The organism is Streptomyces sp. NPDC059009 (genome assembly GCF_042740175.1).
Taxonomy (GTDB): domain Bacteria; phylum Actinomycetota; class Actinomycetes; order Streptomycetales; family Streptomycetaceae; genus Streptomyces.
Genome location: NZ_JBHYJB010000002.1, coordinates 243,811 through 359,153, shown reverse-complemented (window position 1 = coordinate 359,153; position 115,343 = coordinate 243,811). Strand labels below are relative to the sequence as shown.

Sequence of the window (115,343 nt, the reverse complement as noted above, 5' to 3'; positions counted from 1 at the left end):
CCGAGCGCCCACAGCGCGATCACGAACCCCCGGTCGGCGAGCGCGACGAGGATGGCGACGGCGCCGGACAGGAAGGCCCCCAGATACGGGATGTAGGCGCCGACGAAGACGAGGGCGCCGAGGCCCACGGCGCCGGGGACGCCGAGGATCAGCAGCCCGATGGTGATGCAGGTGGCGTCGATGAACGCGATGATCGTGGTGCCCCGCATGAAGCCCTCGATGGCCTCGAAGGCGCGGCGGGCGACGGCCTCGACGGAGTCGGCGCTGTCGCCGGGGGCGAGCGAGCGCAGGCTGCCCATGGCCCGCTCGGAGTCGCGCAGGAAGAAGAAGACGAGCAGCAGCGCGAGCACCGCCATGGCGATCATCTCGCCGACGGTGCTGAGCCCGCTGATCACCCCGGACGCGGCGGTCCCGCCGAACTTGCCGAGCAGGTCCTTGGCGTTGGAGGCCATGTCGTCGAGGGAGGTCCCGGCGGCGCCGAAGTACTTGGTGACGCTCTCGGCGGCCTTCTTCACCGAGGCGACGATCTGGTCCCCGGACTCGATGAGCGCCCGCACGACGATGTAGACGGCGCCGCCGACGACCGCGACGACGGCGGCGCAGGTGAGTCCGGCGGCCAGCGAGCGCTGCACCTTCATCTTCAGCAGGCGCCGGTGCAGGGGGCCGAGCAGGGCGCTGCCGAGGAGCGCGAGCAGGACGGGGGTGACGGCCGTCTTGAAGGTGACGCAGAGCCAGATCCCCACGGCGGCGACGCCGGTGACGAGGAGGGCGACGACGCACCAGGCCGCGGTGCGGCGGGCCGGTTCGGGCAGAAGGGAGTGCACCCTCCTACCCGAACACGCCGTCAGATCCCGTGCACGTTATGCGCGTCCGCGTCCCTGGGGGTTACATCCCATGGACGGCAGGCACCGTGCCGAGGAGGCCCTTCTGGTAGTCCTCGAACGCCTGCTGGAGCTCGTCGCGGGTGTTCATCACGAACGGGCCGTAGTGCGCCATGGGCTCACGGATCGGCTGCCCGCCGAGCAGGACGACCTCCAGGTCGGGGGCGTTCGCGTCCTGCTTCTCGTCGGCACGGACGGTCAGGGACGAGCCCGCGCCGAAGACCGCGGTCCGGCCGACGTGCACCGGTCGGCGCTCGGCGCCCACGGAGCCGCGCCCGGCGAGGACGTACGCGAGTCCGTTGAAGTCCTCGCGCCAGGGCAGCGTGACCTCGGCGCCGGGCCGCACGGTCGCGTGGATCATCGTGATCGGCGTGTGCGTGATGCCGGGGCCCTCGTGCCCGTCGAGCTCGCCCGCGATGACGCGGAGCAGGGCGCCGCCGTCCGCCGAGGACAGGAGCTGGACCTGGCCGCCGCGGATGTCCTGGTAGCGGGGGTTCATCATCTTGTCCTTGGCGGGCAGGTTCACCCACAGCTGGAGGCCGTGGAAGAGGCCGCCGGACTGGACGAGGGACTCCGGCGGCGCCTCGATGTGGAGCAGGCCGGAACCGGCCGTCATCCACTGGGTGTCGCCGTTCCGGATGGTGCCGCCGCCCCCGTTGGAGTCCTGGTGCACGAAGGTGCCGTCGATGAGGTACGTGACGGTCTCGAAGCCGCGGTGCGGGTGCCAGGGCGTGCCCTTGGGCTCCCCGGCCTCGTACTCCACCTCGCCCATCTGGTCCATCATGATGAACGGGTCCAGGTACTTGTAGTTGATCCCGGCGAACGCGCGGCGCACCGGGAAGCCCTCGCCCTCGAAGCCGCTGGGCGCGGTCGTCACGGCGAGCACGGGGCGGGCCGTGGCATCGGCCGGCGCGACGACCTTGGGCAGGGTCAGCGGGTTCTCGACGGTTACAGCGGGCATGGGGGTGCCTCCTTCTCGTACGCTCAGTTTAGTTGAACGTAGAACTTTCTGCCACTCAGAGGAACGCACGACGCCCGGAGGGGATTCCCTCCGGGCGTCGGCGCTGGCCGGAACTGATCGCTACCGCTGCGGGCGGCTCCCGCCCACGCTCACCTGGTCCGCCGCCGAGCAGCTGCCCCGGCAGGTCAGCTCCACGGAGTTGTCCGGAGGCTGCACGGTCGCCTCGTTCCCGGCCACGCGCGGCGGCACGACGCCCACGAACGTGTACGTGACGTCCCCGCCCGCCACGATGTCCGCCGTGGTGTCGAGGTCCCCGACGCCCCGGCCGTCCCCGCACGAACTGGGCGACTTCGCCGAGCAGAGCCAGCTGAAGCCCTTCAGCCACTCCGGCAGGGTGTCCCGCACGCTTACCCCGATCGCGTCCGAGGGACCGGCGTTGTGGACGCCCACCTTGAGGGTCAGCCGGTCGCCCGCCTTGTACTCGTCGGGCGTGTGCGACTGCTGGACCGAGAGCGCGGTGTGCGGCCGCGGCTGGACCTCCGCCTTGTCCCGGCAGACCGGGTCGCAGTCCGGGTCCGAGGAGTTGTCCGGCGGCTTCACGGCCGAGCTCGCGGTGAGCGGTCCGGCCACCGAGGACGGCACCCGGCCGGTCAGGACATAGGTCACCCGGCCGCCCGCAGGCAGCGTGACCCGCTGGTCGACCGGCCCCGTGCCGGTCCCGTCCTGACAGGCGCCGCCGTCCGCGCCCGTGCACTTCCACGTGAAGTGCCGCAGCGGCTCGGGGAGCCCCGATGTCACCCGCGCCCCCTTCGCCGCACCGGGACCGTCGTTGGTCACGACCACGGTGTACGAGAGGTCCTCACCCGGCACATACGGGTCGGGGTCGGCGGTCTCGGAGATGCCGAGGCCCACCTCGTTGACCACCTCGATGGGCAACTGCACGCGGTTGTCACGGGGGTTGAGGTCGGCATCCGTCTCGCCGCGCACCACCGCGTCGCTGGGCGCCTCGCCGGTCGCCGAGGGTCCGGCCGTCACGTCGAGGACGACGGGCGGCGCGGCCGTGCCCGGCTGGATCACATCGGGCCGGGTGCAGGTGACCTTCTGCTGCTTCACCGCGCACTCCCAGCCGGGCGCCGAGACCACCTTCGGGGTCAGGCCCGGCGGCAGCGTCTTGGTCAGCGTCGTCACGCCCTTGCTGGGCGCCGCGAGCCTGCGGTTGCCGACGTCCAGGGCGAGCTGTCCGGTGCCCCCGACCCGGAACTCGCCCTGCACGGACTCCGTCACGTACAGGTCCGGGTCCAGCGTCGTCACCTTCACGTTGGTGATCTCGTGGAAGCCCGTGGACGCCCCGGTCGAGGCGGCGAAGCCCAGCTTCAGCGTCTCCGGGACGGCGGGCTGGCCCCTGAGCCTGCCGAGGTCGAGCGGCCCGAGCACCCGCTTCATCCCGTGTCCGTCGTGGAAGTCGATGGAGACGGCCAGCTGGAGCGCGGTGGAGAGCTCGACCTTCACGGTCCTGCGGGCCTTCGCCCGGTCCTTCTCACCGGGCACGGCCAGCGGACGCTGCAACTGGTGGTGCTGGATGTACGCGTTCTGTGTGGCGAGGGCGCCGCGCACGCCGATGGTGTTCGGCACCCGGCCGGGGCCGCCCCTGCCCCTGGCCTGCGGCGGGTTGGTGAAGTTGCCGTACTGGTCGAGGCCCACGCCCACATAGCCGCCCTCGATCCCGGAGTAGCCGAGCGCGCCCCCGAAGTGGCCCGCGTCCCGGGGCGCGGCCTTGCCGTCGAGGAAGAAGAAGCTGATCCCGTCGGCACCGCGCGGCGTCGTCGCCCCGTACTGGTACTGGTCGAACGTGGCCGAGATGCCCGCGTTCGAGGGCAGCGCCTCGTCGATCAGCGCGAAGCCGCTCTGCCGGAAGTCGTTGCTGGTGAGCCGGAGCGCCCCGCGCCCCGCCTGGTCCCTCGACGCCCCCTTGGGGCAGCCCTTGAGGGGACCCTGGGCGCCGCGGTCACCGGTCAGACAGGCCCACCCGTCGGGGTCCTGGGCGCCGCTGGCCCGGCTGTACCACTGGCCGGTGTCGACCTCGGACCCGGCGAAGGTCTCGTCGATGAACGTGTCGGCCGACGCGGTGGCCGCGGGCAGGGCGAGGCCTGCGGCGGCCAGGGCGAGCAGCGTGAGACCTCGCGCAGCGCGTACCCAGAGTGACGATTTGCTCCACATACCCGCGATTCAGTCACGGAGAGCAACCGTTCGCGAGCGGGGTGCGCCGTACGGGTCCGGCCCCGCGGGGCCGCACAGGTGGCTCAGCCGTACATCCTGCGCATCGCGAAGTCGACCATCTGCTCGACCGCCTTCGCGTCGAAGACCATCCGGTGCTCGCCCTCCATGTCGAGCACGAAGCCGTACCCGGTGGGGAGCAGGTCGATGACCTCGGCGCCGGTGATCACGAAGTACTTGGAGTCCTTGCCCGCGTACCGGCGCAGCTCCTTGAGGGAGGTGAACATCGGGATCACGGGCTGCTGGGTGTTGTGCAGCGCCAGGAAACCGGGGTTGTCGCCGCGCGGGCAGTAGACCTTCGACGTCGCGAACGCCTGCTGGAAGTCCTCGGCGGACATCGACCCCGTGGTGAACGCGCGCACCGCGTCCGCGAGCGAGGGGGGCGACGGCTCGGGGTAGAGCGGGGCCTGCTGCTGGTGGGGCTGCTGCTGGCCGTAGCCGCCGGGCATCTGGCCCTGCGGCGGAGGCTGCGGCGGCGCGTAACTCTGCCCGGCGCCCGCGTGTTGGTCGTAGCCGTACATGGGCGCAAGGGTACCGAGATCCGCCGGGGCGCCGGGGCCGGATCTTTTCTGTAGTGATCGCTAGACAATGGCCGGGCGACTGGTTACGGTCTTTCTGTATCGAGCACTACACATTCAGCACCCGGGAGTTCCCCATGTCGTACGCCGCCTCGGCCGCCCCCTCCTACGCCCGCACCGTCGAGGGCACCGGCCCCGGCCTCCTCCTCGCCCACGGCGCGGGCGGCTCGGTCGAGGCCAACTACGGCCCGATCCTGGGAGAGTTGACCACGCACCACATGGCGGTCGGCGTCGACTACCCGGGCACGGGTGCGACCCCGCGCGCCACCGCGCCGCTCGAACTGGACGCGCTGGTGGACGAGTTGACGGCCGCGGCGGACGCCGAGGGCCTGGACCGGTTCGCGGTGTCGGGGTACTCGCTGGGCACCGCGGTGGCGGTCCGGCTCGCGGCCCGGCACCCCGAGCGCGTGACGGCCCTCGTCCTGACCGCCCCGTTCACCCACGCCGACAACCACCTCCGCCTGGCCGCGACCCTCTGGCGCGAGCTCTTCGAGACCGACCGGGACCGCCTCGCCCTCGCCCTGGTCCCGCTGGCCCTGAGCCCGGCCGCCCTCGCCTCGCTCGGCCCCGAGGAGCTCGCGGCGACCCTGAAGGGGACGGCCGCGACGGCCCCCGCCGGCACCCCCGAGCACACCTCCCTGGTGGAGCACATCGACGTCCGCGCGGACCTGGCCCGGATCACCGCCCCGACGCTGGTCGTCTCGACGACCGAGGACCGCCTCGTGCCGCCGTCCCTGCACCGCGAGGCGGCCGCCGGGATCCCCGGCGCTCAACTGTCCGAGATCGCCACCGGCCATCTGCCCTTCGCCGAGGCCCCGGCCGCGTGGGCCCGGCTCATCACGGAGTTCCTGGCCGCGCACGGCGCGTGACGTGAGCGGCCCCGCGCGGGCGGCGGCCGAGCCGGGTCGCGGGCGACGGAAACAGTTGGCCGCACGATGCGGCCAAGAGCGACAGCGCTCACACTTCGGGCATCAGGGGTTGCGCCTTATTACCGGCGGGTAGCATCATCAGTAGCTACTTGCTGGTACTGGCGGGAGGACCTGCCGGTACCGATCCTGCTGATCCTTTTCTGCTTACGGAGCCGTCGCCATGGGGCACTACAAGTCGAATCTCCGCGACATCGAGTTCAACCTCTTCGAGGTGCTCGGGCGCGACAAGCTGTACGGCAGCGGCCCGTTCGCGGAGATGGACGTCGAGACCGCCAAGAGCATCCTGAGCGAGATCCTGCGCCTCTCGGAGAACGAGCTGGCGGAGTCCTTCGCCGACGCCGACCGCAACCCGCCGGTCTTCGACCCGGAGACCAACACCGCGCCGGTCCCGGAGAGCTTCAAGAAGAGCTACCAGGCGTTCATGGACTCCGAGTACTGGCGCCTCGGCCTGCCCGAGGAGATCGGCGGCACCACCTCGCCGCGCTCCCTCATCTGGGCCTTCGCCGAGCTGATCCTGGGCGCCAACCCGGCGGTCTGGATGTACTCCTCGGGCCCCGCCTTCGCGGGCATCCTCTTCGAGGAGGGCAACGAGGCACAGAAGAAGATCGCCGAGATCGCCTGCGAGAAGCAGTGGGGCTCGACGATGGTCCTGACCGAGCCGGACGCCGGTTCGGACGTGGGCGCGGGCCGCACCAAGGCCGTGCAGCAGGAGGACGGCTCCTGGCACATCGAGGGCGTGAAGCGCTTCATCACGTCCGGCGAGCACGACATGTCGGAGAACATCCTCCACTACGTCCTCGCCCGCCCCGAGGGCCACGGCCCCGGCACCAAGGGCCTCTCGCTCTTCCTCGTCCCGAAGTACGAGTTCGACTGGGAGACCGGCGAGCTGGGCGAGCGCAACGGCGTCTACGCGACGAACGTCGAGCACAAGATGGGCCTCAAGGCGTCCAACACGTGCGAGATGACCTTCGGCGACCAGCACCCCGCCAAGGGCTGGCTGATCGGCGACAAGCACGAGGGCATCCGCCAGATGTTCCGCATCATCGAGTTCGCCCGCATGATGGTCGGCACGAAGGCGATCTCGACCCTGTCGACGGGCTACCTGAACGCTCTGGAGTACGCCAAGGAGCGCGTCCAGGGCCCCGACCTCGCCCAGTTCATGGACAAGACCGCGCCCAAGGTGACGATCACCCACCACCCGGACGTGCGCCGCTCGCTGATGACGCAGAAGGCGTACGCGGAGGGCATGCGCGCCCTGGTCCTGCACACCGCGGCCGTCCAGGACGACATCCAGGTCAAGGAGGCGGCCGGCGAGGACGCGTCCGCGCTGCACGCCCTGAACGACCTGCTCCTGCCGATCGTGAAGGGCTACGGCTCGGAGAAGGCGTACGAGCAGCTGGCCCAGTCGCTGCAGACCTTCGGCGGCTCCGGCTATCTGCAGGAGTACCCGATCGAGCAGTACATCCGGGACGCCAAGATCGACACCCTCTACGAGGGCACCACGGCCATCCAGGGCCAGGACTTCTTCTTCCGGAAGATCGTCCGCAACCAGGGCGCCGCGCTCAACGGCCTGGCCGAGGAGATCAAGAAGTTCCTCGCGGTCGGCACCGGCGGCGCGGAGCTCGCCTCCGCCCGTGAGGCGCTCGCCCAGGCCGCCGTGGACCTGGAGGCCATCGTCGGCGCCATGCTGACGGACCTCGCGGCCACCGAGCAGGACGTGAAGTCCATCTACAAGGTGGGCCTGAACACCACGCGCCTGCTGATGGCCTCGGGCGACGTCGTCGTCGGCTACCTGCTGCTTCGCGGTGCCGCCGTCGCCGCCGAGAAGCTGGAGACGGCCTCCGCCAAGGACGTCGCCTTCTACCAGGGCAAGATCGCGGCCGCGAAGTTCTTCGCCGCGAACGTCCTGCCGGGCGTCACCTCGGCCCGCCAGCTCTCCGAGCGCGTCGACCTGGACGTGATGGAGCTGGACGAGGCGGCGTTCTAGCAGGTCCTTCGCGCACAGAGTTCCCCGTGCCCCTTCAGGGGCGCGGGGAACTGCGCGACCAGCCCCCACCGGCCCGCAGGCAAAGGGCAAAGGGATCACCACGGCCACCCAGTGAGAGGGCGCCGTGGTTATGGTTCAAGCATGCGCACAGCACCCCGCTTCGATCGCGGTCACACCGACGACCTGATGTCCTTCCTGGCGGCCAGCCCCACGCCGTACCACGCCGTGGCGAGCTCGGCCGAGCGCCTGGAGAAGGCCGGTTTCCGGCAGGTCGAGGAGACCGACGCCTGGGACGGCACGACCGGCGGCAAGTACGTGCTGCGGGGCGGCGCGATCATCGCCTGGTACGTCCCCGAGGGCGCCGCCGCCCACACCCCGTACCGGATCGTCGGCGCGCACACCGACTCGCCCAACCTCCGCGTGAAGCCGCTGCCCGACAGCGGTGCGCACGGCTGGCGGCAGGTGGCCGTCGAGATCTACGGCGGGCCGCTGCTCAACTCCTGGCTCGACCGGGACCTGGGCCTGGCCGGGCGGCTCTCGCTGCGCGACGGCAGCCAGCGCCTCGTCGACGTGGACCGGCCGCTGCTGCGCGTGCCGCAGCTGGCGATCCACATGGACCGCTCGGTGAGCACCGACGGGCTCAAGCTCGACAAGCAGCGCCACATGCAGCCCATCTGGGGCCTCGGCGACGACGTCCACGAGGGCGATCTGATCCGCTTCCTGGAGGCGGAGAACGGCATCGGCGAGGGCGAGGTCACGGGCTGGGACCTGATGACGTACTCGATCGAGGCGCCGTCCTATCTGGGCCGGGACCGCGAGCTCGTCGCCGGGCCGCGCATGGACAACCTCATCTCCGTGCACGCGGGCACCGCCGCCCTCGCCGCCACCGTCACCGCACCGGGCGCGGCGGACCTCCCGTACATCCCGGTCCTGGCCGCCTTCGACCACGAGGAGAACGGCTCGCAGTCCGACACCGGCGCCGACGGCCCGCTGCTCGGCTCGGTCCTGGAGCGCTCGGTCTTCGCGCGCGGCGGCACGTACGAGGACAAGGCGCGCGCCTTCGCCGGGACGGTCTGCCTCTCCTCCGACACCGGGCACGCCGTGCACCCCAACTACGCGGAGCGGCACGACCCGACGCACCACCCGCGCGCGGGCGGCGGCCCCATCCTCAAGGTCAACGTGAACAACCGTTACGCCACGGACGGCGGCGGCCGCGCGGTGTTCGCGGCGGCGTGCGAGCGGGCGGGCGTGCCGTTCCAGTCGTTCGTCTCCAACAACGCGATGCCGTGCGGCACCACCATCGGACCGATCACCGCGGCCCGGCACGGCATCAAGACGGTGGACATCGGCGTGGCCATCCTGTCGATGCACAGCGCCCGCGAACTGTGCGGCGCCGACGACCCCCACATGCTGGCGAACGCGCTGGCGGCCTTCCTTCAGGGCTAGTCGGGGAGGCCGGTTCGGGAGGGACGGCACGTGGAATTCCAGCTGCTCGGGCCGGTCTCCGTCACCGGCGGCAGCGGACCGCTCCCCCTCGGCCCCGCCAAGCGCCGCAGCCTGCTCGCCGCGCTCCTGCTGCGGGCGGGCACCCCGGTCACCGTGGACTTCCTGACCGAGGCGCTCTGGGACGTCGAGCCCCCGCTGCACGCCCGTACGGTGATCCAGGGCCATGTCTCCCGGCTGCGCGCGCTGCTCGTCGAGGCGGGCCTGGACGCGTACGGGGTCGAACTCGCCACGCAGGGACGGGCGTACGCGCTCCAGCTGCCGGAGACGCTGCTCGACGCCCGCCGCTTCGAGGACCTGGTGACGCTCGCGGGGCGGCAGCGCGACCCGGCGGACGCGGCCCTGATGCTGCGCGAGGCGCTCGCCCTGTGGCAGGGCCCGGCGCTCACCGGGACCGTCGCGACGCCCCCGCTGCTCGCCGCGGCGGCCGCCCTGGAGGAGAGCCGCCTCGCAACGGTCGAGCAGCTCGCCCGCACGTACGGTCAACTCGGCGCGCATGCACAGGCGGTGGCGCTGCTCAGCGCCGAGGTCGTCGCCAAGCCGCTGCGCGAACCGCTGGTGGCGTGCCTGATGCGGGCCCTGTACGGGTCCGGCCTCCAGTCCGACGCGCTCGGCCACTACCACCGCACGCGGCGCCTGCTCGCCGACGAGATGGGCGTCGATCCGGGTCCGGCGCTGCGGGAGGCGTACGAGGAGATACTCAACGGGGGCGGCAGCGGAAGCAGCGGCAGGAGCGGCGGCGGCGCCGGGAGCGTGGTCCCGCCTCCCGAGCCCGCCGCGGACGAGCCCGCCGCCGCGGCGGCCCCGGAGTCCGCCGGGCCCACCGTCCCTCACCAACTCCCGCGCCCCCCACGGGGTTTCACCGGCCGCACCGATGAGCTCGCCGCTCTCGGCCGGACCCTGGACGCGCAGGCCGACACCCCCATCGCGCTCGTCACCGGGCCCGCGGGCGTCGGCAAGACCTCCTTCGCCCTGCACTGGTCGCACCGGCACGCCGACGCCTTCCCGGACGGACAGCTCTTCGCGAACCTGCGCGGCCACAGCGGCACCGAACCCACCGAACCCGCGCGCGTGCTGCGGGAGTTCCTGCTCGCCCTCGGGGTGCGGGCCCAGGCGATCCCCGGCTCCACCGAGGCCGCGGCGGCCCTGTACCGCTCCCTCGTGGCGGACCGGCGCCTGCTCGTCGTACTCGACAACGCCCTGGACTCCGCACAGGTGCGCCCGCTGCTGCCCGGCGGCCCCGACTGCACCACCCTCGTCACCAGCCGCACCCGCCTGGACGGCCTCATCGCCTCCGACTGGGCCCGGCCCGTGCCCCTGGACGTGCTCACCGAGGCGGACGGCGCGCGGCTGCTCGTCCGGGCGCTCGGTGCCGACGCGGAGACGGCCGCGGAGGACACCGTCGTACGCGAAGTGGTGCGGCTCTGCGACGGGCTGCCGCTCGCGCTGCGCATCGCCGCGGCCCGGGTCAGCGGACGGCGGCACTGGACCGTGGCCGGGCTGGCGGCCGAACTCGCCGACGAACAGGAGCGATTGGCGGTCCTGTCCGCCGAGGACCGGGGGGTCGCGAAGGCGCTGAGCGGGTCCGTCGCGCGGCTGCCGGAGGGAGACGCGCGGCTGCTCGCGGCGCTCGCGCGCGGCTTCACGCGGGAGACGGAGGTGTACGCGGCCGCCGCGCTCGCCGCGGTCCCGGTGGCCGCCGCGCGCGCGGGCCTCGACCGGCTCGCCGCCGCGCACCTGCTCCAGGAGGAGGCGCCGGGGCGCTACACGCTGCACGATCTCGTACGGCTCTACGCGCGAGGGCTCGAAGGACCGGACGAGCCGGAGGCGACCCGGCGCCTCGTCGACCACTGGCTGCGCGCGGCACACGCCGCCGTGAACGCCATCGACACCACCGGATACCGGGGCATCCCGCTGCCCGACGGCTGCGAACCCGGTCTGCCCGTACCGGAGTTCAGGGACCGGGACGCGGCGCGCCGCTGGTTCGCCGTCGAACAGGACGGCGTGGTCGGCGCCGTCTTCGCCGCCGCCGGGCTCGGTGACGACGAGCGGACCTGGCGGCTCGCGGCCCTGCTGTGGCCGCTGGTGCTGTGGCGGCCACACCCGGGCTGGCAGGCGCCGCTGGAGGCGGGGCTCACCGCCGCCGAGCGGACCGGCAACCGGGAGGGCACCGCCCGGATGCGGTCCACGACGGGCGTGCTCCTCATGGAGATCGGGCAGTTCGCCCTCGCCGAGGAGCACTTCGAGCACTCCCTGGGGACCTACCGTGAGCTCCTGCCGGAGCTCGCCGCCCAGGTCCTCGTCCTCATCGGCATCGCCCGCAACCGCCTGAACGACCCGGAGGCCGCCCTCGACTCGCTCGTCGACGCGCGGCGCACCGTGCTGGACGCGGGCCATGCCACCGCGCCGATGCTCGACCACCACGTCCAGGCCCAACTCGCCCTGAACCAAGGCAAGTTGCTGGAGGCCGCCGAGCACGCGGAGCGCGCCCTCGCCGCCGTTCCCGCCAATGAGACCGCCGGCTGGCGGCCGCTGATCTGGGAGTCGTACGGCATCGCCCTGCACCGGGCCGGCCTTCATCACGAGGCCCGCGTCGCGCTGCTCGCCGCGCTCGCGGCCACCGAGGAGGAGGACCTGCCGACCCGCACCGCCCGGGCCCTCACCCACCTGGGTGACATCGCCGCCGTTCTCGAAGGTCCCGCGGTCGAGGAGGAGTACCGGCGCCGTGCGGAGCAGGTCCGCAACGGCATACCGGATGCCCGCGCACAGCCGCGACCCCTGCCCTGAAAGGCAAGAACGTCACGTTAGTCGGGTGTTAGCGGAACGCCAACGGCGGGCGGGAAGCTCGATGTGCAGTAGGGCCCGGCGGCAGGCCCCCCAGTAGGGCGCCGCCCCACAGACCACAGCCGGCTCGCGTCGCTGTCCCCCACGGGGCGCGGGCCGGCTGTGCCATGCCCGGCCCGGTGGTAGGCATGACGGCATGAAGCTTCTCGTACGCGACCGGCTGCTCGGCATCGGCGACGACTACTGGATCGAGGACGACCGGGGCCGCAAGGTCTTCTTCGTCGACGGCAAGGCGATGCGCCTGCGTGAGACCTTCGAGCTGAAGGACATGCAGGGCCGCATCCTCGTCGAGATCAAGGCGAAGCTGCTCGCCCTGCGCGACACGATGGTGATCGAGCGGGACGGCGAGGCCCTCGCGAAGGTCAAGCGCAAGCGCCTGTCGCTGCTGCGCAACCACTACCGGGTGGAGCTGGTCGACGGCACCGAGCTCGACGTCAGCGGCAAGATCCTCGACCGCGAGTTCGCCATCGAGTACGACGGCGAGATGCTCGCGGACATCTCCCGGCGCTGGCTCACCGTCCGGGACACATACGGCGTGAACATCGTCCGGGAAGACGCCGACCCCGCGCTCCTGCTCGCCGTGGCGGTGTGTGTGATCCGCCTGGCGGAGAAGGAGCGCGGGGACGGGGACGACTAGTCGGTCAGTTGGTCAGTTGGTCGGCCGGTCAGCGCAGGGCGCTGCCGAAGAGCGCCGATGCGTACGGGCCGCCGACGTCCTTGGGGCCGAACGCCACCGACTTGGTCGCGGTCACCCCGGACGCGGTCCCCGGCAGGGACCACAGGGCACCGGCGTCGGCGTTCTCCTTCACGGACGAGGCCGCGAGGTCGCGGTGGCCGTCGCCGTCGGAGTCGGCCAGCGCCACCGCCGCGCCGAACTCGTCGCCCTTCTCGGCGACACCGGGCACGTTCGCGGTGTTCTGGTGGAACACCTGCGCCCCGGTCCCGGTCACGCCCTTGTCGGAGCCGTGGAGCACCGCGACCGAGCCCGCGTCGGTCACACTGCCGACGTCCTCGCCCGGGATGCCCAGGGCCACGTCCGCGTAGCCGTCGCCGGTCACGTCGGCCACGGCGACCGAGGCGCCGAGCCGGTCCCCGCTCTCCTCCGCGCCGGGGAAGCCGGGCAGGCCCTGGTCGAACTTCTGGACGTCGCCCTCGCCCAGCTGCAGGCCCTTCTTGGAGCCGAACGCGACCTGGACCTTGGACTCGTAGTCGCTGTCGCCCACGACCACGTCGTCGTAGTGGTCGCCGTTGATGTCGCCCACCGCGAGCGCGCCGCGGGAGCCGGGGGCGTCGCCCCGCGTGAAGCCGGTGGGCGAGCCGTACAGGACGCTGTTGCCCCACTCGCCGTCACCGGAGTAGTCGTTCATGGCGATGTCGTCGCGGCCGTCGCCGTTGATGTCGCCCACGGCCTTCGGCACGACCGGGCCCTCCACGGAGCCCGGGCCGTCGATGCAGGTGTCGGTGCGGTTCGGCAGCGGTGAGCAGTTCGGGTTGGGGCGCTGGTCGGTGTCGTAGCTCCACCACAGCGACTTGTCCATGAAGTCGAGGGTGGTGGCCGGCTTGCCGGTGCGGCTGATCGGGCCCTTCCACAGCCGGGCCTGCTGGTCGGCCGGGTCGTCCCCGAAGGCGCTGACCTTGGTGAACAGGGCCAGGTCCGTGGTGCCGTCGCCGTCGAAGTCACCGGCCTGCGGGTTGAGCCCGAAGGTGTCGATCTTGGTGCCCCCGGTCAGGCCCGAGGCGGAGCCCCACAGGATCACCGAGCCGGCCTTGGCGTCCCCGGACCCGATGACCAGGTCGCTGTAGCCGTCCTTGTCCAGGTCGCCCTTGGTGAAGCTGGTCCCGAACCCCTGCTTCGCGGTGGCCGAGCCGGGCACGCCGGCGGTGGAGCGGCTGATGAGCTTCTTGTGGGCGGGGTCGAGGCCGTCGGCCGAGCCGTACGCCACCGCGACATAGCCCGCCTTGGCCTTGCCGGAGATGGTGGCGCCGGGGGCTCCGGTGACGACGTCGGCGTAGCCGTCGCCGTTGAAGTCGTCCGTCTTGTCGGCGGCTCCCTTGGCGTTCGCGGGGGCGGCGTCGGCCTGGTCGGACCCGAAGGACCAGGCGGTGAGGCCGCCGCCGATGAGGGCTGCGGCTATCAGGGGCGTGGCGAGCCGGGCGCTGCTGCGGCTCCGGCGACGTGCGCGTGACATGCGGCGTGTTCCCTTGCGATCGGAGGTGCACCGGGACAGTGCCGGTGAGGGGTGGCCAGAACGTACGGCGCAATTCACCGCACGTTCACGCCAGTTGACCTCCCTGGGGCCCCGATGGTTGCCCAGGGTCACAAAATCCCCATGAATCCGAGACCGGCCCGGGACACCCGGACGGCCGCTCCCCGGATGGCCAGCCACCGCATGCGCGTCACATAACGCGATGTTCCGCTTACGCACAGTGGCCGAACGATCGCAGCGATCACCCGGCCTTCCTCGTAACGAAGGGAAACAGGTGGCTATGTCTGCATGGCGCACCTCGGGTCTGCGCGCGGTCGTCGCGTCCGGGCTCGCAGCGGCAATGGCGGTCACGGTGGCGGGCACGGCGCAGGCCGCGCCGGTCGGCGACGGGCCGGGCCCCGACGACTGGGGCACCGTCGTCGAGACCAAGGACGGCGTCCAGGCCAACTCCTGGCTGATCGGCGTCACGGGCCTCGGCCGGATCGTCAACGCGCGGCTCTTCGAGTCCGCCTCGCCGACCACCCCGAAGGCCCCCAAGGATGAGGCGGGCGGCAAGGAGCTGATCAACCTCGCGCCGGGCGGCTTCGGCCTCGGCAAGGCGTCCGCGCTCTACTCGCGGGCCATGACCAACTCGACCCCGGCCAACAGCTCGGGCGGCAAGGTCGTCGCCCCCGGCGTCGCGTACGGCGGCGCGGGCGCCGCCTCGGTCGACGTCGGCGTGCCCTACATCCAGCCCACGACGCCCGAGGGCACCCAGCTCTCCGGCATCGGGCTGCACATCAACGCCATCGACGTGCACGCCATGGCGGTGCCCGGCAAGGCGGTGCAGTTCGAGGGCGGCGCGGCCAGCGGCTACCTCTCCATCGCGGGCCAGCGCCTCATCGACATCCCGCGGCTGTGGGCGGTCAACCTCGGCCTGAACATCCCGAGCGGCAAGACCGGCGCCCCGATCGCGCTCGCCATGACCAACGAGCAGATCACCACCGACAACAAGGGTGTGCCGACGCTCGGCAAGGACGGCGACTACAAGTACGACCCGAAGGCCACCAGCGGCTACGTCAACGGCATCCACGTGAGCGTCCTGGGCCAGGAGGTCGCGGACATCACGGTCGCCCACGCCGCGGTCATCCGGGACGCCGCCAAGACCGACTCGCTGGTCTCGAAGCTCCCGAAGCAGCTGCCGACCCTCGCGGACCTGGCCAAGGACGCCATGGAGCCCAAGAAGCCCATGGTGCCGAAGACGTCCTGACCCGTTCCGCCGTCCACCGGCCGCCGCGCGTCCCGCCTGCGGACGTGCGGCGGCCGGACCGGTTTCCCCGGCCGCACCGGATTCCCGACCGAGAGGGGCCACCTCTGTGTTCTTCCGTACGTCGTCCTTCCGTACGTCGCTGCGTACCGCCGCCCCGCTGGCGCTCGCCACCACGCTGCTCCTGGGCGGCACAGCCGCCGCCCACGCCGCCGCCCCCGCCGAGCCGCCGCCGTTCCCGCCGCCCGCCGGGGTGCCGGTGAGCAAGGACGGCACCACCCCCACCACGTCCGAGCCGGGCAAGCCGGAGCCGGCCAAGCCCGACAAGCCGCACACGATCGTGGACGACTTCTGGCAGGCCATCGGCACCGGCGTCGGCGACATGATCCACGGCGCCACCGACATCTGGAACGGCGTCTTCGGCATCAAGAAGCCCACCACCGAAGAGCCCGACTCACCTACCACTCCCAAGAGTTGACCCCCCATCGCCCAGCCGAGGAGCCCCCCGCCATGCCCACCCCCACCCGCCGCGCGGCCCGCACGGCGCTCGCCGCGGCCGCCGCGCTCACCGCGGTGACGGCGCTCGGCGCGGCCGTCGCCCCCGCCGCGGCCGCCGACCCCTCCCCACCGCCCCCGGTCAACTGGGGCACCGTCCTCGACCTGTCGGCCCCCGCACAGGCCAACGCCTGGAGCCTCAGGGTCCTCGGCCGCGGCGTGGGCGACGACATCCGTGTCGCCGAGGCCCACCACCCCGCGGCCCCCGGCACCCCCGCCCTGGTCAGCACGGCGCCCGAGCGCACGTACCGACTCGCCACCCGCCACTACACGTTCGGCTCGCTGCGCGGGGTGCGCTCCGCCACCGCCGACCGCAAGGGCGCCGTCACCGCGAGCTCCCACCTGGAGCGGGTCACCCTCGGCCTGCCCTATCTGACCAAGCCGGGCATGCCCTCGGCGCCGCCGCCCGTCCTCGCCCTGGAGCTGACCGGCGCCGACGTCTCCGCGTCCTCCGCGCGGGGCAAGCCGCTCGCCCTCGCCACGACGACGCGGAGCGGCAGCGTGAGCGCGTACGGGACGAAGCTGCGCACCTTCAAGGAGGCCCCGGCCGCCAACACCGGCCTGCGAGTGCCCGCCAACCCGCTGCTGCCCGCGCAGGCCCTGGTGACCCTCAACGAGCAGATCACCACGGACGCGCAGGGCCACCCCAGCACCGCGGCGCTCGGCGGCTACCGGCGCGACGCGAGCGCGACGAGCGGCTACGTGAACGCCGCCCACATGACGCTCCTGACCCCCGAGCCCACCGACATGACCGTGGCCCACGCGGCTGTGATCAGGAACGACTGAGCGGCACCCCACACCGGGCCACGCACCGCGCCGCGCACCGAAGCGGGCGCAGGTTAGTGGCTCCCACCCCCGGATGGCCGCTCCGACATGCGCACATCGCTCTGTGTAGCGACGCTTTCACTAACAGTGGTCACCAATTTGGATCGAAAGAGAGGGTCGGCCATGGCCTCATGGCGCACTCAGGGGCCGCGTGCCCTGCTGACAGCGGGGATCGCCCTGACCGCGGTGGCGGCGGCCGCACTCCCCGCGAACGCGGAAGCCGCCGCTCCGATCGGCGTCGACGACTGGGGCACCGTCGTCGACACCGACGACTGCGTCCAGGCGGACGCCTGGGTCGTCGGCGTCAAGGGACTCGGGAAGATCGTGAACGCCGCGCTCTTCGAGTCGCACTACCCGACGACCCCGAAGGCCCCCAAGCAGCACGCGGGCGGCAAGGACCTCGTCAACCTGGCACCGGGCGGCGTGGGCATCGGGCAGGTCTCGGCCCTGTACTCGCGGGCCATGGGCCACTCCCACCCCGCCACCACCTCGGGCGGCGCGGACGTCCCGGCCCGCGGTGAGGTGTACGCGGACGCGGGCGGCGGCGCCGTCGACGTCGGCATCCCGTACATCGCCAACCCGGCCGGCGACACCCAGCTCTCCCCGATCGGCGTGCACGTCGAGGGCATCACCGTCTCCGCCTACTCCAAGCCCGCCAAGGCCGTGGAGTTCACCGGCGGCGCGGCCCGCGGCTACATCTCCATCGGTGGCGTCCGGATGGTCGACATCCCGCCGATCTGGGCGGTCAACCTGGGCGTGCGCGTCCCGGACGACTACAGCAAGTCCCCGCTGGTCCTCGCCACCACCAACGAGCAGGTGACGACCGACGAGAAGGGCATGCCGACGCTCGGCAAGAACGGCAAGTACGCCTACAACCCGAAGGCCACCAGCGGCTACGTCAACGCGATCCACGCCTCCGTGCTCGGCACCGAGGTCGCGGACGTGACGATCGGGCACGCGGCCGTCATCCGGGACCCGAAGGTCACCGACAAGTTCGCCAAGCCGGCGCCGAAGGCCGCGGAGCGGGCGACGACGCGGGCCGGGGTGCCCGAGGTGCGCACCCGCGCCCCGTTCGCCCCGCCGCTGCGCAACCAGTAGCCAGTAGCAGGCAGCGAACAGCCGGGTGCCGTACGCCGAAAGGGCGTACGGCACCCGGCTTTTCGCGTGCGGTCCGAGGCCCCGCCCGCCCCGGCGGCAAAGGTGGAGATCCGGAGATCCCCCACCCAACCGCCAGAAGGAGGCCGCGGTGACCCGCACCCCGCACCGCCGCACCCCCCGCCGCCGCGCCCGTGCCGCCCTGCTCCTCGCCACCGCGGCCCTCGTGTCCGGCTGCGCGGACCCCGGGCCCAAGAACATCCCCGTCGTCTCCGGCGAGTTCGGCAAGCGGCCCACCGTCGTCATGCCGAAGCTGCCCGCCCCCAAGCAGGCCCGCATGACCGTCCTCAAGGAGGGCGACGGGCCCGTCACCCGCAAGGGCCAGGTCATCGTCACCGACGTCGACATGCGCCTGTGGGAGTCCGGCAAGCCGCTGATGGACACCTACCGGCTCGAACAGCCCACCACCGCGGTCCTCGACGGCAAGCACGTCGCGCGCACCTGGGACCAGACCCTGCTCGGCCGCAAGGCGGGCAGCCGCGTCCTCCTCGTCGCCCCCGCCACCCACGGTTTCGGCCCCAACGGCATGGCGCCCGCCCAGGTCAAGCCCAGCGACCACATGGTGCTCGTCTTCGACGTGATCGGCGGCTACGACGCCAAGCAGCAGGTCGGCGGCAGCAGCTCGGCCTCCGGCGCGGCCGCCGCGCACCCGGCCGTCTCGGTCCGCCCCGGCCAGGAGCCGGTGCTCTCCGACTGGGGCCCGGCCCCGAGGAAGCTCACCGCCCGCACCCTGATCGCGGGCACGGGCCCCGAGCTGAAGCCGGGCCGGCGGGTCGTCGCCCAGTTCACCGGCGTCGAGTGGGGCAAGAAGAGCTCGTTCAACTCGACGTACAAGCGCAGCGGCCCCAACGGCTTCGTGCTCAAGGACCAGGCGCTGCTCCCCGGCTGGTACGAGGGCCTGAAGGGGCGGCGCGTCGGCAGCCGGGTGCTGATCACCGTCCCGGCCGGGCTGCGGCCGGGCTTCACCCACACCGACGGCGGGCTCGCGGCGCCGAAGAACCGCCCGGCCGCGTATGTGGTGGACATCCTGGACGCGCGCTGAACCCACCGGCGCGCACGGGCACATGAGCCGGCCCCCGAAGCTCGAAGGCTTCGGGGGCCGGCTCATGCACTGCTACCGACGAGGCTCACTCACACGGCTTGCCCGCGCGGTTCAGCCCCTCGACCCAGCCACCACAGCTGATGTCCTGGTCGGCGTTCTCCTTCACGACGAACGTGTCGAAGACCTTGGAGCCGCTGTTCGGGTCGCCCTTCGTGGAGAAGTCCGTGGCGCCCTCCAGCTGGCCCTTGGCGTCCTTGTCGACGTCCGTCTCGATGGAGATCGGCGGGAACTTGTCGCCGGGCTTCAGCACGTCGGGGCGCTGACAGCTGACCGTCTGGCCGCCGATGACGCACTCCCAGCCGTCGCCGGACGCCTTGGTCGGCGTGACCCCGTCCGGGAAGGTACGGGTGACGACGGTCCGGCCACGGGTCGGGCCCGCGTCCTTCGCGTTGTCCACGTCGACCTGGAACTTGGCGGGCTTGCCCGCGACGACGTCACCGACCGGCTTCGTCGCGACCGTCAGGTTCGGGTCCTTGACCGGGGCCGGCTTGACCGTGGTGGTGTCCTTCACCGGGCCCTCGGGGTTCTGCTGCCCCGGCGTCGTGGTCTCGGTGGTGCCGGTCAGGTCGCCCTTGGCGTCGTCGTCCACCCGGGTGCCGATGTTGATGGTCGGGTAGGACTTGCCGGGGTTCAGCACGTCGGCCCCGGTGCCGGGACGCGAGCAGGTCACGGTCTGGCCGAAGATGGCGCACTTCCAGCCGTCACCGGCGGCCGAGACCGGGGTGATGCCCTTCGGGAAGGTCCGTACGACCTTGACCTCGCCGTTGGTCGGACCGGCCGTGGGCTTGTCCGCGACGTCGATCGTGTAGCCCGCGTTCTGGCCGCCGACCACGTCGCCGACCGGCTTGGTGGTGACGGTCAGGTCCGGGCCCTTGGCCGGGGTGACCGTGAACTTGCTGGTGTTGGGGACGGCGGGACCGCTGCCCGGCGTCGTGGCCTGGGAGGTGACGGTCTTGTCGCCCTTGGCGTCGCCCGCGACCTTCGTCTTCACCTTGACCGGCGGGTACTTCTCACCGGGCTTGAGGGTGTCGGGCCGCTTGCAGGTGACCGTCTGGCCCTGGATGTCGCACTTCCAGCCGTCGCCCTCCGCCGAGACCGGCGTGACGCCCTCGGGGAAGGTCTGGGTGGTGGTGACCTCGCCGGTGGTGGGGCCCGCCAGCTTGTCGTTGGAGGTCGTCATCTCGAACTCGGCGTCGGAGCCCGCGTTCACCGGGCCCGTCGGCACGACCGTCGTCGACAGCTTCGGCGCGAGGGTCTCCAGCTTCCCGTTCCACAGCTCGTGGATCTCGGTGCTGGAGCCGGTCGAGGCCGCGAAGCCGAGCCGGAAGGTGTCGGGCACCTTCGGCTGGCCCTTGATGTCGTCGAGGTCGATGGGCTCGATGACGTCCCGGTAGCCGCGGTCGTCGTGGAAGTCGATGGAGACGGCGAGCTTGCCCGCGGGCGACAGCTCGATCTTGGCCGTGCGGCGGGCCTCGGTACGCGTCTTGGCCTTGTCGACGGCCAGCTTCCGGTTCGACTGGTAGGTGGCGACCATGGGGTTGTCGACCGAGGTCGCCCCGCGCACCGTGATCGAGTTGGGCATCCGCTTGGGGGTGCCGCCCGAGCCGTACGCCTGGCGGGTGAAGTTGCCGAAGACGTCGAGGCCGACGCCCAGGTAGCCGCCCTTGATCCCGGTGTAGCCGAGACCGCCGCCGTAGATGCCGCCTTCCTTGGGCATCGGCGCCGTGCCGTCGAGGAGCATCAGGGAGATGCCGTCGGCGGCTTCCTTCGTGGTCGGGTCGTAGGCGGCGAAGTCGATGGTGAACTTCATGCCCGCGCGCGACGGGAAGGTGTTCTTGGTGGCGACGAACCCGGTCTGCTTCTCCTTGTTCGTCGTGAGTCGCAGCGCGCCCTGGCCGGGCTTGTCGCCCACCGGCGTCTGGCACGCCTTGAGGGGAGCCTTCTCGCCGGTGGCCGCCGTGAGACAGCCGTAGCCGGTCGGGTCGTCCGGGCCAGTGGCGCCGCTGAACCACTTGTTGGTGTCGATCGTCGTGCCGGTGAACGACTCACTGGCGATCTCATCCGCCACGGCCTGCTGCGGAGCGGCCAGCGAGAGTCCGAGCGCCACCGCAGTGGCAAGGCCGAGCGGTCCGGTCAGACGGGATCTGACCCTCCCGGCTCTGCTTGCGCGACCATGTCCAATGTCCGTCATGTGGGGTGCCTCCTTGGGCGCACCGAGCCCTGCCACGTGTCCGATGGATTACGTTCCGTATGCAGATGACTGCACACAGTGACCAGCTTTTCGATCATCAGAACACCGGGCCTGGGATGCCGCGATCGGCGAAGCCCAAGCGAGTGAGAGGCTCTACGGCCCTCGGCTGGGCCCCCTGACCACAGGGCCGCGTCAGCGGCGGGGTGCCGCCACCCCGAGCAGCCGGTCCTTGAGCGCCGGGAACTGCTCCCTGGTCCTGGCCACCTTCCCCAGGTCCAGGTCCACGGTCAGCACCTCCTCGCCCGCGCCCGCCTCGCCGAGCACCTCGCCCCAGGGGTCGACGACGATGCTGTGCCCGGCCTGCTCCACCCCGCCGTTCGTGCCGACGGCGCCGCAGGCCAGGACGTACGCCTGGTTCTCCACGGCGCGCGCCTGGGCCAGCAGCGTCCAGTGCGCGCGGCGCCGCTCGGGCCAGCCCGCGGGGATCACCAGGGTCTCGGCGCCCGCGTCGACCAGGCCCCGGAAGAGCTCGGGGAAGCGGAGGTCGTAGCAGGTGGCGAGGCCGAGGGTGGTCTCCGGCAGCCGCACGGTGGCCAGTTCGGTGCCCGCGGCCATCAGGACAGCCTCGCCCTTGTCGAAGCCGAAGCGGTGGATCTTGCGGTAGGCGGCGGCGAGTTCACCGTCGGGGGAGAAGACGAGCGAGGTGTTGTAGAGGGGACCTTCGCCGTCGGCGGCGCCGCTGTCCGGCGCGGCCCGCTCGGTGATCGAGCCCGCGTGCAGCCAGACCCCGGCCTCGCTCGCGGCCTTCGCCATCGCCTCGTACGTGGGGCCCTCGAGCGGCTCGGCGTCGGCGGCGAAGGACCGGTAGGCGAAGGCGCCCGTCGTCCACAACTCGGGCAGCACGATCAGCCCGTCGCCCTCGAGTCCCTCCCGAGCCGCCACCTCGCGCACGCGGGAAGCCACGCGCCCCCGGCGGGAGTTGACCGATTCGTCCTCGTCTGCAGCGATCTGGATCAGCGAAGCGCGCACAGTACCACCGTCCTGGCATTCGAGCCCTGGGCTACCTTCGGGAACAGCCTACGATCGTCACACGAAAGCTCTGCCGGGGTGCCTTTGGGCGGCGTAACTTATCGTTCCAGACACCCACCGCCCGCGTACGACCGCCGAGGGGTCCCGTGAGTCTCCATCCCAGCCTGCAAACCTACGCCGATGCCTGGACCCACTCCGTGGAAGCGATATCCGAGTTGGTCACCCCGCTCGCCGAGGGGGAGTGGAGCTGGGCGACGCCCTGCCCCGGCTGGTCGGTGCGCGACATCGTCTCCCATGTCATAGGGCTGGACTGCGAGATGCTGGGCGACCCGCGGCCCATCCACACCCTGCCGCGCGACCTGTACCACGTACAGACCGAGGGCCAGCGGTACATGGAGATGCAGGTCGACGTCCGCCGCCACCACACGGCGCCGGAGATGACCTCCGAGCTGGAGTACACGATCATCCGCCGCTCCCGCCAGCTGCGGAACGAGTCGCGGGAGCCGGGCACCAAGATCCGCGGCCCCCTCGGCAGCGAGGTCACCCTCGAACTGGCCACGCGCATGCGGGCGTTCGACGTCTGGGTCCATGAGCAGGACCTCCGCACCACCCTGAACAAGCCCGGCAACCTCGACTCCCCCGGCGCGTACGTCGCCCGGGACCTGCTCCTGCACGGGCTGCCGAAGGTCGTCGCCAAGAAGGCCGGCGCCCCGGCGAACTCGGCGGTCGTCTTCGACGTGAGCGGCCCCGTCGAGTTCCTGCGCACGGTCCGCGTGGACGCCGAGGGCCAGGGCACGGTGGACAACGCCCCGTCGCTCGGCCCCCTCGTCACGTTCAGCCTCGACTGGGAGACGTACTTCAGGCTGGCCTGCGGCCGGGTGACGTACGCGTCGGTGGCGGACAAGGTGAAGGTCGACGGGGACCAGGAGCTGGGCGAGGCGATCCTGCGGGAGTTCGCGGTGACACCGTAGGGACAGAGCCCCTCCGGCGGTGGAGGAGCGGGTCCGGGGGGGGCAGAGCCCCCGAACTCACACGGGCACGTGCACCATCTCCACCCGGCTGGCCACCAGCCGTTCCCGCTCCCGCGCCACCGCCCGCCTGCGGAGCCGCAGGATCTGTGAGATCCCCAGCGCCTCCAGGACGAAGACCGAGCAGAAGGCGATCTGGTAGTTGTCGCCGGTGGCGTCGAGGAGGACGCCGATCGCGAGCAGCGTGGTCATGGAGGCGATGAAGCCGCCCATGTTCACGATGCCGGAGGCCGTCCCCTGCCGCTCCGGCGGATTCGCGGGGCGGGCGAAGTCGAAGCCGATCATGGACGCGGGTCCGCAGGCGCCGAGGACCACGCAGAGCGTGACCAGGAGCCACATCGGCGCGTGCTCCGCGGGGTACGCGAGCGTGGCCGCCCACATCGTGGCGGTCACGCCGACCGTGCCGAGCGCGATGGGGGCGCGCGCCGTGTGGTGGCGGGCCACGATCTGCCCGAAGACCAGGCCGATCACCATGTTCGAGACGACGACGAGGGTCAGCAGCCCGCCGGCGGTCCCGCGCGAGAGCCCCTGCGCCTCGACGAGGAACGGCAGCCCCCACAGCAGCAGGAACACCATCGCCGGGAACTGCGTCGTGAAGTGCACCCACAGGCCGAGCCGGGTGCCGGGCTCCCGCCAGGACGCGGCTATCTGACGGCGCACGAAGGCGGCCCCGGTGTGCGCCAACGGCTCCGGCTCGTGGCCTTCCGGGTGGTCCTTCAGGAACAGCAGCAGGAGGACGAGGACCAGGACCCCGGCGAGCGAGGAGCCCGCGAACGCGGCGGTCCAGCCCACCGAGTGCAGCAGGCGCGCGAGCACCAGGGTCGAGACCAGGTTGCCCGCCATGCCGACGAGCCCGGCGAGCTGGGCGACGAGCGGCCCGCGGCGGGCCGGGAACCAGCGGGTGCCCAGGCGCAGGACGCTGATGAACGTGAGCGCGTCACCGCAGCCGAGCAGCGCGCGCGAGGCGAGGGCCATGCCGTACGAGGGCGAGAAGGCGAAGCCGAGCTGGCCCGCCGTGAACAGCACGACGCCCATGGTCAGCACCTTCTTGGTGCCGAGCCGGTCGACCATGAGGCCGACGGGTATCTGCATGCCCGCGTACACGAGCAGCTGGAGGATCGAGAAGGTCGACAGGGCCGAGGCGTTGACGTGGAAGCGGTCGGCGGCGTCGAGCCCGGCGACGCCGAGCGAGGTGCGGAAGATGACGGCGACGAAGTAGACGGCGACGCCGACGGACCAGACGAGGACGGCGCGCGAGCCGCCGGGGGGATCGCCGGGCAGTCGGGCCTCCCGGGCGTCGGGACTGCTCAACGGACCGCTCCCTGGGCCAGGTTCTGGAACCAGCCGACGTGCCGGGTCACCACGTCGACCGCCTCGGCGGCGTCGCCGACGCGCAGCGCCCGCAGGATCTCGCCGTGCTCGGTGAGGGTCTTGGCGATCCGGTCCGGGTGCGAGTGCATCACGGCGACGCCCATCCGCAGCTGCCGGTCGCGCAGCTGGTCGTAGAGGCGGGAGAGGATCTCGTTGCCCCCGCTGCGGACGATCTCGGCGTGGAAGCAGCGGTCGGTGGTGGCGGCGCCCGCGAAGTCCCCGGCGGCGGCCTGTTCCCGCTGCTGTTCGAGCAGTTCCTCCAGGCGCGCGATGAGCTGCGGGGGCGCGGGCGCGGCCTTGCGCACCGAATGGGTTTCGACGAGAAGCCGCGTCTCGACGACGTCCGCGATCTCCTGCGCGGAGACCGGGAGCACGAGGGCGCCCTTCTTCGGGTAGAGCCTGAGCAGCCCTTCGACCTCCAACTTGAGCAGCGCCTCGCGCACCGGGGTCCGGGAGACCCCGACGGCCTCGGCGAGCTCGCCCTCCGTGAGCAGCGTGCCGCCCTCGTAGCGGCGCTCCAGTACGGCCTGTTTGACGTGCGCGTACACGCGCTCGGCGGCGGGGGGCGATTTCAGGGCGGCTGGCATGCGCACAGCATAGATACAACACGTACGCATGAGGGAGAGCGGTCCAGAATGCGGAACGGGCAACGAGCCGTCCACACCGAGCTGCCCGTAGGGGCAAAGACCCGGAAAGCCCGGAACCGTACATCCTTTGCGGTGTCTCATACGTCTCGTAAGGAAGGGCGGTGCTCTCATGTGACCGCCTCTCATGGCCAATTGCACTATTGAGACATCTCGGGGCGGAACAGTTGAACATCGGCATCACGGGCAGAGGCCGTCGCGCACGGCAGGCCACCACCGTCATCCTCACCGCGGGCGCCGTCGTGGCAGGGGGCGCGTTCATCGCCCCGGCCGCACAGGCCGCGGCACCGCCGAAGCCGTCGATCGTCGCCAAGGGCGGCTTCGTGATGAACAACGGCAACGGCAAGACCCTGTACACCAAGGCCGCGGACACCCGCCGTTCCACGGGCTCCACCACCAAGATCATGACGGCGAAGGTGGTGCTGTCCCAGCGCAACCTGAACCTGAACGCCAAGGTGAAGGTCCAGAAGGCGTACAGCGACTACGTGGTCCGCAACAACGCCTCGCAGGCCCACCTGATCGTCGGCGACAAGGTCACCGTCCGCCAGCTCCTGTACGGGCTGATGCTGCCGTCCGGCTGTGACGCGGCCTACGCGCTGGCCGACAAGTTCGGCTCCGGCTCCACCCGGGCGAAGCGAGTGAAGTCCTTCATCGGCAAGATGAACAAGACCGCCCGCGACCTCGGCCTGCGCAACACCCACTTCGACTCGTTCGACGGCATCGGCAACGGCTCCAACTACTCGACGCCGCGCGACCTGACGAAGATCGCCTCGTCCGCGATGAAGAGCTCCACGTTCCGCTCGATCGTGAAGACGAAGAAGACGAAGCAGAAGGTCACCACGAAGACCGGCGGCTACCGCTACATGTCGTGGTCCAACACCAACAACCTGCTCGGCAGCTACCGCGGCGCGATCGGCGTGAAGACGGGCTCGGGCCCCGAGGCCAAGTACTGCCTGGTCTTCGCGGCGACGCGGAACGGCAAGACGGTGATCGGCACGGTCCTCACGTCGTCGTCGGTCAACGCGCGCACGGCGGACGCGAAGAAGCTGATGGACTACGGGTTCAAGGTCGCCTGAGACCTCGTACGAAAGCAAGTCCTCGTACGAGAAGGGGTCCGCCACAGACTGTGGCGGACCCCTTCTCGTATGTACGGGCCGACGGACCTACTGGCTTACTGGCTTACGCCCAGGTGAACAACCGCTTCGGCTGCTCAAGGACCGCGGCCACATCGGCCAGCACCTTGGAGCCCAACTCCCCGTCCACCAGGCGGTGGTCGAAGGAGAGGGCGAGGGTGGTCACCTGGCGCGGCTTGACCTTGCCCTTGTGGACCCACGGCTGCAGCTTGATCGCGCCGACCGCGAGGATCGCGGACTCTCCGGGATTCAGGATCGGCGTGCCGGTGTCGACGCCGAAGACGCCGACGTTCGTGATCGTCACCGTGCCGCCCTGCATCGCCGCGGGCGACGTCTTGCCGGAGCGGGCCGTGGACACCAACTCGCCCAGGGACGCGGCGAGTTCGGGCAGTGTCTGGGAGTGTGCGTCCTTGATGTTCGGCACGATCAGACCGCGCGGGGTGGCCGCCGCGATGCCCAGGTTCACATAGTGCTTCTGGACGATCTCCTGGTTCGCCTCGTCCCAGGCCGCGTTGACGTCCGGGTTGCGGCGGATCGCGACGAGCAGGGCCTTGGCGATGAGCAGCAGCGGGTTGACCCGCAGCCCCTCGAAGCCCTTGTCCTGCTTGAGCTCCTCGACGAGCTTCATCGTGCGCGTCACGTCGATGGTCACGAACTCCGTGACGTGCGGCGCCGTGAAGGCCGAGCCGACCATGGCCTGGGCGGTGGCCTTGCGCACGCCCTTGACGGGGATGCGGGTCTCGCGGGCGTCGGCGGCCGCCACGGAGGCGGGGGCCGCCACCGGGGCGGGCTGCTCGACCACGGGCTGCCCGACCGCCTGCGGCGGGGGCGCCTGGGTCACCCTGGCCGCCGTCGCCGCGTGCACGTCCTCGCGGGTGATGATGCCGTCCGGGCCGGTCGGCGTGACCGTCGCGAGGTCGACTCCGAGGTCCTTGGCGAGCTTGCGCACGGGCGGCTTCGCGAGCGGGCGGGCGCCGCCAGTCGCCTGCGGGGCCGGGGTCGCGGCGGGGGCAGGGGCCGGAGCCGCGCTGCCGTTCAACTCGGCCTGTACGGCGGACGCGTAGTACGTCCCGGCGGGCGGCTCCTCGGCCTGTCCGGGGACGGGCTTGCGGGCGCGCCGCTTGGTGGAGGACTCGGAGACCCCGTACCCCACGAGGACGGGCTGCCGCCCGGTGGGGGCCTCCTCCTGCGCGGGCTCGGCGGGCGCGGGAGCGGGCTCGGCGGACGCGGGTGCCTCGGCGGCGGGTGCGGGCGCCGGAGCGGCTCCGCCACTCACGTCCACCGAGATGATCACCTGGCCGACGTCCACCGTCGTGCCCTCGGGGAAGCGCAGTTCACGGACCACCCCGTCGTACGGGATGGGCAGCTCCACGGCGGCCTTGGCGGTCTCGACCTCGCAGACCACCTGGCCGTCGGTGACCGTGTCACCGGGCTGCACGTACCACTTGAGGATCTCCGCCTCGGTGAGTCCCTCGCCCACGTCGGGCATCTTGAACTCGCGGACGGCCTGTGCGGCGTCAGTCATCGTCGTCACACTCCTCTCCTCAGTACGCAAGCGAGCGGTCGACGGCGTCGAGCACCCGGTCCAGGCCCGGCAGGTACTCCTCCTCGATCCGGGCCGGCGGATACGGCGCGTGGAACCCGCCGACCCGCAGCACCGGAGCCTCCAGGTGGTAGAAGCACCGCTCGGTGATGCGCGCGGCGATCTCCGCGCCGGAGCCGTAGAACACCGGGGCCTCATGGACCACGACGAGCCGGCCCGTCTTCTCGACGGACGTCTGCACGCTGTCGAAGTCGATGGGCGACATGGAGCGCAGGTCGAGGACCTCGAGGGACTTGCCCTCCTCCTCGGCGGCGGCCGCGGCCTCCGTGCAGACCTTCACCATCGGCCCGTAGGCCGCGAGCGTCAGGTCCGAACCGGCGCGCACCGTACGGGCCTTGTGCAGCGGGCCGGGGATGGCTTCGGTGTCGACCTCGCCCTTGTCCCAGTACCGCCGCTTCGGCTCGAAGAAGATGACCGGGTCGTCGCTCTGGACGGCCTGCTGCATCATCCAGTACGCGTCCGCCGCGTTCGACGGCGAGACCACCTTCAGGCCCGCCACGTGCGCGAACAGCGCCTCGGGGGACTCACTGTGGTGCTCGACGGCGCCGATGCCTCCGCCGTACGGAATGCGGATGACGACCGGGAGCTTGATCTTGCCGAGCGCCCGCGCGTGCATCTTCGCGAGCTGCGTGACGATCTGGTCGTACGCGGGGAAGACGAAGCCGTCGAACTGGATCTCCACGACCGGCCGGTACCCGCGCAGCGCGAGGCCGATCGCGGTACCCACGATGCCGGACTCGGCGAGCGGGGTGTCGATGACCCGCTCCTCACCGAAGTCCTTCTGCAGCCCGTCCGTCACGCGGAAGACGCCGCCGAGCTTGCCGACGTCCTCGCCCATGATCAGGACCTTGGGGTCGGACTCCAGGGCCTGGCGCAGCGACTCGTTGATCGCCTTGGCGATGGGAAGCTTCTGTACGGCCATGGCTACTTGCCCTCCCCCGCGTCCGCGAACGACGCCTGGTAGGCGGCGAATTGGGCGCGCTCCTCGTCCACGAGGGCGTGGCCGTCCGCATATACGTTGTCGAAGATCGCCATCGGTTCCGGATCCGGCATCGCCCGCACCGCCTCTCGCACTCGTTTGCCCAACGCTTCGCTCTCCGCTTCGAGTTCCGCGAAGAATCCCTCATCCGCGTGACCTTCGGACTCGAGATAGGCGCGCAGGCGCTGGATCGGGTCCTTCGCCTCCCATGCCTCGCGCTCCTCGTCCCTGCGGTACTTGGTCGGGTCGTCGGAGGTGGTGTGCGCGCCCATGCGGTAGGTGAACGCCTCGATGAGCGCCGGTCCTTCACCCCTGCGCGCCCGCTCGAGCGCCCACTTGGTGACCGCGAGACAGGCCAGCACGTCATTGCCGTCGACGCGGATGCCGGGGAAGCCGAAGCCCTGCGCGCGCTGGTACAGCGGCACCCGGGTCTGCCGCTCGGTCGGCTCGGAGATCGCCCACTGGTTGTTCTGGCAGAAGAACACCACCGGCGCGTTGTAGACCGCGGAGAACGTGAAGGACTCGGCGACGTCTCCCTGGCTGGAGGCGCCGTCACCGAAGTACGCGATCACGGCCGAGTCCGCGCCGTCCTTGGCCACGCCCATCGCGTAGCCGGTGGCGTGCAGCGTCTGCGAGCCGATGACGATCGTGTACAGGTGGAAGTTGTTGCTGTTGGGGTCCCAGCCGCCGTGGTTCACGCCGCGGAACATGCCGAGCAGATTCGTCGGGTCGACCCCGCGGCACCAGGCGACGCCGTGCTCGCGGTAGGTCGGGAAGACGTAGTCGTCGTCGCGGGTGGCCCGGCCCGAGCCGATCTGGGCGGCCTCCTGGCCGAGCAGCGAGGCCCACAGGCCCAGCTCGCCCTGGCGCTGCAGGGAGGTGGCCTCGGCGTCGAACCGCCGGGTGAGGACCATGTCGCGGTACAGCCCGCGCAGCTCCTCGGCGGTGATGCCGTCGACATACGCGGCGTACTCGGCGTGCGGGGAGTTCTTCGGGTGCTTGACCCGCTTGCCCTCGGGGGTCAGCAGCTGAACGAGCTCGGGCTGCGCGGCCTTCGTGGGCGTGGCCTTACGGGGTGCGGCCTTCTTGGCCGCCGCCTTCTTGGCTGTGGCCTTCGCGGGCGTGGCCTTCTTGGCCGCCGCCTTCTTCGGCGCCGCCTTCTTGGCGGTGCTCTCCACGGTCACGTGTGCTCCTCCGTCGGTCCGGACCCCGGGGTTGCCGGGAGCCAGTACGGCTCGCCTGCTCCGTGCCCGCGCACGGGGGTGGGTGCGACTCGGCCGGGAACAGGCGTGACAGGTGCCCCGGCGAGTGCCCTGCCTTATGCACGTTACCCAGTGAATACCGAAACTGTGAAACCCCATCTGACCTGCGACTTTGCTTGGAAATCCAAGTAAATGGTTGCTCGGATTTCCAAGTAAATCGAGAAAGCGGGAAACCGTTCCTGGTCACAGCACTGATCACAGCCTGGCAGGGGGCCGGAACACCGGCACGTTATCCCGGCCACCCCGGGCACGGGAAGAGTTCGTGTGTGACACTGACACCGTGCGCGAAGATGGAAAAATCACGGTATTCCTCCTCGACGACCACGAAGTGGTGCGCCGCGGAGTCCATGAGCTGCTGTCCGTCGAGGCCGACATCGAAGTCGTCGGCGAGGCGGGTACGGCGGCGGACGCCCTGGTCAGGATCCCGGCCACGCGCCCGGACGTGGCCGTCCTCGACGTCCGGCTCCCCGACGGCAGCGGGGTCGAGGTGTGCCGCGAGATCCGCTCGCAGAACGAGGACATCAAATGCCTGATGCTCACCTCGTTCGCCGACGACGAGGCGCTCTTCGACGCGATCATGGCGGGGGCGTCCGGCTACGTCCTCAAGGCCATCCGCGGCAATGAGCTGCTGACCGCCGTGCGCGACGTGGCCGCGGGCAAGTCCCTGCTCGACCCGGTCGCCACGGCCCGCGTCCTGGAGCGGCTGCGCGACGGCAACAACGCCAAGGGCGACGACCGCCTCGCGAACCTCACCGAGCAGGAGCGGAAGATCCTCGACCTGATCGGCGAGGGCCTCACCAACCGCGTGATCGGCGAGCGGCTCCACCTCGCGGAAAAGACGATCAAGAATTACGTCTCCAGCCTGCTCTCCAAGCTGGGCATGGAGCGGCGTTCGCAGGCAGCGGCCTATGTGGCCCGCATGCAGGCGGAGAAGCACTGACCCGCTGACCTGTATTTTTGCGGTTCTTTCCCCGGCTTTTACCTGAGCCGGGGAGGGCGGGGGAGGACTTACGTCCCCGGGACCAGGGGCGGGATCCCCTTTTCCGACGCCTTGTCCGTCAACGATGGTGGGGGCATGCCCACCGACGCCACCGACGAACAGCTCGCCTTCGAACTGCTCAGCCGAACCGACTACGGCCGAGTGGCGACCAGCATGCGCGCACTGCCCTTCCTCGCGCTCGCCCGGCACGTCGTCATCGACGGCCGGATCCTGCTGCGCATGCACAAGGGCTACGGCCACCACCAGGCATGCATCGGCAGCGTGGTGGCGTACGGCTCCGACAACTTCAGCCCGCGCACCCCGCACGACGGCGGCTGGTCCGTCCAGTTCGTGGGCACCTGCGAGGCCATCGAGCCGACCACCGCCGAGCTGGAGCTCTTCGGCGCGGGCCCGCGCTTCGTCGACGGCGAGCCCTTCGACCCGGTCTATCTGCGCATCGAGCCGCAGATGGTCACGGTGAACACCCTGCAGGGCGCGGGCGAGCGCCAGCGGGTGCTGCGGCTGGCCTGAGCGGCCCACGCACAGCCGGCCTGAGCGGCCCACACATAAGGGCGCGGAACCCCGGTCGGGGTCCCGCGCCCTTATGGCACGTCCGTGGCTCTATGCATGTCCGTGGCTCTATGGCATGGCCGGCATGTCCGCGGCTCAGGCTCCGTTGGGTCCGCCGAAGGACCCCTCGTCCGTGCCGCCGTTGCCGCTGCCGCCGTCGGCCGAGGTCTCCGGGTCGGACGGCTCCGTCTCCGGGTCCGAGGGCGTGGTCTCCGGGTCCGACGGGGTCGTCTCCGGGTCCGAGGGCGTGGTCTCGGGGTCGCTCGGCTGGCTGTTGGTCGGCGTCGGGTTCTGCGACGGTGTGTTGTGCGAGGGCGGCGGGCTGTACTCGGACTGGCCGCCGGTGCCGCCGCCGGGATCCGTCTCCTCGTCCGTCGTCTCGTCGTCCGGGCTCTTGCTCGGCTTGTCCGACTGGGACTGCTTCGTGGTGGGCGTCGTCGGGCCGTTGTCGGGCTTCTTCTTGTCGCCCGTCGCCTGCAGCGCGAACGCGACACCGGCCGCGATCGCGATGATCGCGAGCACCGCGAAGAGCCACATCTTGCCGCGGCCCTTGCCGCGCCCGCCGTCGCGGTACCCGCCGTCGAAGCCGCCGTCGTCCCCGCCCGACTGCCGCAGCATCGGCTGCGCCGGGATCTGCGCGGTGCCGGAGTCGCCCGGGTGCGGCATCGCCGCGGTGCCCGCGACGCCCATCGCCGGGGTGTTGCCGCCCTCGTGCATGCCGATGGCGGCCATGTCGACGGGGCCGGTGTTCCACGTACCGGTGTGGCTGCCCTGCTCGCCGAGCATCGACAGGCCGTACTGGACCAGGCCGCGCATCTCCTCGGCGGTCTGGAACCGGTCGTCCGGGTCCTTCGCGAGCGAGCGCATGACCAGGCCGTCGAGCTCCGGCGGCGCCGCGTCCGAGACCTCGGAGGGCGGCACCGGGGCGTCCTGGACGTGCTGGTACACCACGGACAGCGGCGTCTCACCCGTGAACGGCGGCCGCAGGGCGAGGAGTTCGTAGAGCAGACAGCCGGTCGCGTACAGGTCGGAGCGGTGGTCGACGGCCTTGCCCAGCGCCTGCTCGGGGGAGAGGTACTGCGGGGTGCCCATGACCATGCCGGTCTGCGTCATCGTCGACTGCGCGCCGTGCAGGGCGCGGGCGATGCCGAAGTCCATCACCTTCACCGCACCGGTGTTGGTGATGATCACGTTCGCGGGCTTGATGTCGCGGTGCACGATGCCGTGCTGGTGCGAGTAGGCGAGCGCCTCCAGGACACCGGAGACGATGATCAGCGCCTGCTCGGGCCCGGGGGCCTCGGCGTTGATCAGCAGGTCCCGGATCGTCCGTCCCTCGACGATCTCCATGACGATGTACGGGACGATGTTCGGCCCGACCTGGTCCTCGCCCGAGTCGTAGACCGCCACCACCGCATGGTGGTTGAGGCCCGCGACGGACTGGGCCTCGCGCGTGAAGCGGGCCTTGGAGACCGGGTCCTCGGCGAGATCGGAGCGGAGCAGCTTGACCGCGACCATGCGCCCGAGCCGAACGTCCTCGGCGGCGAACACCTCCGCCATGCCGCCCCGGCCGAGCCGCCGGGTGAGTCGATATCGGCCATCGCCGACAAGCCCGCCGTTGCCCCACATCTCCGGCGCGTCTGACATACCGCCGCCAGTCGCCTCGGGGTCGGACGGGCCCTGAGCGCGCTGCGTCTGTGCCATCAGTCCTCGCCGTCGTTTCTGATCGTGGTACGTCTTGATTGCGTACGTCGCGGTACAGGGGTCTCCGCCGTGCCACGCTACAGCCTTCGCGGGGCATGCCGGTCCGAGGTGGACCGGACATCCAACCCCCCACAGGCCCCTTCGCGCAAACTTGTAACGCTTCCGAGACGCTTCTTGCTCGTACGGTCACGGAACGGGCACCGAGCTTGACGCGTCATCGTCCTCGGGCAGACTTGGCCTGGAATAGCGGTAATCGATCACCAGCCGCGGAGCCGCCTCGGCCACCGCGCCGATGGGGGACGCACAAATGAGCCAGGACGGCGCTGCACAGGGCCGGTATGCGGGGCGCTCCCTCGCCGGCGGCCGCTACCAGCTGCAAGATCTGCTGGGCGAGGGCGGCATGGCCTCCGTACACCTGGCCTACGACTCCGTCCTGGACCGACAGGTCGCGATCAAGACCCTGCACACCGAGCTCGGCCGCGAGCAGTCCTTCCGCGAGCGCTTCCGCCGCGAGGCCCAGTCCGTGGCGAAGCTCACGCACACGAACATCGTGTCGGTCTTCGACACCGGCGAGGACGAGCTGGACGGCGCGACGATGCCGTACATCGTCATGGAGTACGTGGAGGGCAAGCCGCTCGGCTCCGTCCTGGACGCCGCCGTGCAGCAGTACGGTGCGATGCCCACCGACCAGGCCCTGAAGATCACCGCGGACGTCCTGGCGGCCCTGGAGATCAGCCACGAAATGGGCCTGGTCCACCGCGACATCAAGCCCGGCAACGTGATGATGACGAAGCGCAACGTCGTCAAGGTCATGGACTTCGGCATCGCCCGCGCCATGCAGTCCGGCGTCACCTCGATGACCCAGACGGGCATGGTCGTCGGCACCCCGCAGTACCTCTCGCCCGAACAGGCCCTGGGCCGCGGCGTCGACGCCCGCTCCGACCTGTACTCGGTCGGCATCATGCTCTTCCAACTGTGCACCGGGCGGCTCCCGTTCGAGGCGGACTCGCCCCTCGCGATCGCGTACGCGCACGTCCAGGAGGAGCCGGTCGCGCCCTCCTCGATCAACCGCTCCCTTCCTCCCGCGCTCGACGCGATCGTCGCCCGCGCGCTGAAGAAGAACCCGAACGAGCGTTTCCCGACCGCCGAGTCGATGCGCGACGAGTGCCTGCGCGTCGCCCAGTCCTTCCAGGCGGCGGCGCCGAGCATCGTGCCGGGCGCGCAGACCGCGAGCGGCGCGGGCGTCGGCTCCGCGGTGTTCCCGCCCGTCGACTCCTCGCTCCCCCAGCAGGGCGGCGTCCAGACCCCGTACCAGCCCCAGCCGGGCCAGTACGGCGCGCCCACCCCGGCCCCGACCCCGGGCTACGGCTACCCGCAGCAGGGCGCCTACCAGACCCCGGCGCCGACGAACGCGTACGCGCCGCAGGCGTCCCAGACCCCGCCGCCGTACACCATCAACCCCGCCCCGACGCAGACGTCGGGCGCCCCGGGCAGCGGCGGCCGCAAGAAGAACATGCCGGTGATCGTCGGCTCGATCATCGTCGCCCTGCTCGCCGTCGGCGGCCTGATCACGGCGATCTCGCTGAACGGCGACGACAAGGGCGGCGACCCCTCCGACAAGAAGTCCAAGACGCCGGTCGCGGGGCACCGGGGGCCGGACCGCTCGAAGACGATCGAGACGACGGAGTGCACCGAGCCGGACACGGCGTACAACGACGAGACCAAGATCAAGATGCCGAACTTCACGTTCAAGGACATCTTGTCCGTGAAGAAGTGCCTCCAGAAGGCGGGCTGGCACTACACGCCCAGCGACTACGACGAGAACACGTACGGCGAGGGCATGGTCATGGAGCAGTACCCGAAGGCCGACGAGGACGTGGACCCGAAGGACATGCCCAACATCGAGCTGAAGGTCTCGACGGGCAACCCCTCCTGACCGAGGCGCGGTTCGTCATCCGTCCGACGTACGAAGGGGCCCGGCCACGCGCGCTGCGTGACCGGGCCCCTTCGTGTGTCCGTCGAGGCCGTCGAGGGTGCGAGCGGTCAGAGGTACGGGCCTCCGGAGCGGCCCGCGATACCGCCGCCCTCCGCCTCCTCCTCGCCGCCGCCCACGCCCGGCGGCAACGCCCGGCGCATCTGCTCCAGTTGGGCCCGCGCCGCCATCTGCTGGGCGAACAGGGTCGTCTGGATCCCGTGGAACAGGCCCTCGAGCCAGCCCACCAACTGGGCCTGCGCGATGCGCAGTTCGGCGTCGCTCGGCGTTCCCTCGTCCGTGAAGGGCAGGGAGAGGCGCTCCAGCTCCTCGACGAGCTCGGGGGCGAGACCGTCCTCGAGCTCCTTCACCGAGCTGGCGTGGATCTCCTTGAGGCGCTGCCTGCTCGCCTCGTCCAGGGGAGCCGCCCGCACCTCCTCGAGCAGCTGCTTGATCATGCTGCCGATGCGCATGACCTTCGCCGGCTGTTCGACCATCTCCGTCACCGGGACCTCGCGGGAGTCGTCTTCTCCTCCGCCGCCGAGGGCCATTCCGTCCTGTCCGACGACCAGGACCTGGGGGTTCTCCGGCGACCTTTCGTTCCTCGGCATCTCCATGCCGCCATTCTCTCGCACGCGTCCGTCTCCCCTCCGTGGTGCCCCCGGAGAGCGGTGATCCACCACTCATTGCCCGAGATGCCGGATTCCTCGCTCCATGTGACGCTGACAGCACGCGTTGATCTTGGCAACCCGGTGACGGGAGGGGGCGACGACGGTGTTCTCACGGCTCCTGCCGGCAGCCGCCCTGACGGCGGCGCTGCTGGTGCCCGGGTACGTCGGGCACGCCGGTCCCCCTTCCGCCGCGTCCGCCGCGTCCACCACGTCCATCGCGTACGTGGGCGGGGGCGCCCTCGTGGCGCGCGCACCGGTGGCGGCCGAGCCGAGCGGTGAGACGCGGGCCGGGAGCCGGGCCGGGGAGGGGCGGGCGCGGCCGGGGAGGGCGGAGCCCATGGAGCCTGCCGAGCCCCTGGATCCGGCCTCGGAACCGGCCTCTGATCCGGCTTCGGAACCGGCCTCGACCAGGGAACCCGTACGGTCGGCGCCACCGTCCCCGGTGTCCCCGCGAGAGACGAAGCCGAGTCCGGCGCGCACGCCTGTGCGCACCCCCGCGCGCACCTCGACCGAGGCACGCGAGGCCCGCGAGGCGCACGCCGCAGCGGCCCGCACCGCCTCGGGGAGCCGACAGGCCGTCCCGGGGCTGCGCATCCTGCCGCTCGGCGCGGGCCTCGTGTTCATCGGCCTCGGCCTGGCTTTCCTGGCGCTGCGGCTGCGCCGCTAGGTCGTCTCCCGGTGGGTCGTGGTCCGGTAGGTCGTGTCCGGCCCAGGGACCGTCGCGGGCCTCCTAGCCGCGCGTGAGCAGGACCTTTCCGATGTGGCTGCTCTCCTCCAGTACGCGATGGGCCGCGGCCGCCTCGCTCATCGGCAGCGTGCGGTCCACGACCGGGCGCACCCGGCCCCCGCCGATCAGCGGCCAGACGTGCTCACGCACCGCCGCGACGATGGCCGCCTTCTCGGCGATGGGACGGCCGCGCAGCGAGGTCGCGGTGACCGCGGCGCGCTTGTTCAGGAGCGCGGCGATGTTCAGCTCGCCCTTGACGCCGCCCTGCATGCCGATGATCGCGAGGCGCCCGTTGACCGCGAGGGCGCGCACGTTCCGGTCCAGGTACTTGGCGCCCATGATGTCGAGGATGACGTCCGCCCCGGCGCCGTCCGTGGCCCGCTCGATCTCCTCGACGAAGTCCTGCTCGCGGTAGTCGATCAGGATGTCCGCGCCCAGCTCGCCGCAGAACGCCAGCTTCTCCTTGCCGCCCGCCGTGACCGCCACCCTGGCGCCGATCGCCTTCGCGAGCTGGATCGCCATGGTGCCGATGCCGCTGGCACCGCCGTGCACCAGGAGCGTCTCGCCGGGGCGCAGATGGGCCACCATGAACACGTTGGACCAGACCGTGCAGGTCACCTCGGGCAGCGCCGCGGCCTCGGCCAGGGAGAGGCCCTCCGACACGGGCAGCAGCTGGCCCACGGGCACGGCGACCTGCTCCGCGTAGCCGCCGCCCGAGAGCAGTGCGCACACCTCGTCGCCGACGGCCCAGCCGGAGACGCCGGGGCCGAGCGCGGTGATGCGGCCCGCGCACTCCAGGCCGGGGTAGGGGGAGGCGCCGGGCGGCGGGTTGTAGAAGCCCTGGCGCTGCAGCAGGTCGGCGCGGTTCACGGCACTGGCCGCCACCTCGACCAGCACCTCACCCTCACCGGGCACGGGGTCGGGCACTTCGGCCCACACAAGCGCTTCGGGGCCACCGGGTTCGGGGATCGTGATCGCATGCATGGCCGCGAGGCTACTCCTGGGGTGCCTCGTCGGGACGGCGCCCTACGAGGGGCGCGGGGCTGTGCTCGATCGGCGGCTCCGCCGCAGGGCGCGAGCAACCACGACGAGCCCGCAGGGGCCAATGGCGCCCATGCGCAGACGGAAACGCCTCCTGGAGCGCAGGGAACTGTTCAAGAGCCACCGAGAGCCGAGCTCTCACTCCGAGGGCAACGGCCGCGTACCGGCCGTGCTCTGCTCGCCCCGCGAGACCCGCACGATCGTGATCAGGCGATCCGTAGCCTTCAGCCCGCCCACCGCAGGGTCGTCGTACCCCAGCAGCCGATGCCCTCGCACCACGCTCACCACCAGGTCGTCCAGGTCCCGCGGCCCCTTGCCGACCTCGGCCTTTATCACCGGCCGCTCGACGATGTCGAGGCCGCTGCCCTGCTGGATCAGGTCCTCCATGACCATGCCCGCGCTCGGGCTGAGCACGGAGAGCCCGAGCAGCCGGCCCGCCGCGCTCGCGCTGGTGATGACCGCGTCGGCGCCGGACTGGCGCAGCAGCGGCGCGTTCTCCTCCTCGCGCACCGCCGCGACGATCTTCGCCCCACGGTTGAGCTGCCGTGCGGTGAGCGTGACCAGGACCGCCGTATCGTCGCGCTGGGTCGCGATGATGATCTGGCGGGCCCGCTGCACCTCGGCGCGGAGCAGCACATCGCTGCGGGTCGCATCGCCGATGACGCCCGCGAAGCCATGGGTCGTGGCGGCGTCGACGACCTTGGAGCTGGGGTCGACGACCACGATCTGCTCCGGCTTGAGACCGGTGGCGCAGACAGTCTGGATCGCGGACCGCCCCTTGGTGCCGAAGCCCACGACGACGGTGTGATCACGCAAGTTGGACCTCCAGCGGGCCAGCCGCCACTCCTCGCGCGTGCGTTCCGTGAGCACTTCGAGCGTGGTACCGACCAGAATGATCAGGAAGAGCACGCGCAGCGGCGTGATCAGCAGGATGTTGCAGAGCCGCGCGCTGTCACTGGCCGGGACGATGTCGCCGTACCCGGTGGTGGAGAGCGTGACGGTCGCGTAGTACGCGGCGTCGAGGAAGTCGACGCCGTTGTCGGTGTTGTCGTTGTAGCCGTCGCGGTCGATCCAGACGATGAAGGTCGTCAGGGCGAGCACGAACAGGGCCATCGCCAGGCGCTTGGAGACCTGCCGCAACGGGCGCTCGACGACGCGGCGCGGCAGTTGGATCCGATGGGTGACGAGGTGCTCGTCGGCCTGGCGGGCGATCGCGTCATGGCCGGGCAGTTTCACGTGAAACACACCCCGTCGTCCTGCCGGCCGACCCTCAACTCCCCTGCCGGTGCGCCCGGTTCGGCCCACGGCAGATCGAGGATCTCCAGCTCCTGGCCCTGCCGGGCGCCCCCGGGCGGGACCACCGCGAGGCCGTCGGCGGCGGCGATGCCACGGAGCATCGCCGGGCCGTTGTAGTGCAGCGGCACCGCCTGCTCGCCGCGCACGGCGACCGGTACGAGCCGGGTGTCGTGCGGATGGCCGTGCACGTCCTCGCGCAGGGGAGCGGCATACGGCTCCACGGCGGCTCGGCCCGAGAGCGTGCGCAGCAGCGGCTCGGCCAGCGTGAGGAGGCCGGAGACGGCGGCCAGCGGGTTGCCCGGCAGACCCACGAGGTGCTGGTCCCGGCTGATGCGGGCCAGCAGCATGGGGTGGCCCGGTCGGACCGCCACCCCGTCCACGAGGAGCTCGGCGCCGATGCGGTGCAGGGTGGGGTGGACGTGGTCGACGGGTCCTGAGGCGGTGCCGCCGGTCGTCACGATGAGGTCGGCGCCGGACGAGGTGACCGCGTCGTGCAGGGCCTCGGCGTCGTCACCGAGCCGTCGGACGGCGGTGACGTCGGCGCCGAGGGCGCGCAGCCACGGCGGCAGCATCGGCCCGAGCGCGTCCCGGATGAGTCCGTCGTGGGGGCGCCCCTTGGTGAGCAACTCGTCGCCGAGGACGAGGACTTCGACGCGCGGGCGGGGGAGCACGGCGAGCTCGTCGTACCCGGCGGCCGCGGCCAGGCCGAGGACGGCGGGGGTCACCAGGGCGCCGGGGGGCAGGAGTTGGTCGCCGGAGCGGCACTCCTGGCCGCGCGGGCGGATGTCCTGACCGGGCACGACCTCGCCCTTGCCGTGCAGCCGGCCCTTGTCGTCGATGCGGCCGTGCTCGCTGCGGATCACGGCGGTGACGTCCTGCGGGATGCGGGCGCCGGTGGCGATGCGGACCGCCTCGCCGTCCGACAGCGGCTCGGCGTCGCCGTGCCCCGCGAGCACCCCTGCCTCGTCGGGCCGCACCGACCAGGGCCCGGGCCCCGCGACCGCCCATCCGTCCATCGCGGACGTGTCGAAGGAGGGCAGGTCGGTGAGGGCGGCGAGCGGTGTGGCGAGCACCAGGCCGAGCGCCCGGTCGAGGGGCGCGGAGACGGCGGCGGCCGCGAGGGCCGGGAGGTCCAGGGGACGCAGCGCCCGGGCGGCGACCTGACGGGCGGCGGGCCAGGGGGTGGTGTGCGCGTGGGGCCGGGCTCGCCGGGTCCGGGCGCCCGCGCTCTCGGCCGCCTTCTGGTCCGGGGCGCGGGTCGGCTCCTCGCCGCGCGCCTCTCGGCCGGGCCGGCGCGGGCCGGGGGCGGGACCGGCGGACGCGGTGTCGGACACGGGTGCGGCGGGCGCGGCCGGTGACGTCGTGCTCTGCGGCCGGTCCCCGTTCACCAAGGCGAGGGCCTCGTCGAACTCGGCGTCGGGTGCGGGCTGCCCGCTCATCCGGCGCCCGAACCCGCGTCGGGGCCGCCCGGCTTGGCGTCCGGCTGGTCCTCGTCCGCCCAGCGGACCGCGAGCGCGGCCGCCTTGCGGGCGGCCTCCGCCACGGCTTCGGGGCCGCCGGTGCCGCCCTGGGCCGCGGCCTGTGCCGCCGCGTACCCGACGAGGAAGGTGGTCAGCGGTGCCGCCGGCCTGGCCACGCCGTGCGCGGCGTCGCGGGCGAGGTCGAGCAGGACGCCGGTGTCGACGTCGAGGTCGATGCCCAGTTCGGCTTTGACTGCGGAGATCCATTCATCAAGCACTCGTCCATGCTCCCTGATACGCGCCCGAGCGGCGGCGATGTCATCCCAGGTGTCGCAGTCGAAGGACGCGACGGGGTCGCTGACCCGCACCAGCTCGAGCCGCTCGGTGAGGCGCCGCAACGGCAGCCCGGCCGCCCCGCCGTGCACGGCTGCCAGGTGCGCGATCTCACGCCGGAGCGAGGCACTCCGATAGGCGGCGACCAGGGGTTGATCCCGACCCTCGGGGTCGGTGAGCACGGCGCCGTCGGCGGGGGTGGGGGTGGGGGTTTCAGCGGGGACGCCGACTTCGGCAGCGACACCGGCTTCAGTGGGGACGTGGGCTTCGGCGGGTGCGCCCCCGTCCCGAAGCGCCGCCAGCAGCGCCCGTACCGTCTGCTCGCCGAGGAACGGCAGATCGGCGGAGAGCACGACCACGGCCGCCGCCTCCGTGTGCCGCAGGCCCGCCTCGAGCGCGGCCAGCGGGCCGCCGCCCGCCGGTTCCTCGCGCGCCCACACCACGGGCCGTACGGTGTGCCGCCGCTCCGCCACCACGACCGTGGTCCCGGCGTCCGCGCAGGCGGTCAGGACCCGGTCGAGCAGCGCCCTGCCACCGACGCGCACGGCGGGCTTGTCCGCCCCGCCGAGCCGCCTCGCCCCGCCCCCGGCGAGCACCACGGCGTCGTACGGGACGACGGGCGCCGGGTCGGGCGGGTCCTGGTGCGCGGTCATCCCCCGAGTATGGGCGCACGCACGATCAATGCCACCCCCGCGAAGGGTCCCTCCTGTGCGGGACTTCCGTCACACCACTCCCGCGCGTGGGGGCGTCGCGGACTTCACATGCGGCGGGGACCTCAACATCGACCGCAGCGCCGCGGACCTCACATCGACCGCAGCAGCACCGCCGGTTGCTCCACGCAGTCCGCCACGAACCGCAGGAACCCGCCCGCCGTGCCCCCGTCACACACCCGGTGGTCGAAGGTGAGCGAGAGCTGCACGACCTGACGTACCGCCAACTCCCCCTGGTGCACCCAGGGCTTCGGCACGATGCGCCCGACGCCGAGCATGGCCGCCTCGGGGTGGTTGATGATCGGCGTGGATCCGTCGACCCCGAACACCCCGTAGTTGTTGAGGGTGAAGGTGCCGCCGGTGAGCTCTGCGGGCGTGAGCGCCCCGGCGCGGGCGGAGTCGGCGAGCCGCCCCAGCTCGGCGCTGAGCGACTCCGTGTCGCGCGCGTGCGCATCCCGTACGACGGGGACGACGAGCCCCCGGTCCGTCTGCGCCGCGAAGCCGAGGTGCACCGCGTCGAGCTGCACGACCTCGCGTGCCTCCAGGTCCACCGTGGAGTTGAGCTCCGGGTGGCGGGCGAGGGCGGCGACGCAGATGCGGGCGAGCAGCGCGAGGACGGAGATCTTCGGGCCGCCCGACGCGTTCATCTCGGTGCGCACCCGCATCAGTTCCGTGGCGTCCGCGTCCACCCAGCAGGTCGCGTCCGGTATCTCGCGGCGGCTGCGGGACAGCTTGTCGGCGACGGCACCACGCAGCCCGCGCAGCGGAATCCGCGTCCCGCGCGCGGGGGCGGCCCCCGCACCGGTGACGGACGACACCGCAGGCGTGGCGGCACGGGCCGAGGCGCGCAGCACGTCCTCGACGTCGGCCCGCAGGATCAGCCCGTCCGGACCGCTGCCCGCCAACTCCCGCAGATCCACGCCGTTCTCGCGAGCCAGCTTGCGCACGAGAGGCGAGATCACCGGGACCGGTCCGCTCGGTACCTGCGCCGCCCCCCGGGGCGCGGGAGGCTCAGGGCGCGCAGGGGGCGCGGCAGGAACGGGGGGAACGGGAGGAACCGGCTCGGGCGCCCACACATTCCGCACCCTCCTGCGCCGCGCGGGAGGGGCGCCGGTGCCGTACCCGACGAGGACGTTGCCGGACGAATCGTCGGCCGCTGAGGCCATGGAAGGCGCAGAGGTCGCGGAGTCCGCAGCGTCCACGGAGTCCGCCGCCGACCGCACCGGGGACCCGACGGCCCCCTCGGACGTCTCCCCGCGCGCGGGAGTCCCCACTGCCACCGTCAACAGCGGCGCCCCCACCGGCAGTTCCGCCCCCTCCTCGCCGAAGCGGGCCGTCACCACCCCTCCGTAAGGGCAGGGCACCTCGACCATCGCCTTGGCCGTCTCCACCTCGACGACCGGCTGGTCCACCTCGACGACGTCCCCCACCTGCACGAGCCAGCGGACGATCTCGGCCTCCGTGAGGCCCTCGCCGAGGTCGGGCAGCTTGAACTCCAGGCTGTTCACATCAAAAGCAGGCGCCATCAGCTCTCCGCCTCCCACTGCAAGCGGGCGACCGCGTCCAGGATCCGGTCCACTCCCGGCAGATGATGCCGCTCCAGCATCGGCGGCGGATAGGGGATGTCGAATCCGGCCACGCGCAGCACCGGCGCCTCCAGGTGGTGGAAGCAGCGCTCGGTGACCCGCGCCGCGATCTCGCCGCCGGGGCCGCCGAAGCCGTTCGACTCGTGCACGACCAGGGCCCGGCCGGTGCGGCGCACGGACGCGCACACCGTCTCGTCGTCGAACGGCACCAGGGAGCGCAGATCGACCACTTCGAGGTCCCAGCCCTCCGCGCGCGCGGCGTCGGCCGCCTCCATGCAGACGGGGACGGACGGGCCGTATGTGAGGAGCGTGGCGCTGCGGCCGGTGCGCCGCACCACCGCGCGCCCGACCGGCTCGACCCGCTCCGGGGCATCCGGATTCCACTCGGCCTTCGACCAGTAGAGCCGCTTGGGCTCGAGGAAGACCACCGGGTCGTCCGAGGCGATCGCGGCCCGCAGCAGGCCGTAGGCGTCGGCGACGGTGGCGGGAGCGACGACATGGAGACCGGGCGTCGCCATGTAGTACGCCTCCGAGGAGTCGCTGTGGTGCTCGACGCCGCCGATCCCGCCGCCGTACGGGACGCGGATGGTGATCGGCAGCGGCATCGCCCCGCGCGTGCGGTTCCGCATCCGCGCCACATGGGAGATGAGCTGCTCGAAGGCGGGGTACGCGAAGGCGTCGAACTGCATCTCGACGACGGGCCGCAGCCCGTACATCGCCATGCCGACCGCCGTGCCCAGGATGCCCGCCTCGGCCAGCGGCGTGTCCGTGACACGGTCCTCGCCGAACTCGGCGGCGAGCCCGTCGGTGATCCGGAAGACGCCGCCGAGCGCCCCGACGTCCTCTCCGAAGAGGTGCACCGACGGGTCCTCGGCCATCGCGTCGCGCAGCGCGCGCCCGAGGGCCTGCGCCATCGTGGCGGGTTTGGTGGCCTGCTTGGCGGACCGGGCCGCGACCGTGGTCATCGCGCGTTCTCCTCGCCTGCCGTGCCGTGCCCGGCCTCGCCCGTCCCACCCGTCTCGCCCGCGTCCTCCGCCGACGCCTCCAGCTCGGCCCGCAACTGGGCCGCCTGCTCGCGCAGTTGGGAGGTCTGCTCCGCGTACACGTGCGTGAAGAGGTCCATGGGGTCGAGGACCGGGTCCTGGTTCATGCGCTCCCGCAGGTCGGCCGCGAGGGCCTCGGCGTCCTCGCGGGCCGTCCGTATCGCCTCGTCGTCGAGGAGGCCGCGCTCGGTCAACTCCCGCTCCAGGAGCAGGATCGGGTCGTGCTCGCGCCAGGCTTCGACCTCGGCGTCGACCCGGTAGCGGGTCGCGTCGTCCGCGTTCGTATGCGCGTCCATCCGGTACGTCACCGCCTCGACGAGCGTCGGGCCGCCGCCCTCACGCGCGCGGGACACGGCTTCGCTCAGGACGTCGTGCATCGCCACCGCGTCGTTGCCGTCCACCAGGCGGCCCGGCATCCCGTACCCGACGGCCTTGTGGGCCAGGGACGGTGCGGCCGTCTGCTTGGCGAGCGGGACGGAGATCGCGAAGCCGTTGTTCTGCACCAGGAAGACCACGGGGGCCTGCCACACGGCGGCGAAGTTCAGCGCCTCGTGGAAGTCGCCCTCGCTGGTGCCGCCGTCGCCGACCATGGCGAGCGCGACCACGTCGTCCCCCTTGAGGCGGGCGGCGTGCGCGAGGCCCACGGCGTGCGGGAGTTGGGTGGCGAGCGGGGTGCTCAGGGGGGCCACGCGGTGCTCGCGCGGGTCGTACCCGGTGTGCCAGTCGCCGCGCAGCAGCGTCAGGGCGGCCACCGGGTCCAGGCCGCGGGCGACGGCGGCGAGGGTGTCGCGGTAGCTGGGGAAGAGCCAGTCCCGCTCCTCGATGGCGAGCGCGGCGGCGACCTCGCACGCCTCCTGGCCGGTACTCGACGGGTAGACCGCGAGCCGTCCCTGCTTGGTGAGCGCCGTCGCCTGCGCGTTGTACCTGCGGCCGCGCACCAGCTGCCCGTACAGCCTGCGCAGCAGCTCGGGGGCGGCCTTTCCGGCGGCCTCGGTGCCGAGGACGCGGTAGGGCTCCGCGTCGGGCAACAAGGGTGCGGGATCGGTCCTGAGCTGCCAGGCAGGGGGTGGGGCGGGCCGGTAGGAGCCACGCTGCTCCATGACCGTCATGACGGCACCTCCTGGGGGAAGCTGTCTCCTTGTGGGAACGGCATCAGAGGCGCGGTCTGTGATGCGCCTCACCTACCGATTGTTCGGTCGTCGGCACATTTTGGCTACAGGCACCTTCAGGCTGTGGACAAACGGTTCTGCACAGCCTGAGATGAATGCAGTACGTCCATGGTAGGGAGGCGGGGGGACATGGCATCTGAACGAATGGCCGACGGACCCGGCGGCCACTCCCCTGAGCCCCAACCGCGCTCCCTCGACCCGATCGACCGCGACATCCTGCAGATACTGCACACGGACGGTCGCGCCTCGATACGCTCCGTGGCCGAGCGCGTGCACGTCTCGCGCGCCAACGCGTACGCGCGCATCAACCGCCTCATCGACGACGGGGTGATCCGCGGCTTCGGCGCCCGGATCAACCACGAGCGGGCCGGGCAGGGAGCGTCCGCGTACATCACGCTCAAGATCGTTCAGAACACCTGGCGGACAGTGCGCGACCAGCTGCGCGCCCTGCCGGGGGCCTCCCACATGGCCCTGGTCAGCGGGGACTTCGACGTCCTGCTGCTGGTGCACACCCCGGACAACCGCGCCCTGCGCGAGCTCGTCCTCACCCGCATCCAGGCCATCCCCGAAGTGCTCAGCACGCGCACGCTGCTGGTCTTCGAAGAGGACGACCTGGAGCCGGACCACTGAGCGGCGGCCCGGCCCTCGCGGGCCTGCGGGCCCGGGCCTCCCGAGCCTGCCGGGCCTGCGACGCCTCAGTCGCCCATGCGCGGACTCAGCCGTCCTTGCGCAGCCCCGCGAAGGCCAACTTCACGACGGCGTCGGCCACTTCGGACGAGGCCGCCGCGCCACGGCTGTCCGGCCGGTACCACTCCACGACGGAGTTGATCATCCCGAAGAGCAGCCGGGTGGCGAGCCGCAGCTCGACGTCGGAGCGCAGGTCCCCGTCGGCGACGGCTTTCTTGAGCAGTTCGGCCACCTGGTGGTCGAACTCCCTGCGCCGCTCCATCGCCCACCGCTCGGTGTCGGTGTTGCCGCGCACCCGCAGCAGGAGGGTCACATACGGCAGTTCGGCGACAAGCACCTCGACGGTGCGCCGGGTGACGTACTCCAGACGCTCCACCGCGCTGCCCACGCGCGCGTGCTCCTCGGCGAGGATCCCGAAGAGCCCGTCGATCGCCCGGCTGACGGCCCGGCGCAGCAGCTCCTCCTTGCCCGCCACGTGGTGGTAGATCGACGACTTGGAGATGCCGGCCGCCTTGGAGAGGTGCTCCATGGACGTGCCGTCGTAGCCGCGTTCGTTGAAGACCCGGACCGCCACCGAGAGGAGGGTCTCGGGGGTGTAGGTGTCGCGTCTGGCGGTGGTCATGCGTCCTCCTCGCGTGCGGCCGACTCGGCGGCCGCACGACGGCGCAGCGCCTGCGACGGCGCGTAGCGGCCGGTGGGGTACTCCTCGTGCAGGTACTCCAGGGTGTCGAGGACCCACCCCGCGCCGAGCTCGGCGCCCCATGCGAGCGGCCCGCGCGGGTAGTTGACGCCGAGGCGCATCGCGGTATCTACGTCCTCCGGCCCGGCGACACCGCGCGCGACGGCGTCCTGGGCGTAGTCGACGAGCATGGCCACGGTACGGGCCACGATCATCCCGGGGACGTCGGCGACGACGCTGACGCGCTTGCCCAGCGCCTGGAAGAGCCCCACGGCCTCGCCGAGCTGCTCCTCGCTCACGGTGACGGCGGGCGCCAGGGCGATCCGGGTCGCGGCCTTGTAGTCGAGGGCGAGATCGAAGTGGATCACCGGCGCCGAGGCGTCGTCGGCGGCCGAGCCGTCGGCGAGGAAGAGCCTTACCCCGCTGGGGAGTTCGATCCAGCCGGGGTAGTCCGGGTCGATGGGCTCCTCGTGGGCGACCTCGATCCCGCTGCCGGCGATCAGCTCGACCAGGGCGCTCGCCTGGTGCAGTTCCCCGCACACGGCGACCGACTCCGGGGCGGGTGCGGGCGCCGCCGTGTGCGGCTCCGCGCGCGGGACGCCGTCCCCGTACGCGTACCAGCCCTGCCCCGACTTGCGGCCGAGGCGGCGCGACTCGACGAGGCGGCGCTGGGCGAGGGACGGGGTGAACTTGGGGTCCTGGAAGAAGGAGTCCCAGACGGAGCGCGTGACAGCCTCGTTGATGTCCTGGCCGATGAGGTCCGTGAGCTCGAAGGGGCCCATCTTGAAGCCGCCGCTCTCCCGCAGGACGGCGTCGATCGTGGCCGGGTCGGCGGCCCGCTCCTCGTACAGTCGCAGCGCCTCGGCGTAGAAGGGCCGGGCGATGCGGTTGACGATGAACCCTGGGGTGTCGGCGCTGCGCACCGGCGTCTTGCCCCAGGCCCGTGCCGTCTCGTACGCGCGCGTGGCCGCCTTCCCGTCCGTCGCGAAGCCGCTGACGACCTCGACGAGGGGCAACAGGGGCGCGGGGTTGAAGAAGTGCAGGCCGACGAAGCGCCCGGGGTGCGCGAGCGGGCCCGCGACGGCGGTGACCGACAGCGACGAAGTGTTGGTGGCGAGCAGACAGTCCTCGGCGACCACCTCTTCGAGGTCCTGGAACAGCCGCTGTTTCACGTCCAGTTGCTCCAGGACGGCCTCGACGACGAGCCCACAGCCGGCGAGGTCCGCGAGGCTCTCGGCGGGCGTGATCCGCGCGATCGCGGCGTCCCGGTCCCCGGCCGTGAGACGGCCCTTCTCGACGAGTCGGTCCAGGCGTCCCGTGATCGCCACGACCGCCTCCCGGGCGCGGCCCCGGACGGCGTCGTACAGCCGCACCGGGTGGCCCGCGACCAGGGCGACCTGGGCGATGCCCTGGCCCATGGTGCCGGTGCCGACCACGGCGACAGGGCTGCTGAGATCGAGTGCTGTCATGCCCACCCGTCGCCCACCGCCACCCTGTTCGAGACGCTTCGCGCCACACCTTGCATTCAATCCTCCCGTACGGATTCCATGGCCAGAGCTTCGGGGTGCCCTGATGGCAAGGGGCCGACGGCGAACCTCAGCCGGTTTTCCACAGGTTCGGCAGACCCTCTTGTCCCGACCGATCGTTCGGTTACTCTAGCTCTGTCTGCTTGCTCCTGCCCACCACCCGCAGCCACCCGGCTCACCAGCTCGACGAAGAGCTGACCCGACGAGGAGTTGGTTCGTCATGGCCGCCGAACTCACCGCGCACCAGCTGATCGCCCAGCACCGGCCCGTCCTCGACCAGGCACTGGAGACGATCCGCACCCGCGCGTACTGGTCCCCCCACCCCGAGCACCCCAAGGCGTACGGGGAGAGCGGGAGCCTGAGCCTCCCCGAGGGCAAGGCCGCCTTCGACGCCCTCCTGGGCAGCCGCTTCGACCTGGACCAGCCCGGCACGGACGACTGGGCGGGCGCCGAAGTGTCGCCGTACGGCCCGGAGTTGGGGATCACGTACCCGCACCCCGACATCGACACCCTGCTCCCCGCGATGCGCGCCGGAATGCGCGCCTGGCGCGAGGCGGGCGCGGAGCTGCGCGCGATGGTGTGCCTGGAGATCCTGGCCCGCATCAGCGCCCGCACCCACGAGTTGGCGCACGCGGTCATGCACACCAGCGGCCAGGCGTTCATGATGGCGTTCCAGGCGGGCGGCCCGCACGCCCAGGACCGCGGCCTGGAAGCGGTGGCGTATGCCTATGTGGAGCAGTCCCGCACGCCGGACGCCGCGGAGTGGAACAAGCCCCAGGGCAAGCGCGACCCCCTCGTCATGGACAAGCGGTTCACCCCGGTCGCCCGCGGCATCGCACTCCTCATCGGCTGCAACACCTTCCCTACGTGGAATGGTTATCCGGGACTCTTCGCCTCCCTGGCCACCGGCAACCCCGTCCTGGTCAAGCCCCACCCGCGCGCGGTGCTGCCCCTCGCCCTGACCGTCAAGATCGCCCGCGAGGTCCTCGCCGACGCGGGCTTCGACCCGAACCTGGTCGCGCTGGCCGCCGAGCGGCCGGGCGAAGGCATCGCCAAGACCCTCGCCGTCCGCCCCGAGGTCAAGATCATCGACTACACGGGCTCGACGGCCTTCGGCGACTGGCTGGAGGCCAACGCCCGCCAGGCGCAGGTCTACACGGAGAAGGCGGGCGTCAACACGGTCGTCGTCGAGTCGACCGACAACTACAAGGGCATGCTGTCGAACCTCGCGTTCTCCCTGTCCCTGTACAGCGGTCAGATGTGCACCACCCCGCAGAACCTCCTCATCCCCCGCGAGGGCATCGACACGGACGCGGGAGCGAAGTCGTACGACGAGGTGGTGAGCGACCTGGCGAGCGCGGTCGGCGGCCTCCTCGGCGACGACGCCCGGGCGAACGGGATCCTCGGCGCCCTGGTCAACCCCGATGTGAAGGCCCGCCTCGAAGCGGCCCCCAGTATCGGTGAAGTCGCCCTGGCCTCACGGGAGATCACCAACCCGGAGTTCCCGGACGCCGTGGTCCGCACCCCGGTGATCGTCAAGCTGGACGGCGCGAAGCCGGACGCCGAGGCCGCCTACCTCAGCGAGTGCTTCGGCCCGGTCTCCTTCGCGGTCGCGGTCGACTCGGCGGCCGACGCGGTGGAGCTGCTGCGCCGCACGGTCCGCGACAAGGGCGCGATGACGGTCGGGACGTACACGACGTCGGACGAGGTGGCGGACGCCGTCCAGGAGGTCTGCCTGGAGGAGTGCGCCCAGCTGTCCCTGAACCTGACGGGGGGCGTCTATGTGAACCAGACGGCGGCCTTCTCGGACTTCCACGGCTCGGGCGGCAACCCGGCGGCCAACTCCGCGCTGTGCGACGGCGCGTTCGTGGCCAACCGCTTCCGGGTGGTCGAGGTGCGCCGCTAGGGCCCGTCCCCAGGCGTCCCGCGCGCGGCGGTTCAGGCTCCCGGGACCGGGGGCCTGCCCGCCGACGCCGACCAGTGGAAGAGGGCCATGCCGACGCTCGTCGCCAGGTTGTAGCTCGACACCTGGGGCCGCATCGGCAGGGAGACCAGATGATCCGCGCGGGCCCGCAGCGCGGCGGACAGGCCGCTGCGCTCGGAGCCGAAGGCCAGGACGGCGTCGTCGGGCAGCTTGAGGCCGCGGATGTCCTCGCCCTCCGCGTCCAGGGCGAACAGCGGACCGCTCGGCAGTTCCCCGACCGCCATCCGCTCCACGGCCGTCGCGAAGTGCAGCCCGGCACCGCCGCGTACGACGGTGGGGTGCCAGGGGTCGAGGGTCCCGGTGGTGATCACCCCGGTGGCGCCGAAGCCCGCCGCGAGCCGGATCACCGCCCCCGCGTTGCCCAGATTGCGGGGATCGTCGAGCACGACGACCGGGGTGGCGCGCGGGGTGCGGGCGAGCGCCGCGAGGTTCTCCGCGCGCGAAGGACGCTCGGCGAGGGCGGCCACCGCCGTGGGATGCAGCCGCGGCACCAGGGAGCGCAGCGCGTCGTCGGGGACCTCCGTGACCAACTCCGCGAGGCCGGCGCGGACATCGGGGGCGAGCTCGTCGGCGAGTGCCAGGACGGCGGTGCGGTCGCTGCTCAGCACCACCGGGATCCGGGCGCCGAAGCGCAGCGCGTGCTTGATCGCGTGAAAGCCGTCAAGCAGCACGGAGGTCTCGGCGAGCCCGCGCCAGGCGCGCAGCGCCCCGTCCACGCCCTCGCCACCTGTCCCACTTCCAGATCCCACATGTCCGTTTCCAGCCGTCACGGCGTGAAGCCTACGCGCGTCTCCTCGGCGCCCTCCTGGACCCGCCCCTCGTCCGTCTGCTCCGCGTATCCCTCCGTACGACGCTGCCCCGGAAGCCCCGCTCCGCCGCGCGCGAGCACCCGCCCCCGCGTGTGGGCGGCCCAGCCGCCCACACGCCGCAGGAACGACGTCGGCAGGAACACCGCGTCGGCGGCGATCATCGCGAGCGAGAAGAAGGGCAGGCCGAGGACGACCGCGATCACGGCGTGCTCGCACATCATGGCCGCCAACAGCACGTTCTTCACCCGGCGGTTGATGAGCGTGAAGGGGAAGGCGACCTGCACCGCGACCGTCCCGTAGGTCACCAGCATCACCATCACACCGTGGTCGGCGAGCAGGTCGGAGAGCGCGGGCCAGGGCGAGAAGTAGTCGAGGTGCAGCGGGTAGTAGACGGCCGTGCCGTCCTGCCAGCGACTGCCCTGGATCTTGTACCAGCCCGCCGTGGCGTAGATCAGACACGCCTCGACCATGATCACGAGCAGGGCCGCGTTGTGCGCGAGCGAGGCGATGACGTCGAGGAGCAGCCGCGCCTTGCCCAGCGACTCCCGCCGCCCGACGGCCCACCACAGGCCGTGCGCCACCCACAGCCCCCAGAACAGCAGCAGCCAGCCGCCGGAGAGCTCGCCCATGAACGTCACCACGGAGAGGGCGAGTCCGAGCACCCACCACAGGACGATCCCCACCGGGTCGTCCCCTTGTTCGCGCCTGTCGGCACGCGCGCGTGCCGCCCGTCGCGCGTCCAGGGACCAGACCTGGCCGCAGCGCGTGAACACCAGGTAGATCGCCATGAGATGGATGACGTTGTCGCCGCCGTCCCCCATGAAGATGCTGCGGTTCTGCAGCGAGAGCACGCCGATCATGAAGAGCACGGACATCGCGCGCGTGTGCCAGCCGAGCAGCAGCAGGGCGCTGCTCACCATCGCCAGTGCGTAGACGACCTCGAACCAGAGCCGCCCGTCCGACCACATCAGCGCCGTGAACGCGTGGTTGCTCGCGATCAGCTGCTGGGCCATGTCCCAGTTCCACGGCCCGTCGGGCCCGTACAGCTCGCGTCGGTTGGGGAGTTCACGCAGCAGGAACAGCAGCCAGGTGGCGGAGAACCCGATGCGGATCACGGCCGTCTGGTACGGGCCGAGACCGGACGCGGTGACGTGGTTGATCCCGCGCGCGAGTCGCTCTGCGAATCGGTTCACCGCTCGTCCCCCCGATTCTGTTCGTTCCCCCGTGTCTGTTCGTCCCCCCGTGTCTGCCGCTCCTGCGCTGCCGTCCTGGTGCGGGCCTCGTCGGGCAGGGGCATGTCCTCGGGCGTCACCGTCCACCACGGCAGCAGCCGGAGCACCGGCTTGGTGCTGGTCTTCTCGTCACTCCACCGGGGCGGCCGCACATTGGTCGTGCGGGAGCGGATCTGGACGCGCTCGATGCGGGCGTCGGGACCGCCCGGCCGCTCGCGGTCGATCCGCATCAGCACGATGCGCCGGACATAGCGCTCGGAGAGCTGCCCGCGCAGGCCGCTGGGACGATTCTCCGCGTCGTGCGAGCCGACGTAGAAGTCCCAGGCGCGGCGCAGCTCGTTCTGCTGGATGTGGCTGGGCAGCGGGTTTCCGTCGATGTCCGCGCCGTCCTGCGCGGACAGGTCGTACCACTCGGTGGTCCCGGTGCCCCCGTCGGCCGTACGGAACTCCGCCCGGGCCTGCACCGCGACGTTCTGCTGCAGCGGGTTGGGCGCGAACAGCTTCCAGTTCTGCTCGAACTCGGGGTAGATCCACCAGTCGACGGCCTCGCCGTGCTTCTTGCTCACCGTGTTCGAGGGCGCGACGTGCAGGAAGACCATCCCGACGTGGACGCAGGCCGTGACGGCGATGACCGCGAGCGCCAGGGCCGCCACGAGCTGGTAGCCGATCGGGAGGGCGGCGATGCCGGTGCGGGGCGGGGCCGGGGGAGGAGGGGGAGAGACAGGAGAGGCAAGAGAAGCAGGAGAGGCAGGTGGCACGGCGGGCGGGGGCGAGGAGCCGACCACGGCATCGGCCGAGGGATCAGCCGAGGGATCGGCCGCCGCCTCACCGGGCCGGGGGTGCGCCCCGTCGTCGTACGCGTCCATTCCGCCCCGATTCCCGTCGCCGCACCGACCCCGGCCGCTGCGCGCCGAGTACCCCAGCGGCCACTCTGCCGGGCCGCTGCGCACGGGCACGGTACTCAGACAGGCCCGTCAGGCACAGCGTCCGTGAGGTTATCCACAGGGTTGACACCTTATGGCGGCGGCCCGCACCATTGAATTCCAGCGGACCGAACGATCGGTCGGTAGACTGGCCGCAGCGCATGCCCGAGGCGAATGGTCAAAAGGTCGAGGGGGACCGAGATGGCGACACCAGCCGCGCACGCGAAGAACACCGCGGACACGGCGGACGCGACAGGCACCGCGGACACCGCGGCGCTGGAATCGGCGTTCGACACAGCCGTGGCGGCCGACGAGCGCATCGAGCCACGCGACTGGATGCCCGACGCCTACCGCGCGACGCTGGTCCGCCAGATCGCCCAGCACGCCCACTCCGAGATCATCGGCATGCAGCCGGAGGCGAACTGGATCACGCGCGCCCCGTCCCTGCGCCGCAAGGCGATCCTGATGGCCAAGGTCCAGGACGAGGCGGGCCACGGCCTCTACCTCTACAGCGCCGCCGAAACCCTCGGCACCGGCCGGGACGAGCTCCTGGACAAGCTCCACTCGAGCCGCCAGAAGTACTCCTCGATCTTCAACTACCCGACGCTGACCTGGGCCGACGTCGGCGCGATCGGCTGGCTGGTGGACGGCGCCGCGATCACCAACCAAGTCCCCCTGTGCCGCTGTTCGTACGGGCCCTATGCGCGCGCGATGGTCCGCATCTGCAAGGAGGAGTCCTTCCACCAGCGCCAGGGTTACGAGCTGCTGTTCAGCCTCAGCCGCGGCACCCCGGCCCAGCACGAGATGGCACAGGACGCGGTGAACCGCTGGTGGTGGCCGTCCCTGATGATGTTCGGCCCGCCCGACGACGAGTCCTCGCACTCCGCCCAGTCGATGGAATGGAAGATCAAGCGCCATTCGAATGATGAGCTGCGCCAGCGCTTCGTCGACATCTGCGTCCCCCAGGCCGAGACCCTCGGACTGACGCTCCCCGACCCGGAGTTGAGGTGGAACGAGTCGCGGGGCCACCACGACTTCGGCCCCATCGACTGGTCGGAGTTCTGGTCGGTCCTGAAGGGCAACGGCCCGTGCAACGAACAGCGGATCACCCAGCGCAGGCGCGCCCACGAGGAGGGCGCCTGGGTCCGCGACGCGGCGGCCGCGTACGCCGCGAAGCAGGGCGAGACACAGCGCACCACCAAGACCCCCGGGGAGGCGACGGCATGAGCAGCTCGACCGACTGGCCGCTGTGGGAGGTGTTCGTCCGCTCCCGGCGCGGGCTCTCCCACACCCACGCGGGCAGCCTGCACGCACCGGACGCGGAGATGGCCCTGCGCAACGCCCGCGATCTGTACACCCGCAGAAGCGAGGGCGTCTCGATCTGGGTCGTCCCGTCCACGGAGATCACCGCCTCCTCACCGGACGAGAAGGACGCGTTCTTCGAGCCGGCGGGCGACAAGCCCTACCGCCACCCGACGTTCTACGACATCCCGGAGGGAGTGAAGCACCTGTGAGCGAAGCGCCTGTGACGGAAGCACCCATGGCCGCCACCGCCCGCACCGAGTCCCCGGCCCTCCCCCTCGGCGACGACGCCCTGGTGCTCTCCCACCGCCTGGGGGAGTGGGCGGGCCACGCCCCGGTCCTCGAAGAGGAGGTCGCCCTGGCGAACATCGCCCTCGACCTGCTCGGCCAGGCCAGGGTCCTGCTCTCCCTCGTCGGCGACGAGGACGAACTGGCCTACCTGCGCGAGGAGCGCGCCTTCCGCAACCTCCAACTGGTCGAGCAGCCGAACGGCGACTTCGCGCACACCATCGCCCGCCAGCTCTACTTCTCCACGTACCAGACACTGCTCTACGGCCAACTGGCGAGCGGCGACAGCGAGTTCGCCCCGCTGGCCGCGAAGGCCGTCAAAGAGGTCAGCTACCACCAGGACCACGCCGAGCAGTGGACGCTGCGCCTCGGTGACGGCACGCCCGAGAGCCACGAGCGGATGCAGCGCGGCCTGGACGCGCTGTGGCGGTTCACCGGCGAGCTGTTCAAGCCCGTGCCCGGCCTGGACATCGACGGCCAGGAGCTGAGGGAGAAGTGGACCGCCTCGGTGACATCGGTCATCGACGCCGCCACCCTCACCGTCCCCTCCGGCCCGCAGGACGGTGCGTGGGCGGCGGGCGCCGGGCGCCAGGGCCTGCACACCGAGTCCTTCGGCCGCATGCTTGCCGAGATGCAGCACCTGCACCGCAGCCACCCGGGGGCGTCATGGTGACGACCGCACCCACCCCCCTCGAAGAGCGGCTGCTCGCCCTCGCCGGCTCGGTGCCCGACCCCGAGCTGCCGGTGCTGACGCTCGCGGAGCTCGGCGTGGTCCGCGACGTCCGGGTGAGCGACTCGGGCCGGGTCGACGTCGAGCTCACGCCCACCTACACCGGCTGCCCCGCGATCGAGGCCATGAGCGCCGACATAGAGCGAGTCCTGCACGAGCACGGCATGGCGGACGTCCAGGTCCGCACGGTGCTCGCCCCCGCCTGGTCGACGGACGACATCAGCCCCGAAGGCCGCCGCAAACTGGCCGAGTTCGGCATCGCACCACCACGCCCGCACACCGCCGAGGGCCCGGTCCCGCTCACCCTCTCGGTCCGCTGCCCGCACTGCGGCTCCACCGACACGGAGCTGCTGAGCCGCTTCTCGTCGACCGCGTGCAAGGCCCTGCGCCGCTGCGTCAGCTGCCGTGAACCCTTCGACCACTTCAAGGAGTTGTGATGGCCCGCTTCCACCCGCTCCGCGTGGCGGCGGTCGACCGGCTCACCGACGACTCCGTGACGCTGACCTTCGACGTCCCGCCCGCGCTCCGCGCCGACTACCGCTACACACCCGGCCAGCACCTCGCCGTGCGCCGCTTCGCGGACGGTGACGGTGCGGAGATCCGGCGCACCTACTCGATCTGCTCCCCCGCGCCCGGCCCCGAACAGCCGGGCGGACCCGAGCAGTTGCGGGTCGGGGTGCGGCTCGTCGAGGGCGGCGCCTTCTCGACGTACGCGTTCAAGGAGGTGGCCGTCGGCGACGAGCTGGAGGTGATGACCCCGGCGGGGCGGTTCACCCTGGAGCCCGCGCCCGGCCGCTATGCAGCGGTGGTCGGCGGCAGCGGGATCACCCCGGTGCTCTCCATCGTCACCACGCTGCTCGAGCGCGAGCCCGAGGCCACCTTCTGCCTCATCCGCAGCGACCGCACCGCCGCGTCGACGATGTTCCTGGAAGAGGTCGCCGACCTCAAGGACCGCTGGCCGGACCGCTTCCAGCTGGTGACGGTGCTCTCCCGCGAGGAACAGCAGGCGGGGCTCGGCTCCGGGCGCCTGGACGCGGAGCGGCTCGCGGCGCTGTTGCCCGCGCTGGTCCCCGTCCCCGAGATATCGGGCTGGTTCCTGTGCGGCCCGTACGGCCTCGTCCAGGGCGCCGAAGGCACGCTGCGCGACCTGGGAGTCGACCGCCACCGCATCCACCAGGAGATCTTCCACGTCGACGACGCCCCTTCGGTGAGCGTCTCCACGGCCCCCGCCCCCGAGCACAGCACGGTCACGGCGACACTGGACGGCCGCTCCGGCACCTGGCCCGTACAGGACGGCGAATCCCTGCTCGAGACGGTGCTGCGCAACCGAGCGGACGCCCCGTACGCCTGCAAGGGCGGGGTCTGCGGCACCTGTCGTGCCTTCAAGGTCTCGGGCGAGGTGCGGATGGACCGCAACTTCGCGCTGGAGCCCGAGGAGACCGAGGCGGGCTATGTGCTGGCGTGCCAGTCCCGTCCGGCCACGGCCACGGTCGAGTTGGACTTCGACCGCTGATCCTGGACCGTCCATTCCCTTCGCATCCTGGACCGTCCATTCCCTTCCCGTAGAACCTGTTCTATCTTGACGGCCCGTCAGAAATGACCGACCGGTGCGCGGAGGGACAGGCAGTGGACTTCACCTTCACCGAGGAACAGCAGGCGGCCGTCGAGGCGGCGAAGGCGCTCTTCGCCGACGTCGCCCCGGACGGGGTGCCCAGCCCCTCCCTCACCTCCGGCGCCGTCGCGGACGACTTCGACCGCGCCCTGTGGGCCAGGCTCGCCGACGCCGATCTGCTCAGCCTGCTCCTCGACCCGGAGCACGGCGGCGCGGGGCTCGACGCGATCGCGCTCTGCCTGGTGCTGCGCGAGTCCGCGAAGGTGCTCGCCCGTGTCCCGCTCCTGGAGAGCAGCGCGGCGGCGTACGCGATCCAGACGTACGGCGGGGACGAGTTGAAGCAGTCGGTCCTGCCCAAGGCCGCGCGGGGCGAGCTCGTCCTGACGGTCGCCGCCAACGGCCGCACCGGACACGACCCCGCCGAACTCGCCGTCACCGCCCGCGAGGACGGCGACAGCTGGCTCCTGGACGGCGTGCAGACGGGCATCTCCTGGGCGCGGAACGCGGACCTCGTCGCGGTCCCCGCCCACACCTCCGGGGGCGACGCCGTCCTCGCCTTCGTACCCCGCGCCCACGAGGGGCTCACCCTCGCCGAGCAGGTCTCCACCAGCGGCGAGCACCTCGGTGAGCTGCACCTCGACGGCGTACGGATCGACGGTTCGCAGGTGATCGGGACGGCCGGCGCCTGGGAGTGGCTGCGCCATCTGCTCACGACCGGGACCTGCGCCCTCGCGCTCGGCCTGGGCGAGGGCGTGCTCCGGATGACGAGTGAATACACCAGCAAGCGCGAGCAGTTCGGCTTCCCCGTCGCCACCTTCCAGGCGGTGGCGGTGCAGGCCGCCGACCGCTACATCGACCTGCGCGCCATGGAGGTCACCCTCTGGCAGGCCGCCTGGCGGATCAGTACCGGGGCGAGCGGCGCGCTGCCCGCCGCGGGGGACGTGGCCGTCGCCAAGATCTGGGCGTCGGACGGCGTGCGCCGCGTCGTGCAGACCGCCCAGCATCTGCACGGCGGCTTCGGCGCCGACACCGACTACCCCCTGCACCGCTACCACGCCTGGGCCAAGCAGCTCGAGCTCGCCCTCGGCCCGGCGGCCGCGCACGAGGAGTCCCTGGGCGACCTCCTGGCCGCCCACCCCCTCGGCTAGCGGGCTCCGGGAATCAAGGAGATCGGGCGCATCAGGCCACGAAGCCCGGCTGGCCCTTGTCGTCGACGACGGGCCGGCCGGCGCCCGCCCATGCCTCCATGCCGCCCGCGACATTCGCCGCGTCGATGCCCTGCTGCGCGAGGTACATCGTGACCTGGGCGGACCGCCCGCCGGACCGGCAGATCACATTGACTCGGCCGTCCTGCGGCGCCGCCTCGGTCAACTCCCCGTACCGCGCGACGAATTCACTCATCGGAATGTGCAGCGCACCCTCGGCGTGGCCCGCCTGCCACTCCTCGTCCTCGCGAACGTCCAGCAGAAAGTCGCCGTCCGAGAGATCGCCGACCGTGACCGTGGGCACCTGTCCAAAACTCATGCCCCGACGCTACCGGACCGCCCCGGGACGATTCACGGGGGACGATCCACGGCAGACGTTTCAGAAGCACGCTCCAGCGGGCATCCGGCTTCGGAAGGACGCTCCAGCGGGCATCCGGCTTCGGAGGGGACGCTTCAGCGGGCGTCCGGCGCCGTCAGCCGCTCCAGCTCGGCCTCCCGCTCGGCGACCTGCGCGAGCAACTGCTCGGCGATCTCCTCGAGCAGCCGGTCGGGGTCGTCCGGGGCCAGCTTCAGCATCGCCCCGATCGCGCTCTCCTCCAGCTCCTGGGCCACCGCCGTGAGCAGCTCCTTGCGCTGGGAGAGCCATTCGAGACGGGCGTACAGCTCCTCGCTGGGGGTCGGCCGCTGCTCCTCCGGCACGGGCCCGGCCGCCCACTCCTCGGCGAGCTCCCGCAGCGCGGCCTCGTCCCCGAGCCCGTACGCGGCGTTGACCCGCGCGATGAACTCGTCGCGGCGCTCCCGCTCCTGCTCGTCCTGTGCGAGGTCCGGGTGGGCCTTGCGGGCCAGCTCGCGGTAGAGCTTGCGGGCCTCGTCGCTGGGCCGCACCCGCTGCGGCGGCCGCACCGACTGCCCGGTCAGCATGGCGCCGGCCTCCGGCGAGAGCCCGTCCGCGTCCATCCAGCCGTGGAACAGCTCCTCGACGCCGGGCATCGGCAGCACCCGCGCCCGCGCCTCCTCCGCCTTGCGCCGGTCTTCGGGGTCGCCGGTGCGCGCCGCCGTGGCCTCGGCGATCTGCGCCTCCAGCTCGTCCAGGCGCGCGTACATCGGGCCGAGCCGCTGGTGGTGCAGGCGGGAGAAGTTCTCCACCTCGATCCGGAAGGTCTCGAGCGCGATCTCGTACTCGATCAACGCCTGCTCGGCGGTCCGCACAGCCCGCGCAAGCCGCTCCTCGGGCCGCTCCCCGGCGTCCTGCTGCGGTCCCGCGGAGGCGGCATCACCAGCGTCACCGGCGCCCCGCTGCGGCCCTGCGGAGGCGGCGTCACCCGGCTCGCGCTCCGCCCTCGAAGCAGGCTCCCCCGAGCTCGTCGCAGCAGGCTCCCCCGAGCCCGTCTCGAGGGGCTCAGCGGGCGTCTCGGGCGGCGTCGGCTCGGCTTGCGGGGTCGTCACCCGTCCAGCCTAGGCCACCGCCCAGGGCCCCCTCCCCACGGCCACAGCGCCCACCTCTCAGCCGAGCCGAGCACCCGCCCGAGAACGACCGAGCACCCGCCCGAGGACGACCGCGCACCAAGTCAGCAGGCGCGCCGGCCCACAACCGGAGCACCCCAGCCACCAGACACGCGCTCCCCCGCACCCCCATGCCCCATCACACCCCCAACTCCGCGGCCACCCACCCCTCCCGGACCGCCCGCACCAGCCGCGCATGGTCGGCCTCCGTGCGGTCCGCGTAGGTCACGGAGAAGCGGGCCACGGCCTCGTCCAGCTCGTCGTTCTTGCCGCAGTACGCCGCGATGAGGCGCGGGTCGGCGCTGTGCGCGTGCGCGCGGGCCAGCAGGGCGCCGGTCATGCGGCCGTAGTCGTCGAGCTGATCCGCGGCGAGCGCCGCCGGGTCGACACTGCCCTTGCGGTTGCGGAACTGCCGTACCTGGAAAGGCCGTTGCCCGATCGTCGTCCAGCCGAGCAACACATCGCTGACCACCTGCATCTGCTTCTGCCCGCGCACCACCCGGCGCCCCTCGTGCACCACCGAAGGGCTCTTGAACCCGGCCACCGGCAGCTGCGGCAGCAGCGCCGAGGGCCGCGCCTCCTTCACCTGCAGCACGAGCGCCTCGCCCCGGTGGTCCAGGAGCAGCGCCACATACGACCTGGTCCCCACGCTCCCGGTGCCCACGACGCGGAACGCCACATCGTGCAGCGCGTACCGCGCGAGCAGCGGCAGCCGGTCCTCCGGCACCGTGCCCAGATACTCCTCGAGGGCCCCGCCCACCGCGGCCGCCTCCGCGTCCGGCACCCGCCGCAGCACCGGCGGCGCGTCCACGAACCGCCGCGTGCCGTCCTCCAGGACCCGCGTCGACTTGGCCGCGAACCGCGCGCCCGTGTTCCGCCGGGCCTTCTCCGAGACCCGCTCCAGCGTGCCGAGGAGGTCCCTGGCGTCCGTGTGCGAGACGAGCTCCTCGTCCGCGATGGCGTTCCACGCGTCCAGGGCGGGCAGCTTCGCCAGGACGCGCATGGTCCGGCGGTAGGCGCCCACCGCGTCGTACGCCGCCTCCCGGCAGACGTCCTCACCCGCCCCCGCCTCGCGCCCCGCGAGCACCAGCGAGGCGGTGAGCCGCTTCACGTCCCACTCCCAGGGGCCGTGCACCGTCTCGTCGAAGTCGTTGAGGTCGATGACGAGGCCGCCCCGCGCATCCCCGTACAGCCCGAAATTGCCCGCGTGCGCGTCGCCGCATATCTGGGCGCCGATCCCCGTCACGGGCGTGCGCGCCAGGTCGTACGCCATGAGTCCGGCGGAGCCGCGCAGGAAGGCGAACGGGGTCGCCGCCATCCGCCCGTTCCGTATCGGCACGAGGTCGTCGATGCGGCCGCGGCTCGACTCCTCCAGGGCCGCCACCGCGTCCGGCCGCGCGGCGTCCTCCGCGAACTCCGCGTGCGCGGACCGCGCGACGCGCTCCCGCAGCGCCTTGCCCTCCGCCTTGGGCGAGACCGCCCCGGCCGCCGGGACGTCCGCGAGCCCCCGCACCCGCGGCAGCCGCGCCCCCGCCGCACCGGCCCGCTGCCCCGGAACCACCGCACCGCCGTCGACCATGGCCAACCGCCCCCGCTCTCCCCTCCGCGCGCACCCGCCGTGCGACTCCGCGTGACAATGAAGGTACTCGCCGCCACCGACAACGGAGCCGACCCGGCGCCTCCTTCATACGAAGGACAGGACGCCCTCGGACCTTCTGTGGATCACCACACGGCATGGTCCGTACCTGAGAGACTCCTCACACCCGAGAACGCACAAAAAACGGTCCCCATCGTGATCACGATGAGGACCGTTTCGCTGTGCGCGAGGGGGGAGTTGAACCCCCACGCCCTTGCGGGCACTGGAACCTGAATCCAGCGCGTCTGCCTATTCCGCCACCCGCGCATTGGGTGTGTCTCCGGACTCCCTCCCCGTGGGGCGAGCGCCTGTCGACATCCAGAAGATTAGCACGCTGCCGGGGGTGGATTCACATCGCTTTCCGCAGGGCATCCGCCCCCGGGCCGCCTCCCTCGGCGCCGATGGCCGAGAGGTCCACAGCCGGGTGCGGGACACTGGCTTCAGGCCCCCTCTACGATCCCTGGGAAGACCCTGAAAAACCGGGGCACCGACTAGGGGTCCCATCAGGGGCCGGGAAGGGTCCAGGAGCCTTCTGAACGGGCATGCTGCGGGCATGCCTTGTGAGAGGCGACACTCGTCGACTGGGCGGACAGGGGGAACCAGCCGATTTCCCGGCGCGTGGATACGATCAGTAAGCAGTACCAGGACGACAACGACGGAGGAGGTGCCCCATGGGAGTCCTGAAGAAGTTCGAGCAACGACTCGAAGGTCTGGTCAACGGCACCTTCGCCAAGGTCTTCAAGTCCGAGGTCCAGCCCGTCGAGATCGCCGGCGCCCTGCAGCGCGAGTGCGACAACAACGCGACGATCTGGAACCGCGAACGGACCGTGGTCCCCAACGACTTCATCGTGGAGCTCAGCGCGCCCGACTTCGAGCGCCTGAGCCCCTACTCGGGACAGCTCGGCGACGAACTCGCCGGGATGGTGCGCGACTACGCGAAGCAGCAGCGCTACACCTTCATGGGCCCCATCAAGGTCCACCTGGAGAAGGCCGACGATCTCGACACCGGCCTGTACCGCGTGCGCAGCCGCACCCTCGCCTCCAGCAGCTCCCAGGCCGGTGCCCCCGCGGCCCCGGCCCCGGCGGGCCCCGCCCCCGGAAACCGCGCGCCCGGCGGTGGCTACGGATACCCGCAGCCCTCCGCCGCCCCTCCCATGCCGGCCGCGCCGCCTCCCGGCGGCCGTCCCGGCGGGCAGGCGCCGCAGCGTCCTCAGGGACCGGGACCCGGCGCCCTGCCGGGCGCCCAGGTGCGGCGCTGGATCGAGATCAATGGAAATCGCCATCAGATCTCCCGCCCGACGCTGGTGCTGGGACGCAGCACCGACGCCGATGTGCGGATCGACGACCCCGGCGTATCGCGCCGGCACTGTGAGATCCGGACCGGAACGCCCTCGACGATCCAGGATCTCGGGTCTACCAACGGCATCGTGGTAGACGGGCAGCACACCACCCGCGCTACGCTCCGCGACGGCTCGCGGATCGTCGTGGGCAGCACCACCATCATTTACCGGCAAGCCGAAGGGTGAAGCGGGGGCAATGTCAGAGCTGACCCTGACGGTCATGCGGCTGGGTTTCCTGGCCGTTCTGTGGCTGTTCGTGATCGTGGCCGTCCAGGTCATCCGCAGCGACCTGTTCGGTACGCGCGTCACGCAGCGTGGATCGCGCCGTGACAGCGCGCGCCCGCAGCAGGCCGCCCGCCAGCAGCAGGCCGCGCCTCCGCAGCAGCGCCAGCAGGGCGGCGGCGGTGGCCGCCAGCGCCGCGGCGCCCCCACCAAGCTGGTCGTCTCCGAAGGCAGCCTGACGGGCACGACGGTTGCCCTGCAGGGCCAGACGATCAGCCTGGGCCGGGCACATGACTCCACGATCGTGCTGGACGACGACTACGCCTCCAGCAGGCATGCCAGGATCTACCCGGACCGTGACGGCCAGTGGATCGTCGAGGATCTCGGGTCCACCAACGGCACGTATCTCGACCGGACCCGACTCACCACCCCGACGCCCGTTCCCCTTGGCGCGCCGATCCGCATCGGCAAGACCGTCATCGAGCTGCGGAAGTAGTACGACAATGAGCGAGCGGAGCGAGCGAGCCGACGCGGTCCAGGACTTGGACGCCAGCGCGCTCCCGACCGGAGGGTGGGCACCGTGCGGATGTACCCGGAGCCGACGGGCGAGGTGCGCATGAGTCTGTCTTTGCGCTTCGCCGCCGGATCGCACAAAGGCATGATCCGGGAGGGGAACGAGGACTCGGGCTACGCCGGTCCCCGTCTCCTCGCCATCGCCGACGGCATGGGGGGTCAGGCCGCGGGTGAGGTCGCGAGCTCCGAGGTCATCTCGACGCTCGTGACGCTCGACGACGACGTACCGGGCTCGGACATCCTCACGTCGCTCGGCACCGCCGTGCAGCGGGCCAACGACCAGTTGCGCCTGATGGTCGAGGAGGACCCCCAGCTCGAGGGCATGGGCACCACCCTCACCGCCCTCCTGTGGACCGGTCAGCGCCTCGGCCTCGTGCACGTCGGCGACTCCCGCGCGTACCTCCTGCGGGACGGCGTCCTGACGCAGATCACCCAGGACCACACCTGGGTGCAGCGCCTCGTCGACGAGGGCCGCATCACCGAAGAGGAAGCCACCACCCACCCGCAGAGGTCCCTCCTCATGCGCGCCCTGGGCAGCGGCGACCACGTCGAGCCGGACCTCTCCATCCGTGAAGTCCGCGCCGGCGACCGGTACTTGATCTGCTCGGACGGTCTCTCCGGCGTCGTCTCGCACCAGACGATGGAGGACACCCTCGCCAGCTACCAGGGCCCCCAGGAGACCGTGCAGGAGCTCATCCAGCTCGCGCTGCGCGGCGGCGGCCCCGACAACATCACGGTGATCGTCGCCGACGTCCTGGACATCGACAGCGGCGACACCCTCGCGGGCCAGCTCTCCGACACCCCCGTGGTCGTCGGCGCGGTCGCCGAGAACCAGCTCCAGGCGCAGGACGACGGCGCCATGCAGACGCCCGCGGGCCGTGCCTCCGGCCTCGGCCGCCCGGTGCCGCCCCAGCCCTCCGGCGGCGGCTTCGGCCCGCCCGGCAGCGGCGACACCACGGGCTACGTCCCCGAGGGCGGCTTCTCCGCCTACGGGGACGACGACTTCGTGAAGCCCGGTGGCCGCCGGAAGTGGCTGAAGAGATCCGCGTACATCGCGCTCGCGCTCGCCGTCGTCGGCGGCGGTCTGTACGGCGGCTACCGCTGGACGCAGACCCAGTACTACGTGGGCACGAAGGACAAGCACGTCGCGCTCTACCGCGGCATCGACCAGGACCTGGCCTGGGTCAGCCTGTCGAAGGTCGAGAAGGACCACCCCGAGATCGAACTCAAGTACCTGCCGCCGTACCAGCGCAAGCAGGTCGAGGGGACCATCCCCGAGGACGATCTGAAGGCCGCCCAGAGCAAGATCGAGGAACTGGGCGTGCAGGCATCCGCGTGCCGCAAGGAAGCGGACCGCCGCGAGGCCGAGCGCGACAAGAACGCCAAGACGGGCGAAGGCGAAGCCGGCGGCACCACCGGCATCAAGCAGACGCCGACCCCGAACCCGACCACGAGCGGCGACGCCGACAAGAACAAGAAGACCGACGACAAGGCCAAGACCGAGCCGCCGACACCCACCGACAGCCCCAGCTTCACTGAGGAAGAGAAGAAGCTGGTCTCGCTGTGCGGTAAGCAGTAAGCAGCCGTTGGGGGCCCCTGCACACCATGAGCAGTAGTACTACGCATACGTCGACGATCGGCGCGATCGGAGCGCCGAGCCGGCGCAACACCGAGCTCGCGCTCCTCGTGTTCGCCGTCATCATCCCCGTGTTCGCGTACGCCAACGTGGGCCTGGCCATCGACGACCAGCTCCCCGCGGGGCTGCTCGGCTACGGGCTCGGCCTCGGCCTGCTCGCGGGCGTCGCGCACATCGTGGTGCGCCGCTTCGCGCGCTACGCCGACCCGCTGCTGCTGCCGCTGGCGACGCTGCTCAACGGCCTCGGCCTGGTGGTCATCTGGCGCCTGGACCAGTCGGAGCGGCTCCAGCAGCTGCCCAACTTCAGCGCGGCGGCACCGAACCAGCTGATGTACTCGGCGATCGGCATCGCGCTGTTCGTCGGCGTGCTGCTGATGCTCAAGGACCACCGCGTCCTGCAGCGCTACACGTACATCTCCATGGTCGCGTCCCTGATCCTGCTGCTCCTGCCGCTGGTCCCGGGCCTCGGCATGCCGGTCTACGGCGCCAAGATCTGGATCCACGTCGGCGGATTCTCCATCCAGCCCGGTGAGTTCGCGAAGATCGTCATCGCCATCTTCTTCGCCGGCTTCCTGATGGTGAAGCGGGACGCCCTGGCCCTGGCCAGCCGCCGCTTCATGGGCCTCTACCTGCCGCGCGGCCGCGACCTCGGGCCGATCGTCGTCGTCTGGGCGATGTCGATCCTCATCCTCGTCTTCGAGACCGACCTCGGTACCTCGCTGCTGTTCTTCGGCATGTTCGTCGTCATGCTGTACGTCGCCACGGAGCGCACCAGCTGGATCGTCTTCGGTCTGCTGATGTCCGCGGTCGGCGCCGTCGGCGTGGCCTCCTTCGAGCCCCACGTCCAGCAGCGTGTCCAGGCGTGGCTCGACCCCATGCGCGAGTACTCGCTCAGCCAGAAGGGCGTCGTCGGCCACTCCGAGCAGGCCATGCAGGCGCTGTGGGCCTTCGGCTCCGGCGGCACCCTCGGCACCGGACTCGGCCAGGGCCACTCGGACCTGATCAAGTTCGCCGCCAACTCCGACTTCATCCTCGCCACCTTCGGCGAGGAGCTCGGGCTCGCCGGGATCATGGCGATCCTGCTGATCTACGGGCTGATCGTGGAGCGCGGCGTGCGCACCGCGCTCGCGGCCCGCGACCCCTTCGGCAAGCTGCTCGCGATCGGCCTGTCCGGCGCCTTCGCCATCCAGGTCTTCGTGGTCGCGGGCGGCGTCATGGGCCTCATCCCGCTGACGGGTATGACGATGCCGTTCCTCGCGTACGGAGGTTCGTCGGTCATCGCCAACTGGGCGCTGATCGGCATCCTGATCCGGATCAGCGATACGGCGCGCCGCCCGGCGCCCGCCCCCGCAGCGAACCCCGACGCCGAAATGACCCAGGTGGTCCGACCGTGAACAAGCCCCTGCGCCGGATCGCGATCTTCTGCGGGCTCCTCGTTCTCGCCCTGCTCGCCCGGGACAACTGGCTCCAGTACGTCAAGGCGGACACCCTCGCCAAGGACGAGGACAACCGCCGCGTCACCATCGAGCGCTACGCCCAGCCGCGCGGCGACATCATCGTCGACGGCAAGCCCATCACCGGCTCCACGGCGACGCCCGGCAACGACCTCAAGTACAAGCGCACCTGGAAGAACGGGCCGATGTGGTCCCCCATCACCGGGTACGCCTCGCAGCGCATCGGCGCCACCCAGCTCGAGTCCATCGAGGACGACATCCTCACGGGCAACAGCGACCGCCTCTTCTTCCGCCGCAGCCTCGACATGCTGACCGGCAAGAAGAAGGAGGGCGGCAATGTCGTCACGACCCTCAACTCGGCCGCGCAGAAGGCCGCTTACGAGGGCCTGAAGGGCCGCGGCAAGGGTGCCGTCGCCGCGATCGACCCGTCGACGGGCGCGATCCTGGCGCTCGCCTCCACGCCGTCGTACGACCCGTCCAGCTTTGCCGGGAACACCAACAAGGAAGCCGAGACCTTCCAGGACCTGGACAAGGACAAGGACAAGCCGATGCTGAACCGCGCCCTGCGCGAGACGTATCCACCCGGCTCCACCTTCAAGGTGGTCACCGCGGCGGCCGCGCTCGAGCACGGCCTGTACGACGGCATCGACTCGCCGACGAAGTCCCCGCTCCCGTGGACCATGCCGGACACGCACACGGAGCTGAAGAACGAGGGCCCGATCGACTGCAAGAACGCCTCGCTGCGGCAGGCGCTGCGGGTGTCGTGCAACACGGTCTTCGGCAAGATCGGCTCGGACCTCGGCAAGGACAAGATGCTGGAGACGGCCGAGAAGTTCGGCTTCAACTCCGAGCAGTTCGTCCCGGTCCGCTCGAACGCCTCCAACTTCCCCGAGAAGATGGACCGCCCGCAGACGGCCCTCTCCTCCATCGGTCAGTTCGAGACGGCCGCGACGCCGCTGCAGATGGCCATGGTCGCCTCGGCGGTCGCCAACGACGGCACGCTCATGGAGCCGTACATGGTCAGCGAGCTGCAGGCACCGAACCTGGACGTCGTCGAGAAGCACTCGCCGAAGGAGCTGAGCAAGCCGCTCTCGAAGGAGAACGCCCAGAAGCTCCAGGAAATGATGGAGACGGTCGTCAACGAGGGAACGGGAACCAACGCCAAGATCCCGAACGTCACCGTGGGCGGCAAGACCGGTACGGCTCAGCACGGCATCAACAACAGCAAGAACCCGTACGCCTGGTTCCTGTCGTACGCGAAGACCGACTCCGGGTCGCCGGTCGCCGTGGCCGTCGTCGTCGAGGACTCCAAGGCGAGCCGCGGCGACATCTCCGGCGGCGGTCTGGCCGCCCCCATCGCGCGGGACGTGATGAAGGCGGTCATCGAGAGCAAGAAGTGACCCGCGTCACGGCCCCTCCACATCGGTGCACGTTGCGGTACCGGTCAGGTATCGGGTGACGGTCGCGACCGGGTCACGTAAGGCGAGCCGGGTACGGTATGCCCGGACAGCACACCGCCGGACCACACAACGGTGCGGTCGGGACCGACGGAGAGGGCTGGATTAGCTATGGAAGAGCCGCGTCGCCTCGGCGGCCGGTACGAGCTGGGCCAGGTGCTCGGCCGCGGTGGGATGGCGGAGGTCTACCTCGCGCACGACACCCGCCTCGGTCGCACCGTGGCGGTGAAGACGCTCCGCGTCGACCTCGCCCGCGACCCGTCGTTCCAGGCCCGGTTCCGCCGTGAGGCCCAGTCGGCCGCCTCGCTCAACCACCCGGCGATCGTCGCGGTCTACGACACCGGCGAGGACTACGTCGACGGGGTATCCATCCCGTACATCGTGATGGAGTACGTCGACGGCTCAACCCTCCGGGAACTGCTCCACTCCGGCCGCAAGCTCCTGCCGGAGCGCGCCATGGAGATGACGATCGGCATCCTCCAGGCCCTCGAGTACTCCCACCGCAACGGCATCGTCCACCGCGACATCAAGCCCGCGAACGTCATGCTGACGCGCAACGGCCAGGTCAAGGTCATGGACTTCGGCATCGCCCGCGCGATGGGCGAGTCCGGCATGACGATGACGCAGACGGCGGCGGTCATCGGCACGGCGCAGTACCTGTCGCCCGAGCAGGCGAAGGGCGAGCAGGTCGACGCCCGCTCCGACCTCTACTCGACCGGCTGCCTCCTGTACGAGCTCCTCACGGTCCGCCCCCCGTTCGTGGGTGACTCCCCGGTCGCGGTGGCCTATCAGCACGTACGGGAAGAGGCGCAGCCCCCGTCGGTCTTCGACCCCGAGATCACGCCCGAGATGGACGCGATCGTCCTGAAGGCCCTGGTCAAGGACCCCGACTACCGCTACCAGTCGGCCGACGAGATGCGCGCCGACATCGAGGCCGCGCTCGACGGCCAGCCGGTGGCGGCGACGGCGGCCCTCGGCGCGGTCGGCTACGGCGGCCACCCCGACGACCAGCAGACGGCGATGCTCCGCCCCCAGAACGGCGGCCAGCAGACCTCCATGCTCCCCCCGGTCAACCCGGACGACGGCGGCTACGGCTACGACGAGGGCGGCCACGGCCGCCGCCAGAAGAAGAGCAACGCGTCCACGTGGTTGCTGATCCTGGCGGGGCTGCTGGTGCTGGTGGGCGCGATCCTCATCGGGAGGTGGGTGGTCAGTGACAGTGGGAACAGCACTGACACGTTGAAGGCGCCGAACCTCGTGGGCGAGCAGCTCGATGAGGCCAAGAAGACCGCGAGCAACGTGGACCTCACCGTTGAGGTGGGAGAGCGGAAGCCGTGTGAGAAGTACCCCAAGGGTCAGATCTGTGAGCAGGATCCCGGGGCCGACGCCAAGGTGAAGAAGGGCGACACCATTACGGTGACGGTGTCGACCGGGGCGCCGAAGGTCGCGATTCCCAGCGTCATCGGCATGGACGTCGAGAAGGCCACGGAGAAGCTGGAAAGCGACAAGTACCAGTTCAAGGTCACGACCAAGAAGTCCGAGTCCCCCGAGACCGCGGGCCAGGTCCTGGAGCAGGACCCGACCTCCGGGACCGAGGTACAAAAGGGCAGCAAGGTCACGCTGACCATCGCCGAGGAGAAGCAGCAGCCCCTCGTCCCCGACGTCACCGGCAAGACGTACGAGGAAGCGGCCAAGCAGCTCACCGACAGCGGCTTCGTGCCCGAGAAGACGGAGGTCGCCAGCGACACCGTCGAAGAGGGCAAGGTCATCCAGACCACCCCGGCCGCGAACACAAGGGCTGATGAAGGCTCGAAGGTGAACGTCCAGGTCGCCAAGAAGAAGGAAGACCAGCCCGTCACCGTCCCGACCCTCACCGGGCAGAAGCTCAAGGACGCCCGTAAGGCCATCGAGGACAACGGACTGGTGGTCGGCCAGATCAGCGGCTCCCAGGACGACAACGCCCTGGTGATCTCGTCCACGCCGAACGGCGGCGAGCAGGTGCCCGAGGGCACCCAGATCAGCCTCGTCACCGTGGGCGGCGGCGGTGGCCCCGGCGGCAACAACAACCAGGGCCAGACCGGCGGAGACGGCGAGGACGACGGAGGCGGCGGCCTCTTCGGCTGACGCCCCGACGCGACGCGACACCACGGAGCCCCGGTCCCCTCAACAGGGGGGCCGGGGCTCCGTCGTACGAAGACGTACGAGACAGCGACGTACGGGCTCAGCGTCGCGTACGGCTCAACTCAACTCAGCTCAGCCCAGCTCCGCCGGCGGCGTCCTCTTGCCGTCCACCTTCTCCACCCGCTCCAGCTCGCCCCACACCACATAGCGGTACCGGGACGTGTAGACCGGTGTGCACGTCGTCAGCGTGATGTAGCGGCCCGCCTTCTTCTTGCCCGATTCCTTGGGGATCTGGTCCAGGACGCGGACGTTGAACTTCGAGGTCTCCGGGAGCGTCGCGAAGACCTTGTAGACGTACCACTTGTCGCGCGACTCGAAGACGATCGGGTCGCCCTTCTCGATCTTGTTGATGTTGTGGAACTTCGCGCCGTGGCCGTCGCGGTGGGCGGCGAGCGTGAAGTTGCCCGACTTCGCGTCCGGCAGGGCCGACTTGACCGGCTCCGTGTAGTAGCCCGCGACGCCGTCGTTGAGAGTCTTGGTGCTGGTGCCCTTCTTGACCAGGACCTCGCCGCCGCTCATCGACGGGACGTGCAGGAAGCCGATGCCGTCCTTCGTGTTGAGCGCGCCCGGCCCCTGGGACGCCCAGTGGTCGCGCACCTTGTTGCCCTGCTTGTGCGCCTCGCGGTCGGCGACCACGTTCGTCCACCACAGGGAGTACACGACGAAGAGGGCGAGCAGCACGCCCGCCGTGATCAGGAGTTCACCGAAGACGCTGACCGCCGTCGCTATGGGGCCGCGGGCACTCGGTCGCCGCGGTGGCGTCGTGGAGGACTCCACGCGCTCGGCCCGCTCGTCCTCGTCCTGGCCCGTCGTGGGTGCCACGTCATCTGCCCCGTCTGTCCGTCACCTGTCGGCTGGTCCCGCTAGTCGACGAGCGCGCTCGGCTTTCCCTTGCTGCGCGGCCGTTCCTCGACCATCTTGCCCCAGACGATCATTCGATACTTACTCGTGAATTCCGGGGTGCAGGTGGTCAGTGTGATGTACCGGCCCGGCTCCGTGAAGCCCGACCCCTTCGGAACGGGCCCGATGACTCCCGTGTTGCCGGGGCTGGTCTGCGGGAGGATGCTCGCCATCTTGTAGACGAAGTACTTGTCCTGCGTCTCCACGACGATCGGGTCGCCCGGCTTCAGATGGTTGATGTACCGGAACGGCTCGCCGTGCGTGTTCCGGTGCCCGGCCACCGCGAAGTTGCCCTTCTTCGCGTCCGGCATCGGCGTCTTGGTGGAGCCCTCGCTGTAGTGGCCGACCATGCCGCGGTCGAGCACGTTCGGCTTGCTGATGCCCTCGGCGATCGGCACGACGACATCGAGCTTGGGTATGTGCATGATCGCGAAGCCCTGGCCCGGCTCGAAGGCGCCCGGCTTGCCCTTGCCCTTGGCCCAGCTGTCCTGGAGGTCGTGCGTGGCTCTGTTCGCCTGCTGCTGCGCGCGGACGTTCGTCCACCACAGCTGGTACGTGACGAACAGCAGCATCAGGACGCCGACCGTGATGAACAGCTCACCGACGGCCCGGCTGGCCACGGCGGCCGGGCCCGGCCTGCGGGCCCGCTCGGCCCGGCGGGCCTCAACCCGGGACAGCGGAGCGCCTGTTGAGGCGGGTCGCCCACTGCTGCCCCCGCCGGCACGGCGGCCGCCGTGCTTGGCCGCCTTGCGGCGGGCGGCCCGGCCCTCGCCCTCACCTCTGCCCTCGCCCTCGCCGTCGCTCTCGGCGGCGCGGCGCGTGTCCGAGGTGCGCAGCCCGACGGTCTCGTCGTCGAGTTGTCCGGGCACGGATATGGGCTCAGGTGCGGGTTCCGGTGCGAACTCGGCCACGGGCTGAGCCATGGGCTCGGCTTCGGGAGCCACCTGCTGCTCCCCGTACCAGTCCTGCACATACCCCTGTGGGTCGTACCACTCGGGTTCCGGCTCCTGCGGCAGCTCCTGCTGCCCCTGGCCGCTGCGGAACCACGGCGACGGGTGCTGGCCGGGCAGGGGGTCCGTGAGCGGGTCGTCCAGACCGTTCACGGCCGCCTCGAACGTGCCGCGGTCCCCGTACGAGGAGGGGTACTCCTCCTCGTACGGGGACCCGGAGTCACGCTCGGGGCGAAGTGCCGTCACGCCGAGGCCCTGCCCACCACCGGGGCCAGGCCGCTCGACCGCTCGACGGCCCCCGTGTCTCCGCACTCCACCAGCCAGTTGGCCAGCATCCGGTGGCCGTGCTCGGTGAGGACGGACTCGGGGTGGAACTGCACGCCCTCGACGGGCAGTTCACGGTGGCGCAGGCCCATGATGATGCCGTCCTCCGTGCGCGCCGTGACCTCCAGCTCGGCGGGGACGGTCGGCGGCTCGGCGGCCAGCGAGTGGTAGCGGGTCGCGGTGAACGGGGACGGGAGCCCGGCGAAGACGCCCTTGCCCTCGTGCGTGACCAGCGAGGTCTTGCCGTGCAGCAGCTCGGGGGCGCGGTCCACCACACCGCCGTACGCCACCTGCATCGACTGCATGCCGAGGCAGACGCCGAAGACCGGCACCCCGGTCGAGGCGCAGTGCCGCACCATCTCCACGCAGACGCCGGCCTGCTCGGGCGTACCGGGGCCGGGCGAGAGCAGCACGCCGTCGAAGCCGTCCTGGGCGTGCTTCAGCTCGACCTTGTCGTTGCGGAGCACCTCGCACTCGGCACCCAACTGGTACAGGTACTGAACGAGGTTGAAGACGAAGCTGTCGTAGTTGTCGACCACAAGGATGCGGCTGGGGGTGCTGGGTGTACTCACTGGCCGTCCACCGTCACGTCGTTGAAGGGGAGGAGCGGTTCCGCCCACGGGAAGATGTACTGGAAGAGCACATAGATCACCGCAAAGACGAGCACCAGGGAGAGCAGCGCCTTCACCCAGGCGTTTCCCGGCAGATGCCGCCAGATCCAGCCGTACATGCCGTCCCTTCCGTCGCTCTACGGCACCCAGACTAACGGCGCAGCGCCTCGGGTTTACCGGCCTCCACTGGTTGAGTGGCATCAAGATGCGCCCAGACGATCAGCCTGTGACTGTGGCCCCACTCTGGCTCACAGGTCGTAAGCGTGAGGTAACGGCCCGCCCCCTCAAATCCCGACTTACGCGGAACCGGGTCGATCACATCGACATCGCTGGGCAGCGTCTTATAGGGCTCCGCGGTGTCGATGCGGTACGTGAACCAGGTGGTCCCGTCGGTCAGCACCACCGCATCGCCCTTGCGCAGCTTCGGGAAGTCCTTGAAGGGGTCGCCGTAGGTGCGGCGGTGGCCCGCGACGGAGAAGTTGCCCTTCTGCCCGAGCTGGGCCGTGGAGGCGTAGTGCCCGAGGCCCTTCTTGAGGAGGTCGGTCCCGGTGCCCTGGAGCACGGGCTTGTTCCACGTGAAACCGAAGCGTGGGATGTACATCACGGCGAAGGGCTCACCGTCCTTGTACGGGCCGGGCTTCGCGGGGGCGGCATCCGAGGGTGAGCCGCCCGAGCTCGCGGGCACGGAGCCCTGCGCCCACTTGTCCTGGAGCTTGTCAATCTGGTGGTCCATGGCGTTGTCGGCCTTCACACCGGTCCAGAACAGGACATAGACGACGAAGAGAACAATCAACGCGCCTACGGTGATGCACAGTTCGCTGAACGTCCTGACGAGCACGCGGACCGACACAGGACGGACCTCCCGAGGGCTACGAGGCTACGAGGGCTACTCCACAGGCTTCGCGTAGTGGAGATCCACTGTGCCCGAGTAGCCGGGAAGAGTCACCGCCCCGTCGTCGTCGACTTTCCAGCCGAGGCCGTACGCGTTCACGTACAGCATGTAGTTCTGGATCTCCGGGGACGCGGCGAGCGCGTTCTTCAGCTCGTCGGGGTCGCCGACCGCGGTCACCTTGTACGGGGGCGAGTAGACCCGGCCCTGGAGGATCAGGGTGTTGCCGACGCAGCGGACCGCGCTGGTGGAGATCAGGCGCTGGTCCATGACCTTGATGCCCTTGGCCCCGCCGTTCCAGAGGGCGTTCACCACGGCCTGCAGATCCTGCTGGTGGATGACCAGGTCGTTGGGTTGCGGGTCGGGGTAGCCCGGGAGCTTGGGGGTCGCGTTCGGCGGGGCGTCGTTGAGGGTGACGGTGACGGCCTTGCCCTTGAGCTTCTTGGTGCCGGACGCCTTCTCCAGGGCGTCCAGCTTGGCGTCCTCTTCCTTGGTGTTGCCGTTGTCGCGCTCGGCGAGGGACTCGACGTCGTCGCGCAGGGAGCCGTTGGACTCGTCCAGCTCCTTGTTCTTGTGGCTGCGCTCCTGGATGAGGTCGGAGAGCTTCAGCAAGGACTGGTCGGTGCGGATGTTGGTGCCCTTGGCCGTGTTGAAGCTGGTGAAGAAGATCAGCCCCGCGAGGGCGAAGACGGCCGCCGTGAGCAAGCGCACCGGACGCCAGCGGGAGGGGGGTCCGGGACGCCAGGGCGCGCGGCTCTTGCTGCCTTCGTGGGAGTCGGCGGAATTGCTCAACGTACCCTTATCTCCTTCGGCGCCGCGGAAGCACTACGCTAACGGACGCCCGGGGGAGCGCTCAGTTTCCCCTTGTACGCTGCTCCGGAGCCATCCCACGTTCCCTGCGCGGCCACGCAGCGCATCGACAGGAGAAACCCTCGTGCCGAAGTCACGTATCCGCAAGAAGGCAGACGACTACACGCCGCCGCCCGCCAAGAAGGCGACGAGCATCAAGCTGACCAGCCGCAGCTGGGTGGCCCCGGTGATGCTGGCGATGTTCCTCATCGGACTCGCGTGGATCGTGGTCTTCTACGTCACCGACGGCAAGCTGCCCATCGACGCCCTCGGCAACTGGAACATCGTGGTCGGCTTCGGCTTCATCGCGGCGGGCTTCGGCGTCTCCACGCAGTGGAAGTAGCCCCCCGGAACGTAGGGCCGCCGCACAGTTGTCCACAGCGCGTGCCGGATCTTGTGCGGGCCGTGCGGAACCGGTGGGAACAACCGTCCACCGGATCCGCAGGCGGGTTTTCCCAGGAAGGACAAGGGGCGAGCGGCCGTCCGCACTGCGGTCGGCCGATCACACCGGCGTCAACCTTCTAAGGGTTATCCACAGATCTTCAGACCTATCCACACTGGGGATAGCGCTGTGGATAACTCAGGGCAAGGCTTGCGTCAGGCGAGCTGAGCGGTCCTGACCACGACGGTCACCAGGACCGCCACGAGGACCAGTGCACAGACTCCCCACTGCACGAGCGCCCGCCGATCCCTAGGCGCGTGCACCATCCCGTACGCGATCGCGACCCCCGCGACCAGGCCGCCCACGTGCGCCTCCCAGGCGATGTCCGGCCAGGTGAAGGTGAAGAGCAGGTTCAGCGCGAGCAGCGCGAAGACCGGCCGCATGTCGTAGTTCAGGCGCCGCATCAGGACGGCGGTCGCGCCGAGCAGGCCGAAGATGGCGCCGGACGCACCGAGCGAGGAGTCGCTCGCGCCCGCGGCCGCATACGTGAGGGCGCTGCCGGCCAGGCCGGACAGCATGTACAGGGAGAAGTAGCGGGCCCGGCCGAGCGCCGCCTCCAAGGGGCCGCCCAGCCACCACAGGCCCAGCATGTTGAACGCGATGTGCCAGATCTCCTGGTGCGCGAACATCGAGGTCACCAGGCGGTACCACTGGCCCTCGGCGACACCCTCGGTCGGTGCCCACGGGTGCGGGGGCCACTGGCCGACCAGGACGAGGTCCCCGACGAGCTGGTCGTCGATGCGGATGGCGATGAACACCAGCACGTTGATCGCGATGAGGATCTTGGTGAGCAGCCGGGGGTCCGCGGCGATCGTGCCGCCCGCGAGGGTGCGGGGCTGATTGGCCGTCGGCGCGTGGCCGGTGCCCGAGCCGCCGCGCACACAGTCCGGGCACTGGAACCCGACCGAGGCGCTGACCATGCACTCCGGGCAGATCGGGCGCTCGCAGCGGGTGCAGCTGATGCCGGTCTCGCGGTCCGGATGCCGGTAGCAGCCGGGCAACCCCGCTGCGTCCCGCGGTTCCTGCGGGCTGCCTGGCGCCTGGTCCATGTCGGGTCCCCTCTGTGTCCGTACGAAGGCGGCGCTGATGTCTCTCTTGGCGAACGCACCGCCCCGCCCTTCCTTACGGACGGGCGGGGCGGATTGGTTCCCTCGGTGTCCCTCGGTGTCAGCGGCTCTCGACGACCACGGACTCGATGACCACGTCGTTCACCGGGCGGTCGGTGCGCGGGTTGGTCGCGGTGGCCGCGATGGCGTCGACGACCTTCTGGCTGGCGTCGTCGGCGACCTCGCCGAAGATGGTGTGCTTGCGGGTCAGCCACGCCGTCGGGGAGACGGTGATGAAGAACTGCGAGCCGTTGGTGCCCGGGCCCGCGTTGGCCATCGCGAGCAGGTACGGCTTGTCGAAGGAGAGCTCCGGGTGGAACTCGTCCTCGAACTGGTAGCCAGGGCCGCCCGTGCCGTTCCCGAGCGGGTCGCCGCCCTGGATCATGAAGCCGCTGATCACCCGGTGGAAGACCGTGCCGTCGTACAGCTTGTCCGTGGACGTGGTGCCCGTCTGCGGGTGGGTCCACTCGCGCTCGCCGGTGGCGAGGTCCACGAAGTTCTTGACCGTCTTCGGGGCGTGGTTCGGCAGGAGCCGGACCACGATGTCGCCCTGGTTGGTCTTGAGGGTGGCGTAAAGCTGCTCGGCCACGATCTGCCTTCCGTTGTCTTCTGTGACCCCCCGATCCTCGCACGGACGGGATGGCGCGAGTAGCCGACGAGGAAGAGGTGAGTAGTCGGCTGTAGTGCGTGGGTAGACGGCCAATAACCGACGGTTGGGGACGCTCGGCGGGAATCCGTGGCATCGTCGTCCGAGAACTCCCGTTGCACGTTTCCTGCACCGAATTGATGGGACTTCGGACACAGTCCGGATCAGCGCCCGTGACCCGGATGCCCCGCCCTCGCATGCCCCGGAGCTCTCCGGAAGGCATGATCCCTGAAAGGGTGGAAAGGTGACATACCTATACGCCACCGAGGAGGAGGATCCCGTGACCCGCAAAGACAGCGTGCGCGCCGCGGCCGGCTCGGCGAAGGACAGCGTGCGTCACGCCGCGGAAGTGGTGGCGCCCTACGCCGGAACGGCCAAGGATCAGGCCGCGTACTACGCACACGAGGCGCGCGTACGTCTCGCACCCAAGGTCTCCACGGCCGCTCAGCTCGCCGCCGAGCAGGCCCGCACCCAGTACGGCAGCCGGGTCGCGCCCCGTATCGAGCAGGCGCGCACGCATGTGCCGCCGAAGGTCGACCACGCCGCCCACGAGGCGGCCGTCCGGACCCGCCGGGCCGCCCGGCAGGCCGCCGACTACTCGCGTCAGGCCGCCGACTACTCGAAGCCGCGGATCGAGCACGCCGTGTCCGCCGCCCAGCCGGTGCGCGAGGAGGCGGCCGCGCGCGGTGCCGCCGCGCTCGCCGCGCTGCGCGGCCAGGTCTCGCCGAAGGAGATCCAGCGGCTGGCCCGCAAGCACGAGCGCCGCGCCCGGGCCGGCCGGCTCGCCAAGGGCCTCGCCGTCGCCGGCATCCTCGGCGCCGCCGCCGTGGCCGCCTGGAAGTGGTGGGACAAGCAGGCCAACCCGGACTGGCTGGTCGAGCCGCCCGCCCCGACGGAGGTCCGCGAGAGCACGACGCCGCTGACGTCGGTCGACGGCAGCGGCCAGGCGTCGCTCGACCCGGAGGTCGAGGCGAAGCAGGCGGAGGCCGAGGCGGCGGAGCAGGACGAGCGGGGCTGACGCTCCACGCTCCACCCCCGCACCGAGTCCGCCCCGGCGGCACACGCAGCACGGGAGAGGCCCGAAGCAGCACGCTTCGAGCCTCTCGCGTTGCCGGTTGCCGGTTGCCCGTTGCCGGTCACTGGCTGCCGGTCACTGTTTCACGTGAAACTCAACTCGCCCTCGCCCGCCAGAAGTTGATGATCATTCCCTCGTCGATCTCCGGCACCGTCACCCCGAGCCGGGTGAGCTCCCGCAGGGTCGCGTCATTGCGGTACGCGTTGAGGGCGGCCCGGGGGCCCGTCTCGGCCAGGTGCTCCTCGATCACCCGAAGGTAGGGCAGGAAGGGCAGGTCACGGCCCGCTTCGGCGGCCTCGCGGAGGTGGGTCAGCCACTCGGGCAGGGGGAGTGGCCGGGTGCGGGTGCCGTGGAGGGCGTCGTGGACGCGCAGGAAGTCGGCCGGGGACGTCTCCTCGGGATGGTGGAGGTGGTGGGTGGTGGTGCCGCGCGGTCCGGGAGTTCCGGTGGCGTCGTCCAGGAGCAGGGCCACCAGGGCGCGGGCCGTCGTGTCGGCGGGCAGCAGCGCCGCCGCCATCGACGGGTCGTCCGGGTAGGAGCCGAGGGCGGCGCAGGTGGCGAGGAGGCGGCAGAACATGTCGTCCTCGTTGACGGCGCCGCTGTCCGTCTCCGCCCAGATGCGGCCGAGCCGGTGGATGCGGGCGCTCGCGCCGCGGTCGATGGCGCGCTGCACCAGTCGGTCGGCGGCCCACTTGCTCGCCGAGTAGCCGTCCTCGTGCTGCTCGGTGTCGCAGGGCGAGTCCTCGGTGACGAGACGGCCGTCGCCCTGGAAGACGCCGAGCGTGGAGACATGGTGCAGCCGCTTGGGGCGGCCCTCGGCGGCGAGGCGCAGCAGGGCGCGGGTGCCGCCGACGTTCGCCGCCTTGAGGCGTTCGTACGGGGCGAAGTGGTGGACGTGGGCGCCCGCGTGGACGATCGTGTCGACCTCGTCGCGGACCCGGGACCGCAGCTCCGGGTCGAGGCCGAGCTCGGGCCGGGCCAGGTCGCCGCGGACGGCGTGGACGCGCCCGGTGTGGGGCGTGATGTCGATGCCGTACGAGGTGAGGGCCGCGTGGAGGCGCGAGCGGGCCTCGGCGTCCGTGGCGGCCCGGGTCAGGCAGAGGATGTCGGCGCCGGTCCGGTCGAGCAGTTCGCGCAGAACGAAGGCGCCGACGAAGCCGGTGGCTCCCGTCAGGAGGACGGTGCGCGGGGCGCCCGGTGGGACGGGCGGGAAGCGCAGGCCGGGGTCGAGCTCGGTCTCGCTCTCCGGCAGCGCGTGCCGGGTGACGGGGGATGTGGTGCCGTCCGACGCCTCCAACCGGTCGATCAGGCGCGCCAGTTCCTGCACCGTGGCCCCGGCGAGGAACTCCGTGACCCGCACGCGCACCCCGAACTCGGCGTCCACGCGGGCGAGCAGCCGGATGATGAGCAGGGAGTGGCCGCCGAGGGCGAAGAAGTCGTCGTCGATGCCGATCTCGTGCGCGGGCACGCCGAGCACCTGGGCATAGAGGTCGATCACGGTCTGCTCGCGGCCGGTGCGGGGCGCCCGGTACGCGACCGTGGCCAGCTCCGGCTCGGGCAGCGCCGCCTGGTCGAGCTTTCCGTTGGGGGTCAGGGGCAGCCGGTCGAGGACGGTGAAGGTCGCGGGGACCAGGAAGCGGGGCAGCCGGTCGGTGAGGAAAGCGCGGAGGGCGCCGGTGTCGACGGGGGCCACCGTCGACTCGCTCTCCACAACTACATCTGCATCTGCATCTACCGGAACCACGTACGCCGCCAGCTGCCTCCCCTGCGTCCCGTCCCCGGGCTCGTGGGCGACGACCGCCGCCTGGCTCACGTCGGGGTGGGCGAGCAGGGCCGCCTCGATCTCGCCGGGTTCGAGGCGGAAGCCGCGGACCTTGAGCTGGCTGTCGGCGCGGCCCACGTACTCCAGTTGTCCCCCGGCGTTCCAGCGGGCCAGGTCGCCCGTGCGGTACATGCGGGCGCCGGGCGGGCCGTACGGGTCGGGGACGAAGCGGGTCGCGGTGAGGGCCGCCTGGCCGTGGTAGCCGCGGGCGACGTTCCCGCCCACGTAGAGCTCGCCCGTCACGCCCTCCGGGACCGCGATGAGGCCGGGGCCCAGGACGTAGGCGCGCATGTTGCCGAGGGGATCGCCGATCGGGGCGCTGCCGGAGGCCGTCGACAGTTCGTCACCGGGCACCGTGAACGTCGTCGCGTAGAACGACTCCGTCTGCCCGTACGCGTTGACGATCCGCGCCCCCGGGAACGCCTCCCGGACCCGGCGCACCAGGCCCGACGACAGGCCCTCGCCCGCGAAGACCACCGTGTCCGCGGCCGTCGTGCCCGCGATCTCGTCGAGGAGCTCGGCGAAGACCGACGGCACGGTGCTGATCACATTGCCGCGCCAGTTCCGCCGCTCGCCCAGCTCCAGGACGTCGCGGACCAGTTCCACGACGCCGCCCCGCACCAGGGTCGTGAAGAGCTCGAAGACGGAGATGTCGAAGTTGACCGAGGCGCCCGCGAGGGTGCGGCCGCCCGGCTCGACGCCGAGCTGTTCGGCGAGCCGGAGCACGCCGTTGACGACCGTGCGGTGGCTGATGTCGACGCCCTTGGGCGTGCCCGTCGAGCCGGAGGTGTACATCACGTACGCGAGGTTGCGCGGGAGCAGCGGGGTGCTGCGGTCGGCGTCCGTGAGGTCCGCGCAGGTGCCCGGCGTCAGATCCAGGTCGAGGTCCTCGACGCGGAGCACCGGGACGTCCGTCGGCGGCAGCACCGCGGCCGCCGTCGCCGCGTCGGTGAGGACCAGGCGCGGCCGGGCATCGTCCAGGATGAACCCGAGCCGTTCGCCCGGGTATTCGGGGTCGAGCGGCAGGTACGCGCCGCCCGCCTTGTGCACGGCGAGGAGGCTCACCACGAGTCCGGCCGAGCGCGGCAGCGAGAGGGCCACGACGGTCTCGGGGCCGACGCCGCGGTCGACGAGTTCGCGGGCGAGCCGGTTGGCGCGCGCGTTCAGCTCCCCGTACGTCAGCGACACTTCACCGGCCACGAGCGCGACCGCGTCCGGGGTGGCCGCCGCCTGCTCCTCGAAGAGCCGGGGGACCGTCACCTCGGGCGTCGGCACGGCGGTGGCGTTGCGCCGGGGCAGCGACGGCAGCCGCTCGGCCTCGCTCCTGGCGTCGACCAGGACGGCCGGGGTGGCCGGGTCGGCGAGGAACTGGCGCAGGACCCGCACGAGCCGGTCGCCGATGACCTCGACGGCGTCCTTGCCGACGGCGTCCGGCCGGTACTGGAGGGAGAGCCGCAGGTAGGGGTCGGCGCCCGCGAGGACCGTCAGCGGGTAGTGGGAGCCGGTGAACGGCCGCAGCCCGGTGAAGGTGATCCCGGCGGCGCCGCCCGCGTCGGCGAGGCCCGCCTGGTCGACCGGGTAGGACTGGAACACCACGAGGGTGTCGAAGAGTTCCTTGAGGCCGGTGGCCCGCTGGATGTCGGAGAGCCCGTAGTGGTGGTGGTCCAGGAGGGCGCCCTGCCGGTCCTGGAGGGCGGTGAAGACCTGGCTGAGGGTGTCGCCGGGCGCGTACCGCACGCGTACGGGCAGGGTGTTGATGAAGAGGCCGACCATCGAGTCGATGCCGGTGACGGCGGGCGGGCGGCCCGAGACGGTGGTTCCGAAGACCACGTCCTGGCGGCCGGTCAGCCCCGACAGGAGGACGGCCCAGGCGCCCTGGACCAGCGTGTTGAGGGTGACGCCGAGCTCGGCGGCGCGCCGCGAGAGGGCCCGTGCCTCCTCGACGGGCAGCGGGACGTCGAGGTGGCCGATGCCCACGGGTGCGCCGGGGCCGCGGCCCGTGCCGGGCCCGCTCAGGAGCAGCGTCGGCTCGTCCACGCCCGCGAACTCCTCGGCCCAGGCGCGGGCCGCGGCCTCGCGGTCGTCCTGCCCGGTGAGCCAGGTCAGGAAGTCGCGGTAGGGGCGGAGGCGCGGCAGCACCGCGAGCCCGCCCTGGGACCCGTACTCGCCCTGGGACCCGTACTGGGTCTCAGCCCCGTACTGAGTCTCGGACCCGCTCTCGCCCTGGGCCCCGTACAGAAGCAGCAGGTCCCGCATGAGCAGCGGGAACGACCAGCCGTCGAAGAGGACGTGGTGGGCGGTGAGGACCAGGTCGGAGCGGTCGTCCGCGAGCCGCACCAGGGAGAGGCGCAGCAGCGGCGGTTCGGCCGGGTCGAAGTGGGCGGCGTGGTCGTCGGCCAGGAACCGGTCGAGGGCCGCCGCACGCTCCCCTTCGTCCATCGCCCGCAAGTCCAGCTCGCGCCAGGGAAGTTCAACGCCCTCGGCCACGATCTGGTGGAGCTCGCCGCCCGCGTCCGGGGCGAACGCGACGCGCAGGTTGGCGTGCCGGTCGAGGAGCGCCTGCCCGGCCGCCCGCATCCGCCGCGCGTCGACCGCGCCGGACACGTGGAAGGTCAGCTGCATCTGGTACGCGTCGAACGCGTCGTCGTTCAGGAGCGCGTGGAAGAGCAGCCCGGACTGGAGGGGTGTCAGCGGCCATACGTCGGTCAGGCCGGGGTAGCGCCGCTGCCAGGTCTCGATGTCGGACTGGGCCACGTCGACCAGGGCCAGGTCGGAGGGCGTGCGGCCACCCGCGTCCGGGCTCTCCACGTGGCGGGCGAGTCCGGTGAGGGCACGGCACCACAAGTCGGCCAGTTCCTGGACCTCTTGGGCGGTGAGCAGCCCGGAGGGGAAGGCCAGGTGGGCGTCGAGGACGGGTCCGTCGGCCGTGTCGGTGACCAGCGTGTCGATCTCCAGGGTGGAGAGCGCGGGCAGGTCGTCGCCCAAGGATGTCTCCAGGCCCAGGAGTTCGGGTGCCTGGGTCCAGCCGAGGCCGGACAGCTCCTCGGGCATGTCGGCGGCGGAGAAACGGCCCAGGTAGTTGAAGGAGATCTGCCCGGACGGCAACTGGCGCAGTTCGGCGGCCGTTTCCTCGTTCAGATAGCGCAGCAACCCGTATCCGATGCCCTTGTCGGGGATGGCGAGGAGCTGCTCCTTGACGGCCTTGACGACGCCGCCCGCGGCCGGACCCCCGTCGAGGGCGTCCTCCACGTCGAAGCCCGCCACGTCGAGCCGTACGGGATACATGCTGGTGAACCAGCCGACCGTGCGGGAGAGATCGGCGCCCGGGACCACGGCCTCCTCACGGCCGTGCCCTTCCAGGCGTACGAGAGCAGAGGACTCGTCGACGCCCCGCCCGCGCCGCCACTTCGCCACGGCAAGGGCGAGCGCGGACAGGAGGCCGTCGTTGACCCCGCCGTGGAAGGCGGCGGGCACGCGCGTCAGCAGCGCCTCGGTCACCGCCGTCGGCACGCGCACCGAGAGCCGCTCCACCGTGGACATGACGTCGACGGCAGGGTCCAGGTGACGGGTGCCGAGGAGGGGGTCGGGGCCGTCCACCAGGTGCTGCCACAGGGCGAGTTCGGCCGTGCGTCCGGGGCGTTCGGCCTCCTCGGCGAGGGCGTGTGTCCAGCGCCGTACGGAGGTCCCGACGGCCGGAAGGCGCGGGGGCCTGCCCTCCCGTACGTCCTTCCAGGCAGCCGCGAGGTCCGGGAGCAGGATCCGCCACGACACCCCGTCCACGACAAAGTGGTGCAGCACGATCAGCAGGCGGCCGCTCTCGGCGGCACCCCGGTCGAACCACACGAACTGGGCCATCACGCCGGACTCGGGGTCCAACCTGTCCGCCGCCGCGTCCAGTTCAGCCTCGGCCCGCTCGCGTGCGGGCTCCCCCGCGCACTCCACCCGGTGGATGAGCTCGGTCACATCCACCGAGCCCGGCGCGGCGGCCAGCAGCGCGCTGCCCCGCAGGGTGGAGCGCAGGATGTCGTGCCGGTCGATGACGGCGGTCAGGGTCGTTTCGAGCCCCGCGCCGTCGATGCCCACCGGCAGCTCGACCGCCGTGGACATCGCGAACCGGCTGTGGTCACCGCCGAGTTCGCGGAGATAGGAGGCGATGGGCAGAAGCGGGAAGGCTCCGGTGCCGCCGCCCTCGAACTCTTCGAGGACCGCGTCCGCGCCCTGGTCGGTGGCGGCCGCGGCGAGCTCCGCCACGGTGCGGCGCTCGAAGATCTGCCGGGGTGTGACGGTGACGCGCTGGGCGCGGGCCCGCGAGACGACCTGGATGGAGCGGATGCTGTCGCCTCCGATGGCGAAGAAGTCGTCGTCGACGCCCACCCGCTCCAGGCCGAGGACGTCCGCGTAGACGGTGGCCAGGATCCGCTCCCGCTCGGTGCCGGGGGCCCGGTAGCCGCCGCCGGTGTACTCCGGGTCGGGCAGGGCCGCCCGGTCCAGCTTCCCGTTCGGGGCGAGCGGCAGCCGGTCGAGGACCACGAACGCCGACGGCACCATGAACTCGGGCAGCCGCCGCGCGACAGAGCTCCGCAGGTCACGCACGGAGAAGGTGGCGGTCAGGTCCACGTCGAGGTCGCCGACGGACTCCGCACCGGCGCCGATGGACGTCGCGTCCGGCACCACGTACCCGACGAGCCGCCCGCCCGCACGGGCCACCACGGCGGCCTGTGCGACGCCCCGGTGGGCGGTGAGGGCGGCCTCGATCTCGGCGGGCTCGATGCGCAGGCCGCGCACCTTGATCTGGGTGTCGCCGCGGCCCACGTACTCCAGCTGCCCGTCCGCGTTCCAGCGGGCCAGGTCACCGGTCCGGTACATACGGGCGCCGGGCACATCGGTGAACGGGTCGGCGACGAACCGCTCCGCCGTCAGATCGGCGCGCTCGTAGTAGCCGCGCGCCACGCTCCCGGCCACGTACAACTCGCCGGTCACGCCCGGGGGGACGGGGGCGAGGGCCGGGCCGAGGACGTAGGCGCGCATGTGGTCCAGGGGGGTGCCGATGGGCGCCGGCTCACCCTCCGCGCCTCCCTCGTCGGAGACAGCGAAGGTCGTCGCGTAGAACGACTCCGTCTGCCCGTACGCATTGACGACCCGCACCCCCGGGAACGCCGCCCGCACCCGCTCCACGAGCCCCGCCGGAAGCCCCTCACCTGCGAAGACAAGGGTCTCCACGGACACCTTGCCCACGATCTCGTCCACCAGCTCGGCGAAGACCGACGGCACGGTGCTGATGACCTGCCCCTCCCAGGAGTCCCGCTCACCGAGCTCCAGCACGTCGCGGACCAGGTCGACGGTGCCGCCGTGGGTCAGGGTCGTGAAGATCTCGTACGCCGACACGTCGAAGTTGACCGAGGTGCTCGCCAGCGTCCGCGTGCCCGGGGCGATCCCGGTGCGCTCGGCCAGCCGCAGCACACCGTTGACCACGCCGTGGTGGGTGAGGGAGACGCCCTTCGGGCGGCCCGTCGAGCCGGACGTGTACATCACGTACGCGAGGTTGGCCGGGGAGAGGGGCGCGGTGCGCTCGGCGTCGGCGAGGTCCGCGCCGGACCCGGCGCGGAGGTCGAGGGCGTCGACGAGCACCGTCGGCGTATCCGTGCGCGGCAGCGCATCCGTGCGCGACAGCACGTCCGCACGCGACAGCACGTCCGCGCGCGTGCCGGACTCGGTCAGGACCAGCTTCGGGCGGGCGTGCCCGAGGATGAACTCGACGCGCTCGCCCGGGTACGCGGGGTCGAGCGGCAGATAGGCCGCGCCCGCCTTCAGGACGGCGAGCAGGCCCGTCACGAGGTCGGCGGTGCGGGGCAGCGCGACGGCGACCACGGTCTCCGGGCCGACGCCCCGCCGGACCAGCTCCCGCGCGAGCCGGTTGGCACGCGCGTTCAACTCCCCGTACGAAAGGGACACTTCACCGGCCACCAGGGCGGGTGCGTCCGGCGTGGCCGACGCCTGCCGCTCCACGAGGTCGACCAGGGTGCCGGCCGACTCGGCCACGACCGCGTCGCCGGACTTGCCGGACACGGCGGACTCGCCGAGCACGGCGGACACGGCGAACACGGCGGACTCGCCGGACTCGCCGGACCCTCCGGACTCGGGGAAGAGCCGCTCCCGCTCCCCCTCCTCCAGCAGGTCCACCGCACCGACGGGCCGCCCGGGCTCCGCCACCAGCTGCCGCAGCGCACGCACGTAACGCCCCGCGAGGGACTCGGCGGTCGCACGGTCGAACAGGTCCGTGGCCCACTCCAGGAAGCCCTGCACCTCGCGGCCGCGCCCGTCGGCGGAGGCGACCTCGGTGAGGTTGAGGAACAGGTCGAACTTGGCCGTGCCGGTCTTGGCGGGCAGGTGGCCCACCCGCAGGCCCGGCAGGTCGAAGGCGGCCTTGTCGAAGTTCTGCCAGGCGAACATCGTCTGGAACAGCGGGTGGTGGGCCGTGGACCGCTCGGGGTTCAGGAGCTCCACGAGCCGCTCGAAGGGCGCGTCCTGGTTCTCGTACGCGGCCAGGGCCTTGCCCCGTACGCGCTCCAGGAGTTCCTCGAAGGTCGGGGTGCCGGAGAGGTCGGCGCGCAGCACCCAGGTGTTCACGAAGAAGCCGACCATGCCGTCCAGGGCCTCGTCCGTGCGGCCCGCGATGGGCGAGCCGACGGGGATGTCGTCCCCTGCGCCCAGCTGGTGCAGCAGCACGGCGAGCACGGACTGCATGACCATCGCCACGGTCACGTCGCGCTCCTGCGCCAACTCCTCGACCTCGCAGAGGAGTTCCTCGTCGATGCTGAACTCCAGCAGGTCGCCGCGGTGGCTCGCCCGGGCCGGGCGGGGCCGGTCGGTGGGCAGGCGCAGCGGCTGCGGGACGCCCGCGAGCTCCTCGCGCCAGTACGCGGACTGCACGGCGAGCACGCTGTGCGGGTCCGACTCGTCGCCGAGCAGCTCGCGCTGCCAGAGCGTGTAGTCGGCGTACTGGACGGGCAGTTCGGCCCAGGCGGGTGCCTCGCCGCGGCGGCGCGCTGCGTAGGCGGCGCACAGGTCGCGGACGAGCGGCGCGAAGGACTGGCCGTCGCCCGCGATGTGGTGGATGAGCAGCGACAGGACGTAGTCCTCGGAGCCGGTGCGCAGGATGCGGGCCCGCACCGGGATCTCCGCCGACAGGTCGAAGCAGTGTCCGGCGGCGCGCGTCACGGCGTCGCTCACGTACTCGGAGTCGACGACCGTGACGGGGATGTCGAGCCGTGCCTCGGCGGCGTCGGCGTCCAGGACCACCTGGTGGGGCACGCCCGCGCCGTCCTGCCGGTAGACGGTGCGCAGGGCCTCGTGCCGGGCCACCACGTCACGGACCGCGTCCGCGAGGGCCGCCGTGTCGAGGTCGCCGGTGAGACGCAGGGCCAGCGGGATGTTGTACGTGGCCGAGGGCCCCTCGAACCGGTCCAGGAACCAGAGCCTGCGCTGCGCGTACGACAGGGGGAGGCGCTCGGGCCGGGTGCGGCGGGCGGCACGGGCCAGCGGCGGGCGGACCGTCAGGCCGGGCGTCAGGGTGCGGGCGAGCTCCGCGACGGTGGGCGCCTCGAAGACGGCGCCGATGGGGAGTTCGGCGGCGAGCTCGGTGCGGATCCGGCTGACCAGACGGGTGGCGAGCAGGGAGTGGCCGCCCAGCGTGAAGAAGTTGTCGTCGATGCCGATCTCGTCGGTGGGCACGCCGAGGACCTCGGCGAACAGGCCCGCGAGGACGCGCTCGCGCTCGGTGCGGGGCGCCCGGTAGGCGACCGTGGTGAAGTCCGGCTCGGGCAGCGCGGCCCGGTCGAGCTTGCCGTTCGGCAGCAGCGGCAGCCGGTCGAGGACCACGAAGGCCGAGGGCACCATGAACTCGGGGAGGCGGCGGACGGTGAACTCGCGCAGCTCTTCGGCCGATACGGCGTAGGTCCACAGGTGCTCGCCGAACTCGTCGAAGTCCTCGAACTCGTCGAAGTCCTCGAACTCATCTGAGGTGGTGAAGGCGTCGGGGTCGAGGTGGTCGGGGGCGTCGTCCGGGATGGGCGCCAGGTCCGCGACGGCGTACGCCACCAGCTGCCGGTCCGCACTGCCGCCGCGTCCCTCGCGGGCGACCACGGCCGCCTGCCGCACCTCGGGGTGGGCGGCGAGGGCGGCCTCGATCTCGGCGGGCTCGATGCGGAAGCCGCGCACCTTGATCTGGGTGTCACCGCGGCCCACGTACTCCAGCTGCCCGTCCGCGTTCCAGCGGGCCAGGTCACCGGTCCGGTACATGCGGGAGCCGGGCGGCCCGAACGGGTCGGCGACGAACCGCTCCGCCGTCAGATCGGCGCGCTCGTAGTAGCCGCGCGCCACGCTCCCGGCCACGTACAACTCGCCGATGGCGCCCGGCGGCACCGGCTGGAGACCCGAACTCAGCACATAGGCACGGGTGTTGCCGAGCGGCCGCCCGATCGGGGCGTTCCCGCCGCCGGTCCACTCGTCGCCCGGGGAGACGGCGAAGGTCGTGGCGTAGAAGGACTCCGTCTGCCCGTACGCGTTGACGACCCGCACCCCAGGGAACGCCGCCCGCACCCGCTCCACGAGGCTCGCGGAGAGCCCCTCACCTGCGAAGACGAGGGTGTCCACACTGGTCCGGTCGGAGATCCGGTCGACCAGCTCGGCGAAGACGGACGGCACGGTGCTGATGACGGCGCCGTTCCAGCCCTCGCGCTCGTCCAGGACCAGCACGTCGCGGACGAGCTCGACGGTGCCGCCGTGGGTCAGGGTCGTGAAGATCTCGTACGCCGACACGTCGAAGTTGACCGAGGTGCCGGCCAGCGTCCGGGCGCCCGGGGTGATCCCGGCGCGGCCCGCGAGCCGCAGCACGCCGTTGACCAGGGCGTGGTGGGTGAGGGAGACGCCCTTCGGGGTGCCGGAGGAGCCCGAGGTGAACATGACGTAGGCGAGGTTCTGCGGGGAGAGGGGCGCGGTGCGCTCGGCGTCGGCGAGATCGGCGCCGGACCCGGTGCCGAGGTCGAGGTCGTCGATGAGCAGCAACGGCGCCTCACCGGAGGCGGCTGGGCCGGAGGCGGACGGACCAGAGGCCGACGGACCAGAGGTGGACGGACCAGAGACAGGCAGTCCAGAGACAGGCAGTCCCGGAGCCGTCCCCCGGTCCGTCAGGACCATGCGGGGCCGCGCCGCCACCAGGATCTGGTCGAGGCGCTCGCTCGGGTAGCGCGGGTCGACGGGCAGATAGGCGCCGCCCGCCTTCAGCACACCGAGCAGCCCGGCCACGAGGTCGGCGGTGCGCGGCAGGGCGACGGCGACCACGGTCTCCGGCCCCACGCCACGCTCGACGAGACGGCGCGCGAGCCGGTTGGCGCGCGCGTTCAACTCCCCGTACGAAAGGGACACTTCACCGGCCACCAGCGCGACCGCGTCCGGCGTGGCCGCCGCCTGCCGCTCGAAGAGCCCGGCGAGGGTCACGTCCGGCACGGACGCCGCCGTGTCGTTGAGCTCCCGCAGCCGGGCGTGCTCGGCGTCGTCCAGGACGTCGACGCGGTCCACGGCCGTGTTCGGGTCGGCCGCCAGCTGCCGCAGCACGCGCGCGAGCCGGCCCGCGAGCAGCGTCGCCGCCTCCTCGCCGACGGTCCGCTCCTGGTACTGGAGGGTCAGGCGCAGCGCCGGGTCGGCCTCCGCCATCAGCGTCACCGGGTAGTGGGTGCCGGTCGAGGGGCGGATCCCGGTGATGGCGAGTCCGGCCGCCGCGTTGGCCTCGCCCAGGCCCGCCCGGTCCACCGGGTACGACTCGAAGACGACGAGGCTGTCGAAGAGGGAGTGCAGGCCGGTGGCCTGAGTGATGTCGGAGAGGCCGTAGTGGTGGTGGTCGAGGAGCGCGGCCTGCCGGTCCTGGAGCCTGGTCAAGAGCTCGGCGAGGGTGTCGCCGGGCGCGTACTCGACGCGTACGGGAAGGGTGTTGATGAACATCCCGACCATCGAGCCGACGTCGGGCAGCTCGGCGGGACGCCCCGAGACGGTCGCCCCGAACACCACGTCCTGGCGGCCGGTGAGCCGCCCCACGAGGACCGCCCAGGCGCCCTGGACCAGCGTGTTGAGGGTGACGCCGAGCTCGGCGGCGCGCCGCGCGAGCACCCGCGCCTCCTCGGGCGTGAGCCCCACCTCGACCCGGCCCGCGCTGCCGGTCGCGGTGCGTCCCGCCACGACGCTGGGCACGAGCAGCGTCGGCTCGTCCACGCCCGCGAGCTCGTCCGCCCAGGCCAGGGCGGCCGTGTCCGGGTTCTTCCAGGAGAGCCAGGACAGGAAGTCGCGGAAGGAGCGGGGCCGCGGCAGCACCGCGAGGTCGCCGTGGGACCCGTACAGGAGCAGCAGGTCCCGCATGAGGAGGGGGAACGACCAGCCGTCGAAGAGGACGTGGTGGGCGGTGAGGACGAGCTCGGACCGGTCGTCCGTGAGCCGCACCAGGGTCAGCCGGAGCAGCGGCGGAGCGGCCGGGTCGAAGTGGGCGGCGTGGTCGTCGGCGAGGACGCGGGCGAAGGTCGACTCGCGCTCGGCGCCGTCGAGTCCGCGCAGGTCGAACTCGCACCAGGGCAGCTCCACCCGGTCGAGGACGAGCTGGAACTGCCGTCCCGCCGCATCGGGCGCGAACGCCGTCCGCAGGCCCGCGTGCCGGTCGAGCAGCGCCTGCCCGGCGGCCCGCATCCGCTCCGGGTCGACCGCGCCGGACACATGGAAGGTCAGCTGCATCTGGTACGCGTCCAGGGCGTCCTCGCGCCGGAGCGCGGCACCCTCGGGCGGCAGAGAAGCTCCCGCCGGCCGCAGCACGGCACCCTCGCCCCGGAGGGCGGCACCCTCGTGCCGCAGCACGGCACCCTTGTTCAGGAGCGAGTGGAAGAGCAGCCCGGACTGGAGGGGCGTCAACGGCCATACGTCGGTCAGGCGCCGGCCCGGGTAACGCGCCTCCCAGGTCTCGATGTCGGCCTGGTCCACCTCGGCCAGGGGCAGGTCGGAGGGGGTGAGGCCGCCGGCGCGCGGGCTGTCGGTGTGCCGGGCGAGCCCGGTGAGGGCGCGGCACCACAAGTCGGCCAGTTCCTGGACCTCTTGGGCGGTGAGCAGCCCGGAGGGGAAGGCCAGGTGGGCGTCGAGGCGGGGGCCCTCGTCGGTGTCGGTGACGAGGGCGGTGATGTCGAGGGCGGAAAGGGCGGGCATGTCCGCGTCGGGCGCCGAGATGAGGGCGGGCAGACCGGTGTCCTGGGTCCAGCCCTGGCCGCGGAGGTGCTCGGGCATGTCCCCGGTCGCGGAGAAACGGCCCAGGTAGTTGAAGGAGATCTGCCCGGACGGCAACTCCCGTAGTTCGGCGGCCGTTTCCTCGTTCAGATAGCGCAGCAGCCCATATCCGATGCCCTTGTCGGGGATGGCGAGGAGCTGCTCCTTGACGGCCTTGACGACGCCGCCCGCGGCCGGACCCCCGTCGAACGCCTCGTCGACATCGAAGCCGCAGGTGTCGAGCCGTACCGGATACATGCTGGTGAACCAGCCGACGGTCCGCGACAGATCAGCCCCCGGAACCACGGCCTCCTCACGGCCGTGCCCCTCCAGACGTACGAGAGCAGAGGACTCCTCGACGCCCCGCCCGCGCCGCCACTTCGCCACGGCAAGGGCGAGCGCGGCCAGCAGGCCGTCGTTGACCCCGCCGTGGAAGGCGGCGGGCACCCGCGTCAGCAGCGCCTCGGTCACCGCCGTCGGCACGCGCACCGAGAGCCGCTCCACGGTCGAGGCGACGTCCACGGAAGGATCCGGGCGACGGGCTCCGATCAGCGGATCCGGGCCGTCCAGCACCCCGCACCACAACGGCAGTTCGGCCAGTCGCTCCGGCCGCGCGGCCTCCTCGGCGAGGGCGTGCGCCCACCGGCGCACGGAGGTCCCGACGGCCGGAAGGCGCGGGGGCCTGCCCTCCCGTACGTCCTTCCAGGCAGCCGCGAGGTCCGGGAGCAGGATCCGCCACGACACCCCGTCCACGACAAAGTGGTGCAGCACGATCAGCAGCCGGCCGCTCTCGGCGGCACCCCGGTCGAACCACACGAACTGCGCCATGATGCTGGCCCGCGGGTTCAACCTCCCCACGGCGGCGTCCAGTTCGGTCTCGACGCGCTCGCGCCACCGCTCGCCCCTGACGGGCCCGTTGTACGCGACCCGGTGGATCAGTTCGGGCACGTCCACCCAGCCCGCGGGGCCGACCAGGAGGGCGCCGCCGCCCTCACCGTCGGCCACGAGGGCCGAGCGCAGCATGTCGTGCCGGTCGATGACGGCGGTCAGCGTCGCGTCGAGGCGCTCGTCGTCCAGCCCCGCGGGCACCTCCACCACCATGGACATCGCGAACCGGTCGTGGCCGCCGCCCAGTTCCAGGAGATACCGCCCGATGGGCGTCAGCGGCAGATCGCCGGTGCCGCCGCCGACGAACTCCTCGAGCACGGCACCGTCCTCCGCGCCGTCCGCGTGCGCGGGGCTGCCCCCTGCGGCGCGGTTCCGGCCCGCGGCACGGACGTCGTCCGGCGCCGCCGCCTCCGCGAGCTCCGCCACCGTGCGCTGCTGGAAGACGAGCCGGGGCGTGACGACGATGCCCCGCGCGCGGGCCCGCGTGACGACCTGGATGGAGCGGATGCTGTCGCCGCCGATGGCGAAGAAGTCGTCGTCGACACCCACCCGGTCGAGCCCGAGCACGTCCGCGTACACCTCGGCGAGGATCCGCTCGCGGTCGGTGCGCGGCGCGCGGTACGTCCCGCCGGTGAACTCCGGGTCGGGCAGGGCCGCCCGGTCCAGCTTCCCGTTGGGCGCGAGCGGCAGCCGGTCGAGGACCACGAACGCCGACGGCACCATGAACTCGGGCAGCCGCCGGAGGGCGAAGGCGCGGAGCTCGCGGGCAGAGACACCGGAGCTCAGGTCCACGTCGAGATCACCGACGGGCTCCTCGGACCCCACGGACCTCACGGGCTCCACGGACCTCACGGACTGCACAGACCCCACGGGCTCCACGGGCTCCACCGTCACGTCGGCGGGCAGCCTCTCCGGCACCACGTACCCGACGAGTTGCCCACCCTGCCGCGCCACCACGGCGGCCTGGGCGACCCCCCGGTGCGCGGTCAGCGCGGCCTCGATCTCCCCCGGCTCGATGCGGAAGCCCCGCACCTTCACCTGGGCATCGGCGCGACCCACGTATTCGAGGTGCCCGTCCGCGTTCCAGCGGGCCAGGTCACCCGTCCGGTACATGCGGGCGCCGGGCTCGTCCGCGAACGGGTCGGGCACGAAGCGGGCCGCGGTGAGAGCGGGCTGCCCGTGATAGCCACGCGCGACCTTGCCCGCCACATAGAGCTCACCCGTCACACCTTGCGGGACCGGGACGAGGCCGGGGCCGAGGACGTAGGTGCGCATGTTGCCGAGGGGGGCGCCGATGGGGGTGGTTCCCGGGGAAGTGGTTGCCGGGGAAGTGGTTGCCGGGGGGGCGCTTCCCGCGGAGGCGCTTACGGAAGCCGTGTCGTACGTCGTGGCGTGGGCGCCTTCGGATGCCGTGTCGTACGTCATCGCGTGGGCGCCTTCGGAAGCCGTGTCGTACGTCGTCGCGTAGAAGGACTCCGTCTGCCCGTACGCGTTGACGACCCGCACCCCCGGGAACGCCGCCCGCACCCGCTCCACGAGCCCCGCCGGAAGCCCCTCACCTGCGAAGACAAGGGTCTCCACGGACACCTTGCCCGCGATCTCGTCCACCAGCTCGGCGAAGACCGACGGCACGGTGCTGATGACCTGCCCCTCCCAGGAGTCCCGCTCACCGAGCTCCAGCACGTCGCGGACCAGGTCGACAGTGCCGCCGTGCGCGAGGGTCGTGAAGATCTCGTACGCCGACACGTCGAAGTTGACCGAGGTGCTCGCCAGCGTCCGCGTGCCCGGGGCGATCCCGGTGCGCACGGCGAGCCGCAGCACACCGTTGGCCAGGCTGTCGTGCGTGACGGAGACACCCTTCGGCGCGCCTTCGGAGCCGGAGGTGTACATCACGTACGCGGGGTGGGCCGGGGCCGGGGCCGTGGGAAGCGCCACGGGGGCGGCCGGCCCCTGCTCGGCCTGGTCGGGGCCGAGTCCGAGGTCGGGGCCGGGGCCGGGGCCGAGTCCAAGCTCGAAGTCAAGGTCGAGGTCGAGTCCGAGTCCGAGTTCGAGATCGAGGACATCGACGAGCAGCACCGGCACATCCGTGCGGGGCAGCACCCCGGCGGCGGTCGCCGCGTCGGTCAGGAGCAGCGCGGGCCGCGCGTCACGGAGGATGAACTCAAGCCGCTGCCCCGGGTACTTGGGGTCGAGCGGCAGATAGGCGCCGCCCGCCTTCAGGACGGCGAGCAGCCCCACCACGAGGTCGGCGGTGCGCGGCAGCGACACCGCGACGACCGTCTCGGGCACCACGCCCCGCCGCCGCAGCAGCCCAGCGACCTGCTCGGCCCTCCGGTTCAACTCCCCATAGGTCCACGTCACTTCACCGGCCACGAGTGCGACCGCATCGGGCGTGGCCGCGGCCTGCCGCTCGAAGAGCCCGGGGACCGTCGCCTCGGGCAGGTCCACCACGGTGTCGTTGAGCCCGTGGAGCAGCGCCTCGCGCTCGTTCGCGTCGAGGAGGTGCACGGCGGCGACCGGGCGCGCGGGGTCGGCCACCAGCTGCCGCAGGGCGCGCACGAACCGGTCCGCGAGCCGCTCCACGGTCCCCTGGTCGAAGAGGTCCGTGGCGTACTCCACCTGCCCCAGCACGCCCCGCCCCGCGGCCACCGGGACCTCGGCCAGGTTGAAGAAGAGGTCGAACCGCGCGGTGCCGGTCCGCGCCCACTCCAACGCGGCCTCGGCCCCGGGCAGCCCGAAGTCGGTCCCGCCGAAGTTCTGCCAGGCCAGCATGGTCTGGAACAGCGGGTTGTACGCGGTCGACCGGTCCGGGCTCAGCACCTCCACGAGCCGCTCGAAGGGCACGTCCTGGTTCTCGTACGCGGCCAGGGCCTTGCCCCGCACCCGCTCGAGGAGTTCGTCGAAGCTCGGGGCACCCGACAGGTCGGCGCGCAGCACCCAGGTGTTGGCGAAGAACCCGACGACGCCTTCGAGGGCCGCGTCGGTGCGCCCCGCGATGGGCGAGCCGATCGGGACGTCGTCCCCGGCACCCAGCTGGTGCAGCAGCACCGCGAGTACGGACTGCATGACCATCGACACGGTCACATCGCGCGCACGCGCCAACTCCTCCACATCGAGCAGAAGTTGTTCATCAATGCTGAACTCCACGCGGTCCCCGAGGTGGCTGGCCCGCGGCGGCCGGGGCCGGTCGGCGGGCAGCCGCAACGGCTGCGGGACCCCCGCGAGCTCCTCGCGCCAGTACGCGGACTGCACGGCGAGCACGCTGTGCGGATCCCCCGCGTCCCCCAGCAACTCCCGCTGCCAGAGCGTGTAGTCGGCGTAGCGCACCGGCAGCGCGTCCCAGGCGGGCGCCGCACCACGACGGCGCGCGTCGTACGCGACCGAGAGGTCCCGCATCAGCGGCGCCAGGGACTCGCCGTCGCCCGCGATGTGATGGATGACAAGGACGAGCACGTGCTCTCGGGGTTCCTGGGACTCATGAGACTCCTGGGCCTTCTGGAGCCCTCGTCCCTCCTCCCCACTGCTCAGCACACAGGCTCGCACCGGGATCTCGGCCGCGAGGTCGAAGCAGTAGCCGGCCGTCCGCTCGACGGCCTCGTCCAGTTCCTCCGCGGCGACCTCGCCGACCAGCACGTCGAGCCGCGCCTCGGCGGCCGGGACGATCTCCTGGTACGGCACTCCGTCCGCGTCCTGCCGGTAGAGCGTCCGCAGACTCTCGTGCCGGCCCACCACGTCCTGCAGCGCCGCCGCGAGGGCCGCCGTGTCGAGGTCGCCGGTGAGACGCAGGGCCAGCGGGATGTTGTACGTGGCCGAGGGCCCCTCGAACCGGTCCAGGAACCAGAGCCTGCGCTGCGCGTACGACAGGGGGAGGCGCTCGGGGAGGGCTTCGGGGCGGGTCGCGGTGAGGGCGGGCCGGAGAGCGAGCCGGAGAGCGGACCCGCCGTCGGACCGCGCCGCGCGCTCCGCCGACAGGTGCCGGGCCAGGGCGGCCGGGGTGGGCGAACCGAAGACGGTCCGGATCGACACCTCGACGCCCAGCTCCTTGCGGATACGGGCGATGAGCCGGGTCGCGGTCAGGGAGGTGCCGCCCAGGGCGAAGAAGTCATCGCTCACGCCGACCCGCTCGACCCCGAGAACATCGCCGTACAGTGCGGCAACGGGCTCGGCGTACGCATCCAACTCGGCGCCGGACACGCTGACTTGGACGCCGTCACCCCCCTGCCCGACGGGAACAGCCCCACCGGGAACGTCCCCGACGGGAACAGCCCTGCCGGGAACGGCGCCGCCGGCCTCCCTGACAGCTCCCACCCCCACCGCACCGACCACCACATCCGGCGCCGCCGCAACCGCCCGGATGACGCCGATCAACTGCCCGGCGAAGAATTCAAGATCCTCCTCGCAGTACACCGTCCCATTGCCATCGAGACGCACGGAAAGATCACTGTCGGAACGCCCGTCGCCGAAGAACGCGATCTGGAGTTCATCAATGGCACCGAGAGACGCACCCGCTTGGAAAAGGGCAGGCACCCCGTCGAAATCAATCTCCTCGATGAAGGGAATGACATTGAGCGTGACACCAAAGGGACTGGTCACGGACCCGGCGCCCACCCGGCGCGCATCCCGCCGTATTTCGGACACCTGATACGCGGAATACCGAAAGACGTCCGCCATCTCCCCGGAGATCTGGTGCGCCACCTCAGCGAACGTCGCGGAAAGCGGCACCCTCGCCCGCAGGGGAACAATGCTCGCCTGCGACCCATAGCCCCGCTTGGTGGCCGCGGTACGCCCAGCGGCAGGCATGGAGAACGTGAATGCGTCTCCCTCTCCCGCATCCACTCCCGCATCCAGTTCTCCCGCATGCCGGAAGAACACAGCAGCAGCCGCCGTCAGGAAAGCGGGCACGGAGACCCCGAGCGCCGCCGCCGCCCGCTCACACGCCCGCACATCCTCCCGCGCCAGGACCGCACTGCGGCGCAGCACGACGGGCCGGTCGGCACCCGCCACCCCCGGCAGCCGCACCGCACCGGGCGCGTCCTCCAGGTACCCCCGCCAGAACGCGGCGGCCTCGCCCCCCTCGTCCGACCCCCGATAGCGCGCGTCCTCACCGACGAGGAACTCCGGATCGGCCAGCGACTCCGGCCCACCCGGCACCGCATCGGCCACGGGCGCCACCGGAAGCCCGCGCCGCAGCGCCGTGTACACCTCGGCCACCCGCTGCGGCAGCAGCCGGAACAAGGTGTAGCCATCAGCGACCAGATGATGGGCGACCGTCGTCAGCAAAAGGCGTTCATCGGAAATCCGCACGACGACGGCCCGGAACAACGCGTCGCGCCCGATCTCAAAGGGCCGCCATTCAAACTCACTCGCACATTCCTCCGCGGCCCGCTCGGGATCCTCGGCGCCCCGCACATCGACGCCGACCGGCTCCCACTGCGCGTGCTCCCGCACCACCTGCCGCACGCCGCCGTCCCCGTCGGCCAGGAAATTGGCCCGTACGGAACGATTCTCCTCGAATACCGCCCGCAGCGCGGCCACGAGCACCGCGGCGTCGACGTCACCGTCGATCACCCACCGAGCGGCGAACTGATTCGGAATCTCAGGCGTCAGCTGCTGCGCCCACCAGAGTCCCTCCTGCGCCGAGGAAACACCGAAAGAACGCATGAGACCAACCCCTAGCGGCACCTTTGACGGCGGTAAAAGCGCGTTCGAGCATGGCATGGGTCAACTCATCCGGGCCAAGCGCCCAGTTGAACACCGAAAGGACCTCGAAAAGCCTCAGAAAGAACCGCGAAAGATCACGACACCACGGCAACCGGTAACAGAAAGTTACGACCCCGACACATAAAGATCCCCTCCCACACCCGGAGGCGAGGAAGGGGATCTCTGGTGCGTGGAGCCTAGGGGAGTCGAACCCCTGACATCTGCCATGCAAAGACAGCGCTCTACCAACTGAGCTAAGGCCCCGCGAACGATGCCCCGGGCCGAAAAGGATCGACAAACGACCGACGCCCCGGTGAGCACCGCAGACCAGAGTACCGGGTCCTCCCCCGGATCTCGCAAAGGGCTAAGAGGGGGTCCCGGTCGACGACCACGCTCCGTAAGATGCTCGACGTGGTTCGCGGCAGCGAACCGCGGTTTTTGGGGAAGCGATGGGGAGACGCACATGGACGCCGCACAGCAAGAGACGACCGCGAGAGCACGTGAGCTCCAGCGGAACTGGTACGGGGAGCCGCTGGGGGCGCTCTTCCGCAGGCTCATAGACGACCTGGGCCTCAACCAGGCACGGCTCGCCGCGGTGCTCGGCCTCTCGGCCCCGATGCTCTCCCAGCTGATGAGCGGCCAGCGCGCCAAGATCGGCAACCCCGCCGTCGTGCAGCGCGTCCAGCTCCTGCAGGAACTGGCGGGCCAGGTCGCCGACGGCAGCGTGAGCGCCGCCGAGGCCACCGACCGCATGGACGAGATCAAGAAGTCCCAGGGGGGCTCGGTGCTCACCAACACCGCGCAGACCACGACCAGTTCGGGCGCGCCCACGGTCAAGCGCGTCGTCCGCGAGATCCAGTCGCTGCTGCGCTCCGTCTCCGCGGCGGGCGACATCATCGATGCGGCGGACTCCCTCGCCCCGACCCACCCGGAACTGGCAGAGTTCCTCCGGGTATACGGAGCCGGGCGTACCGCCGACGCGGTCGCCCATTACGAGGCGCACCAGAGCTGAGCCGCCGACCGGGTCGCCACCCGACCGGACACCTGGCGGCCCGGAGGGGGAGCGAGCACGACCATGGGTGAGGTCTTCGCCGGCCGCTACGAACTGGTCGACCCGATCGGACGCGGGGGAGTGGGCGCCGTCTGGCGCGCCTGGGACCACCGACGACACCGCTATGTCGCCGCCAAGGTCCTGCAGCAGAGCGACGCCCACACCCTGCTCCGCTTCGTCCGCGAGCAGGCCCTGCGCATCGACCACCCCCATGTGCTGGCCCCCGCCAGCTGGGCCGCCGACGACGACAAGGTCCTGTTCACCATGGACCTGGTGTGCGGCGGCTCACTCGCCCACCTCATCGGCGACTACGGTCCCCTGCCGCCCCCTTTCGTCTGTGTCCTCCTGGACCAGCTCCTCTCCGGCCTCGCCGCGGTGCACGCGGAGGGCGTCGTCCACCGCGACATCAAACCCGCCAACATCCTTCTGGAAGCGACCGGTTCGGGCCGCCCCCATCTGCGCCTCTCCGACTTCGGCATCTCGATGCGCAAGGGCGAGCCCCGCCTGACCGAGACCGACTACGTGGTGGGCACACCGGGCTACTTCGCCCCCGAACAGATGCTGGGCGCCGAACCGGACTTCACCGCCGACCTGTTCGCCGTCGCCCTCGTCGCCCTCCATCTCCTTCAGGGCGCCAGACCCGACACCAAGGCCCTGATCGAACACTTCGCCGCCCACGGCACCCCCGGCGCCCCTCAGGGCATCCCCGAGCCCCTGTGGCAGGTCATCGCCACCCTCCTGCAGCCGGACCCCCAGTCCCGCTTCCGCACCGCCACCGGCGCCCGCAAGGCCCTGGCCTCAGCCGCCGAACTCCTCCCCGCCCCGGGCCCCGACGACGAACTCATCGAGATCTTCGACCAACTGGGCCCCCTCCCCACCGGCTTCGGCCCCGACGGCCCCCTGACCCTGCCCCCTTCCCTCCACCCAACCCCACCCAACACCCCCTCACACCAGCCGACCCACCACCCCGTCACCCCCCAAGCCCCCCAGCCCACACCCCCTTCCACACCACCACCCCACCCCCATTCCCAGGCCCACCCCCACTCCCACTCCCACTCCCACGCCCACGCCGATCCCCAACAGCCGCCCTCCCCCTCAGAAACAGGCAGCTTCCACCTGCCTCCACCCCAGCCATACGCACCCCAACCCCCGTCCCCGACCTCAACCCCGGCCGAGCAACCCCCGCCACTCGCCCCTCACTTGTCCACACCCCATCCCCAACACACGCCCCCAGCGCATCAGTTGAACCCGTCACCCTCCTACGTGGCAGCAGCCCAGGCCGAGACGTCCGCCGTGCACCGCGGGTACTCCACGCCCACACACCCCTACAGCACCCAGGTCCCCCTGCCCCGGCCACAGCGCCCGGGCCCCTCCCGCAAGGTGGCGACCTCCATGCTCCTGGCAGCCCTCGCCTGCCTGTCAGTGGGCTTCTGGGCCCTGACCCAGATCTGACGCCCCCACGGCGAACCAGCGGGATCCTGCGCTCCCCACGAGTTGGCCCCAAGCCCACGACCGGCCGGCCCCAGGCTCCCTACCAGCCGGACCCCACCCCCAAGGCCACTACCAACCGGACCAAAGTCCGCTACCAGCCGGAAGGCCCTCCTCCACCCCCCGGCGGCGGCACCTGCACACCCCTGACACCACTGACACCCCTGTCACCACCGACACCGCCACCGTCGCCGCCACCCCCATCAACCCCAGCCCCCACCACAGCCGCAGCCATCCCCTTGGCCCGCCGCCGCCCCACCAGCGTCCACACCCCCAGCACCACCAGCAGGACCACCCCTGTCCCTATCCCTCCGGCAGCGACCGCCTTCATCGTGGCGTCACCTGACTCCACCGCCGCCCCGGCCCGCGTCGCACCACTGCGCGCGGCGTCCTTGTCCCGCCCGGTGACCGCGAACACCCCCGAGGGCCTAGCCGCACCCGCGTAAGCGGGCCCCTTCTTCCGTATCCCCTTCACATCCACGCGCAGCGTCAGGTCCAGCGGCTCCTTGCCGAACTTCGCCCGGACCGCCGGGTTCAGATGGACCGCCAGGTAGTACCACCCGGCGAACCGCATCCCGGTCACCGCGTCCCGGGTGGAGTAGCGGTTCTCGTACGCCACCGGAGGCAACGGGTCCAGCGAGGCCGACTTCTGCTTCCCGTCGTACGCCGTGTCCGCTTCCGCAACCTGCCCGCGTACCGGGTTGTAGAGGGAGAGCGACAGCGCCGACGTCACATAGTCGAAGTCCCGCCCTGACCCCTTGCTGCCCAGCTCGGCCGTGGCGGACATCCGCTGCCCCCAGTCGACGGGCACCCGGTAGAACAACGTCTCCCCGGCCGCGATCCGGTCCCCCCACACCCCTGCCTCCAGGCCCGTGGCCGCGTCGAATCCGGCGCCGCCCGCGCGCATCCTCCGCTCACCGGCGGCGGGCACCGGCGACGCGGAGTCCCATGTGTCGGGCGCCTCCGTGGGCTCGTTCCCCGCGCCCTTGAGCCCCGGCTCCGAGGCGACACTCAGCTCCAGATCCCAGCTGCCCCGTGCGATGGTCGCCCCCGACACAGGGCTCCGCTCCCGCTGCACCACCACGTAGTACGTCCCGGCCCCCGCGCACCGGTTCTCGTTCGGCCCCACCTGGCGCTGGGCCCAGGCCGTCACGGGACGCGGACTCTGCGACGACCCGATGCGCGCCCGCCCCGAACCACAGGTCGCCCCGTCCGCGTCCTGCACCGAAACCTCGAACCCGTCCCCGAAGCCCACCTTCGAACCGGGCTTCGGAACCGCGGTGACCCCGACATAGGCGCTGCTCTCGGCATCGAGCTCCAGGCGGTAGAACACCTCACCCGTGCCCGCGACCGAGCTCCTGTACGTACCCCCGGGCCTCAACTCCGCGCTGCCCGTACTGCTCTCCGCCCCCCGCACGCTCTTCGCGCCCGCGGCGAAGCCATAAGGAGCGGGCGTGCTTTCCCCGACTCCCGCCCACGCGACCCCCGGCACCATTCCCACCACACACGACGCCGCACACAGCACCGCACCCCACACCCCGCACCGGGCCGGCACCCCCGCCGCCCGCCCCCCGGCAAGCCCCCACATCACGCGCCACCCCTCGTCCACCGATCGCGGCTGTGATTCATCCTGCCCCGCGCTCCCCGCCGATACCCCGGGGAAACCCCTGAATCAACCCCGACCCGACCCCGCCCCAGCCCCGACAACAGCACGAGGCCCCGACCGCGTGTGCGATCGGGGCCCCGCGAAGAGACTGTTGTCGATACTCACGAACCCGTGGGCACGGAGTCAGTCGCCTCCGTCCACAGATCCTGCTCGGCGCGATCCGCCTGGATCTGGCGGTACACGAGGAGCCCGCCGATGGCGGCCAGTGCGACCAGGAGAAGCTTCTTCACCGCGCGACCTCGTCTTTCCTTTGACGTAGGGGACTTCTGGCGCCCGACTATACACACCGATCGATACCGATCGGTGACCTGTGTCCGCCCCCAACTCCCGCTCCCCGCACAGCAGTAGAAGCGGACCGCACCCCTCCGCTCCCCACTCCACAGACTGTGACGTTCGCCGCTCTTGCCCAGTTCTCGGGCCTCTTGCGACCAAACGGGTGGTGTTCATCTGAAGATCGACGACCCGCGAGCGTCGGTCCCCCACCCCGAGGCCCACATACACATCATGAGGAAAGTACGCAAATCGCCCAACCTGAAAGTGAGGGGCCATGACCGCCAACAAGGCCATGAAGCTCTGGACCACGCTCGTCACCGCCTTCCTCGCGCTCTTCGCCGCGCTCGGTCTCACCACGACGGCAGCGGCGGCCACGCCCGTACACGAGGCCAAGGAATCCCGCCACGCCACGGCGAGCGCCCCGGCCCCAGCCCTCACCCACTGGCTGGCGGCAGCGTACGAACGGTCCTTGCCCCCCACGATGAAGCAACGCATCCGCGCCGAGGCCCACGGCTCCTCACCGAGCTGCCGCCACCTCCCCACGACGGACACGGAAACCGAGCCCGACACCGCGGCCCTTGCGGCCGGCCTGGCATCGGAGCCGTAATCCACGCCCCCACACAGACACAGCGAGACCCCCAGCCGGAATGGCTGGGGGTCTTCGCGTCGGGCCAGAACTCAGTCGTCCAGCCAGTGCGCGGCGGTCGCCTCACGGACATGGCCGAGCACATCGAACGCGGCGGTGACGGAGGCGACGGCCACGAACGCGTCCGCGTCGTGCGAAGGGTCGTAGACCCCGCTGATCACACGCATCCTCGCCGGGCCCGCCCACCGGGCCCGCGCCCCCTCGTCGTCCCGCAGATCCAGCCAGTGCGCGGGCGCCTCCACCCGGCCGAGCTCGGCGTCCAGCATGTCCGCGGGCGCCTCGGGAACGGTGACGACCCCCAGGTCCCCGTGGTGGAAACCGAGGGCCACGGACACGTACGCCGCCCCGTAGTCGGCCCGCAGCCGGCTGCCGATGCTGTGCGTCGGGTCCTCGTCCGGCGTCACACCGAGGCTGAGCGGAGCCGCCGTGGTGTGCGCGATCCCGTCCCACAGGACCATGCGCAGCCCGCTCTCGCGCTGATGCCCGGCCAGCATCTCGGCCGCCAGGTCGTCCTCACCTACGAAGCTGCCCCGTCCGGCCACGCTGTTCTCGTGGAAGTCGACGATCAGCCGCATCCGGGCAAGGACGCCCTCGTCGCTGCCCGGCAGGGACGAGAGGAGCGCCAGCGCATCCCGTGCGTGCTCGGCGAACGGCCGTCCCGGGTGGACGCCCTGGGCCCGCTGCACATGCTCGTCGAGGCGGTGCGCGGTCCGGATCGGCTCCAGGTGCGCGGCCAGCTCCGGCAGCCGTCGCGGAGCCGAGGCGCGGACGTGGTCGAGCACGGCCTCGTAGTCCTCGCTCTGCGCCTGTGCGGGCCTCGTGCCGACGATCCGCACCTGGTCGTCGGGGTGCTGCCGGTTGAAGTCCCGGATCCACTCCAGCGCCACCGCCGTCTCGACGGTCCGCCACGGCCGCCACGACGCGTCGAGCGCGGCCCCGGCGGAGCCCCCTTCGCCCGTACGTACATAGCGGTCGAGCCGGTCGACGGCTCCGGCGTGGTCCTGCATGGCCAGCAGGCGGAAGCCGTGGTGGGTGACGAGGCGGCGGAACAGCTGGTCCTGTATCCCGGTGACCTCACGGGAGAAGCGGGTGGACCCGCCGATCCCGACGATCGTGGCCCCGTCGGCGACCCGTGCGGCGAGTGCGTCGAGGGAGCCGTCGGAGAGGGGGAGGGCGGGGTTGCGCACGGAGGCGATGTCGTTGCTCATGCGGCCACCCTCGTACCTCAACTTCAGTTGAAGTCAAGGGCCTTCGGAGCGGTGGAAAACTCTCGGATTCTCCCGGGCTCCGGGGTCGTCACACGCAGAAGGCCGGTAGATCTTTTCGATCTACCGGCCTTCTGACCAGGCTTTACGCCACTGTGGGGCTAACAGGATTTGAACCTGTGGCCTCATCCTTATCAGGGATGCGCTCTAACCAACTGAGCTATAGCCCCGCCGCGCTCTTCGGGGAGTGCCCCGCGCGCTGACCTCTGAAGATTAGCGCACGTGTGGGCCAGTCCCAAAATCGATACCTGAGCCGTACGGGGCGGCGCCTACTCGTCCTCGGCCAGCGTCAGCTCGACACCGCCCACGAAGCCCGCCGAGAGGTTGTAGATGAAGGCGCCGAGCGTCGCCAGGGCCGTGGCGAGGACCACATCGATGACCGCGATGATCGTCGTGAACATCAGGACGCGCGGCAGCGACAGGAAGGACTGCAGGTCGAAGCCGTTGGACTCGTTCGACCCGGTGGCCTCGGAGATCGTGCCGCCCACGGTCGAGAAGACGCCCATCGCGTCCATGACCATCCACAGCACCGCGGACGCGACGATCGTGCAGATCCCCAGCGCGATGGAGAGCAGGAAGCTGACCTTCATCACCGACCACGGATCGGCCTTGGCCACGCGCAGGCGCGCCTTGCGGGTACGCGGCGTGGTGCGCGCCCCGGTGCGGGGCCTGCGGACCGCGCCCGCCGGAGCCGACTGGTACGCCTGCGGCGGGTGGTAGGGCTGCGCGGGCTGCTGCTGCGGCTGCCGTTCACCGGGCAGGGCTCCTGAAGCGCCGCCGGACGTGCCCCCCTGGCCGCCGTACGAGCCGTCGTACTGCGCGGTCTGCGGACCTCGGGTGTCGGTCACAGTTCCCCCCTGGGATCCATGAGGCTCGTGGGATTCGTGAGCCTCCGTGGCGGGGCCACGGGCACCGTCCGTACCGGCTGTGCCGGTTCGCTTAGATCCGGCGCCCGTGGCTCCACTCACGATGACTCACTCCTCGCGCTACTCGGCCGAGGACTCGCTGCCCTCGTCCGTGCCGGTGACCGTCTCGCCCTCGGCAGATTCGTCCACGACGTCGCCGTCGACTTCTTCGGCCTCACGCCCGGCCTCGGCGTTACGAGCGATACCGACCACGGCATCGCGCTTGCCCAGGTTGATCAGTTGGACGCCCATGGTGTCACGGCCCGTCTCCCTGACCTCGTTGACTCGCGTACGAATCACACCGCCGGACAGCGTGATGGCGAGGATCTCATCGGTCTCCTCGACCACCAGCGCGCCGACGAGTTCGCCACGGTCCTCCACGATCTTGGCGGCCTTGATGCCGAGGCCACCGCGACCCTGGACGCGGTACTCGTCCACGTTGGTGCGCTTCGCGTACCCACCGTCGGTGGCGGTGAAGACGAACGTACCGGGCCGGACGACATTCATCGAGAGCAGCTGGTCGCCGTCGCGGAAACTCATTCCCTTGACGCCCGAGGTCGCGCGGCCCATGGGACGCAGCGCGTCGTCCGTTGCGGTGAACCTGATCGACTGCGCCTTCTTGCTGATCAGAAGGAGATCGTCGTCGCCCGACACCAGCTCGGCACCGATCAGCTCGTCGTCCGAACCGTCATCCGTCTCACGGAGGTTGATCGCGATGACGCCGCCCGAGCGGGGCGAGTCGTAGTCCTTGAGGACGGTCTTCTTGACCAGGCCGCCCTTCGTGGCGAGGACCAGATAGGGCGCCGCTTCGTAGTCACGGATCGCGAGGATCTCGGCGATCTGCTCGTCCGGCTGGAAGGCGAGGAGGTTCGCCACGTGCTGGCCGCGGGCGTCGCGTCCGGCGTCCGGGAGCTCGTACGCCTTCGCGCGGTAGACGCGGCCCTTGTTGGTGAAGAACAGCAGCCAGTGGTGGGTCGTCGACACGAAGAAGTGGTCGACGATGTCGTCTTCCTTGAGCTTCGTGCCGCGAACGCCCTTGCCGCCGCGCTTCTGTGAGCGGTAGTCATCCGTCTTCGTGCGCTTGACGTAGCCGCCGCGCGTGATCGTGACGACGATGTCCTCTTCGGCGATCAGGTCCTCCATGGACATGTCGCCGTCGAAGGGGACGAGCGCGGAGCGACGGTCCTCGCCGAACTTCTCGACGATCGCCGCGAGCTCCTCGCTGATGATCTGGCGCTGCCTCTCGGGCGAGGCCAGGATCGCGTTGTACTCGTTGATCTTCGCCTGGAGTTCGTCGTGCTCGGCGACGATCTTCTGGCGCTCCAGGGCGGCGAGGCGGCGCAGCTGCATCTCGAGGATGGCGTTGGCCTGGATCTCGTCGATCGAGAGCAGGCCCATCAGGCCCTCGCGCGCGATGTCGACCGTCTGGCTGCCGCGGATGAGCGCGATGACCTCGTCGATCGCGTCCAGCGCCTTGAGCAGGCCGCGCAGGATGTGGGCCCGCTCCTCGGCCTTGCGCAGCCGGAACTTCGTACGCCGGACGATGACCTCGACCTGGTGTGTGACCCAGTGCCGGATGAAGGCGTCCAGCGAGAGGGTGCGCGGCACGCCGTCGACCAGCGCCAGCATGTTGGCGCTGAAGTTGGACTGCAGGTCGGTGTGCTTGTAGAGGTTGTTGAGCACGACCTTGGCGACCGCGTCCCGCTTCAGGACGATCACCAGGCGCTGGCCCGTACGCGAGGACGACTCGTCGCGGACGTCGGCGATGCCGCCGACCTTGCCGTCCTTGACGAGGTCGGCGATCTTCTGCGCGAGGTTGTCCGGGTTGGTCTGGTACGGGAGTTCGGTGACCACCAGGCACTGGCGGTTCTGGATCTCCTCGACCGCGACGACCGCGCGCATCGTGATGGAGCCACGGCCCGTGCGGTACGCCTCCTCGATGCCCTTGCGGCCCACGACCAGCGCGCCGGTGGGGAAGTCGGGGCCCTTGATGCGCTCGATGAGGGCGTCGAGCAGCTCCTCGTGCGTGGCGTCAGGGTGCTCGAGCGCCCACTGCGCGCCCGCCGCGACCTCGCGGAGGTTGTGCGGTGGGATGTTGGTGGCCATGCCGACCGCGATGCCCGCCGAGCCGTTGATCAGCAGGTTCGGGAAGCGTGCCGGCAGGACCGTCGGCTCTTGGTTGCGGCCGTCGTAGTTGTCCGTGAAGTCGACGGTCTCCTCGTCGATGTCCCGGACCATCTCCATGGCCAGCGGCGCCATCTTGCACTCGGTGTAGCGCATGGCGGCGGCCGGGTCGTTGCCCGGCGAGCCGAAGTTGCCGTTGGAGTCGACGAGCGGCATCCGCATCGACCACGGCTGGGCGAGGCGCACCAGGGCGTCGTAGATGGAGGAGTCGCCGTGCGGGTGGTACGTACCCATGACGTCGCCGACGACGCGGGCGCACTTGTAGAAGCCCTTCTCGGGGCGGTAACCGCCGTCGTACATCGCGTACAGGACGCGGCGGTGGACGGGCTTCAGGCCGTCCCGGACGTCGGGCAGCGCACGCGACACGATGACGGACATCGCGTAGTCGAGGTAGGAGCGCTGCATCTCCGTCTCGAGCCCGACGGGCTCGATGCGCAGCGTCTGGCCTTCGCCGTCCTCGGGGGTGGTGGGGTTGTTCTCGTCGGCCATGGCCGGTCAAGATCCTTTCGGTGCGGTCGGGTGAGCTGGCGTTCGCCTGACCGGCTCAGATGTCGAGGAAGCGGACGTCCTTGGCATTGCGCTGGATGAACGAGCGACGCGCCTCGACGTCCTCGCCCATGAGCACGGAGAAGAGGTCGTCCGCCTGGGCGGCGTCGTCCAGCGTGACCTGGCCGAGGACGCGGTGGTCGACGTCCATCGTGGTGACGCGGAGCTCCTCGGCGTTCATCTCACCGAGACCCTTGAAGCGCTGCACCGAGTCTTCCTTGATGCGCTTGCCCTGCTGACGGCCCAGCTCGATGAGGGCGTCGCGCTCACGGTCCGAGTACGCGTACTGGAAGTCGTCCCGGGTCCACTTGATCTTGTAGAGCGGCGGCCGCGACAGGTAGACGTGGCCCGCCTCGACCAGCGGCCGCATGAAGCGGAACAGGAAGGTCAGCAGGAGGGTGTTGATGTGCTGGCCGTCGACATCGGCGTCCGCCATCAAGATGATCTTGTGGTAGCGGAGCTTCTCGATGTCGAAGTCCTCGTGCACACCCGTGCCGAAGGCCGAGATCAGGGCCTGGACTTCCTGGTTGTGCAGGATCTTGTCGACGCGCGCCTTCTCGACGTTCAGGATCTTGCCTCGGATGGGCAGGATCGCCTGGTACATCGGGTCGCGGCCGGACTTCGCCGAGCCACCGGCGGAGTCACCCTCGACGATGAAGATCTCGCACTTGGTGGGGTCGTTCGACTGGCAGTCGCTGAGCTTGCCCGGCAGGGATGCCGTCTCGAGCAGTCCCTTGCGGCGGGTCAGATCGCGGGCCTTACGGGCGGCCACGCGCGCGGTGGCGGCCTGGATGCCCTTGCGGATGATGTCCGCGGCCTCGTTCGGATTGCGGTCGAACCAGTCCGTGAGGTGCTCGTGCACGACCTTCTGCACGAAGGTCTTCGCCTCCGTGTTGCCCAGCTTGGTCTTCGTCTGGCCCTCGAACTGGGGCTCGCCCAGCTTCACCGAGATGATCGCGGTCAGACCCTCGCGGATGTCCTCACCCGTGAGGTTGTCGTCCTTCTCGCGCAGCAGCTTCTTGTCGCGCGCGTACCGGTTCACCAGACCCGTCAGCGCGGCCCGGAAGCCCTCCTCGTGCGTACCGCCCTCATGCGTGTGGATCGTGTTCGCGAAGGAGTAGACCCCCTCGCTGTACTGCGAGTTCCACTGCATCGCGATCTCGGCCGAGAGCATCCGCTCCTTGTCCTCGGCCTCGACGTCGATGACGGTCGGGTGGACGACCTCGCCCTTGCGGGAGTTGAGGTACTTCACGAAGTCGACGATGCCGCCTTCGTAGTGGTACGTGACCGTACGGACCTCGGTGTCGTCGCCCGCCTCGGCCGTGTCCGCACCCGCCGTGGCCTTGGCCGACTCGCGCTCATCAGTGAGTTTGATCGTCAAACCCTTGTTGAGGAACGCCATCTCCTGGAAACGCCGCGAGAGCGTCTCGAAGGAGTACTCGGTGGTCTCAAAGATGTCGCCGTCGGCCCAGAAGGTGACCGAGGTGCCGGTCTCTTCGGTGGCCTCGTGCTCGGCGAGCGGCGCGGTCGGCACACCCGCCTTGTAGTCCTGCGTCCAGCGATGGCCGTCGGTCTTGACCTCGACGGCGACCTTCGTGGACAGCGCGTTCACGACGGAGACGCCGACGCCGTGCAGACCACCGGAGACGGCGTACCCGCCGCCGCCGAACTTGCCGCCCGCGTGCAGCACGGTGAGCACGACCTCGACGGCCGGCTTCCCCTCGGAGGGGATGATGCCCACGGGGATGCCACGACCGTTGTCGACGACGCGCACGCCGCCGTCGGCGAGGATCGTGACGTCGATGGTGTCCGCGTGTCCGGCGAGTGCCTCGTCGACCGAGTTGTCGACGACCTCGTAGACCAGGTGGTGCAGGCCGCGCTCACCGGTCGAGCCGATGTACATGCCGGGCCGCTTGCGGACCGCGTCCAGACCCTCGAGGACGGTGATGGCGCTGGCGTCGTACGACGCGGTCGCCTCCGAGGTCGGCTCTGTAGCCACCTCGGGGGGGACCTCGCCGCTCTCGCCGGCGGCAGTAGACGGGATGTTCTCGTTGGGGTTGCCGGAATCGGCCACGAAGCGCCCTTTCTGGCACAGCACAAGCCAAGCACCCGGCGGTGGCCGGAGCGGCTGCGGCGTGTTGCTTGGAAAGCCTTGATCAGCGTTTGCTCGGTGCGTCCCACAAGTGGGGCGGGATTAGCTTCCAGTCTACCGGTAGCGCTGACAGTGATGGGGGTTTGCCGGTACCTGAGTCCGCATGTGCCGCCCTGAACCGGCCTCAGCCGACTCCCCATATGCGGCCCCGGGCTCCGAGAGGCTCACAGCGGCACTCAGCGCTTCGGGACGTCAACCCCCAGCTACCGCCGCCGACGACCTCATCCGTAGGTGTCACCGGGACCCGTGCTGCCCGGTGCGCGCAAGGGCCCGAAGCGCCGCGCGGGACCACCGGGACCGAGGACCTTGATGAGGCGTACGGTGCCGTGCCCCAGGTCCTCGTTGAGCCGAGCGACCAGCTGCGGAGCCATCAGCCGCAGCTGCGTCGCCCACACCGTCGAGTCGCACTGCACCGTCAGGACCCGGTCGTCCTCGTCGTACTTCTGCGGGACGCAGTGCCGGGCCAGGTCCTCGCCGACGATCTGCGGCCAGCGCCCCATGACGCCGCCCACGGCGGCCGGGGTCTCCCAGCCGCGCTCGGTGATCAAGCGGTTGATGGCCGAGCCGAGCGGCAGCGGATCGCGCCCGTCGGCGCGCGCCCCGGACCGCAGCCCGCCGCGCCGCGCCTGCTTCTTCTGCTGTGCCGCCGCCCCACGCGCGCGTGCCTGCTCCTTGGCGGCGCGCAGCGCGACCCGGGCCAGGTCGACTCCGGAGGGCTCGGGCGTCTTCGGGGTATCCGCGGAAGCGGAACCGGAACCGGAGATACCGGGTGTCTCCTTGTGGGGCCCTTCGGCACTCTCTGCACTCATACGCGTTCCACCGCACCGTCCGACACCGCATACCGCGCCCCGGCGAGCACACCCGGAACGTCATCGTCCACCGCGGCCGTCACCAGCACCTGCTCACCCGGGGCCACCAGTTCCGCGAGCCGCTCGCGCCGGCGCGCGTCGAGCTCCGCGAAGACGTCGTCGAGGACGAGGACCGGCTCGTTCCCCTCCGCCCTCAGCAGGTCGTACGAGGCCAGGCGCAGCGCGAGCGCGTACGACCAGGACTCCCCGTGCGAGGCGTAGCCCTTCGCCGGGAGCTCGCCGAGCTTGAGCAGCAGCTCGTCGCGGTGCGGGCCGACCAGGGTCACGCCCCGCTCGATCTCCTGCTTGCGCGCCTCCACCAGGGCGGCGATCAACTGCTCGTACAGCTCCTCGCGCGTCTGCCCGACGACCTGCGGCGAGGACGGCCGGTACTCCAGGGCGAGCGGGCCACCGCCGGGCGCCAACTGCTCGTACGCCTTGTCGGCCAGCGGCTGGAGTGCCGCGATCAAGTCGAGCCGCTGGGCGAGCAGTTCGGCGCCCGCGCGCGCGAGGTGCTGGTCCCAGACGTCGAGCGTGGACAGGTCCATGGAGCGGCCGCCGTGGCGGCGGGCCAGGGCGGCGGACTTGAGAAGGGTGTTGCGCTGCTTCAGGACGCGGTCGTAGTCGGACCGGACGCCCGCCATGCGCGGGGAGCGCGCCGTGATCAGCTCGTCGAGGAAGCGCCGCCGCTCCCCGGGGTCGCCCTTGACCAGCGCGAGGTCCTCGGGCGCGAACAGCACCGTCCGCACGATCCCCAGCACATCACGCGGTCTGACCTGCGAGGACCTGTTGATGCGGGCGCGGTTGGCCTTGCCGGGGTTGAGCTCGAGCTCGATCAGCTGCTGCCGCTCGCCCTGGCGCACCGCGGCCCGGATGACGGCGCGGTCGGCGCCCATGCGCACCAGCGGGGCGTCGGAGGAGACCCGGTGACTGCCGAGCGTGGCCAGATAGCCGACGGCCTCCACCAGGTTCGTCTTGCCCTGGCCGTTGGGCCCCACGAACGCGGTGACGCCCGGATCGAGAGGTACCTCGACCCGGGCGTACGAGCGGAAGTCGGCCAGCGACAGATGCGTGACGTGCATGGTCGTGACCGACCTCCCCCAGGGTGTGGACAAGGCCGCTGCCCGTGCCCACCGAATCCGTGGATCTGTGGAACGTGTGGATTACTTCTTCTCGACGGCGTGCCCGCCGAACTGGTTGCGCAGCGCCGCGACCATCTTGATCTGCGGGGAGTCCTCCTGGCGCGAGGCGAAACGCGCGAAGAGGGACGCGGTGATCGCGGGCAGCGGCACGGCGTTGTCGATCGCCGCCTCCACGGTCCACCGACCCTCTCCGGAGTCCTGTGCGAACCCCCTGAGCTTGTCCAGGTGCTCGTCCTGGTCCAGGGCGTTGACCGCCAGGTCGAGCAGCCAGGAGCGGATGACCGTGCCCTCCTGCCAGGAGCGGAAGACCTCGCGCACGTCGGTGACCGAGTCCACTGCCTCGAGGAGCTCCCAGCCCTCGGCGTACGCCTGCATCATCGCGTACTCGATGCCGTTGTGGACCATCTTGGAGAAGTGGCCCGCGCCGACCTTGCCCGCGTGGACGGAGCCGAAGTCGCCCTCGGGCTTCAGGGCGTCGAAGACCGGCTGGACCTTCGCGATGTTCTCGGCGTCGCCGCCGTACATCAGGGCGTAGCCGTTCTCCAGGCCCCAGACGCCGCCGGAGACGCCGCAGTCGACGAAGCCGATGCCCTTGGCGGCGAGCTCCTCGGCGTGCTTCTCGTCGTCCGTCCAGCGGGAGTTTCCGCCGTCCACGACCACGTCGCCGGGCGACAGGAGCTCGGCGAGCTCGTCGACCGTGGACTGGGTCGCGGCCCCGGCGGGGACCATCACCCACACGACGCGCGGGCCCTTGAGCTTGCCCACAAGCTCTTCGAGGCTGTGGACATCCGCGACGTCCGGGTTGCGGTCGTATCCGATGACGGTGTGGCCTGCGCGGCGGATCCGCTCGCGCATGTTGCCGCCCATCTTGCCGAGGCCGACGAGACCGAGCTCCATCAGAGGTCTTCCTTAAGTAGCGATGTGGCGTTGCAGGCACTTTCGTACCTGCGTCCGAGCCTACGCCCGGACGTACGCGCACACCTGTGGGCTCAGCCGCTCAGGCGTACAGGCATGATCAGGTACTTGTACGCGTCGTCCGCCTCGGCGTCGAGGGCGGGCTTGCCGCTGAGCAGCGCGGGCTTCGTGGACGTCGTGAACGAGAGCTGGGCGACCGGGGAGTCGATCGCGCTCAGGCCGTCGAGCAGGAACGTCGGGTTGAAGGCGATGGAGATGTCGTCGCCGTCGAGCTGGGCGTCGACCCTTTCCACAGCCTGTGCGTCGTCACTGGAGCCCGCCTCCAGGATGAGCACGCCCTGCTCGAAGCTGAGCCGGACCGGGGTGTTGCGCTCGGCCACGAGAGCCACGCGCTTGACCGCCTCGACGAACGGGGCCGTCTCGATCACCGCGACGGAGTTGAACTCCGTCGGGAAAAGCGTGCGGTACTTGGGCAGGTCGCCCTCGAGCAGACGCGTCGTCGTGCGCCGACCCGCGCCCTCGAAGCCGATGAGTCCCTCGCCCGCGCCCGAGCCGGAGAGCGCCAGGGTGACCGTGTCGCCGCTCGTGAGCGCCTTCGCGGTGTCCAGGAGTGTCTTGGCGGGCACCAGGGCCACCGCGGACGCCTCCGGGTCCTCCGGCTTCCACAGAAACTCGCGGACCGCGAAGCGGTAGCGGTCGGTGGAGGCCAGGGTGACCGTGTCGCCCTCGATCTCGATGCGCACGCCGGTCAGGACGGGCAGCGTGTCGTCACGCCCGGCCGCGATGGCCACCTGGGAGGCGGCAGAGGCGAAGACCTCACCGGGGACCGTGCCCGTGGCCGTCGGCATCTGCGGCAGCGCGGGGTATTCCTCCACAGGGAGTGTGTGGAGTGTGAATCGCGAGGAGCCACAGACCACCGTCGCCCGCACACCGTCTGTGGAGATCTCCACGGGGCGGTTGGGGAGGGCGCGGCAGATGTCGGCGAGGAGACGGCCGGAGACGAGGACCGTGCCGTCCTCATCCACCTCCGCGTCCACGGAGACACGCGCCGAGACCTCGTAGTCGAAGCTGGACAGGCTCAGTGCGCCGTCCTCGGCCTTCAGCAGCAGGCCCGCGAGGACGGGCGCAGGCGGCCGGGCCGGGAGACTGCGAGCCGCCCAGGCCACCGCCTCCGCGAGTACGTCGCGTTCCACCCGGATCTTCACTTAGCCGCCCTCCTGCTGTTGCTGGCACCGGGGACCAGTCTGACGCACCGCACTGACAGTCGGTGCCGGTCGGGGTCAAGTCGTGCCGAGAGGTGTCGGGCCCAGCGAGCTCGAGTTGTGCACAGCCCCCACTTCCAAACGAAATCCCAGGACTCTCTAGTTGGGAGTAGTAGTAGGGCCTGTGGAAACCGTGGATAACAGCAAATGCGCAGGTCAGAGCCGGTTTTTTATCCACGGCACCTGTGGGCGCGAGCGGTGGACAACCTGCGGTTTCTGTGGACGGGGGAAAGTTCTGCACACCCGATGCACAGGTGGAGGCCACTTCTCCCCAGCGCTGTCCCCAGCTTTACCCAGCTTCCCCACAGGCCAACCGACCCCCTTGGTGTGACGCCTTTCACTCGACTCGGTGAGAGGGCGCGTTGCGTTGCCGAACAGTGGACAGCCGTGTGGAGAAGCTGACCAAAGTTGGGGACAACGAGCCACAGCCTGTGGGCCGCCGGTGGACAACGTTTTGAACAGCCTGTGGACGAAGATCTCTTCCACAGGCTGTGGAGAGTCTTCGTCCACGAATCCACAAGCAGCTGACCTGGGTTGATGACCTTTCAGCAGGATCGTCTGTGGACACGGTCTGGACAACTTGGCGGTCCCCAGGGTGTGGACGCCAGAAAGTCCGCAGATCTGTGGAGAACAGGCGTAACTCCGGGCAGATTCGAACACCGGATGTGGACGCAGGCCCCGGGCAACGCCGAAGGGCGCCCCGGAAGTTGATCCGGAGCGCCCTTCTAAGGCTTCTGCAGACGGTTCCGACGGCGGCCCGTCAGCCGTTCTTGATGCGGTTGGTGAGCTCGGTGACCTGGTTGTAGATGGATCGCCGCTCAGCCATCAGCGCCCGGATCTTGCGATCGGCGTGCATGACGGTCGTGTGGTCGCGGCCGCCGAACTGGGCGCCGATCTTCGGCAAGGAGAGGTCGGTCAGCTCCCGGCACAGATACATGGCGATCTGGCGCGCCGTCACCAGGACGCGGCTGCGCGAGGATCC

General features: G+C 71.2%; 84 protein-coding genes and 3 tRNA genes (2 of these 87 only partly in view). 35 read left to right on the top strand and 52 right to left on the bottom strand.

Annotation, left to right across the window (positions count from 1 at the left end):
• The 4 genes from ACFWYM_RS03385 to ACFWYM_RS03370 form a co-directional block, all read right to left on the bottom strand.
• Window positions 1-824, bottom strand: partial view of an AI-2E family transporter gene (locus ACFWYM_RS03385; protein ID WP_384829365.1) — the 5' portion only. It extends 262 nt beyond the left edge of the window; 824 of the gene's 1,086 nt are visible here — the first part of the coding sequence; its start codon is at window positions 822-824; its stop codon lies off the left edge, out of view.
• 61 nt (window positions 825-885) lie between these two features.
• Window positions 886-1,842, bottom strand: coding sequence for a pirin family protein (locus tag ACFWYM_RS03380; protein ID WP_384829363.1), 957 nt, complete (start codon window positions 1,840-1,842; stop codon window positions 886-888).
• A gap of 120 nt (window positions 1,843-1,962) precedes the next feature.
• Complete coding sequence (locus tag ACFWYM_RS03375; protein ID WP_384829362.1) at window positions 1,963-4,059, bottom strand: hypothetical protein; 2,097 nt, start codon at window positions 4,057-4,059, stop codon at window positions 1,963-1,965.
• 83 nt (window positions 4,060-4,142) lie between these two features.
• Window positions 4,143-4,637 (bottom strand): SseB family protein, encoded by a 495-nt coding sequence (locus ACFWYM_RS03370; RefSeq protein ID WP_384829361.1) that lies wholly within the window; start codon window positions 4,635-4,637, stop codon window positions 4,143-4,145.
• Window positions 4,638-4,771: 134 nt separating this feature from the next.
• On the opposite strand from ACFWYM_RS03370, the gene ACFWYM_RS03365 reads away from it, so the two are divergent.
• From ACFWYM_RS03365 to ACFWYM_RS03345, 5 genes are all read left to right on the top strand, one after another.
• On the top strand, window positions 4,772-5,563 hold the full coding sequence (locus tag ACFWYM_RS03365) for an alpha/beta fold hydrolase (RefSeq protein ID WP_384829359.1): 792 nt from the start codon (window positions 4,772-4,774) through the stop codon (window positions 5,561-5,563).
• Window positions 5,564-5,783: 220 nt separating this feature from the next.
• Window positions 5,784-7,610 (top strand): acyl-CoA dehydrogenase, encoded by a 1,827-nt coding sequence (locus ACFWYM_RS03360; RefSeq protein WP_384829357.1) that lies wholly within the window; start codon window positions 5,784-5,786, stop codon window positions 7,608-7,610.
• A gap of 141 nt (window positions 7,611-7,751) precedes the next feature.
• Window positions 7,752-9,056, top strand: coding sequence for a M18 family aminopeptidase (locus tag ACFWYM_RS03355; RefSeq protein WP_384829355.1), 1,305 nt, complete (start codon window positions 7,752-7,754; stop codon window positions 9,054-9,056).
• A 30-nt stretch (window positions 9,057-9,086) separates the two neighbouring features.
• Complete coding sequence (locus tag ACFWYM_RS03350) at window positions 9,087-11,900, top strand: BTAD domain-containing putative transcriptional regulator (RefSeq protein ID WP_384829353.1); 2,814 nt, start codon at window positions 9,087-9,089, stop codon at window positions 11,898-11,900.
• Between the two features lie 193 nt (window positions 11,901-12,093).
• Window positions 12,094-12,594: an LURP-one-related/scramblase family protein gene (locus ACFWYM_RS03345; RefSeq protein WP_384829352.1), complete on the top strand. Its 501-nt coding sequence runs from the start codon at window positions 12,094-12,096 to the stop codon at window positions 12,592-12,594.
• Between the two features lie 28 nt (window positions 12,595-12,622).
• Here the strand turns inward: ACFWYM_RS03345 and ACFWYM_RS03340 are convergent, their stop codons facing one another.
• Complete coding sequence (locus ACFWYM_RS03340) at window positions 12,623-14,146, bottom strand: FG-GAP and VCBS repeat-containing protein (RefSeq protein ID WP_384829351.1); 1,524 nt, start codon at window positions 14,144-14,146, stop codon at window positions 12,623-12,625.
• A gap of 298 nt (window positions 14,147-14,444) precedes the next feature.
• Between ACFWYM_RS03340 and ACFWYM_RS03335 the strand changes: the two genes are divergently transcribed.
• From ACFWYM_RS03335 to ACFWYM_RS03315, 5 genes are all read left to right on the top strand, one after another.
• On the top strand, window positions 14,445-15,413 hold the full coding sequence (locus ACFWYM_RS03335) for a hypothetical protein (RefSeq protein WP_384829349.1): 969 nt from the start codon (window positions 14,445-14,447) through the stop codon (window positions 15,411-15,413).
• A 106-nt stretch (window positions 15,414-15,519) separates the two neighbouring features.
• Entirely contained in the window at window positions 15,520-15,888 is a 369-nt protein-coding gene (locus tag ACFWYM_RS03330) for a hypothetical protein (protein WP_384829347.1), read from the top strand.
• 32 nt (window positions 15,889-15,920) lie between these two features.
• Entirely contained in the window at window positions 15,921-16,751 is an 831-nt protein-coding gene (locus ACFWYM_RS03325) for a hypothetical protein (protein ID WP_384829345.1), read from the top strand.
• Between the two features lie 162 nt (window positions 16,752-16,913).
• Window positions 16,914-17,888 (top strand): hypothetical protein, encoded by a 975-nt coding sequence (locus ACFWYM_RS03320; RefSeq protein WP_384829343.1) that lies wholly within the window; start codon window positions 16,914-16,916, stop codon window positions 17,886-17,888.
• Window positions 17,889-18,036: 148 nt separating this feature from the next.
• A complete protein-coding gene (locus ACFWYM_RS03315) occupies window positions 18,037-18,987 on the top strand; it encodes an FKBP-type peptidyl-prolyl cis-trans isomerase (RefSeq protein WP_384829341.1) in 951 nt (316 codons plus the stop codon).
• An 85-nt stretch (window positions 18,988-19,072) separates the two neighbouring features.
• Here ACFWYM_RS03315 and ACFWYM_RS03310 read toward each other — a convergent pair whose 3' ends face one another.
• Both ACFWYM_RS03310 and ACFWYM_RS03305 read right to left on the bottom strand, forming a co-directional pair.
• On the bottom strand, window positions 19,073-21,238 hold the full coding sequence (locus tag ACFWYM_RS03310) for a hypothetical protein (protein WP_384829339.1): 2,166 nt from the start codon (window positions 21,236-21,238) through the stop codon (window positions 19,073-19,075).
• A gap of 192 nt (window positions 21,239-21,430) precedes the next feature.
• A complete protein-coding gene (locus ACFWYM_RS03305) occupies window positions 21,431-22,267 on the bottom strand; it encodes a carbon-nitrogen family hydrolase (RefSeq protein ID WP_384829337.1) in 837 nt (278 codons plus the stop codon).
• Between the two features lie 146 nt (window positions 22,268-22,413).
• On the opposite strand from ACFWYM_RS03305, the gene ACFWYM_RS03300 reads away from it, so the two are divergent.
• Complete coding sequence (locus ACFWYM_RS03300) at window positions 22,414-23,238, top strand: maleylpyruvate isomerase family mycothiol-dependent enzyme (protein ID WP_384829335.1); 825 nt, start codon at window positions 22,414-22,416, stop codon at window positions 23,236-23,238.
• A 57-nt stretch (window positions 23,239-23,295) separates the two neighbouring features.
• Here the strand turns inward: ACFWYM_RS03300 and ACFWYM_RS03295 are convergent, their stop codons facing one another.
• Together ACFWYM_RS03295 and ACFWYM_RS03290 are read right to left on the bottom strand one after the other, a co-directional pair.
• A complete protein-coding gene (locus ACFWYM_RS03295) occupies window positions 23,296-24,606 on the bottom strand; it encodes a nitrate/nitrite transporter (RefSeq protein ID WP_384829333.1) in 1,311 nt (436 codons plus the stop codon).
• Window positions 24,603-25,253: a GntR family transcriptional regulator gene (locus ACFWYM_RS03290; RefSeq protein ID WP_384829331.1), complete on the bottom strand. Its 651-nt coding sequence runs from the start codon at window positions 25,251-25,253 to the stop codon at window positions 24,603-24,605. Before ACFWYM_RS03290 ends, ACFWYM_RS03295 begins: the two co-directional genes overlap by 4 nt.
• A 224-nt stretch (window positions 25,254-25,477) precedes the next feature.
• On the opposite strand from ACFWYM_RS03290, the gene ACFWYM_RS03285 reads away from it, so the two are divergent.
• Window positions 25,478-26,386 carry a D-alanyl-D-alanine carboxypeptidase family protein gene (locus ACFWYM_RS03285; protein ID WP_384829329.1) on the top strand — a complete coding sequence of 303 codons (909 nt, stop codon included), beginning with the start codon at window positions 25,478-25,480 and terminating at the stop codon, window positions 26,384-26,386.
• A gap of 103 nt (window positions 26,387-26,489) precedes the next feature.
• On the opposite strand, the gene ACFWYM_RS03280 is transcribed toward ACFWYM_RS03285, so the two are convergent.
• Genes ACFWYM_RS03280 through pdhA (ACFWYM_RS03270) form a run of 3 tightly spaced genes read right to left on the bottom strand, consistent with a single transcriptional unit; the run spans window position 26,490 to window position 30,209 of the window.
• Entirely contained in the window at window positions 26,490-27,977 is a 1,488-nt protein-coding gene (locus ACFWYM_RS03280; protein WP_384829328.1) for a dihydrolipoamide acetyltransferase family protein, read from the bottom strand.
• A 10-nt stretch (window positions 27,978-27,987) separates the two neighbouring features.
• A complete protein-coding gene (locus ACFWYM_RS03275) occupies window positions 27,988-28,968 on the bottom strand; it encodes an alpha-ketoacid dehydrogenase subunit beta (protein WP_384829326.1) in 981 nt (326 codons plus the stop codon).
• 2 nt (window positions 28,969-28,970) lie between these two features.
• Complete coding sequence (gene pdhA / locus ACFWYM_RS03270; RefSeq protein ID WP_384829325.1) at window positions 28,971-30,209, bottom strand: pyruvate dehydrogenase (acetyl-transferring) E1 component subunit alpha; 1,239 nt, start codon at window positions 30,207-30,209, stop codon at window positions 28,971-28,973.
• A 358-nt stretch (window positions 30,210-30,567) separates the two neighbouring features.
• On the opposite strand from pdhA (ACFWYM_RS03270), the gene ACFWYM_RS03265 reads away from it, so the two are divergent.
• Window positions 30,568-31,227 (top strand): response regulator, encoded by a 660-nt coding sequence (locus tag ACFWYM_RS03265; RefSeq protein WP_384829323.1) that lies wholly within the window; start codon window positions 30,568-30,570, stop codon window positions 31,225-31,227.
• 135 nt (window positions 31,228-31,362) lie between these two features.
• Window positions 31,363-31,797: a pyridoxamine 5'-phosphate oxidase family protein gene (locus ACFWYM_RS03260; protein WP_384829321.1), complete on the top strand. Its 435-nt coding sequence runs from the start codon at window positions 31,363-31,365 to the stop codon at window positions 31,795-31,797.
• Between the two features lie 135 nt (window positions 31,798-31,932).
• On the opposite strand, the gene ACFWYM_RS03255 is transcribed toward ACFWYM_RS03260, so the two are convergent.
• Window positions 31,933-33,537 carry a protein kinase gene (locus ACFWYM_RS03255; RefSeq protein ID WP_384829319.1) on the bottom strand — a complete coding sequence of 535 codons (1,605 nt, stop codon included), beginning with the start codon at window positions 33,535-33,537 and terminating at the stop codon, window positions 31,933-31,935.
• A 307-nt stretch (window positions 33,538-33,844) separates the two neighbouring features.
• On the opposite strand from ACFWYM_RS03255, the gene ACFWYM_RS03250 reads away from it, so the two are divergent.
• The gene (locus ACFWYM_RS03250; RefSeq protein ID WP_384829317.1) at window positions 33,845-35,473 is read left to right on the top strand and encodes a protein kinase; all 1,629 of its coding nucleotides are present in this window, start codon (window positions 33,845-33,847) and stop codon (window positions 35,471-35,473) included.
• Window positions 35,474-35,580: 107 nt separating this feature from the next.
• On the opposite strand, the gene ACFWYM_RS03245 is transcribed toward ACFWYM_RS03250, so the two are convergent.
• Window positions 35,581-36,126, bottom strand: coding sequence for a bacterial proteasome activator family protein (locus ACFWYM_RS03245; RefSeq protein WP_384829315.1), 546 nt, complete (start codon window positions 36,124-36,126; stop codon window positions 35,581-35,583).
• A gap of 157 nt (window positions 36,127-36,283) precedes the next feature.
• On the opposite strand from ACFWYM_RS03245, the gene ACFWYM_RS03240 reads away from it, so the two are divergent.
• On the top strand, window positions 36,284-36,847 hold the full coding sequence (locus tag ACFWYM_RS03240; protein ID WP_384829314.1) for a hypothetical protein: 564 nt from the start codon (window positions 36,284-36,286) through the stop codon (window positions 36,845-36,847).
• A 63-nt stretch (window positions 36,848-36,910) separates the two neighbouring features.
• Here the strand turns inward: ACFWYM_RS03240 and ACFWYM_RS03235 are convergent, their stop codons facing one another.
• The 7 genes from ACFWYM_RS03235 to pdhA (ACFWYM_RS03205) all read right to left on the bottom strand — a co-directional run bounded on the left by ACFWYM_RS03235 (window position 36,911) and on the right by pdhA (ACFWYM_RS03205) (window position 45,485).
• The gene (locus tag ACFWYM_RS03235; RefSeq protein WP_384829312.1) at window positions 36,911-37,891 is read right to left on the bottom strand and encodes an NAD(P)H-quinone oxidoreductase; all 981 of its coding nucleotides are present in this window, start codon (window positions 37,889-37,891) and stop codon (window positions 36,911-36,913) included.
• 195 nt (window positions 37,892-38,086) lie between these two features.
• Complete coding sequence (locus ACFWYM_RS03230; protein ID WP_384829310.1) at window positions 38,087-39,184, bottom strand: potassium channel family protein; 1,098 nt, start codon at window positions 39,182-39,184, stop codon at window positions 38,087-38,089.
• Window positions 39,181-40,683 carry a molybdopterin-binding protein gene (locus ACFWYM_RS03225; protein ID WP_384829308.1) on the bottom strand — a complete coding sequence of 501 codons (1,503 nt, stop codon included), beginning with the start codon at window positions 40,681-40,683 and terminating at the stop codon, window positions 39,181-39,183. Before ACFWYM_RS03225 ends, ACFWYM_RS03230 begins: the two co-directional genes overlap by 4 nt.
• Complete coding sequence (locus ACFWYM_RS03220) at window positions 40,680-41,690, bottom strand: DUF6457 domain-containing protein (RefSeq protein WP_384829306.1); 1,011 nt, start codon at window positions 41,688-41,690, stop codon at window positions 40,680-40,682. The genes ACFWYM_RS03225 and ACFWYM_RS03220 overlap by 4 nt, the downstream gene beginning before the upstream one ends.
• Before the next feature lie 149 nt (window positions 41,691-41,839).
• Window positions 41,840-43,273, bottom strand: coding sequence for a dihydrolipoamide acetyltransferase family protein (locus tag ACFWYM_RS03215; RefSeq protein WP_384829304.1), 1,434 nt, complete (start codon window positions 43,271-43,273; stop codon window positions 41,840-41,842).
• Entirely contained in the window at window positions 43,273-44,298 is a 1,026-nt protein-coding gene (locus ACFWYM_RS03210; RefSeq protein WP_384829302.1) for an alpha-ketoacid dehydrogenase subunit beta, read from the bottom strand. Before ACFWYM_RS03210 ends, ACFWYM_RS03215 begins: the two co-directional genes overlap by 1 nt.
• A complete protein-coding gene (pdhA, locus tag ACFWYM_RS03205; RefSeq protein WP_384829300.1) occupies window positions 44,295-45,485 on the bottom strand; it encodes a pyruvate dehydrogenase (acetyl-transferring) E1 component subunit alpha in 1,191 nt (396 codons plus the stop codon). The genes ACFWYM_RS03210 and pdhA (ACFWYM_RS03205) overlap by 4 nt, the downstream gene beginning before the upstream one ends.
• A gap of 204 nt (window positions 45,486-45,689) precedes the next feature.
• On the opposite strand from pdhA (ACFWYM_RS03205), the gene ACFWYM_RS03200 reads away from it, so the two are divergent.
• Window positions 45,690-46,175 (top strand): Lrp/AsnC family transcriptional regulator, encoded by a 486-nt coding sequence (locus tag ACFWYM_RS03200; protein WP_384829432.1) that lies wholly within the window; start codon window positions 45,690-45,692, stop codon window positions 46,173-46,175.
• Between the two features lie 85 nt (window positions 46,176-46,260).
• Here ACFWYM_RS03200 and ACFWYM_RS03195 read toward each other — a convergent pair whose 3' ends face one another.
• Together ACFWYM_RS03195 and ACFWYM_RS03190 are read right to left on the bottom strand one after the other, a co-directional pair.
• A complete protein-coding gene (locus ACFWYM_RS03195; protein WP_384829298.1) occupies window positions 46,261-46,854 on the bottom strand; it encodes a TetR/AcrR family transcriptional regulator in 594 nt (197 codons plus the stop codon).
• Window positions 46,851-48,380: a 3-hydroxyacyl-CoA dehydrogenase gene (locus ACFWYM_RS03190; protein ID WP_384829296.1), complete on the bottom strand. Its 1,530-nt coding sequence runs from the start codon at window positions 48,378-48,380 to the stop codon at window positions 46,851-46,853. Before ACFWYM_RS03190 ends, ACFWYM_RS03195 begins: the two co-directional genes overlap by 4 nt.
• 277 nt (window positions 48,381-48,657) lie before the next feature.
• Between ACFWYM_RS03190 and paaN the strand changes: the two genes are divergently transcribed.
• On the top strand, window positions 48,658-50,343 hold the full coding sequence (gene paaN / locus ACFWYM_RS03185; protein WP_384829294.1) for a phenylacetic acid degradation protein PaaN: 1,686 nt from the start codon (window positions 48,658-48,660) through the stop codon (window positions 50,341-50,343).
• Window positions 50,344-50,375: 32 nt separating this feature from the next.
• Here paaN and ACFWYM_RS03180 read toward each other — a convergent pair whose 3' ends face one another.
• From ACFWYM_RS03180 to ACFWYM_RS03170, 3 genes are all read right to left on the bottom strand, one after another.
• Entirely contained in the window at window positions 50,376-51,125 is a 750-nt protein-coding gene (locus tag ACFWYM_RS03180) for a TrmH family RNA methyltransferase (RefSeq protein WP_384829430.1), read from the bottom strand.
• 62 nt (window positions 51,126-51,187) lie between these two features.
• Entirely contained in the window at window positions 51,188-52,423 is a 1,236-nt protein-coding gene (locus ACFWYM_RS03175) for an HTTM domain-containing protein (RefSeq protein ID WP_384829292.1), read from the bottom strand.
• Entirely contained in the window at window positions 52,420-53,328 is a 909-nt protein-coding gene (locus ACFWYM_RS03170; RefSeq protein ID WP_384829290.1) for a DUF5819 family protein, read from the bottom strand. The genes ACFWYM_RS03175 and ACFWYM_RS03170 overlap by 4 nt, the downstream gene beginning before the upstream one ends.
• Before the next feature lie 258 nt (window positions 53,329-53,586).
• Between ACFWYM_RS03170 and paaA the strand changes: the two genes are divergently transcribed.
• The 6 genes from paaA to ACFWYM_RS03140 all read left to right on the top strand — a co-directional run bounded on the left by paaA (window position 53,587) and on the right by ACFWYM_RS03140 (window position 58,465).
• Window positions 53,587-54,612 carry a 1,2-phenylacetyl-CoA epoxidase subunit PaaA gene (gene paaA, locus ACFWYM_RS03165; protein ID WP_384829288.1) on the top strand — a complete coding sequence of 342 codons (1,026 nt, stop codon included), beginning with the start codon at window positions 53,587-53,589 and terminating at the stop codon, window positions 54,610-54,612.
• Entirely contained in the window at window positions 54,609-54,899 is a 291-nt protein-coding gene (gene paaB / locus ACFWYM_RS03160; protein WP_384829287.1) for a 1,2-phenylacetyl-CoA epoxidase subunit PaaB, read from the top strand. Before paaA ends, paaB begins: the two co-directional genes overlap by 4 nt.
• 26 nt (window positions 54,900-54,925) lie before the next feature.
• Entirely contained in the window at window positions 54,926-55,648 is a 723-nt protein-coding gene (gene paaC / locus ACFWYM_RS03155; protein WP_384829286.1) for a 1,2-phenylacetyl-CoA epoxidase subunit PaaC, read from the top strand.
• Complete coding sequence (gene paaD, locus ACFWYM_RS03150; protein WP_384829284.1) at window positions 55,642-56,142, top strand: 1,2-phenylacetyl-CoA epoxidase subunit PaaD; 501 nt, start codon at window positions 55,642-55,644, stop codon at window positions 56,140-56,142. The genes paaC and paaD overlap by 7 nt, the downstream gene beginning before the upstream one ends.
• Window positions 56,142-57,218 carry a 2Fe-2S iron-sulfur cluster-binding protein gene (locus ACFWYM_RS03145; protein ID WP_384829282.1) on the top strand — a complete coding sequence of 359 codons (1,077 nt, stop codon included), beginning with the start codon at window positions 56,142-56,144 and terminating at the stop codon, window positions 57,216-57,218. The genes paaD and ACFWYM_RS03145 overlap by 1 nt, the downstream gene beginning before the upstream one ends.
• Before the next feature lie 113 nt (window positions 57,219-57,331).
• Window positions 57,332-58,465 carry an acyl-CoA dehydrogenase family protein gene (locus ACFWYM_RS03140; protein ID WP_384829280.1) on the top strand — a complete coding sequence of 378 codons (1,134 nt, stop codon included), beginning with the start codon at window positions 57,332-57,334 and terminating at the stop codon, window positions 58,463-58,465.
• A gap of 31 nt (window positions 58,466-58,496) precedes the next feature.
• Here the strand turns inward: ACFWYM_RS03140 and ACFWYM_RS03135 are convergent, their stop codons facing one another.
• The 4 genes from ACFWYM_RS03135 to ACFWYM_RS03120 all read right to left on the bottom strand — a co-directional run bounded on the left by ACFWYM_RS03135 (window position 58,497) and on the right by ACFWYM_RS03120 (window position 61,928).
• On the bottom strand, window positions 58,497-58,826 hold the full coding sequence (locus ACFWYM_RS03135) for a rhodanese-like domain-containing protein (protein WP_384829428.1): 330 nt from the start codon (window positions 58,824-58,826) through the stop codon (window positions 58,497-58,499).
• A gap of 149 nt (window positions 58,827-58,975) precedes the next feature.
• A complete protein-coding gene (locus ACFWYM_RS03130) occupies window positions 58,976-59,968 on the bottom strand; it encodes a J domain-containing protein (RefSeq protein ID WP_384829278.1) in 993 nt (330 codons plus the stop codon).
• A gap of 196 nt (window positions 59,969-60,164) precedes the next feature.
• Complete coding sequence (locus tag ACFWYM_RS03125; protein WP_384829426.1) at window positions 60,165-61,604, bottom strand: DUF2252 domain-containing protein; 1,440 nt, start codon at window positions 61,602-61,604, stop codon at window positions 60,165-60,167.
• 240 nt (window positions 61,605-61,844) lie between these two features.
• Window positions 61,845-61,928 (bottom strand) — tRNA-Leu (locus tag ACFWYM_RS03120).
• Between the two features lie 404 nt (window positions 61,929-62,332).
• Between ACFWYM_RS03120 and ACFWYM_RS03115 the strand changes: the two genes are divergently transcribed.
• The 6 genes from ACFWYM_RS03115 (at window position 62,333) to pknB (ending at window position 70,467) form a co-directional block, all read left to right on the top strand.
• On the top strand, window positions 62,333-63,187 hold the full coding sequence (locus ACFWYM_RS03115; protein WP_384829276.1) for an FhaA domain-containing protein: 855 nt from the start codon (window positions 62,333-62,335) through the stop codon (window positions 63,185-63,187).
• Between the two features lie 10 nt (window positions 63,188-63,197).
• Window positions 63,198-63,719, top strand: coding sequence for an FHA domain-containing protein (locus ACFWYM_RS03110; RefSeq protein WP_384829274.1), 522 nt, complete (start codon window positions 63,198-63,200; stop codon window positions 63,717-63,719).
• A gap of 120 nt (window positions 63,720-63,839) precedes the next feature.
• Entirely contained in the window at window positions 63,840-65,375 is a 1,536-nt protein-coding gene (locus tag ACFWYM_RS03105) for a Stp1/IreP family PP2C-type Ser/Thr phosphatase (protein ID WP_384829271.1), read from the top strand.
• A 26-nt stretch (window positions 65,376-65,401) separates the two neighbouring features.
• Window positions 65,402-66,826 (top strand): FtsW/RodA/SpoVE family cell cycle protein, encoded by a 1,425-nt coding sequence (locus tag ACFWYM_RS03100; RefSeq protein WP_384829269.1) that lies wholly within the window; start codon window positions 65,402-65,404, stop codon window positions 66,824-66,826.
• On the top strand, window positions 66,823-68,286 hold the full coding sequence (locus tag ACFWYM_RS03095; protein ID WP_384829267.1) for a peptidoglycan D,D-transpeptidase FtsI family protein: 1,464 nt from the start codon (window positions 66,823-66,825) through the stop codon (window positions 68,284-68,286). Before ACFWYM_RS03100 ends, ACFWYM_RS03095 begins: the two co-directional genes overlap by 4 nt.
• A 168-nt stretch (window positions 68,287-68,454) precedes the next feature.
• Window positions 68,455-70,467, top strand: a complete 2,013-nt coding sequence (pknB, locus tag ACFWYM_RS03090) for a Stk1 family PASTA domain-containing Ser/Thr kinase (RefSeq protein ID WP_384829265.1) — start codon at window positions 68,455-68,457, stop codon at window positions 70,465-70,467.
• A gap of 129 nt (window positions 70,468-70,596) precedes the next feature.
• Here pknB and ACFWYM_RS03085 read toward each other — a convergent pair whose 3' ends face one another.
• Genes ACFWYM_RS03085 through ACFWYM_RS03060 form a run of 6 tightly spaced genes read right to left on the bottom strand, consistent with a single transcriptional unit; the run spans window position 70,597 to window position 74,990 of the window.
• Window positions 70,597-71,346: a class E sortase gene (locus ACFWYM_RS03085; protein WP_384829263.1), complete on the bottom strand. Its 750-nt coding sequence runs from the start codon at window positions 71,344-71,346 to the stop codon at window positions 70,597-70,599.
• Window positions 71,347-71,387: 41 nt separating this feature from the next.
• Window positions 71,388-72,620 carry a class E sortase gene (locus ACFWYM_RS03080; RefSeq protein ID WP_384829261.1) on the bottom strand — a complete coding sequence of 411 codons (1,233 nt, stop codon included), beginning with the start codon at window positions 72,618-72,620 and terminating at the stop codon, window positions 71,388-71,390.
• Complete coding sequence (locus ACFWYM_RS03075) at window positions 72,617-73,270, bottom strand: aminodeoxychorismate/anthranilate synthase component II (RefSeq protein WP_384829259.1); 654 nt, start codon at window positions 73,268-73,270, stop codon at window positions 72,617-72,619. The genes ACFWYM_RS03080 and ACFWYM_RS03075 overlap by 4 nt, the downstream gene beginning before the upstream one ends.
• A complete protein-coding gene (locus ACFWYM_RS03070) occupies window positions 73,267-73,428 on the bottom strand; it encodes a hypothetical protein (RefSeq protein ID WP_384829257.1) in 162 nt (53 codons plus the stop codon). Before ACFWYM_RS03070 ends, ACFWYM_RS03075 begins: the two co-directional genes overlap by 4 nt.
• Window positions 73,429-73,460: 32 nt before the next feature.
• The gene (locus ACFWYM_RS03065) at window positions 73,461-74,159 is read right to left on the bottom strand and encodes a class E sortase (RefSeq protein ID WP_384829255.1); all 699 of its coding nucleotides are present in this window, start codon (window positions 74,157-74,159) and stop codon (window positions 73,461-73,463) included.
• A 36-nt stretch (window positions 74,160-74,195) separates the two neighbouring features.
• Window positions 74,196-74,990, bottom strand: a complete 795-nt coding sequence (locus ACFWYM_RS03060; RefSeq protein ID WP_384829253.1) for a DUF881 domain-containing protein — start codon at window positions 74,988-74,990, stop codon at window positions 74,196-74,198.
• A gap of 142 nt (window positions 74,991-75,132) precedes the next feature.
• On the opposite strand from ACFWYM_RS03060, the gene crgA reads away from it, so the two are divergent.
• Window positions 75,133-75,390, top strand: a complete 258-nt coding sequence (gene crgA, locus ACFWYM_RS03055; protein ID WP_384829251.1) for a cell division protein CrgA — start codon at window positions 75,133-75,135, stop codon at window positions 75,388-75,390.
• A 254-nt stretch (window positions 75,391-75,644) separates the two neighbouring features.
• Here the strand turns inward: crgA and ACFWYM_RS03050 are convergent, their stop codons facing one another.
• Together ACFWYM_RS03050 and ACFWYM_RS03045 are read right to left on the bottom strand one after the other, a co-directional pair.
• Complete coding sequence (locus tag ACFWYM_RS03050; protein WP_384829249.1) at window positions 75,645-76,538, bottom strand: rhomboid family intramembrane serine protease; 894 nt, start codon at window positions 76,536-76,538, stop codon at window positions 75,645-75,647.
• A 118-nt stretch (window positions 76,539-76,656) separates the two neighbouring features.
• The gene (locus ACFWYM_RS03045) at window positions 76,657-77,184 is read right to left on the bottom strand and encodes a peptidylprolyl isomerase (RefSeq protein ID WP_384829247.1); all 528 of its coding nucleotides are present in this window, start codon (window positions 77,182-77,184) and stop codon (window positions 76,657-76,659) included.
• A gap of 337 nt (window positions 77,185-77,521) precedes the next feature.
• Between ACFWYM_RS03045 and ACFWYM_RS03040 the strand changes: the two genes are divergently transcribed.
• Window positions 77,522-78,259, top strand: coding sequence for a DUF5324 family protein (locus ACFWYM_RS03040; RefSeq protein ID WP_384829245.1), 738 nt, complete (start codon window positions 77,522-77,524; stop codon window positions 78,257-78,259).
• Window positions 78,260-78,410: 151 nt separating this feature from the next.
• Here ACFWYM_RS03040 and ACFWYM_RS03035 read toward each other — a convergent pair whose 3' ends face one another.
• Both ACFWYM_RS03035 and ACFWYM_RS03030 read right to left on the bottom strand, forming a co-directional pair.
• Entirely contained in the window at window positions 78,411-97,979 is a 19,569-nt protein-coding gene (locus tag ACFWYM_RS03035; RefSeq protein WP_384829243.1) for an amino acid adenylation domain-containing protein, read from the bottom strand.
• 230 nt (window positions 97,980-98,209) lie between these two features.
• A tRNA-Ala gene (locus tag ACFWYM_RS03030) sits at window positions 98,210-98,282 on the bottom strand.
• A 199-nt stretch (window positions 98,283-98,481) separates the two neighbouring features.
• Here ACFWYM_RS03030 and ACFWYM_RS03025 point away from each other — a divergent pair.
• Both ACFWYM_RS03025 and ACFWYM_RS03020 read left to right on the top strand, forming a co-directional pair.
• Window positions 98,482-99,030: a helix-turn-helix domain-containing protein gene (locus tag ACFWYM_RS03025; RefSeq protein WP_384829241.1), complete on the top strand. Its 549-nt coding sequence runs from the start codon at window positions 98,482-98,484 to the stop codon at window positions 99,028-99,030.
• Between the two features lie 63 nt (window positions 99,031-99,093).
• Entirely contained in the window at window positions 99,094-100,521 is a 1,428-nt protein-coding gene (locus tag ACFWYM_RS03020; protein ID WP_384829239.1) for a protein kinase, read from the top strand.
• Between the two features lie 130 nt (window positions 100,522-100,651).
• Here ACFWYM_RS03020 and ACFWYM_RS03015 read toward each other — a convergent pair whose 3' ends face one another.
• On the bottom strand, window positions 100,652-101,890 hold the full coding sequence (locus ACFWYM_RS03015; RefSeq protein ID WP_384829237.1) for a hypothetical protein: 1,239 nt from the start codon (window positions 101,888-101,890) through the stop codon (window positions 100,652-100,654).
• A 434-nt stretch (window positions 101,891-102,324) separates the two neighbouring features.
• Window positions 102,325-102,453 (bottom strand): DLW-39 family protein, encoded by a 129-nt coding sequence (locus ACFWYM_RS03010; RefSeq protein ID WP_003999697.1) that lies wholly within the window; start codon window positions 102,451-102,453, stop codon window positions 102,325-102,327.
• Window positions 102,454-102,770: 317 nt separating this feature from the next.
• Here ACFWYM_RS03010 and ACFWYM_RS03005 point away from each other — a divergent pair, with 317 nt between their 5' ends.
• Complete coding sequence (locus ACFWYM_RS03005) at window positions 102,771-103,103, top strand: DUF6344 domain-containing protein (protein ID WP_384829235.1); 333 nt, start codon at window positions 102,771-102,773, stop codon at window positions 103,101-103,103.
• Window positions 103,104-103,174: 71 nt separating this feature from the next.
• Here the strand turns inward: ACFWYM_RS03005 and ACFWYM_RS03000 are convergent, their stop codons facing one another.
• The 10 genes from ACFWYM_RS03000 to dnaA all read right to left on the bottom strand — a co-directional run.
• Window positions 103,175-104,350 carry an erythromycin esterase family protein gene (locus tag ACFWYM_RS03000; protein ID WP_384829233.1) on the bottom strand — a complete coding sequence of 392 codons (1,176 nt, stop codon included), beginning with the start codon at window positions 104,348-104,350 and terminating at the stop codon, window positions 103,175-103,177.
• Between the two features lie 153 nt (window positions 104,351-104,503).
• Window positions 104,504-104,577: transfer RNA gene (locus ACFWYM_RS02995), tRNA-Ile, on the bottom strand.
• A gap of 99 nt (window positions 104,578-104,676) precedes the next feature.
• Window positions 104,677-105,375: a DUF3566 domain-containing protein gene (locus ACFWYM_RS02990; RefSeq protein ID WP_384829231.1), complete on the bottom strand. Its 699-nt coding sequence runs from the start codon at window positions 105,373-105,375 to the stop codon at window positions 104,677-104,679.
• A gap of 18 nt (window positions 105,376-105,393) precedes the next feature.
• Entirely contained in the window at window positions 105,394-107,985 is a 2,592-nt protein-coding gene (gene gyrA / locus ACFWYM_RS02985; RefSeq protein WP_384829229.1) for a DNA gyrase subunit A, read from the bottom strand.
• 55 nt (window positions 107,986-108,040) lie between these two features.
• Window positions 108,041-110,140: a DNA topoisomerase (ATP-hydrolyzing) subunit B gene (gyrB, locus tag ACFWYM_RS02980; protein ID WP_384829227.1), complete on the bottom strand. Its 2,100-nt coding sequence runs from the start codon at window positions 110,138-110,140 to the stop codon at window positions 108,041-108,043.
• Between the two features lie 275 nt (window positions 110,141-110,415).
• Window positions 110,416-111,003 carry a DUF721 domain-containing protein gene (locus ACFWYM_RS02975; protein ID WP_384829225.1) on the bottom strand — a complete coding sequence of 196 codons (588 nt, stop codon included), beginning with the start codon at window positions 111,001-111,003 and terminating at the stop codon, window positions 110,416-110,418.
• A complete protein-coding gene (recF, locus tag ACFWYM_RS02970; RefSeq protein WP_384829222.1) occupies window positions 111,000-112,124 on the bottom strand; it encodes a DNA replication/repair protein RecF in 1,125 nt (374 codons plus the stop codon). Before recF ends, ACFWYM_RS02975 begins: the two co-directional genes overlap by 4 nt.
• A gap of 81 nt (window positions 112,125-112,205) precedes the next feature.
• Window positions 112,206-113,081 (bottom strand): phosphogluconate dehydrogenase (NAD(+)-dependent, decarboxylating), encoded by an 876-nt coding sequence (gene gnd, locus ACFWYM_RS02965; RefSeq protein WP_384829220.1) that lies wholly within the window; start codon window positions 113,079-113,081, stop codon window positions 112,206-112,208.
• 92 nt (window positions 113,082-113,173) lie between these two features.
• Window positions 113,174-114,304: a DNA polymerase III subunit beta gene (gene dnaN / locus ACFWYM_RS02960; RefSeq protein WP_384829218.1), complete on the bottom strand. Its 1,131-nt coding sequence runs from the start codon at window positions 114,302-114,304 to the stop codon at window positions 113,174-113,176.
• Window positions 114,305-115,121: 817 nt separating this feature from the next.
• Window positions 115,122-115,343, bottom strand: the end of a protein-coding gene (dnaA, locus tag ACFWYM_RS02955; RefSeq protein ID WP_384829216.1) for a chromosomal replication initiator protein DnaA. It continues 1,722 nt past the right edge of the window; only the last 222 of its 1,944 coding nucleotides appear in the window; the start codon falls outside the window, past its right edge; it ends in the stop codon at window positions 115,122-115,124.

Coding starts and splice junctions, on each gene's coding strand:
- ACFWYM_RS03005 (WP_384829235.1), top strand. CDS start 102,771: ATGACCGCCAACAAGGCCATGAAGCTCTGGACCACGCTCGTCACCGCC.
- ACFWYM_RS03375 (WP_384829362.1), bottom strand. CDS start 4,059: ATGTGGAGCAAATCGTCACTCTGGGTACGCGCTGCGCGAGGTCTCACG.
- paaD (WP_384829284.1), top strand. CDS start 55,642: ATGGTGACGACCGCACCCACCCCCCTCGAAGAGCGGCTGCTCGCCCTC.
- ACFWYM_RS02975 (WP_384829225.1), bottom strand. CDS start 111,003: ATGAGTGCAGAGAGTGCCGAAGGGCCCCACAAGGAGACACCCGGTATC.
- paaN (WP_384829294.1), top strand. CDS start 48,658: ATGGCCGCCGAACTCACCGCGCACCAGCTGATCGCCCAGCACCGGCCC.
- ACFWYM_RS03105 (WP_384829271.1), top strand. CDS start 63,840: ATGAGTCTGTCTTTGCGCTTCGCCGCCGGATCGCACAAAGGCATGATC.
- ACFWYM_RS03235 (WP_384829312.1), bottom strand. CDS start 37,891: ATGCATGCGATCACGATCCCCGAACCCGGTGGCCCCGAAGCGCTTGTG.
- ACFWYM_RS03020 (WP_384829239.1), top strand. CDS start 99,094: ATGGGTGAGGTCTTCGCCGGCCGCTACGAACTGGTCGACCCGATCGGA.
- paaC (WP_384829286.1), top strand. CDS start 54,926: ATGGCCGCCACCGCCCGCACCGAGTCCCCGGCCCTCCCCCTCGGCGAC.
- ACFWYM_RS03255 (WP_384829319.1), bottom strand. CDS start 33,537: ATGGCACAGACGCAGCGCGCTCAGGGCCCGTCCGACCCCGAGGCGACT.
- ACFWYM_RS03380 (WP_384829363.1), bottom strand. CDS start 1,842: ATGCCCGCTGTAACCGTCGAGAACCCGCTGACCCTGCCCAAGGTCGTC.
- ACFWYM_RS03190 (WP_384829296.1), bottom strand. CDS start 48,380: ATGACAGCACTCGATCTCAGCAGCCCTGTCGCCGTGGTCGGCACCGGC.
- ACFWYM_RS03355 (WP_384829355.1), top strand. CDS start 7,752: ATGCGCACAGCACCCCGCTTCGATCGCGGTCACACCGACGACCTGATG.
- ACFWYM_RS03245 (WP_384829315.1), bottom strand. CDS start 36,126: ATGGAGATGCCGAGGAACGAAAGGTCGCCGGAGAACCCCCAGGTCCTG.
- ACFWYM_RS03335 (WP_384829349.1), top strand. CDS start 14,445: ATGTCTGCATGGCGCACCTCGGGTCTGCGCGCGGTCGTCGCGTCCGGG.
- ACFWYM_RS03070 (WP_384829257.1), bottom strand. CDS start 73,428: ATGTACGGCTGGATCTGGCGGCATCTGCCGGGAAACGCCTGGGTGAAG.
- ACFWYM_RS03250 (WP_384829317.1), top strand. CDS start 33,845: ATGAGCCAGGACGGCGCTGCACAGGGCCGGTATGCGGGGCGCTCCCTC.
- ACFWYM_RS03210 (WP_384829302.1), bottom strand. CDS start 44,298: ATGACCACGGTCGCGGCCCGGTCCGCCAAGCAGGCCACCAAACCCGCC.
- ACFWYM_RS03220 (WP_384829306.1), bottom strand. CDS start 41,690: ATGACCGCGCACCAGGACCCGCCCGACCCGGCGCCCGTCGTCCCGTAC.
- recF (WP_384829222.1), bottom strand. CDS start 112,124: ATGCACGTCACGCATCTGTCGCTGGCCGACTTCCGCTCGTACGCCCGG.
- ACFWYM_RS03200 (WP_384829432.1), top strand. CDS start 45,690: ATGGCCGACGGACCCGGCGGCCACTCCCCTGAGCCCCAACCGCGCTCC.
- ACFWYM_RS03170 (WP_384829290.1), bottom strand. CDS start 53,328: ATGGACGCGTACGACGACGGGGCGCACCCCCGGCCCGGTGAGGCGGCG.
- paaA (WP_384829288.1), top strand. CDS start 53,587: ATGGCGACACCAGCCGCGCACGCGAAGAACACCGCGGACACGGCGGAC.
- ACFWYM_RS03025 (WP_384829241.1), top strand. CDS start 98,482: ATGGACGCCGCACAGCAAGAGACGACCGCGAGAGCACGTGAGCTCCAG.
- ACFWYM_RS03050 (WP_384829249.1), bottom strand. CDS start 76,538: ATGGACCAGGCGCCAGGCAGCCCGCAGGAACCGCGGGACGCAGCGGGG.
- ACFWYM_RS03000 (WP_384829233.1), bottom strand. CDS start 104,350: ATGAGCAACGACATCGCCTCCGTGCGCAACCCCGCCCTCCCCCTCTCC.
- ACFWYM_RS03365 (WP_384829359.1), top strand. CDS start 4,772: ATGTCGTACGCCGCCTCGGCCGCCCCCTCCTACGCCCGCACCGTCGAG.
- ACFWYM_RS03125 (WP_384829426.1), bottom strand. CDS start 61,604: ATGGTCGACGGCGGTGCGGTGGTTCCGGGGCAGCGGGCCGGTGCGGCG.
- ACFWYM_RS03325 (WP_384829345.1), top strand. CDS start 15,921: ATGCCCACCCCCACCCGCCGCGCGGCCCGCACGGCGCTCGCCGCGGCC.
- ACFWYM_RS03320 (WP_384829343.1), top strand. CDS start 16,914: ATGGCCTCATGGCGCACTCAGGGGCCGCGTGCCCTGCTGACAGCGGGG.
- ACFWYM_RS03345 (WP_384829352.1), top strand. CDS start 12,094: ATGAAGCTTCTCGTACGCGACCGGCTGCTCGGCATCGGCGACGACTAC.
- ACFWYM_RS03260 (WP_384829321.1), top strand. CDS start 31,363: ATGCCCACCGACGCCACCGACGAACAGCTCGCCTTCGAACTGCTCAGC.
- ACFWYM_RS03110 (WP_384829274.1), top strand. CDS start 63,198: ATGTCAGAGCTGACCCTGACGGTCATGCGGCTGGGTTTCCTGGCCGTT.
- pdhA (WP_384829300.1), bottom strand. CDS start 45,485: ATGACGGTCATGGAGCAGCGTGGCTCCTACCGGCCCGCCCCACCCCCT.
- ACFWYM_RS03115 (WP_384829276.1), top strand. CDS start 62,333: ATGGGAGTCCTGAAGAAGTTCGAGCAACGACTCGAAGGTCTGGTCAAC.
- ACFWYM_RS03195 (WP_384829298.1), bottom strand. CDS start 46,854: ATGACCACCGCCAGACGCGACACCTACACCCCCGAGACCCTCCTCTCG.
- ACFWYM_RS03100 (WP_384829269.1), top strand. CDS start 65,402: ATGAGCAGTAGTACTACGCATACGTCGACGATCGGCGCGATCGGAGCG.
- ACFWYM_RS03215 (WP_384829304.1), bottom strand. CDS start 43,273: ATGGCGCCTGCTTTTGATGTGAACAGCCTGGAGTTCAAGCTGCCCGAC.
- ACFWYM_RS03145 (WP_384829282.1), top strand. CDS start 56,142: ATGGCCCGCTTCCACCCGCTCCGCGTGGCGGCGGTCGACCGGCTCACC.
- ACFWYM_RS03340 (WP_384829351.1), bottom strand. CDS start 14,146: ATGTCACGCGCACGTCGCCGGAGCCGCAGCAGCGCCCGGCTCGCCACG.
- ACFWYM_RS03225 (WP_384829308.1), bottom strand. CDS start 40,683: ATGAGCGGGCAGCCCGCACCCGACGCCGAGTTCGACGAGGCCCTCGCC.
- ACFWYM_RS03370 (WP_384829361.1), bottom strand. CDS start 4,637: ATGTACGGCTACGACCAACACGCGGGCGCCGGGCAGAGTTACGCGCCG.
- paaB (WP_384829287.1), top strand. CDS start 54,609: ATGAGCAGCTCGACCGACTGGCCGCTGTGGGAGGTGTTCGTCCGCTCC.
- ACFWYM_RS03275 (WP_384829326.1), bottom strand. CDS start 28,968: ATGGCCGTACAGAAGCTTCCCATCGCCAAGGCGATCAACGAGTCGCTG.
- gnd (WP_384829220.1), bottom strand. CDS start 113,081: ATGGAGCTCGGTCTCGTCGGCCTCGGCAAGATGGGCGGCAACATGCGC.
- gyrA (WP_384829229.1), bottom strand. CDS start 107,985: ATGGCCGACGAGAACAACCCCACCACCCCCGAGGACGGCGAAGGCCAG.
- ACFWYM_RS03035 (WP_384829243.1), bottom strand. CDS start 97,979: ATGCGTTCTTTCGGTGTTTCCTCGGCGCAGGAGGGACTCTGGTGGGCG.
- pknB (WP_384829265.1), top strand. CDS start 68,455: ATGGAAGAGCCGCGTCGCCTCGGCGGCCGGTACGAGCTGGGCCAGGTG.
- ACFWYM_RS03290 (WP_384829331.1), bottom strand. CDS start 25,253: ATGCCAGCCGCCCTGAAATCGCCCCCCGCCGCCGAGCGCGTGTACGCG.
- ACFWYM_RS03360 (WP_384829357.1), top strand. CDS start 5,784: ATGGGGCACTACAAGTCGAATCTCCGCGACATCGAGTTCAACCTCTTC.
- ACFWYM_RS03310 (WP_384829339.1), bottom strand. CDS start 21,238: ATGACGGACATTGGACATGGTCGCGCAAGCAGAGCCGGGAGGGTCAGA.